103 protein-coding genes, 1 other RNA gene and 1 pseudogene (1 of these 105 running past the window's edge) are annotated in these 113774 nt (G+C 60.7%); 56 read left to right on the top strand and 49 right to left on the bottom strand.

Annotation, left to right across the window (positions count from 1 at the left end):
• Together BOP96_RS00535 and BOP96_RS00530 are read left to right on the top strand one after the other, a co-directional pair.
• On the top strand, window positions 1-634 hold the 3' portion of the coding sequence (locus tag BOP96_RS00535; RefSeq protein WP_014716965.1) for an MBL fold metallo-hydrolase. 11 nt of this gene lie to the left of the window's left edge; the window shows 634 of its 645 coding nt (coding positions 12-645); its start codon lies beyond the left edge, outside the window; its stop codon occupies window positions 632-634.
• Window positions 635-812: 178 nt separating this feature from the next.
• Window positions 813-1583 (top strand): OmpA family lipoprotein, encoded by a 771-nt coding sequence (locus tag BOP96_RS00530; protein WP_019816951.1) that lies wholly within the window; start codon window positions 813-815, stop codon window positions 1581-1583.
• A gap of 222 nt (window positions 1584-1805) precedes the next feature.
• Here BOP96_RS00530 and BOP96_RS00525 read toward each other — a convergent pair whose 3' ends face one another.
• The 4 genes from BOP96_RS00525 to BOP96_RS00510 all read right to left on the bottom strand — a co-directional run bounded on the left by BOP96_RS00525 (window position 1806) and on the right by BOP96_RS00510 (window position 5253).
• Window positions 1806-2387 (bottom strand): BON domain-containing protein, encoded by a 582-nt coding sequence (locus tag BOP96_RS00525; protein WP_003188655.1) that lies wholly within the window; start codon window positions 2385-2387, stop codon window positions 1806-1808.
• Window positions 2384-2977, bottom strand: coding sequence for a phosphoheptose isomerase (locus tag BOP96_RS00520; protein ID WP_007904374.1), 594 nt, complete (start codon window positions 2975-2977; stop codon window positions 2384-2386). The genes BOP96_RS00525 and BOP96_RS00520 overlap by 4 nt, the downstream gene beginning before the upstream one ends.
• 93 nt (window positions 2978-3070) lie before the next feature.
• On the bottom strand, window positions 3071-3442 hold the full coding sequence (locus BOP96_RS00515) for a YraN family protein (RefSeq protein ID WP_014716967.1): 372 nt from the start codon (window positions 3440-3442) through the stop codon (window positions 3071-3073).
• The gene (locus BOP96_RS00510) at window positions 3442-5253 is read right to left on the bottom strand and encodes a penicillin-binding protein activator (RefSeq protein WP_014716968.1); all 1812 of its coding nucleotides are present in this window, start codon (window positions 5251-5253) and stop codon (window positions 3442-3444) included. Before BOP96_RS00510 ends, BOP96_RS00515 begins: the two co-directional genes overlap by 1 nt.
• A 176-nt stretch (window positions 5254-5429) precedes the next feature.
• On the opposite strand from BOP96_RS00510, the gene rsmI reads away from it, so the two are divergent.
• The 18 genes from rsmI (at window position 5430) to lpxC (ending at window position 24955) form a co-directional block, all read left to right on the top strand.
• Window positions 5430-6335 carry a 16S rRNA (cytidine(1402)-2'-O)-methyltransferase gene (gene rsmI, locus BOP96_RS00505; RefSeq protein ID WP_020301255.1) on the top strand — a complete coding sequence of 302 codons (906 nt, stop codon included), beginning with the start codon at window positions 5430-5432 and terminating at the stop codon, window positions 6333-6335.
• A gap of 96 nt (window positions 6336-6431) precedes the next feature.
• An RNA gene (gene rnpB / locus BOP96_RS00500) (RNase P RNA component class A) lies at window positions 6432-6785 on the top strand.
• A 355-nt stretch (window positions 6786-7140) separates the two neighbouring features.
• Window positions 7141-7596 carry a division/cell wall cluster transcriptional repressor MraZ gene (gene mraZ, locus BOP96_RS00495; RefSeq protein ID WP_003171868.1) on the top strand — a complete coding sequence of 152 codons (456 nt, stop codon included), beginning with the start codon at window positions 7141-7143 and terminating at the stop codon, window positions 7594-7596.
• Window positions 7593-8540, top strand: coding sequence for a 16S rRNA (cytosine(1402)-N(4))-methyltransferase RsmH (rsmH, locus tag BOP96_RS00490; protein ID WP_003188661.1), 948 nt, complete (start codon window positions 7593-7595; stop codon window positions 8538-8540). Before mraZ ends, rsmH begins: the two co-directional genes overlap by 4 nt.
• The gene (gene ftsL / locus BOP96_RS00485; RefSeq protein WP_003188663.1) at window positions 8537-8830 is read left to right on the top strand and encodes a cell division protein FtsL; all 294 of its coding nucleotides are present in this window, start codon (window positions 8537-8539) and stop codon (window positions 8828-8830) included. Before rsmH ends, ftsL begins: the two co-directional genes overlap by 4 nt.
• Window positions 8830-10572 (top strand): peptidoglycan D,D-transpeptidase FtsI family protein, encoded by a 1743-nt coding sequence (locus tag BOP96_RS00480; RefSeq protein ID WP_175562971.1) that lies wholly within the window; start codon window positions 8830-8832, stop codon window positions 10570-10572. The genes ftsL and BOP96_RS00480 overlap by 1 nt, the downstream gene beginning before the upstream one ends.
• Entirely contained in the window at window positions 10572-12035 is a 1464-nt protein-coding gene (locus BOP96_RS00475) for a UDP-N-acetylmuramoyl-L-alanyl-D-glutamate--2,6-diaminopimelate ligase (RefSeq protein WP_019816948.1), read from the top strand. Before BOP96_RS00480 ends, BOP96_RS00475 begins: the two co-directional genes overlap by 1 nt.
• Window positions 12028-13398 carry a UDP-N-acetylmuramoyl-tripeptide--D-alanyl-D-alanine ligase gene (locus tag BOP96_RS00470; protein ID WP_038448961.1) on the top strand — a complete coding sequence of 457 codons (1371 nt, stop codon included), beginning with the start codon at window positions 12028-12030 and terminating at the stop codon, window positions 13396-13398. The genes BOP96_RS00475 and BOP96_RS00470 overlap by 8 nt, the downstream gene beginning before the upstream one ends.
• The gene (gene mraY / locus BOP96_RS00465; RefSeq protein WP_003188670.1) at window positions 13398-14480 is read left to right on the top strand and encodes a phospho-N-acetylmuramoyl-pentapeptide-transferase; all 1083 of its coding nucleotides are present in this window, start codon (window positions 13398-13400) and stop codon (window positions 14478-14480) included. Before BOP96_RS00470 ends, mraY begins: the two co-directional genes overlap by 1 nt.
• Before the next feature lie 6 nt (window positions 14481-14486).
• The gene (murD, locus tag BOP96_RS00460; protein ID WP_073451611.1) at window positions 14487-15833 is read left to right on the top strand and encodes a UDP-N-acetylmuramoyl-L-alanine--D-glutamate ligase; all 1347 of its coding nucleotides are present in this window, start codon (window positions 14487-14489) and stop codon (window positions 15831-15833) included.
• A complete protein-coding gene (gene ftsW, locus BOP96_RS00455) occupies window positions 15830-17053 on the top strand; it encodes a putative lipid II flippase FtsW (protein ID WP_003188673.1) in 1224 nt (407 codons plus the stop codon). The genes murD and ftsW overlap by 4 nt, the downstream gene beginning before the upstream one ends.
• Entirely contained in the window at window positions 17043-18113 is a 1071-nt protein-coding gene (murG, locus tag BOP96_RS00450) for an undecaprenyldiphospho-muramoylpentapeptide beta-N-acetylglucosaminyltransferase (RefSeq protein WP_073451609.1), read from the top strand. Before ftsW ends, murG begins: the two co-directional genes overlap by 11 nt.
• Complete coding sequence (murC, locus tag BOP96_RS00445; protein WP_003188677.1) at window positions 18106-19554, top strand: UDP-N-acetylmuramate--L-alanine ligase; 1449 nt, start codon at window positions 18106-18108, stop codon at window positions 19552-19554. The genes murG and murC overlap by 8 nt, the downstream gene beginning before the upstream one ends.
• The gene (locus BOP96_RS00440) at window positions 19551-20507 is read left to right on the top strand and encodes a D-alanine--D-alanine ligase (RefSeq protein WP_014716974.1); all 957 of its coding nucleotides are present in this window, start codon (window positions 19551-19553) and stop codon (window positions 20505-20507) included. The genes murC and BOP96_RS00440 overlap by 4 nt, the downstream gene beginning before the upstream one ends.
• A gap of 4 nt (window positions 20508-20511) precedes the next feature.
• Window positions 20512-21381, top strand: a complete 870-nt coding sequence (locus tag BOP96_RS00435; protein WP_019816943.1) for a cell division protein FtsQ/DivIB — start codon at window positions 20512-20514, stop codon at window positions 21379-21381.
• 15 nt (window positions 21382-21396) lie between these two features.
• Window positions 21397-22659, top strand: coding sequence for a cell division protein FtsA (ftsA, locus tag BOP96_RS00430; protein ID WP_014716976.1), 1263 nt, complete (start codon window positions 21397-21399; stop codon window positions 22657-22659).
• A gap of 75 nt (window positions 22660-22734) precedes the next feature.
• Complete coding sequence (gene ftsZ, locus BOP96_RS00425; protein ID WP_060766552.1) at window positions 22735-23931, top strand: cell division protein FtsZ; 1197 nt, start codon at window positions 22735-22737, stop codon at window positions 23929-23931.
• A 112-nt stretch (window positions 23932-24043) separates the two neighbouring features.
• Window positions 24044-24955, top strand: coding sequence for a UDP-3-O-acyl-N-acetylglucosamine deacetylase (gene lpxC, locus BOP96_RS00420; RefSeq protein WP_003171886.1), 912 nt, complete (start codon window positions 24044-24046; stop codon window positions 24953-24955).
• 173 nt (window positions 24956-25128) lie between these two features.
• Here the strand turns inward: lpxC and BOP96_RS00415 are convergent, their stop codons facing one another.
• The 6 genes from BOP96_RS00415 to BOP96_RS00390 all read right to left on the bottom strand — a co-directional run bounded on the left by BOP96_RS00415 (window position 25129) and on the right by BOP96_RS00390 (window position 34740).
• Window positions 25129-26625, bottom strand: coding sequence for a GGDEF domain-containing protein (locus BOP96_RS00415; RefSeq protein WP_073451607.1), 1497 nt, complete (start codon window positions 26623-26625; stop codon window positions 25129-25131).
• Window positions 26626-26724: 99 nt separating this feature from the next.
• The gene (locus BOP96_RS00410; protein WP_073451605.1) at window positions 26725-28047 is read right to left on the bottom strand and encodes an OprD family porin; all 1323 of its coding nucleotides are present in this window, start codon (window positions 28045-28047) and stop codon (window positions 26725-26727) included.
• A gap of 380 nt (window positions 28048-28427) precedes the next feature.
• Window positions 28428-29792: a heavy metal sensor histidine kinase gene (locus BOP96_RS00405; protein ID WP_073451603.1), complete on the bottom strand. Its 1365-nt coding sequence runs from the start codon at window positions 29790-29792 to the stop codon at window positions 28428-28430.
• The gene (locus BOP96_RS00400; protein ID WP_019816940.1) at window positions 29782-30474 is read right to left on the bottom strand and encodes a heavy metal response regulator transcription factor; all 693 of its coding nucleotides are present in this window, start codon (window positions 30472-30474) and stop codon (window positions 29782-29784) included. The genes BOP96_RS00405 and BOP96_RS00400 overlap by 11 nt, the downstream gene beginning before the upstream one ends.
• 7 nt (window positions 30475-30481) lie before the next feature.
• Window positions 30482-33577 (bottom strand): multidrug efflux RND transporter permease subunit, encoded by a 3096-nt coding sequence (locus BOP96_RS00395; RefSeq protein WP_073451601.1) that lies wholly within the window; start codon window positions 33575-33577, stop codon window positions 30482-30484.
• Window positions 33574-34740 carry an efflux RND transporter periplasmic adaptor subunit gene (locus BOP96_RS00390; protein ID WP_032872214.1) on the bottom strand — a complete coding sequence of 389 codons (1167 nt, stop codon included), beginning with the start codon at window positions 34738-34740 and terminating at the stop codon, window positions 33574-33576. The genes BOP96_RS00395 and BOP96_RS00390 overlap by 4 nt, the downstream gene beginning before the upstream one ends.
• Window positions 34741-34953: 213 nt before the next feature.
• Here BOP96_RS00390 and BOP96_RS00385 point away from each other — a divergent pair, with 213 nt between their 5' ends.
• Window positions 34954-35187: a hypothetical protein gene (locus BOP96_RS00385; RefSeq protein ID WP_032903355.1), complete on the top strand. Its 234-nt coding sequence runs from the start codon at window positions 34954-34956 to the stop codon at window positions 35185-35187.
• A 162-nt stretch (window positions 35188-35349) separates the two neighbouring features.
• On the top strand, window positions 35350-36132 hold the full coding sequence (locus BOP96_RS00380; protein ID WP_014716985.1) for a transporter substrate-binding domain-containing protein: 783 nt from the start codon (window positions 35350-35352) through the stop codon (window positions 36130-36132).
• 71 nt (window positions 36133-36203) lie between these two features.
• Here the strand turns inward: BOP96_RS00380 and BOP96_RS00375 are convergent, their stop codons facing one another.
• From BOP96_RS00375 to BOP96_RS00355, 5 genes are all read right to left on the bottom strand, one after another.
• Entirely contained in the window at window positions 36204-36947 is a 744-nt protein-coding gene (locus tag BOP96_RS00375; RefSeq protein ID WP_019816937.1) for a YkgJ family cysteine cluster protein, read from the bottom strand.
• Between the two features lie 108 nt (window positions 36948-37055).
• Window positions 37056-37538: a GNAT family N-acetyltransferase gene (locus tag BOP96_RS00370; protein WP_019816936.1), complete on the bottom strand. Its 483-nt coding sequence runs from the start codon at window positions 37536-37538 to the stop codon at window positions 37056-37058.
• A 3-nt stretch (window positions 37539-37541) separates the two neighbouring features.
• Complete coding sequence (locus tag BOP96_RS00365) at window positions 37542-38444, bottom strand: chemotaxis protein CheV (protein WP_014716988.1); 903 nt, start codon at window positions 38442-38444, stop codon at window positions 37542-37544.
• Window positions 38445-38579: 135 nt separating this feature from the next.
• Window positions 38580-39554 (bottom strand): 2-hydroxyacid dehydrogenase, encoded by a 975-nt coding sequence (locus tag BOP96_RS00360; RefSeq protein ID WP_014716989.1) that lies wholly within the window; start codon window positions 39552-39554, stop codon window positions 38580-38582.
• Window positions 39555-39638: 84 nt separating this feature from the next.
• Entirely contained in the window at window positions 39639-40607 is a 969-nt protein-coding gene (locus tag BOP96_RS00355) for a LysR family transcriptional regulator (RefSeq protein WP_014716990.1), read from the bottom strand.
• 181 nt (window positions 40608-40788) lie between these two features.
• On the opposite strand from BOP96_RS00355, the gene BOP96_RS00350 reads away from it, so the two are divergent.
• From BOP96_RS00350 to BOP96_RS00335, 4 genes are read left to right on the top strand one after another with little or no spacing between them, the layout of a single operon-like run.
• Window positions 40789-42300: an efflux transporter outer membrane subunit gene (locus BOP96_RS00350; protein WP_073451599.1), complete on the top strand. Its 1512-nt coding sequence runs from the start codon at window positions 40789-40791 to the stop codon at window positions 42298-42300.
• 10 nt (window positions 42301-42310) lie between these two features.
• Entirely contained in the window at window positions 42311-44488 is a 2178-nt protein-coding gene (locus BOP96_RS00345) for an FUSC family protein (protein ID WP_073451597.1), read from the top strand.
• Window positions 44478-44678: a DUF1656 domain-containing protein gene (locus tag BOP96_RS00340; RefSeq protein ID WP_003188711.1), complete on the top strand. Its 201-nt coding sequence runs from the start codon at window positions 44478-44480 to the stop codon at window positions 44676-44678. The genes BOP96_RS00345 and BOP96_RS00340 overlap by 11 nt, the downstream gene beginning before the upstream one ends.
• A gap of 10 nt (window positions 44679-44688) precedes the next feature.
• Window positions 44689-45549 carry an efflux RND transporter periplasmic adaptor subunit gene (locus tag BOP96_RS00335; protein ID WP_060766556.1) on the top strand — a complete coding sequence of 287 codons (861 nt, stop codon included), beginning with the start codon at window positions 44689-44691 and terminating at the stop codon, window positions 45547-45549.
• Between the two features lie 457 nt (window positions 45550-46006).
• Here BOP96_RS00335 and BOP96_RS00325 read toward each other — a convergent pair whose 3' ends face one another.
• The 3 genes from BOP96_RS00325 to BOP96_RS00315 all read right to left on the bottom strand — a co-directional run bounded on the left by BOP96_RS00325 (window position 46007) and on the right by BOP96_RS00315 (window position 48620).
• Window positions 46007-46933, bottom strand: a complete 927-nt coding sequence (locus tag BOP96_RS00325) for a hypothetical protein (protein WP_060766558.1) — start codon at window positions 46931-46933, stop codon at window positions 46007-46009.
• Window positions 46934-47038: 105 nt separating this feature from the next.
• Window positions 47039-47440: a nuclear transport factor 2 family protein gene (locus BOP96_RS00320; RefSeq protein ID WP_060766559.1), complete on the bottom strand. Its 402-nt coding sequence runs from the start codon at window positions 47438-47440 to the stop codon at window positions 47039-47041.
• Window positions 47433-48620 (bottom strand): MFS transporter, encoded by a 1188-nt coding sequence (locus BOP96_RS00315; RefSeq protein WP_073451594.1) that lies wholly within the window; start codon window positions 48618-48620, stop codon window positions 47433-47435. The genes BOP96_RS00320 and BOP96_RS00315 overlap by 8 nt, the downstream gene beginning before the upstream one ends.
• A 111-nt stretch (window positions 48621-48731) precedes the next feature.
• Here BOP96_RS00315 and BOP96_RS00310 point away from each other — a divergent pair, with 111 nt between their 5' ends.
• Window positions 48732-49589, top strand: a complete 858-nt coding sequence (locus BOP96_RS00310; RefSeq protein ID WP_014716996.1) for a LysR family transcriptional regulator — start codon at window positions 48732-48734, stop codon at window positions 49587-49589.
• Here the strand turns inward: BOP96_RS00310 and BOP96_RS00305 are convergent.
• The 15 genes from BOP96_RS00305 to yaaA form a co-directional block, all read right to left on the bottom strand.
• Complete coding sequence (locus BOP96_RS00305; protein WP_073451592.1) at window positions 49586-50398, bottom strand: SDR family oxidoreductase; 813 nt, start codon at window positions 50396-50398, stop codon at window positions 49586-49588. The two genes, BOP96_RS00310 and BOP96_RS00305, sit on opposite strands and share 4 nt — an antisense overlap.
• A 14-nt stretch (window positions 50399-50412) precedes the next feature.
• The gene (locus BOP96_RS00300) at window positions 50413-50877 is read right to left on the bottom strand and encodes a hypothetical protein (protein WP_014716998.1); all 465 of its coding nucleotides are present in this window, start codon (window positions 50875-50877) and stop codon (window positions 50413-50415) included.
• Window positions 50878-51150: 273 nt separating this feature from the next.
• Window positions 51151-52602: a mannose-1-phosphate guanylyltransferase/mannose-6-phosphate isomerase gene (locus BOP96_RS00295; protein ID WP_032903349.1), complete on the bottom strand. Its 1452-nt coding sequence runs from the start codon at window positions 52600-52602 to the stop codon at window positions 51151-51153.
• Between the two features lie 186 nt (window positions 52603-52788).
• Entirely contained in the window at window positions 52789-53445 is a 657-nt protein-coding gene (locus BOP96_RS00290) for an alginate O-acetyltransferase AlgF (protein ID WP_014717000.1), read from the bottom strand.
• 16 nt (window positions 53446-53461) lie between these two features.
• Window positions 53462-54634 (bottom strand): alginate O-acetyltransferase, encoded by a 1173-nt coding sequence (locus BOP96_RS00285; RefSeq protein WP_038448978.1) that lies wholly within the window; start codon window positions 54632-54634, stop codon window positions 53462-53464.
• A gap of 11 nt (window positions 54635-54645) precedes the next feature.
• Window positions 54646-56178, bottom strand: coding sequence for an MBOAT family O-acyltransferase (locus tag BOP96_RS00280; RefSeq protein ID WP_014717002.1), 1533 nt, complete (start codon window positions 56176-56178; stop codon window positions 54646-54648).
• A 188-nt stretch (window positions 56179-56366) separates the two neighbouring features.
• Complete coding sequence (locus BOP96_RS00270) at window positions 56367-57476, bottom strand: mannuronate-specific alginate lyase (RefSeq protein ID WP_014717003.1); 1110 nt, start codon at window positions 57474-57476, stop codon at window positions 56367-56369.
• A gap of 8 nt (window positions 57477-57484) precedes the next feature.
• Window positions 57485-58933, bottom strand: coding sequence for an alginate O-acetyltransferase (locus BOP96_RS00265; protein WP_073451724.1), 1449 nt, complete (start codon window positions 58931-58933; stop codon window positions 57485-57487).
• Between the two features lie 11 nt (window positions 58934-58944).
• Window positions 58945-60513 (bottom strand): mannuronan 5-epimerase AlgG, encoded by a 1569-nt coding sequence (gene algG / locus BOP96_RS00260; RefSeq protein WP_073451588.1) that lies wholly within the window; start codon window positions 60511-60513, stop codon window positions 58945-58947.
• On the bottom strand, window positions 60513-62003 hold the full coding sequence (locus tag BOP96_RS00255; protein ID WP_014717006.1) for an alginate export family protein: 1491 nt from the start codon (window positions 62001-62003) through the stop codon (window positions 60513-60515). The genes algG and BOP96_RS00255 overlap by 1 nt, the downstream gene beginning before the upstream one ends.
• Entirely contained in the window at window positions 62000-63520 is a 1521-nt protein-coding gene (gene algK, locus BOP96_RS00250) for an alginate biosynthesis TPR repeat lipoprotein AlgK (RefSeq protein ID WP_373420024.1), read from the bottom strand. Before algK ends, BOP96_RS00255 begins: the two co-directional genes overlap by 4 nt.
• Window positions 63521-63528: 8 nt before the next feature.
• The gene (locus tag BOP96_RS00245; protein WP_073451586.1) at window positions 63529-64695 is read right to left on the bottom strand and encodes an alginate biosynthesis protein Alg44; all 1167 of its coding nucleotides are present in this window, start codon (window positions 64693-64695) and stop codon (window positions 63529-63531) included.
• Window positions 64696-64732: 37 nt separating this feature from the next.
• A complete protein-coding gene (gene alg8, locus BOP96_RS00235) occupies window positions 64733-66214 on the bottom strand; it encodes a mannuronan synthase (RefSeq protein WP_003188740.1) in 1482 nt (493 codons plus the stop codon).
• Window positions 66215-66297: 83 nt separating this feature from the next.
• Window positions 66298-67614 (bottom strand): nucleotide sugar dehydrogenase, encoded by a 1317-nt coding sequence (locus BOP96_RS00230; RefSeq protein ID WP_014717010.1) that lies wholly within the window; start codon window positions 67612-67614, stop codon window positions 66298-66300.
• 878 nt (window positions 67615-68492) lie between these two features.
• On the bottom strand, window positions 68493-69272 hold the full coding sequence (gene yaaA, locus BOP96_RS00225; RefSeq protein WP_014717011.1) for a peroxide stress protein YaaA: 780 nt from the start codon (window positions 69270-69272) through the stop codon (window positions 68493-68495).
• A gap of 120 nt (window positions 69273-69392) precedes the next feature.
• Between yaaA and BOP96_RS00220 the strand changes: the two genes are divergently transcribed.
• The 6 genes from BOP96_RS00220 to moaE all read left to right on the top strand — a co-directional run bounded on the left by BOP96_RS00220 (window position 69393) and on the right by moaE (window position 77550).
• Complete coding sequence (locus BOP96_RS00220) at window positions 69393-70517, top strand: polysaccharide deacetylase family protein (protein WP_014717012.1); 1125 nt, start codon at window positions 69393-69395, stop codon at window positions 70515-70517.
• A 340-nt stretch (window positions 70518-70857) separates the two neighbouring features.
• Window positions 70858-72252: a PhoH family protein gene (locus BOP96_RS00215; protein WP_003188745.1), complete on the top strand. Its 1395-nt coding sequence runs from the start codon at window positions 70858-70860 to the stop codon at window positions 72250-72252.
• 295 nt (window positions 72253-72547) lie between these two features.
• Window positions 72548-76276, top strand: a complete 3729-nt coding sequence (locus BOP96_RS00210; RefSeq protein WP_073451583.1) for an autotransporter domain-containing protein — start codon at window positions 72548-72550, stop codon at window positions 76274-76276.
• 109 nt (window positions 76277-76385) lie between these two features.
• Window positions 76386-76859, top strand: a complete 474-nt coding sequence (gene moaC / locus BOP96_RS00205) for a cyclic pyranopterin monophosphate synthase MoaC (protein WP_073451581.1) — start codon at window positions 76386-76388, stop codon at window positions 76857-76859.
• Window positions 76856-77098 carry a molybdopterin converting factor subunit 1 gene (gene moaD, locus BOP96_RS00200; RefSeq protein WP_014717016.1) on the top strand — a complete coding sequence of 81 codons (243 nt, stop codon included), beginning with the start codon at window positions 76856-76858 and terminating at the stop codon, window positions 77096-77098. The genes moaC and moaD overlap by 4 nt, the downstream gene beginning before the upstream one ends.
• Before the next feature lie 2 nt (window positions 77099-77100).
• On the top strand, window positions 77101-77550 hold the full coding sequence (gene moaE, locus BOP96_RS00195; protein ID WP_014717017.1) for a molybdopterin synthase catalytic subunit MoaE: 450 nt from the start codon (window positions 77101-77103) through the stop codon (window positions 77548-77550).
• Window positions 77551-77678: 128 nt separating this feature from the next.
• Here moaE and rhlB read toward each other — a convergent pair whose 3' ends face one another.
• Both rhlB and BOP96_RS00185 read right to left on the bottom strand, forming a co-directional pair.
• Entirely contained in the window at window positions 77679-79145 is a 1467-nt protein-coding gene (gene rhlB / locus BOP96_RS00190) for an ATP-dependent RNA helicase RhlB (RefSeq protein ID WP_014717018.1), read from the bottom strand.
• Between the two features lie 95 nt (window positions 79146-79240).
• Window positions 79241-79897, bottom strand: a complete 657-nt coding sequence (locus tag BOP96_RS00185; protein ID WP_014717019.1) for an alpha/beta hydrolase — start codon at window positions 79895-79897, stop codon at window positions 79241-79243.
• A 346-nt stretch (window positions 79898-80243) separates the two neighbouring features.
• Between BOP96_RS00185 and BOP96_RS00180 the strand changes: the two genes are divergently transcribed.
• From BOP96_RS00180 to BOP96_RS00165, 4 genes are all read left to right on the top strand, one after another.
• Complete coding sequence (locus BOP96_RS00180) at window positions 80244-81275, top strand: amino acid ABC transporter substrate-binding protein (protein ID WP_014717020.1); 1032 nt, start codon at window positions 80244-80246, stop codon at window positions 81273-81275.
• 72 nt (window positions 81276-81347) lie between these two features.
• Entirely contained in the window at window positions 81348-82529 is a 1182-nt protein-coding gene (locus BOP96_RS00175; RefSeq protein WP_019817630.1) for an amino acid ABC transporter permease, read from the top strand.
• 10 nt (window positions 82530-82539) lie between these two features.
• Entirely contained in the window at window positions 82540-83637 is a 1098-nt protein-coding gene (locus tag BOP96_RS00170; RefSeq protein WP_014717022.1) for an amino acid ABC transporter permease, read from the top strand.
• 11 nt (window positions 83638-83648) lie between these two features.
• Window positions 83649-84413, top strand: coding sequence for an amino acid ABC transporter ATP-binding protein (locus tag BOP96_RS00165; protein ID WP_003188759.1), 765 nt, complete (start codon window positions 83649-83651; stop codon window positions 84411-84413).
• Between the two features lie 53 nt (window positions 84414-84466).
• Here BOP96_RS00165 and BOP96_RS00160 read toward each other — a convergent pair whose 3' ends face one another.
• On the bottom strand, window positions 84467-84949 hold the full coding sequence (locus BOP96_RS00160) for a type II toxin-antitoxin system MqsA family antitoxin (RefSeq protein ID WP_014717023.1): 483 nt from the start codon (window positions 84947-84949) through the stop codon (window positions 84467-84469).
• Window positions 84946-85257, bottom strand: a complete 312-nt coding sequence (locus BOP96_RS00155; protein WP_014717024.1) for a type II toxin-antitoxin system MqsR family toxin — start codon at window positions 85255-85257, stop codon at window positions 84946-84948. The genes BOP96_RS00160 and BOP96_RS00155 overlap by 4 nt, the downstream gene beginning before the upstream one ends.
• A gap of 159 nt (window positions 85258-85416) precedes the next feature.
• Here BOP96_RS00155 and BOP96_RS00150 point away from each other — a divergent pair, with 159 nt between their 5' ends.
• Window positions 85417-86076, top strand: coding sequence for a FadR/GntR family transcriptional regulator (locus tag BOP96_RS00150; protein WP_014717025.1), 660 nt, complete (start codon window positions 85417-85419; stop codon window positions 86074-86076).
• The gene (locus BOP96_RS00145; RefSeq protein ID WP_014717026.1) at window positions 86066-87331 is read left to right on the top strand and encodes a CynX/NimT family MFS transporter; all 1266 of its coding nucleotides are present in this window, start codon (window positions 86066-86068) and stop codon (window positions 87329-87331) included. The genes BOP96_RS00150 and BOP96_RS00145 overlap by 11 nt, the downstream gene beginning before the upstream one ends.
• Here the strand turns inward: BOP96_RS00145 and BOP96_RS00140 are convergent.
• The 9 genes from BOP96_RS00140 to BOP96_RS00105 all read right to left on the bottom strand — a co-directional run bounded on the left by BOP96_RS00140 (window position 87328) and on the right by BOP96_RS00105 (window position 95156).
• The gene (locus tag BOP96_RS00140) at window positions 87328-87969 is read right to left on the bottom strand and encodes a DUF1120 domain-containing protein (RefSeq protein ID WP_020301231.1); all 642 of its coding nucleotides are present in this window, start codon (window positions 87967-87969) and stop codon (window positions 87328-87330) included. The two genes, BOP96_RS00145 and BOP96_RS00140, sit on opposite strands and share 4 nt — an antisense overlap.
• A gap of 11 nt (window positions 87970-87980) precedes the next feature.
• Window positions 87981-89120 carry a DUF1120 domain-containing protein gene (locus BOP96_RS00135; protein ID WP_371914249.1) on the bottom strand — a complete coding sequence of 380 codons (1140 nt, stop codon included), beginning with the start codon at window positions 89118-89120 and terminating at the stop codon, window positions 87981-87983.
• Between the two features lie 11 nt (window positions 89121-89131).
• Complete coding sequence (locus tag BOP96_RS00130; protein ID WP_238346827.1) at window positions 89132-91567, bottom strand: fimbria/pilus outer membrane usher protein; 2436 nt, start codon at window positions 91565-91567, stop codon at window positions 89132-89134.
• Between the two features lie 119 nt (window positions 91568-91686).
• Entirely contained in the window at window positions 91687-92391 is a 705-nt protein-coding gene (locus BOP96_RS00125) for a fimbria/pilus chaperone family protein (protein ID WP_014717030.1), read from the bottom strand.
• 28 nt (window positions 92392-92419) lie between these two features.
• Window positions 92420-93103, bottom strand: a complete 684-nt coding sequence (locus BOP96_RS00120) for a DUF1120 domain-containing protein (protein WP_019817635.1) — start codon at window positions 93101-93103, stop codon at window positions 92420-92422.
• 3 nt (window positions 93104-93106) lie between these two features.
• Window positions 93107-93727 carry a DUF1120 domain-containing protein gene (locus BOP96_RS00115; protein WP_014717032.1) on the bottom strand — a complete coding sequence of 207 codons (621 nt, stop codon included), beginning with the start codon at window positions 93725-93727 and terminating at the stop codon, window positions 93107-93109.
• Window positions 93728-93739: 12 nt separating this feature from the next.
• Window positions 93740-94354 carry a DUF1120 domain-containing protein gene (locus BOP96_RS00110; RefSeq protein WP_014717033.1) on the bottom strand — a complete coding sequence of 205 codons (615 nt, stop codon included), beginning with the start codon at window positions 94352-94354 and terminating at the stop codon, window positions 93740-93742.
• A gap of 45 nt (window positions 94355-94399) precedes the next feature.
• Entirely contained in the window at window positions 94400-94522 is a 123-nt protein-coding gene (locus BOP96_RS30345; RefSeq protein ID WP_256203223.1) for a hypothetical protein, read from the bottom strand.
• Between the two features lie 13 nt (window positions 94523-94535).
• Window positions 94536-95156, bottom strand: a complete 621-nt coding sequence (locus BOP96_RS00105) for a DUF1120 domain-containing protein (RefSeq protein ID WP_019817638.1) — start codon at window positions 95154-95156, stop codon at window positions 94536-94538.
• A 389-nt stretch (window positions 95157-95545) separates the two neighbouring features.
• Between BOP96_RS00105 and BOP96_RS00100 the strand changes: the two genes are divergently transcribed.
• From BOP96_RS00100 to dacB, 7 genes are all read left to right on the top strand, one after another.
• Entirely contained in the window at window positions 95546-96364 is an 819-nt protein-coding gene (locus BOP96_RS00100; RefSeq protein ID WP_014717035.1) for a response regulator, read from the top strand.
• Window positions 96365-96563: 199 nt separating this feature from the next.
• Window positions 96564-97199 (top strand): response regulator transcription factor, encoded by a 636-nt coding sequence (locus BOP96_RS00095; RefSeq protein WP_014717036.1) that lies wholly within the window; start codon window positions 96564-96566, stop codon window positions 97197-97199.
• A gap of 232 nt (window positions 97200-97431) precedes the next feature.
• Complete coding sequence (locus BOP96_RS00090; RefSeq protein ID WP_014717037.1) at window positions 97432-98076, top strand: DUF1120 domain-containing protein; 645 nt, start codon at window positions 97432-97434, stop codon at window positions 98074-98076.
• 99 nt (window positions 98077-98175) lie between these two features.
• Window positions 98176-98646 carry a nuclear transport factor 2 family protein gene (locus BOP96_RS00085; RefSeq protein WP_020301224.1) on the top strand — a complete coding sequence of 157 codons (471 nt, stop codon included), beginning with the start codon at window positions 98176-98178 and terminating at the stop codon, window positions 98644-98646.
• Window positions 98647-98683: 37 nt separating this feature from the next.
• Window positions 98684-98968, top strand: coding sequence for a GIY-YIG nuclease family protein (locus BOP96_RS00080; RefSeq protein WP_073451577.1), 285 nt, complete (start codon window positions 98684-98686; stop codon window positions 98966-98968).
• A 127-nt stretch (window positions 98969-99095) separates the two neighbouring features.
• Window positions 99096-101510 (top strand): TonB-dependent siderophore receptor, encoded by a 2415-nt coding sequence (locus BOP96_RS00075; protein WP_038449008.1) that lies wholly within the window; start codon window positions 99096-99098, stop codon window positions 101508-101510.
• A gap of 169 nt (window positions 101511-101679) precedes the next feature.
• The gene (dacB, locus tag BOP96_RS00070; protein ID WP_038449010.1) at window positions 101680-103137 is read left to right on the top strand and encodes a D-alanyl-D-alanine carboxypeptidase/D-alanyl-D-alanine endopeptidase; all 1458 of its coding nucleotides are present in this window, start codon (window positions 101680-101682) and stop codon (window positions 103135-103137) included.
• Between the two features lies 1 nt (window position 103138).
• Here dacB and BOP96_RS00065 read toward each other — a convergent pair whose 3' ends face one another.
• On the bottom strand, window positions 103139-103918 hold the full coding sequence (locus BOP96_RS00065) for an IclR family transcriptional regulator (RefSeq protein ID WP_014717042.1): 780 nt from the start codon (window positions 103916-103918) through the stop codon (window positions 103139-103141).
• A 120-nt stretch (window positions 103919-104038) separates the two neighbouring features.
• Here BOP96_RS00065 and hmgA point away from each other — a divergent pair, with 120 nt between their 5' ends.
• From hmgA to BOP96_RS00045, 4 genes are all read left to right on the top strand, one after another.
• Complete coding sequence (gene hmgA, locus BOP96_RS00060) at window positions 104039-105322, top strand: homogentisate 1,2-dioxygenase (RefSeq protein ID WP_073451575.1); 1284 nt, start codon at window positions 104039-104041, stop codon at window positions 105320-105322.
• Between the two features lie 3 nt (window positions 105323-105325).
• A complete protein-coding gene (gene fahA / locus BOP96_RS00055) occupies window positions 105326-106612 on the top strand; it encodes a fumarylacetoacetase (RefSeq protein ID WP_073451573.1) in 1287 nt (428 codons plus the stop codon).
• 12 nt (window positions 106613-106624) lie between these two features.
• A complete protein-coding gene (maiA, locus tag BOP96_RS00050; protein WP_032903326.1) occupies window positions 106625-107260 on the top strand; it encodes a maleylacetoacetate isomerase in 636 nt (211 codons plus the stop codon).
• 255 nt (window positions 107261-107515) lie between these two features.
• The gene (locus BOP96_RS00045; RefSeq protein ID WP_014717046.1) at window positions 107516-108847 is read left to right on the top strand and encodes an MFS transporter; all 1332 of its coding nucleotides are present in this window, start codon (window positions 107516-107518) and stop codon (window positions 108845-108847) included.
• Here the strand turns inward: BOP96_RS00045 and BOP96_RS00040 are convergent.
• On the bottom strand, window positions 108833-109636 hold the full coding sequence (locus BOP96_RS00040) for a SirB1 family protein (protein WP_014717047.1): 804 nt from the start codon (window positions 109634-109636) through the stop codon (window positions 108833-108835). The genes BOP96_RS00045 and BOP96_RS00040 overlap by 15 nt on opposite strands.
• Window positions 109637-109823: 187 nt before the next feature.
• On the opposite strand from BOP96_RS00040, the gene BOP96_RS00035 reads away from it, so the two are divergent.
• Complete coding sequence (locus tag BOP96_RS00035) at window positions 109824-110843, top strand: Glu/Leu/Phe/Val dehydrogenase family protein (protein ID WP_014717048.1); 1020 nt, start codon at window positions 109824-109826, stop codon at window positions 110841-110843.
• A gap of 55 nt (window positions 110844-110898) precedes the next feature.
• Here BOP96_RS00035 and BOP96_RS00030 read toward each other — a convergent pair whose 3' ends face one another.
• Window positions 110899-111159, bottom strand: a complete 261-nt coding sequence (locus BOP96_RS00030; protein WP_003188807.1) for a YebG family protein — start codon at window positions 111157-111159, stop codon at window positions 110899-110901.
• A gap of 420 nt (window positions 111160-111579) precedes the next feature.
• On the opposite strand from BOP96_RS00030, the gene BOP96_RS00025 reads away from it, so the two are divergent.
• From BOP96_RS00025 to BOP96_RS00005, 5 genes and pseudogenes are all read left to right on the top strand, one after another.
• Window positions 111580-111825 carry a DUF6124 family protein gene (locus BOP96_RS00025; protein WP_014717049.1) on the top strand — a complete coding sequence of 82 codons (246 nt, stop codon included), beginning with the start codon at window positions 111580-111582 and terminating at the stop codon, window positions 111823-111825.
• Between the two features lie 151 nt (window positions 111826-111976).
• Window positions 111977-112165, top strand: a complete 189-nt coding sequence (gene relB / locus BOP96_RS00020; protein WP_014717050.1) for a type II toxin-antitoxin system RelB family antitoxin — start codon at window positions 111977-111979, stop codon at window positions 112163-112165.
• Window positions 112155-112424: a type II toxin-antitoxin system RelE/ParE family toxin gene (locus tag BOP96_RS00015; protein ID WP_014717051.1), complete on the top strand. Its 270-nt coding sequence runs from the start codon at window positions 112155-112157 to the stop codon at window positions 112422-112424. The genes relB and BOP96_RS00015 overlap by 11 nt, the downstream gene beginning before the upstream one ends.
• Before the next feature lie 169 nt (window positions 112425-112593).
• Window positions 112594-112839: pseudogene (locus BOP96_RS00010) on the top strand (phosphate-starvation-inducible PsiE family protein); the annotation flags it as partial.
• Window positions 112840-112960: 121 nt separating this feature from the next.
• Window positions 112961-113410: a phosphate-starvation-inducible protein PsiE gene (locus BOP96_RS00005; RefSeq protein ID WP_073451568.1), complete on the top strand. Its 450-nt coding sequence runs from the start codon at window positions 112961-112963 to the stop codon at window positions 113408-113410.
• Window positions 113411-113774: the final 364 nt, after the last annotated feature.

The raw sequence follows: 113774 nt of genomic DNA, 5'->3' as shown, positions 1-113774 counted from the left end.
AAAACAACCGTTGATTCGCGAAACCTTTCCCGTCGGCCCGTTGCAGTGCAACTGCACCATCATTGGTGACCCGGTCACAAAAAAAGCCATCGTCGTCGACCCCGGCGGCAATCACGAGTTGATTCTGGCGCGCCTTGATGCGCTGGGCCTGAAGGTGGTGAGCATTATCCACACCCATGCTCACCTTGATCATTTCCTGGCTTCCGGCCAATTGAAGGAAAAGACCGGTGCTACGTTGCACCTGCATAAGGATGATCAATTTCTGTGGGACAACCTGGAAATGCAATGCCAAATGTTTCGCGTGCCCTACGTCCCGGTGCCGTCTCCGGATCGCTGGCTGGAGCATGACGAAGAACTGGCCTGCGGCTGCGGCGTGGCCTTGCACACCCCAGGGCATACACCGGGCTCGATGAGTTTCTGGTTTGCCGACGCCAAGCTGTTGATCGCCGGCGATACCTTGTTTCGTCGCGGGGTAGGGCGTACGGATTTATGGGGCGGCGACCAGGCGACGATTGTGCGGTCGATCAAGCAGCGCCTGTATACGCTGGACGAAGGCGCGACGGTGGTCACTGGGCATGGGCCGGATACGTTGCTGGGCGATGAGATGCGGGAGAATCCTTTCGTGCGTGCGTGATGGGTTGTCGGCTCTGATACAAGCCGGTACAGACACACAGGCACAGGCCCGAGCCAAAGACAGCTATGCTTTACGCACCCCTGCACGGAATTTTTGCCGTTTGTCGCGTTCCAAACTCGGCACAGGTCCATTGCCAATGTCCTCTGCATCACAGAATGCAAAAGTAGGAGCTTCCTTCATGTTCACTCCGCGTCGTCTGCTTGTTGTCGCTACCGCCGTAGCCCTGTTGTCTGGCTGCGCTTCACCTAACCCTTATGACGGCAGCCAGGGACAGGCCAGCAATGGTTCCGAAAGCGGCATGAGCAAAACCGCCAAGTACGGCGGCCTCGGTGCGCTGGCTGGCGCATTGGCCGGTGCAGCCATCGACCATAACAACCGTGGCAAGGGCGCGCTGATTGGCGCAGTCGTTGCGGGTGCCGGTGCGGCGGGCTACGGCTACTACGCCGACCAGCAGGAGAAAAAACTGCGCGAAAGCATGGCCAATACCGGGGTTGAGGTGCAGCGCCAGGGCGACCAGATCAAGCTGATCATGCCGGGTAACATTACCTTCGCCACCAACTCGGACGCGATCTCCAGCAGCTTCTATCAGCCGCTGAACAACCTGGCCAACTCCCTCAAGCAGTTCAACCAGAACACCATCCAGATCGTTGGCTACACCGACAGCACCGGTAGCCGTCAACTGAACATGGACCTGTCCCAGCGCCGTGCGCAGAGCGTGGCCAACTACCTGACCTCCCAAGGTGTCAACGGTGCCAACCTGAGCGCACGCGGGGCCGGCCCGGATAACCCGATTGCCAGCAACGCCGACGTGAATGGCCGTGCCCAGAACCGTCGTGTCGAGGTCAACCTCGGCCCGATCCCTGGCCAGCAATACGGCCAGCCTGGCCAGCAGCAGGCGCCACAGCAGAACAACCAGTTCCAGGGCAACCCGTACCAGCAATACCAGTAAACCCCTGGGCACTAAAAAGGGCGCCGTGCAGTCAATGCACGGCGCCCTTTTTAGTGGCTGCGTGTTTTGATCGTTCCCACGCTCTGCGTGGGAATGCCCGCTCCTTCGGACGCTCCGCGTCCTACTCTTGGCGCAAAAGCTGAAGCGTGTGCGGTGACGCGGAGCGTCACGGGGTGCGTTCCCACGCAGAGCGTGGGAACGATCAGGCACCTTCGATCTACATCAGTCGATGTATTCGAACACCTTCACGATCTTCTGTACGCCCGACACGCCCTGCACCAGATTGGCGGCGCGGGTGGCTTCTGCCTGGGTCAGCAGGCCCATCATGTAGACGATGCCGTTATCGGTGACGATCTTGATCCGCGAGCCTGGCACTGCACTGTCGGTCAGCATCTGGGCCTTGATCTTGGTGGTCAGCAGCGCATCGTTGCTGATGGCCAGCAGAGTGATCGGGTCCATGACCTGCAGTTCGTTGTGGACCTTCTTGACGCGTTGCACGCCGGCGGCGGCTTGCTCGGCCTGGGCCTTGAGGTCGGCGCGCGGGGTTTGGCCTGCCAGCAGGACCACACCGTTGAAGCTGGTCACCACGATGCGCGAGGCCCCATTGCCCAGGTCGGTAGCCGCCTTGGCGACGTTGACCTTGACCTTGGTTTCGATCAGCGAATCATCGATGGTGCTGCCGAAGGTACGTGTGCCCCGGTCATCCTGGATAGGGGTGTCGCGTGTAGCGGTGATAGCGGAGCTGCAGCCGCTGATGGCGACGCACAGCGTGATGGCCAAAAGACTGAGGCGATTAACGGTCATTCTTCACTCCCGAACAGTTGGCTGTCGATCAGATCGCACAGGCAGTGGATCGCCAGCAGATGAACTTCTTGGATACGTGCAGTGACATTGGCCGGGACGCGAATCTCCACGTCCTCCGGCAGCAGCAGCGAAGCCATGCCGCCGCCGTCGCGACCGGTCAAGGCTACGACAATCATTTCGCGATCATGTGCGGCCTGGATCGCTTGAATAATATTGGCCGAGTTGCCGCTGGTGGAAATCGCCAGCAATACATCGCCCGGCTGGCCGAGGGCGCGGATCTGCTTGGAGAAGATTTCGTTGTAGCTGTAGTCGTTGGCAATCGAAGTGATCGTCGATGAGTCGGTGGTCAAGGCAATAGCCGGCAGGCTCGGGCGCTCACGTTCGAAACGGTTGAGCAGCTCGGAGGAAAAATGCTGGGCATCGCCAGCCGAACCGCCATTGCCGCACGAAAGCATTTTGCCTTCGTTGAGCAAGGCATTGACCATCACCTGGCTGGCTTGCTCGATGTGCGGTGCAAGTACGTCCATCGCCTGTTGCTTGGTGTCGATGCTGGCCTGGAAAAGCTGGCGAATTCGGGATTGCATGTCCATCTGTGTGACCTTAAGTAGCGCGGCTGTTTGGCACAGGTAATGTGCAGCCCGCAAAGCAAAGAGCAAAAATGAGTGGTGAAGGTGCCCGGCGAATCAGCTGTCAAAGGCATTTTTGAGCCAGGTCAGATCAGCTGTGCCTGACGGGGTGCTTTCCATGGCAACCACATCGAAACGGCAGGGGCAGTCAGCCCAGCGATGCTCTTTTTGCAGAAAAAACTGCGCAGCGAGTATCAGCTTTTGACGCTTGCGCCCGTCGATACTGGCGAGCGCGCCACCCCATTGTGCGTGTTTTCTGTAGCGGACTTCGACGAATACTACTGTATCGCCGTCAAGCATGACCAGATCAAGCTCGCCGCGTTTACATAACCAGTTCTGCGCCAGAAGGCGCAGACCCTGTTGTTGCAGGTAGTTGAGTGCATGCAGTTCGGCATCCTTGCCGCTGTGTGCGCTGGACCGCTCGGGCATCAGCGTGGGGTATCGGGCAGGCGCTGAATGTCGCCGCCGACGAACTTCGCCCACGGCATCTGGCGATCAACGCGCTGGTTGGCGCTGATGCCCAGGTTGCCCGAGAGGCCGTCGACACGGGTGTCCGGCAGTGCCTTGAGCTGGCCCAGGCGTGGCGCCAGGCGGTAGGCATCGACGCCCATCGCGTAGAGGCGGCCCAGGCTGCCATTGGCTTGCGGCCATTGCGCGGCGACCTGGTTGCGCAGTGGGTCGGTGGTATTAAGCAGCCAAGGGGTTTCGCAGAACATCACGTTGGTCATGTCCAGGTACTGGTTACGATCACCGCTGGCGCTGTACACGTGGGAGGTTGCGTATACCGGCACATCCCCGGCGTACTGGAAGTTCAGGGTCGGCTTGATCTGCTGGGCCAGTTGCGGCGTGACGGCCAGGAAGATGAACTCGATGTCCTGGCGACGCGAAGGCTGGGCGGCGACGTCGGTACCGACTGTGCTTTGCAGGCTCTTGGCGCGGCCTTCGCTCTTGCGCAGTTGGAACAGATCGGCGATCTGCTGGGCCAGGGCCACAGGTTGGTCGACATATTCAACGCCCATGACGGTGCCGCCATTGGCTTCCCAATCCTGGCGGAACGCCTTGTAGACACGCTCACCCCATTCGCCACGGGGCACCATGGCGGCGGCGCGATGCAGGCCATCGGCACGGGCACGGCGCGACACTTCGCGGGCTTCGTCTTCAGCGGCCAGGCCGAATTGGAACAACTGCGCCGGGCCCTGATCGGTCTCGCTGTAGTTCAGGGCCAGGGTGGTGATCGGTAACTGCGGGCGCGCGCTGAGTTGCTTGACCAGCGGTTTTTCCAGCGGGCCGACCACCAGTTGCACACCGGCGGCCTGGGCCTTGGCATAGAACTCGTCGAGGGAGGCCAGGCGCGAGCTGTCATAGAACTCAATGACCGGCGGCTTCTGCCCGGCTTGCTCAGCCTGGTAGTGCGCCGCCATGAAGCCTTCGCGCAGCGCTTTGCCCACAGCAGCCAGCGGACCTTCCTGCGGCAGCAGCAGGGCAATCTTGTTCAGGGGCTGGCTGGCCAGTTCCTTGAGCTTGGTCAGCGGTGCTGGCAGTTGCACTGCCGCCGGGTGCCCTGGGTTCTGAGCGCGCCAGGTGTCGATGGCGGCTTGTTGTTGCTCCAGCGTACCGGCGCCCTTGACCGCCTGGGCCAGAGTGATCCAGCCATCGAGCGTCGGGTTGCCGGTAGCTTGCAGCTGTTCGGCTGGCAGCGCGGCAATCAATACCCAGATAGCCTCGTGGTTGCTGCTGGCAGCTTCAGCCGTCAGCAGGGGCGCCATGGCCACCCGCTCGCGAGCGGCGGCGAGGGTCTGGCCGTCGGCTTCATAGGCGCGTGCATGTACGGTACCGGTGCGGATCTGCTGGTCGGTCGGCAGTTCCTTCAGGTTTTGCAGGCTAGGGTGGTTCAGCGCTGCCAAGGCCGCCTTGGGCTGGTTGCGCCCCATGGCCAGTTCTGCGGCCAGGGTGCTGGCAAATACTTGCGCGGCTGGCTTCAGGGCATCCAGGGGCACTTGCGCAAGGATCTGCGAGGAGCGGCCGGGATTGTTCTGCTGGTAGGCCAGGTCCGCCGCGCTCAGGCGCAGCAACGCGGCTTTTTCTGGCGTCTTGGCGTTCGTCGCCTGTTCGAGCAGTTGCTCGATACTGGCATCGGGCGTGCGTGGCAGTTCGCCAAGACTGGAGGAGGGCGAACTGGCGCAAGCGGCCAGCAAGGCAGCGAGGCAGAGGGCGGAGAGCAGCCGCAGGCAAGCGATCATGTAAGTGTTCCTGATACCGATCAAATTAGCGTGGAAGTGTACCCAAGCACTGGCCCAGGCGCGATGTTCATGGCGTTAAACCGTGGATTTAGGTCGTGCAAATGTTGCCAATAGCTGACGGTGGCTGAAACGGCATCGGCCGTGATGGCATATTTTCAAGGCGTCTACGCGCTACAATGTGGCTTTTGCCAACCATCGAGGTGTGCGCTTTGACTGCTCCAGGTCCTTTGAATTCCACTGCTGGCTCGCTTTTTGTGGTGGCGACGCCCATTGGCAACCTGGACGACATCAGTGCCCGGGCGCTGAAGGTGTTGCGCGAGGTGAAATTGATCGCGGCAGAAGACACGCGGCACTCCCAACGGTTGATGCAGCATTTTGGTATCAGCACGCCATTAGCGGCCTGCCACGAACACAACGAACGTGAAGAGGGTAGCCGCTTTATCACGCGTCTTTTGGCGGGTGATGACGTGGCGCTGATTTCCGACGCGGGCACGCCCCTGATTTCCGATCCTGGTTACCATCTGGTCCGCCAGGCGCGCGCCGCTGGTATCAATGTAGTGCCTGTTCCAGGAGCCTGCGCGCTGATTGCTGCATTATCGGCCGCCGGGTTGCCCTCGGACCGCTTTATCTTCGAAGGCTTCCTGCCCGCCAAGGCCGTAGGGCGTCGGGCGCGTTTGCAGGCACTTAAAGAAGAGCCGCGCACCTTGATCTTCTATGAGGCCCCGCATCGCATCCTTGAATGCCTGCAAGACATGGAGCTGGTGTTCGGCGGCGAGCGCCTGGCCTTGTTGGCCCGGGAGTTGACCAAGACCTTCGAAACCCTCAAGGGGTTGCCGCTGGAGGAGCTGCGAGCGTTTGTCGAGGGCGACAGCAATCAACAACGTGGCGAATGCGTGGTGCTGGTAGCAGGCTGGACCGCGCCGGAGAATGAAGACGCGGTGGGCAGCGAGGCCATGCGCGTCCTCGATTTGCTGCTCAAGGAAATGCCGCTCAAGCGCGCCGCCGCTCTGGCGGCGGAAATTACTGGCGTTCGCAAGAATGTGTTGTATCAGGTCGCGCTGGATAAACAGAAGGCCGAATAGTTCCGGGACCAAATCTGTATTTCGTCTGAACGTGATGGCAATGCTGCACTTTTAATACTTGTCCTCAAGCCGCCGTGCCGTTAACCTTCGCGGCGGAGAGTCGATTGGACAGTCGCTGCCCTCTATGAAAATTAGGGGGGGGAGGAAAGTCCGGGCTCCATAGGGCGAAGTGCCAGGTAATGCCTGGGAGGCGTGAGCCTACGGAAAGTGCCACAGAAAATAACCGCCTAAGCACTTCGGTGCCGGTAAGGGTGAAAAGGTGCGGTAAGAGCGCACCGCACGACTGGCAACAGTTCGTGGCTAGGTAAACCCCACTTGGAGCAAGACCAAATAGGGTCCCAAGGCGTGGCCCGCGCTGGGACCGGGTAGGTTGCTAAAGATGTCCAGTGATGGCCATCGTAGACGAATGACTGTTCAAGACAGAACCCGGCTTACAGATCGACTCTCCACCTTTTTTCCTTGCGTTCGAATCTCGTGCGCAAACCCGGTAGTAACGCAAGAATCCCTCCCTGCCAAATCATTGGCAGATGCATCTTCGTAATACCAAAAAAATCTTACTCTTAATAAATTACTTTAACTTTGCGCTCTAGCTCTTTGAGCTATTTGCTGTTGTTGAGTCAAAAACATCGCAAAACTCTCGTTTCTCCTCCTTTTACCCTCCTAAATCTCCGTTCTGTAAGGCTTTTCCTTGAATACGCGCCTTGACGGTGTGGTAGGCGCATTCCTATAGTGTGCGCAAGTGGCGGAAAGTGGCACAAAGTGGGTTTTTTGAACGTAAAACGCTAAAATTTGGAGAAACGCATCTGTGTTTCGCGGAGCTAACGCTATCAGTCTCGATGCAAAAGGCCGTCTCGCTATGCCGAGCCGGTATCGTGACGAGCTCATTTCGCGAAGTTCAGGGCAATTAATCATCACGATTGACGCCGTTGATCCTTGTTTATGCGTTTACCCCCTCGATGAGTGGGAGTTGATTGAAACCAAGTTGCGCGCGCTGCCTTCATTGCGTGAAGAAAACCGCCGACTCCAGCGTTTGCTGATCGGTAATGCCGTCGACCTTGAACTCGATGGCAGTGGTCGTTTCCTGGTGCCGCCGCGACTGCGCGAGTACGCCAAGCTCGACAAGCGCGCAATGCTGGTAGGCCAACTGAACAAGTTCCAATTGTGGGACGAAGATGCCTGGGATGCTGTGTCTGCAGCGGACCTGGCTGCTATTCAACAACCGGGCGCCATGCCTGATGAACTGCGTGATTTGATCCTGTGACTATTGATAGCGGCTTTAACCACATCACCGTACTGCTTGACGAAGCCGTCGAGGCTCTCGCCGTACGTGCCGATGGCTGCTATGTCGATGGCACATTCGGCAGGGGCGGGCATAGCCGGTTGATACTCAGCCAGCTCGGGTCCGACGGCAAACTCCTTGGGTTCGACAAAGACCCTCAAGCGATTGCCACCGGGCAAGCGCTAGCGGCCGAAGACGGCCGCTTTGTCGTTGTGCAGCGCAGCTTTGCCGAGCTGGGGGCCGAAGTTGCCGAGCGCGGCATGGCGGGCAAGGTGGCCGGGGTTCTGCTCGACCTGGGCGTGTCTTCGCCACAGCTCGATGACCCGGAGCGCGGCTTCAGTTTCATGAACGACGGCCCCCTCGACATGCGCATGGATCCTACCCGTGGGGTCAGTGCCGCACAATTCATCGCCACCGCGCCGGTGGAAGAAATCGCCCGTGTGTTCAAGGAATACGGTGAGGAGCGCTTCGCTGGTCGAATGGCGCGTGCCGTGGTCGAGCGCCGCGAAATCCAGCCGTTCGAACGCACCGCTGACCTGGCCGAAGTTCTGAAAGTGGCCAACCCTGCCTGGGAAAAGGGCAAGAACCCGGCTACCCGCGCGTTCCAGGGCCTGCGTATCCACGTCAACAACGAATTGGGCGATCTGGAGGCCGGCCTCGAAGCCGCTCTGGATGCTTTGGAAGTGGGCGGTCGCCTGGTGGTGATCAGCTTCCACTCCCTGGAAGACCGCATCGTCAAGCTGTTCATGCGTCGCCTGGTCAAGGGCGAATCCGATAACCTGCCGCGCAACCTGCCGGTGCGTTTCGAAGCCTTTGTGCCGAAAATCAAAATCCATGGCAAAGCGCAGTTCGCTTCCGAAGCCGAACTCAAGGCCAACCCACGTTCCCGTAGCGCCGTCATGCGTGTTGCGGAGAAATTGCGGTGAGCAAGCTTTTCGCCAAGCCCCTCCCGGGCGGCAGCTTCTTTATGTTGCTGCTGTTTGTCGGCGTGCTGGTATCCGCGATTGCGGTGTCCTACAGCGCCCACTGGAACCGCCAGTTGCTCAATACCCTGTACGGGGAATTGAGCGTGCGTGACAAAGCCCAGGCAGAGTGGGGCCGGCTGATCCTTGAGCAAAGCACCTGGACGGCTCACAGCCGTATCGAAGTGCTGGCCACTGAGCAATTGAAGATGCACATCCCTGGCGCGGCTGAAGTTCGCATGGTGGCGCCATGATGAAACTCGAAGGGGCACTCTACCCGTGGCGCTTTCGCCTGATGCTCGGCTTGCTGGCATTGATGGTGGGGGCGATTGTCTGGCGCATCTTCGACCTGCAGGTCGTCGACCGCGACTTCCTGATCGGCCAGGGTGACGCCCGCAGCCTGCGGCATATTCCGATTCCTGCGCACCGTGGCCTGATCACCGACCGTAACGGCGAGCCTCTGGCCGTCAGTACCCCGGTGACCACCCTGTGGGCCAACGCCAAGGAACTGCAAGTTGCCAAGGACAAGTGGCCTGAACTGGCCGCTGCCCTGGGGCAAGACCGCAAGGCCCTGACTGAGCGCCTGGAAACCCAGGCCAACAAAGAATTCATCTACCTGGTGCGCGGGCTTACCCCTGAGCAAGGCCAGCAAGTGCTCGACCTTAAAATCCCCGGTGTCTACGGCATCGAGGAGTTTCGTCGTTTCTACCCGGCCGGTGAAACCACCGCGCATATGGTCGGCTTTACCGATATCGATGACCATGGTCGCGAAGGTGTCGAACTGGCCTACGACGAATGGCTGGCCGGCGTTCCCGGCAAGCGGCAGGTCATCAAGGATCGGCGCGGCAGACTGATCAAGGATGTCCAGGTCACCAAAAACGCCAAGGCCGGCAAGCCTCTGGCGTTGTCGATCGATTTGCGCCTGCAATACCTGGCCAACCGCGAACTGCGTAACGCGATCATCGAGAACGGCGCCAAGGCCGGCAGCCTGGTGATCATGGACGTGAAGACCGGCGAGATCCTCGCCATGGTCAACCAGCCGACCTACAACCCGAACAACCGTCGCAACCTGCAGCCGGCGATGATGCGTAACCGCGCGATGATCGACGTGTTCGAGCCGGGCTCGACCATGAAAGCGATCTCCATGAGCGCTGCCCTGGAAACCGGCCGCTGGAAACCCAGCGACAAGGTCGAGGTTTACCCAGGCACCTTGCAGTTGGGCAAGTACACCATTCGTGACGTGTCCCGCACCGAGGGGCCAGTGCTGGACCTGACCGGCATCCTGATCAACTCCAGTAACGTCGGCATGAGTAAGGTGGCCTTCGATATCGGCGGCGAGACTATTTATCACTTGGCGCAAAAGATCGGCCTGGGCCAACCCACCGGCCTCGACTTCCCGGGCGAGCGGGTCGGTAACCTGCCGAACTACCGCGAGTGGAGAAAAGCCGAGACTGCCACGCTGTCCTACGGCTACGGCCTGTCGGTGACCGCCATCCAGTTGGCCCACGCGTTCTCGGTATTGGCCAATAACGGCCGTATGGTTCCGCTGAGCCTGATCCACGTCGACGAAGCGCCAAAAGCCACCCAAGTGATCCCGGAAAACGTCGCCAAGACCATGCAAGGCATGCTGCAACAAGTGATCGAGGCACCGCGCGGCGTATTCCGCGCCCAGGTGCCGGCGTACCACGTTGCTGGCAAGTCCGGTACGGCGCGTAAGACCTCGGTGGGCACCAAGGGCTATGCCGAAAACTCCTACCGTTCGCTGTTCGCCGGCTTCGGCCCGATGAGCGACCCGCGCTACGCCATCGTCGTGGTCATCGACGAACCTAGTAAAGCCGGTTACTTCGGTGGCCTGGTTTCGGCGCCCGTGTTCAGCAAAGTGATGTCCGGCACCCTGCGCTTGATGAATATCACGCCGGACAACCTGCCGCCGACGCAACAAGCCAACGCTGGTCCACCGGCTGCCGCTGTCAAAGCCAATGGAGGGCGCGGCTGATGTCTCTTAGCCTGAACAAGATTTTTGCCCATGCCGGCCACGATCTGCTGATTCGTGAGCTGACCCTGGACAGTCGTAATGTACGCGCCGGCGACCTGTTCCTGGCGGTACCTGGCGGCAAGCTCGATGGCCGTGCGCATATCGCCGATGCCCTGCAACGCGGTGCGGCTGCGGTCGCCTATGAAGTGGAAGGCGCCACCGTGCTGCCGATCACCGATGTGCCGTTGATTCCGGTCAGGGGCCTGGCTGCGCAGCTTTCTGACATCGCCGGGCGTTTCTATGGTGACCCGAGCCGCCAGCTCAACCTGGTGGGCGTGACGGGCACCAACGGCAAGACCAGCGTGACCCAATTGGTCGCCCAGGCTTTGGACCTGCTGGGTCAGCACTGCGGCATCGTCGGCACCCTGGGTACCGGTTTCTATGGCGCGCTGCAAAGCGGCCTGCACACCACGCCAAACCCGATTGCCGTGCAAGCGACCCTGGCCGACCTGAAAAAGGCCGGCGCCAAGGCGGTTGCCATGGAAGTGTCTTCCCATGGCCTGGACCAAGGGCGTGTCACTGCTCTGGCCTTTGACGTGGCGGTGATGACCAACCTGTCCCGCGATCACCTCGACTACCACGGCACTATGGAGGCGTATGCTGCCGCCAAGGCCAAGCTGTTTGCCTGGAATGACCTGAAGTGCCGGGTGGTCAACCTCGACGACGCGTTTGGCCGCCAACTGGCGGGCGAAGACAGCGATGCGCGCCTGATCAGCTATAGCCTGCAAGATGCCAGTGCCTACCTGTATTGCCGCGAAGCCCAATTCAATGATGAAGGCGTGCGCGCCACATTGGTGACGCCGCAGGGCGAGCACCACTTGCGCAGCACCTTGCTCGGGCGGTTCAACCTGAGCAACGTGCTCGCCGCTATCGGTGCATTACTGGGCCTGGACTACGCCCTGGATGAAATCCTGCGGGTACTGCCGAAGCTGGAAGGCCCGGCCGGTCGCATGCAGCGCCTGGGTGGCGGCACGCAACCGCTGGTGGTGGTCGATTACGCCCACACACCGGATGCCCTGGAAAAAGTCCTCGAAGCCCTGCGCCCACATGCCAAAGGCAAACTGCTGTGCCTGTTTGGTTGCGGCGGTGATCGCGATCGCGGCAAGCGCCCATTGATGGCCGAGATCGTCGAGCGTTTGGCCGACGGCGTACTTGTCACCGACGACAACCCGCGCAGCGAAGACCCGAGCCAGATTTTCGACGACATCCGTGTCGGTTTCAAAGACGCCTCCAAGGTTACGTTTGTGGCTGGACGCGGCGCCGCCATTGCCCAGCTGATCGCCAGTGCCGGCGCGGACGACGTCGTGGTGCTCGCGGGTAAAGGCCACGAGGACTATCAGGAAATCAACGGTGAGCGCCATGCCTTCTCCGATCTGGTCGAGGCGGATCACGCCTTGACCGCCTGGGAGGTCGCCCATGCTTAAAGCGATGACGTTCAGCGAACTGGCCCAGGCCCTGTCGGCCCGTGTGCTGTCGAGCGACTGCACATTCACCGGCGTCAGTATCGACAGTCGTAACATCCAGCCGGGGCAGCTGTTTGTCGCCCTGGCCGGCCCGCGTTTCGATGGTCACGACTACCTCAACGACGTTGCCGCCAAAGGTGCCGTCGGTGCCCTGGTACAGCGTGAAGTGGCCGATTCTGCCCTGCCGCAATTGCTGGTAGCCGACACCCGCCTGGCCCTGGGCCAACTGGGTGCGCTTAACCGTGCTGCTTTTGATAAGCCGGTGGCGGCCATTACCGGTTCCAGCGGCAAGACCACGGTCAAGGAACTGCTTGCTGGCGTCTTGCGTACGCGCGGGCCGGTACTCGCGACCCGTGGCAACCTGAACAATGATTTCGGCGCACCGCTGACCCTGCTCGAACTGGCCCCGGAACACACGGCGGCAGTGATTGAACTGGGGGCTTCGCGCATCGGCGAAATCGCCTATACCGTGGCGCTGACCCAGCCTCACGTGGCGATCATCAACAACGCCGGTACCGCCCATGTCGGTGAGTTCGGCGGCCCGGAAAAAATCGTCGAAGCCAAGGGCGAAATCCTTGAGGGCCTCGACGCCTCGGGCACTGCGGTACTGAACCTGGATGACAAGGCGTTCGAGACCTGGCGTGTACGCGCCGCCGGTCGCAAGGTCCTGACGTTTGCAGTGCTGAATGCCGCAGCCGATTTTCACGCCTCCAACATCAATGTCGATGCCCGTGGCTGCCCGTCCTTCACCTTGCACACTCCGCAAGGTGATGAGCACGTGCAGTTGAACCTGCTGGGCAACCATAACGTCGCCAACGCCTTGGCCGCCGCCGCTGCCGCCCATGCCCTGGGTGTGTCGCTGTTCGGCATTGCCACGGGCCTGGGCGCGGTGCAGCCGGTCAAGGGCCGCACTGTGGCGCAACTGGCTGGCAACGGCATGCGCGTGATTGATGACACTTACAACGCCAACCCGTCCTCCATCAATGCCGCTGTGGACCTGCTTACAGGCTTTGATGGGCGCAAGGTGCTGGTGCTGGGCGATATCGGCGAATTGGGCGATTGGGCTGAACAAGGCCACCGTGAAGTCGGCGCCTATGCCGCCGGCAAAGTGGACGCGCTCTATGCCGTTGGCACGAACATGGCTCATGCGGTCAACGCTTTCGGCCCCGGCGCGCAGCATTTCGCCAGCCAGGCCGAGCTGATCCAGGCGTTGACGGCGGCTGAACATGACAAACACACAACCATTTTGATCAAGGGATCGCGCAGCGCGGTGATGGAAAACGTCGTCGCAGCCTTGTGTGGCTCAAGTACGGAGAAACATTAATGCTGCTGCTGCTGGCTGAGTATCTGCAACAGTTCCACAAAGGCTTCGCGGTCTTCCAGTACCTGACCCTGCGCGGGATTCTGGGTGTGCTGACCGCGCTGTCTTTGTCGCTGTTTTTAGGGCCGTGGATGATCCGCACCCTGCAGAACCTGCAAATTGGTCAATCGGTTCGTAACGACGGCCCGCAGTCGCACCTGTCCAAGTCTGGCACTCCGACCATGGGCGGCGCGCTGATCCTGTCGTCCATTGGCGTCAGCACCTTGCTGTGGGCCGACCTGCATAACCGCTACGTGTGGGTGGTGCTGCTGGTGACCCTGCTGTTCGGCGCCATCGGCTGGGTGGATGACTACCGCAAAGTGATCGAGAAAAACTCCAAGGGGCTGCCAAGCCGCTGGAAGTATTTCTGGCAGTCGGTGTTCGGCCTGGCCGCCGCGATCTTCCTGTACACCACCGCGCCAAGTGCCGTGGAAACCACCTTGATCATCCCGATGCTCAAGGATGTGAGCATCCCACTGGGTGTCGGTTTTGTGGTGCTGACCTACTTCGTGATCGTCGGCTCCAGCAACGCGGTGAACCTGACCGATGGCCTCGACGGCCTGGCGATCATGCCGACGGTGATGGTGGGCGGCGCGCTCGGCATCTTCTGCTACCTCTCCGGTAACGTGAAATTCGCTGAATACCTGCTGATCCCTTATGTACCGGGCGCCGGTGAGCTGATCGTGTTCTGCGGTGCGCTGATCGGTGCCGGCCTGGGGTTCCTGTGGTTCAACACCTACCCAGCACAAGTCTTCATGGGCGACGTCGGCGCACTGGCGCTGGGCGCGGCCTTGGGCACCATCGCGGTGATCGTTCGCCAGGAAATCGTGCTGTTCATCATGGGCGGCGTGTTCGTGATGGAAACCCTGTCGGTGGTCATCCAGGTGGCGTCCTTCAAGTTGACCGGGCGCCGCGTGTTTCGCATGGCGCCGATTCACCACCACTTTGAACTCAAGGGCTGGCCTGAGCCACGCGTGATTGTCCGCTTCTGGATCATCACCGTGATTCTGGTACTGGTCGGCCTTGCCACCCTGAAACTGAGGTAGAAACGAGTGTCCCTGATCGCTTCAGACCACTTCCGCATCGTTGTCGGCCTCGGCAAGAGCGGCATGTCCCTGGTTCGCTTCCTGGCGAACCGGGGCACGTCGTTTGCCGTGGCCGATACGCGGGAAAATCCACCGGAGCTGGTCACGCTGCGCCGTGACTACCCGCACGTGGAAGTGCGCTGTGGCGAGCTGGATGTCGAGTTTCTGTGCCGTGCCGAAGAGCTCTACGTGAGCCCGGGCCTGGCCCTGGCGACACCGGCCCTGCAAGCGGCTGCGGCCCGTGGTGTGAAGCTGTCTGGCGATATCGACCTGTTCGCACGCAACGCGAAGGCGCCGATCGTGGCCATCAGCGGTTCCAACGCCAAAAGCACCGTCACCACTCTGGTCGGCGAGATGGCGGCTGCGGCGGGCAAGCGTGTGGCCGTCGGCGGCAATCTTGGCGTGCCGGCACTGGATTTGCTCAGCGACGACGTCGAGTTGTACGTGATGGAGTTGTCGAGCTTCCAGCTGGAAACCACCCACGACCTGGGCGCTGAAGTGGCGACGGTATTGAACGTCAGCGAAGACCATATGGACCGCTACAGCGGCCTGCCGGCTTATCACTTGGCCAAGCACCGGATCTTCCGTGGCGCCAAGCAATTTGTCGTCAACCGTCAGGATGCCCTGAGCCGTCCGCTGATAGGCGAGGGCATGCCCTGCTGGACCTTCGGCCTGGGCAAACCGGACTTCAAAGGCTTCGGCATTCGTGAAGAGAACGGCGAGAAGTACCTGGCGTTCGAATTCCAGAACCTGATGCCGGTACGCGAACTGAAAATCCGTGGCGCACACAACCAGTCCAATGCCCTGGCGGCCTTGGCGCTCGGTCACGCGGTTGGCCTGCCGTTCGACGCCATGCTCGCGAGCCTGCGCACCTTTGCCGGGCTTGAGCATCGCTGCCAATGGGTGCGCGACCTCAATGACGTCAGCTATTACAACGACTCCAAAGCCACCAATGTCGGTGCAGCCCTGGCGGCCATCGAAGGCCTGGGGGCCGATATCGACGGCAAGCTGGTGCTGATCGCCGGTGGTGATGGCAAGGGTGCCGACTTCAAGGACCTCAAAGCTCCAGTGGCCGCCCATTGCCGCGCCGTGGTGCTGATGGGCCGCGATTCGGACCTGATCGCCGCCGCCCTCGGTGACGCTGTACCGCAAGTACGCGCAGCTTCCCTGGACGACGCCATTGCCCAGTGCAAAGCCCTGGCCCAGCCTGGCGATGCGGTGTTGCTGTCGCCCGCGTGCGCCAGCTTCGACATGTTCAAGAACTATGAAGAGCGCGGCCAACTGTTCGCCCGCGCCGTGGAGGCTTTGGCATGAGCCTCAACCTGAGAAACATCATCAAGCCATACCCGTCGCCGATCATTACCGGGCGCGGCATCGACCTCGATTTCCCGATGCTCGCCGGTTGCCTGGCGCTGCTCGGCCTGGGCCTGGTGATGATCACTTCGGCGTCCTCCGAAGTGGCCGCCGTGCAGTCGGGCAACACGCTGTACATGATGATCCGCCACCTGGTGTACCTGGTGATCGGCCTGGGCGCCTGCATCGTCACCATGATGATTCCGATTGCTACCTGGCAGCGTCTGGGTTGGCTGATGCTGATCGGTGCGTTCGGCTTGCTGGTCATGGTGATCGTGCCCGGCATCGGCCGCGAGGTGAACGGTTCGATGCGCTGGATCGGCTTCGGCGCGTTCAACGTGCAGCCGTCGGAAATTGCCAAAGTGTTCGTGGTGATCTACCTCGCCGGTTACCTGGTGCGCCGTCAGAAAGAAGTACGCGAAAGCTGGATGGGCTTCTTCAAGCCGTTCATCGTGCTGCTGCCCATGGCTGGCCTGCTGCTGATGGAGCCCGACTTCGGGGCCACGGTGGTGATGATGGGCGCCGCCGCCGCGATGCTGTTCCTGGGTGGTGTCGGGCTGTTCCGCTTCACCTTGATGGTGGTGCTGGCCGTCGCGGCGGTGACCATCCTGGTGCAGGCGCAACCCTACCGGATGGCGCGTTTGATCACCTTTACCGACCCCTGGTCCGACCAGTTCGGCTCCGGCTACCAGTTGACCCAGGCGCTGATTGCCTTCGGTCGCGGCGAGTGGCTGGGTGTGGGCCTGGGCAACAGTGTGCAGAAGCAGTTCTACCTGCCGGAAGCCCACACCGACTTCGTGTTCTCGGTATTGGCCGAAGAGTTGGGTGTGGTGGGTTCGCTGTGCACCGTGGCATTGTTTGTATTCGTCTGCGTGCGCGCCATGTACATCGGCTTGTGGGCCGAGAAGGCCAAGCAGTTCTTCGCCGCCTACGTTGCCTATGGGTTGGCTTTCCTGTGGATCGGCCAGTTCCTGATCAACATCGGCGTGAACGTCGGCCTGCTGCCGACCAAGGGCCTGACCTTGCCGTTCCTCAGTTACGGCGGCAGTTCGTTGGTGATTTGCTGCGCCTGTCTCGGTTTGTTGCTGCGTATCGAGTGGGAGAGTCGCACCCACCTGGGCAGCGAAGAGATGGAGTTCAGCGAAAGCGACTTCGCCGAGGAGCCGACCCATGGGCGCTAACGTGCTGATCATGGCGGGCGGTACCGGGGGGCATGTGTTCCCGGCCCTGGCCTGCGCCCGTGAATTCCAGAACCGTGGCTACACCGTGCACTGGCTGGGTACGCCCCGTGGCATTGAAAACGAATTGGTGCCCAATGCCGGCTTGCCGCTGCATTTGATCAACGTCACCGGCCTGCGTGGCAAGAGCAAGTTGTCATTGCTCAAGGCACCGTTCGTGTTGCTCAAGTCGGTCATGCAGGCGCGCAGGATCATTCGCGAGTTGAAGCCGGTGTGTGTACTCGGCTTTGGCGGTTATGTGACCGGCCCTGGTGGTGTTGCGGCGAAACTCGCGGGTGTGCCGGTGATAGTTCACGAACAGAACGCCGTCGCCGGTACTGCCAACCGTCTGCTAGTGCCGTTGGCTGCGCGGGTGTGTGAAGCCTTCCCGAAAACCTTCGCCGCCTCCGACAAGCTTCGCACCACCGGTAACCCGGTGCGTACCGAACTGTTCATGGCCATTGCGCGTGACGCGCTGGCGGGGCGCAAGGCTCACCTGCTGATCCTGGGCGGAAGCCTGGGCGCCGAGCCGCTGAATAAATTGCTGCCTGAAGCCGTTGCGCAACTTCCTGAGGATGTGCGCCCGGAGATCTTCCACCAGGCCGGCAAGAACCACGATGAAGTCACCGCCGCGCGTTATCGCGAGGCCGGTGTAGAGGCCAATGTACAGCCCTTCATCAAAGACATGGCCCAAGCCTATGGCTGGGCCGACCTGGTGGTCTGCCGCGCTGGTGCGCTGACCGTCAGTGAACTGGCGGCCGCCGGTCTGCCGTCCTTGCTGGTGCCTTTGCCCCACGCCATCGACGATCACCAGACCCGCAACGCCGAATATTTGGCCGGGGAGGGCGCTGCCTTCCTGCTGCCGCAAAGAACGACTGGCGCCGCCGATTTGGCCGCACGCCTGACCGAGGTTTTGATGCAACCGGAACGACTCAACAGCATGGCGAGCACCGCAAGCCGCCTGGCCAAACCTGACGCAACCCGCACCGTGGTCGATATCTGCCTGGAGGTGGCCCATGGTTGAGAATCAGAAAGCCATGCCGCAACCCGAGATGCGCCGTATCCGTCGTATTCACTTCGTCGGTATCGGTGGCGTGGGCATGTGCGGGATTGCCGAAGTGTTGCTGAACCTGGGCTACCAGGTGTCCGGCTCGGACTTGAAAGAGTCGCCGGTCACCGAGCGCCTGAAGTCCTTTGGCGCGCAGATCTTTATCGGCCACCGTGCCGAGAACGCTGCCGAGGCCGATGTGCTGGTGGTGTCCAGCGCCGTGAACACCTCCAACCCGGAAGTGGCCACCGCCCTTGAGCGCCGTATCCCTGTGGTGCCGCGTGCCGAGATGCTCGCCGAGCTGATGCGCTATCGCCACGGCATCGCCGTGGCCGGTACCCATGGCAAGACCACCACCACCAGCCTGATCGCCTCGGTGTTCGCCGCCGGTGGCCTGGACCCGACCTTCGTCATCGGTGGCCGCCTGAATGCAGCCGGTACCAATGCCCAGCTCGGCACCAGCCGCTACCTGATCGCCGAAGCCGATGAAAGTGATGCGAGCTTCCTGCACCTGCAACCGCTGGTCGCCGTCGTCACCAACATCGACGAAGACCACATGGCGACCTACGACGGCGACTTCAACAAGTTGAAGAAAACCTTCGTCGACTTCCTGCACAACCTGCCGTTCTATGGGTTGGCGGTGGTGTGCCTGGACGACCCGGTGGTGCGTGAAATCCTGCCCCAGGTCAAACGCCCTACCGTGACCTACGGCTTCAGCGAAGACGCCGACGTGCGCGCAATCAATGTGCGCCAGGAAGGCATGCAAACCTTCTTCACCGTGCTGCGCCCCGATCGCGAGCCGCTGGACGTGTCGGTGAACATGCCGGGCAACCACAACGTGCTGAACTCTTTGGCGACCATCTGCATTGCCACCGATGAAGGCGTCAGCGATGAAGCCATCGTCGAGGGCCTGTCGCGCTTTGCCGGTGTGGGCCGTCGCTTCCAGGTCTACGGCCAACTGCCGGTTGAAGGTGGTGACGTGATGCTGGTGGACGACTACGGGCACCACCCGACCGAAGTTGCGGCCGTTATCAAGGCCGTGCGCGGTGGTTGGCCGGAGCGCCGGCTGGTTATGGTGTACCAGCCGCACCGCTACAGCCGCACCCGCGACCTGTACGACGATTTCGTCAATGTACTGGCCGATGCCAACGTGCTGCTGCTGATGGAAGTCTACCCGGCCGGTGAAGAACCGATCCCGGGCGCTGACAGCCGCAAGCTGTGCAACAGCATCCGCCAGCGCGGCCAGTTGGACCCGATCTACATCGAGCGTGGCGTGGACCTGGCGCCTATCGTCAAGCCGCTGCTGCGCGCCGGCGACATCCTGCTGTGCCAGGGCGCCGGTGATATCGGTGGCCTTGCGCCCAAGTTGCTGGCGAGCCCGCTGTTTGCAGCCGCCGCCAAGGGGAAGTCGAAATGACCACTGATTACGGCTCCCTGTTTTCCACCCTTGCGCCTGCCGACTTCGGTCGCGTGGCCGTGTTGTTCGGCGGCAAGAGCGCCGAGCGCGAAGTGTCGCTCAAGTCCGGCAATGCGGTGCTTGAGGCGCTGCAAAGTGCTGGCGTGAATGCCTTCGGTATCGATGTGGGCGATGACTTCCTTGCCCGTCTGCAGGCTGAAAAAATCGACCGCGCCTTTCTCATTCTTCACGGCCGCGGCGGTGAGGACGGCAGCATGCAGGGCCTGCTCGAATGCGCCGGCATCCCTTACACCGGCAGCGGCATCCTCGCATCGGCCTTGGCGATGGACAAGTTGCGCACCAAGCAGGTGTGGCACAGCCTGGGTATTCCGACCCCACGTCACGCCGTACTGTGCAGTGAAGACGATTGTATTTCTGCGGCCAAGGAACTGGGCCTGCCTTTGATCGTCAAACCAGCCCATGAAGGCTCCAGTATCGGCATGGCCAAAGTGAACTCGGCCGCCGAATTGATCGACGCATGGAAAGCGGCAAGTACCTACGATTCGCAAGTGTTGGTGGAACAGTGGATTTCCGGTCCCGAGTACACCATCGCCACCCTGCGTGGCCAGGTATTGCCGCCCATCGCTTTGGGCACGCCCCACACCTTTTATGACTACGACGCCAAGTACCTGGCTTCCGATACTCAGTACCGGATCCCATGCGGCCTCGAAGCAACCAAGGAACAAGAATTGATGGACCTCACGGCGAAAGCCTGTGAGGCGCTGGGTATCGCCGGTTGGGCGCGGGCAGACGTGATGCAGGATGACCAAGGGAATTTCTGGTTCCTTGAAGTCAACACCGCACCGGGCATGACCGACCACAGCCTGGTTCCCATGGCAGCCCGTGCCGCCGGTCTGGATTTCCAGCAGTTAGTGCTGGCGATCCTGGCCGACAGCATTGAGCCAAGAGGCTAAACACATGAACGGCGCATCGCTTCGTCATCAGCCCCCACAAGCACCGAGCCGCAAGCCGGTGCCACGGGGTGCAAGCCGAATGGTGGCTAAAGAGCCGATGTCGGCGCGCCTGCCAAAAGCCAACTTTGGTTTTATCAAGGCGCTGTTCTGGCCGGTGCTGCTGGTGGTGCTGGGCTTTGGCACGTACGAAGGCGCGCAGCGTCTGTTGCCGTATGCCGACCGGCCGATCACCAAGATCAGCGTGCAGGGCGACTTGAGCTACATCAGCCAGCAAGCGGTACAGCAGCGCATCGGCCCATACCTGGCGGCGAGCTTCTTTACCATCGACCTGGCTGGCATGCGCTCGGAGCTGGAACAGATGCCGTGGATCGCCCACGCCGAAGTTCGCCGTGTATGGCCGGACCAGGTCACGATCCGCCTGGAAGAACAACTGCCCGTGGCCCGTTGGGGCGATGAAGCGCTGTTGAACAACCAGGGCCAGGCGTTCACCCCGCGTGAGCTGGCCAACTATGAACACCTGCCGCAGCTGTTCGGGCCGCAGCGGGCGCAGCAGCAAGTGATGCAGCAGTACCAGGCCTTGAGCCAGATGCTGCGGCCACTGGGCTTCTCCATTGCACGCCTGGAATTGCGTGAGCGGGGCAGCTGGTTTTTGACGACCGGGGCAGGCAGTTCCGGCCCGGGCATCGAGTTGTTGCTGGGACGCGACCGCTTGGTGGAAAAGATGCGCCGCTTTATTGCCATCTATGAAAAAACCTTGAAAGAACAGATTACGAACATTGCGAGCGTCGACCTGCGTTACGCCAACGGCCTGGCCGTCGGCTGGCGTACACCGGCTGCGCCCACGGCAGCACAACCCGCTGTCGCGAAGAATTAAGAAGAGGCAGGACCCATGGCAAACGTGCAAAGCGGCAAAATGATCGTCGGTCTCGATATCGGCACCTCCAAGGTGGTGGCGCTGGTGGGCGAGGTCGGGGAAGACGGCGCGATCGAAATCGTCGGTATTGGCACGCATCCGTCCCGGGGCCTGAAGAAGGGCGTGGTGGTGAACATCGAGTCCACCGTGCAGTCGATCCAGCGCGCTATCGAAGAAGCGCAGCTGATGGCCGGTTGCCGGATTCACTCGGCGTTCGTCGGCGTGGCGGGCAACCACATCCGTAGCCTGAACTCCCACGGCATCGTGGCGATCCGCGACCGTGAAGTCAGCTCGGCCGACCTTGAGCGCGTCCTCGACGCCGCCCAGGCCGTGGCGATCCCGGCGGACCAGCGCGTGCTGCACACCCTGCCGCAGGACTACGTGATCGACAACCAGGAAGGCGTGCGCGAGCCTCTGGGCATGTCGGGCGTTCGCCTGGAAGCCAAGGTTCACGTGGTGACCTGCGCCGTCAACGCCGCACAGAACATTGAAAAATGCGTGCGCCGCTGCGGCCTGGAAATCGACGACATCATTCTCGAGCAGTTGGCCTCGGCCTACTCGGTACTGACCGACGACGAAAAAGAGCTGGGCGTGTGCCTGGTGGACATCGGCGGCGGCACCACCGACATCGCGATCTTCACCGAGGGTGCGATTCGTCACACCGCCGTGATCCCGATTGCCGGCGACCAGGTCACCAACGACATCGCCATGGCGTTGCGCACACCGACCCAGTACGCCGAAGAAATCAAGATCCGCTACGCCTGCGCCCTGGCCAAGCTGGCCGGTGCCGGTGAGACCATCAAGGTGCCAAGCGTGGGTGATCGTCCACCCCGCGAGCTGTCGCGCCAGGCCCTGGCCGAAGTGGTCGAGCCACGCTACGACGAGCTGTTCACCCTGATTCAGGCTGAACTGCGCCGCAGCGGCTACGAAGATTTGATCCCGGCCGGCATCGTGCTGACCGGTGGTACCTCGAAGATGGAAGGCGCGGTCGAGTTGGCCGAAGAGATCTTCCACATGCCGGTGCGCCTGGGCGTGCCCCATGGCGTGAAGGGCCTGGGCGACGTGGTGCGCAACCCGATTTATTCCACCGGTGTGGGCTTGCTGTTGTACGGGCTGCAAAAGCAGACCGACGGCATTTCCCTGTCGGGCCCGAGCATCCGTGACAGCTACCGCAGCGATGACGATGAGAAAGCGCCGCTGCTGGACCGGATCAAAAGCTGGGTACAAGGCAATTTCTAAAGATTTACCGCGACACCGCAACACCCGCAACAAGCAGTAGGCGAAAAAACTAGAGAAAATGAAAGGAGAGGGAACATGTTCGAACTCGTAGACAACATCCCCGCTAGCCCGGTTATCAAAGTAATCGGTGTCGGCGGTGGCGGCGGCAACGCTGTCAACCACATGGTCAAGAGCAACATTGAAGGCGTTGAGTTCATCTGCGCCAACACTGATGCCCAGGCGCTCAAAAGCATCGGCGCGCGGACCATCCTGCAATTGGGCACCGCGGTGACCAAAGGCCTCGGCGCTGGCGCCAATCCGGAAGTCGGCCGTCAAGCCGCCCTGGAAGACCGCGAGCGTATTGCCGAAGTGCTGCAAGGCACCAACATGGTGTTCATCACCACCGGCATGGGCGGCGGTACCGGTACCGGTGCTGCACCGATCATTGCCGAAGTGGCCAAGGAAATGGGGATTCTGACCGTTGCTGTCGTGACGCGTCCGTTCCCGTTCGAAGGCCGCAAGCGCATGCAGATCGCCGACGAAGGTATCCGTCTGCTGTCTGAAAGCGTCGACTCGTTGATCACCATCCCCAACGAGAAACTGCTGACCATCCTGGGCAAGGACGCAAGCCTGCTGTCTGCGTTCGCCAAGGCTGACGATGTACTGGCCGGTGCCGTTCGCGGTATCTCCGACATCATCAAGCGTCCGGGCATGATCAACGTCGACTTTGCCGACGTTCGTACGGTCATGAGCGAAATGGGCATGGCGATGATGGGCACTGGCTGCGCCAGCGGTCCGAACCGTGCACGCGAGGCCACCGAAGCGGCCATCCGCAACCCGTTGCTCGAAGACGTGAACCTGCAAGGCGCACGCGGCATCCTGGTGAACATCACCGCCGGTCCCGACCTGTCCCTGGGTGAGTACTCCGACGTGGGTAGCATCATCGAAGCCTTCGCGTCCGAGCACGCCATGGTCAAGGTGGGTACCGTTATCGATCCGGACATGCGCGACGAACTGCATGTAACCGTGGTTGCGACCGGCCTGGGTGCGAAAATCGAGAAGCCTGTAAAGGTCATCGACAACACCCTGCACACTAGCCAGGCCAGCCAGGCAACTGCTGTCCCAGCCCCTGCTCGCCAGGAACTGCCGTCGGTGAACTACCGTGACCTGGACCGTCCGACCGTGATGCGCAACCAGGCTCAGGCCGGTGCTGCGGCGTCCCGTAGCCCGAATCCGCAAGATGACCTGGACTACCTGGACATCCCGGCATTCCTGCGTCGTCAGGCTGATTAATGGAATGTATCAGGGCTATGAAGGTGATTGGTGTTCAGCAAAGGTCTGGTCTGTTATTATCGCCAGCCTTTGTTGATACCAGTTCGCAATTTGCGCTGAAGCGGTCCAAGCCATGATTAAACAACGCACCCTGAAGAATATTATCCGTGCCACAGGTGTAGGTCTGCACTCCGGGGAGAAGGTATACCTGACCCTCAAGCCCGCACCTGTCGACACCGGCATCGTGTTTGTTCGTGCCGACCTGGACCCTGTGGTGCAGATTCCTGCTCGCGCGGAAAACGTTGGCGAAACCACGATGTCGACCACTCTGGTCAACGGTGACGTCAAAGTGGACACGGTGGAGCACTTGCTCTCGGCCATGGCTGGCCTGGGCATCGATAACGCCTACGTCGAGCTCTCCGCGTCCGAAGTCCCGATCATGGATGGCAGCGCTGGACCCTTCGTATTCTTGATTCAATCTGCCGGCCTGGAAGAACAGGACGCAGCCAAGAAGTTCATTCGCATTCTGCGGGAAGTGACAGTAGAAGACGGCGACAAGCGCGCCACCTTCGTCCCGTTCGAAGGCTTTAAAGTGAGCTTTGAGATCGATTTCGATCACCCGGTATTCCGTGACCGCACCCAAAGTGCAAGCGTGGATTTTTCCAGCACTTCGTTTGTAAAAGAAGTCAGCCGCGCCCGTACCTTTGGTTTCATGAGTGACATCGAGTACCTGCGCAAGCACAACCTCGCACTCGGCGGCAGCGTGGAAAACGCCATTGTGGTCGACGCGGATGGTGTACTGAACGAAGACGGCCTTCGCTACGAAGACGAATTCGTGAAGCACAAGATCCTCGATGCAATCGGTGACCTCTACCTGCTGGGCAATAGCCTGATAGGCGAGTTCAAAGGCTTCAAGTCGGGCCACGCCCTTAACAACCAGCTGCTGCGCAAGTTGATTGAGCAGACAGACGCTTGGGAAGTCGTGACCTTCGAAGATGCCAGCACCGCACCGATCTCTTACATGCGTCCCGTTGCGGCGGTGTAAGTAACAACTCTCTTTCTTTAGTTTTGAAAGGCTGCCTTCGGGTGGCCTTTTTTTATGCCTGACGAATATCCAAATGTGGGAGCTGGCTTGCCTGCGATAGCGGTCGGCCAGTTAGCTTATAGATAGCTGCCCCACCGCCATCGCAGGCAAGCCAGCTCCCACACCTGACCTCATCAGTTTGAGGTCTTTGAAACATCCACTATCCGGTTACGGCCGCTGTGCTTGGCCTGATACAACGCTTGGTCAGCCTTGAGCAGCAGGTCTTCAAGGGAAATACGGCTGTGCTTTTGCCAAGTACTCATGCCGATGCTCACCGTGATTGGTTGCTCATCCCCGGCCTTGCGCGGCAAGTGCTGGACCCCCTTGCGGATATGCTCGGCGATCACCCACGCCCCCTTGGCGTCGGTATTGGGTAACACCACCGCGAACTCCTCTCCGCCATAGCGCGCCGCCAGGTCGGCAGGGCGGCGGATATGGCTGGCGATCACCTGCGCGACTGCGCGCAACGCCTCATCGCCGCCCTGGTGGCCGTGGCGGTCGTTGAAGGCCTTGAAGTGGTCCACATCGATCATCAGCACACTCAACGACTCGATGGAGCGTTGTGCCCGGTCCCATTCCAGCCGCAAGCGTTCGTCCAGCGTGCGGCGGTTGGCCAGGCCGGTAAGGGCGTCGGTGGCTGCCAGTTCTGACAGCACCTGTTCGGCGCGATGGCGACGGCGCAGCTCCATGCACAGTGCCCAGGTCAGCCACAACAGGCCCACGCACAACACTCCGGTCGCGATGCTGACCAGCCACGCCGCGCGTCGCCAGGGGGCGAACATTTCATTGCTGGACAAGGCCACTGCCACGATCAGCGGCAAGTTGCCCACATTCGAAAAACTGTAGAGCCGTGCCTGGCGATCGACACTGGAGATACTTTGGAAGCTGCCGTCCCGTTCGCGCAGCATGCGCGCCACATTCGGGCGCTGGCTCAGGTCCTTGTCGACGATATCTGCTTCCAGCAGAGGCTCTTGCGCCAGCAGGATGCCTTGGTGGTTGAGCAGGTTGATGGTGCTGTTGCTGCCGATGTTCAAGCTGCTGAACAACTGATGAAAGTACGACAGGCGCATGGACGCGACCGCCACTCCCAGGAAGCGCCCATCCGGTGACGAAACGCGACGGCTGAACGCGATGCGCCAGGGGGCGGCACACTGGCAGCGCGCCATGAACGGACGGCTGATATACCGGCCCAGGTCGGGGTTGGTGCGGTGCACCCGAAAGTAGTCCCGGTCGGCAAAGTTACCCAGTTTGGGCGTGAGCAGGGAGGAATCGGCAATCACCTCGCCAGCCGGGTCCAACAGCAGGATATCGCCCTTGTAGGGCGCCGCTGCGGAACGATCGAACAGCACCAAATGACGGATGCTCTCTGAAACGTCTTGCAGGTCGGTGCGCTCGGTGGCGCTGATCAAGCCTTTGAGGGCCATGTCGTAAAGTTCGACATTGCGCAGCACGTCAGCGTCGATCAATTGAGTGATGGTGTTGGCGGTGCGCTTGGCCGTCTGGAGGGTGTTGGCATGTTCACGAATCAGCAGCGCAGTGACGACCCCCACGATCAGCAACACCGTGAGCGTGCTGCCCAGGATCAGCAGGCGCTCCGGGCGGCGGTTGGGGCGGGTGGGGCTTGAACTCATCGGGCACACTTCTGCATTGAGAATGCCCTTAGCGTAGTAGCAACTCTTAAATATGGCGCAAAGCCAACCTGGAGCGAGCAAGCTCGCTCCTACCTGTACTCAGAACACGTTGATCGGGTAGTCCACGATCACACGGTATTCATCCACATCCCGGTCCACCGCCGAGTAGCCATTGCTGCCGCGATTGGTCGCCCATTGCAGGCGTACGGCCAAGTCCTTGGCCTTGCCGCCCTGCACCACATATTTCAGGTCGATATCGCGCTCCCAGTGCTTGGCATCCTTGCCATCGGCGCTGTACCAGTTGCTGTAGCCGCGACTGTTGGGGTCGACCTTGGTCAGGTCGGTCTTGCCGCTGATGTAGGACACGGCGGACGTCAGGCCGGGCACGCCGAGGCCGGCAAAGTCGTAGGCGTACTTGAGCTTCCAGGAGCGCTCATTGGGCCCGTTGAAATCCGAGTACTGCTGGGAGTTGTCCAGGTACACGCTGTCGCCCTGGGTGATGTAATCGAACGGCGTGTTGCCATTGACCCGCTGATAAGTCGCTGTGACGCTGTGGTTACCCACGCCCACGGTGAAATGCAGGCTGTAGGTGTTGTTGTCGATATCCCCCAGCAGCGATTGACCGGTGTCCTGGGTATGGTAGTAGTGCAGGCCGGGCGTCAGGCTGACCAGGTCGTTCAGGGCGTAGGTGTATTCCAGGTCGTAGTAATACTGGTGCCAGACGTCCTTGAGCTCGGACGCGTACAGGTTGCTGGTCAGCCCCTCGATCCCGCTGAACGACACGCCAGCCCAGTCCAGGTGCTGGCTGTCGGTGTTGGCGGGCAGCGTGCCGTAGCTGGTACCAATACGCCGATGGCCGCTCTGGTTATAGAGCCTGGTGAAACTGGCCTGGCCACCTTCGAACATCCAGCCGTCAAAGCTGTGGTTGGTCAGGCTCACGCCACGGAAAGTCTGCGGCAACATGCGTGTCATGCCGCCGGCGATCACCGGGTTGTTGAGGAACAGGTCGCCGGCTTTCAGTTCGGTGTCGAAGGCGCGCAGCTTCAAGGTGCCGCCAGCCGTCGAGAACGAACCCGGCGCTTTGCCGTTGCCGCTGCCATACGGAAGGATGCTGGAACCATCCGTACCGCCACCGCCGTCGAGCTTGAGGCCGAACATGGCATTGACGTCCAGGCCCAAGCCGACGGTGCCCTGGGTGTAGCCGGATTCGAAGGTGCCGATAAAACCCTGACCCCACTCTTTGCTGTCATCGGTATGAATATCGCGCCGGTCGCGGTTCATGTAGTAGTTGCGGGTGTTGATCGTGAGGTGTGAACCCTCGACGAAGCCTTCGACGGGCGGGGCGTCTGCCGCGTGGGCAAGCGGGATGATCGTTGCTGCGATTGCGAGGAATAACGGGGTGAATGTCAGCGAGTTCTTCACCGGTGGAGCTCCTTTGGTCAATCATGAACGGCCAGTGTCGTGGGGTGTGCCCGGCCTTTTTTCACGGCAAAAAAAAGCCGCTGAAGTCAGCGGCTTTAAGACAGATTCCCAGTGTAGAGCCCTGGAAATAAGTCGAGGGAAATTCGGGTGAGTGGTCAGCTGTCTTTGCCGTCGCGCTCATCGATGCGTCAAAGTAACGCAGGGGAGCGGTGCGATACAGAGTGTAACAAGATAATAACTATTGCCCAAATCGCAACAGTGAGGGCCATGGGATCTTCTGTGGGAGCTGGCTTGCCTGCGATGCAGACACCTCGGTATGCCAGGCCTACCGTGGTGATGCTATCGCAGGCAAGCCAGCTCCCACATTTTGACCGAGTTGTTTAGATCGGCAGGGTGATACCAAACGTATTGCCACCGCCTTCGCTGCGCACAAACACATCCCCGCCATGCATCAACGCAATCGCCTTGACGATCGCCAGCCCCAACCCGTGATTGGCCCCGCTGTTGCTGCGCGAGGCATCCACCCGATAGAAGCGTTCGAACAGGCGTGGCAAGTGTTCGCTGGCAATCGCGTCGCCGGGGTTGGTCACGCCGATTGCCACCTGCTTCTCCTGCACCTGGATATGCACGTCGATAATCTGTCCGGGTGCGGTGTGTTGCACGGCATTGCTCAGCAGGTTGATCAGCGCACGCCGCAGGTGGGCTTTTTCGATCTGCACCAGGGCATCGCCGTCCACGCGCACCTGAACCTGGGCGTCTTCGAGGATAAAATCCAGATAGTCGAGGGTGGTGGCCACTTCATCGGCCAGGGAGCATTCGATCAGCTTGGTGGCTTTGCTGCCCTGATCGGCGCTGGCAAGGAACAGCATGTCGTTGATGATCGAGCGCAGCCGTTCCAGCTCCTCCAGGTTCGATTGCAGCACCTCAAAATAGTGTTCGGCCGAACGCCCGCGTGTCAGCGCGACTTGGGTCTGGCCGATCAGGTTGGTGAGCGGCGAGCGCAGTTCATGGGCAACGTCGGCGTTGAACGATTCCAAGCGCGAATACGCCTGCTCAACCCGGTCGAGGGTGGCGTTGAATGAATTGACGAATTGGCTCAGCTCGGGCGGCAAGGGTGACAATTGCAGGCGCCCGGAGAGTTTCGGCGGCGCAAGCTTTTGCGCTTCATCCGAGAGTTTGCCCAAGGGCTTGAGGCCGATACGCGCGACCCAGAACCCCAGCAGTGCCGCCAGTATTACACCCACCAGCGCGAGGCTGATCAACGCCACCAGCAAGCGATGCTGGGTGGCGCGGAAGTTCTCCGTGTCGATGGCAATCATAAAGCGCAACGCCGGGCGCTGGTCCTTGGCTGCAAATTGGCTGACCAGCACCTTGAAGGGATAATCGTGACCCGGCAGGCGCAGATCGCGCTTACCTGTGGCGCCTTCGGCAAAGGCGCGAATCTGCGCGTCCGGCTCACCGTATTCGTAGCTCGGGTCGCTGCTGACCACCCAGAAACGGATGCGCTTGTCTTCTTCCCCCAACAGCTTGAGCTTGGACCTGATCTTGGCCCAATGTTCCGGCGTGCCGAAGCGATTGATCGACGATTCCAGCACGCTGTAGCGCGCATCCAACTCGGCACCTGGCAACAGCCCCAGGCCACGGTCGACCTGCTGGTACAGCGCGCCGCCGATCAACAGAAAGATCAGCAACGCCACCAGGGTGAACATGCCACTCAGGCGCAGGGCGATGGAATTAGCGACCACTGTGGTTTTCCTGTATGCGGTTTTCCAGCACATAGCCCATGCCACGAATGGTGTGCAGCAGCTTGTGTTCGAACGGCCCGTCGAGCTTGGCGCGCAGACGCTTGATCGCCACTTCCACCACGTTGGCATCGCTGTCGAAATTGATGTCCCAGACCATCTCGGCAATCGCGGTCTTGGACAGGATCTCGCCCTGGCGTCGCGCCAATACGCTGAGCAGCGAGAACTCCTTGGCGGTCAGGTCCAGGCGTACACCGTTGCGGCTGGCCTTGCGGCTGATCAGGTCGATCCACAGGTCGGCAACGGTGACCTGCACCGGTTCATGGCCGCCGCTGCGGCGGGTCAGGGCTTGCAGGCGGGCCACCAGTTCCAGGAACGAAAACGGCTTGCCCAGGTAATCGTCGGCGCCTTCGCGCAGGCCGCGGATGCGGTCTTCCACGCGCTCGCGGGCGGTGAGCATGATCACCGGCGTCTGCTTGCGGGCGCGTAAGGCGCGCAGTACACCGAAGCCATCCAGCCCGGGCAGCATCACGTCGAGCACGATCACGGCGTAATCGTTTTCCAGCGCCAGGTGCAGGCCCTCGATGCCTTCACGGGCGACATCGACGGTGTAGCCTTGCTCGGTCAGGCCGCGGTGCAGGTAGTCCGCGGTTTTTTCTTCATCTTCAATAATCAGGACGCGCATGACCGCCTCAGTGTGTGGTCGCCAGCGTCAGCGCTGGTTTGGGCCTGTGGAAAAAACGTTCAAGGTACAAGTATATGACCGGCGTGGTGAACAGCGTCAGCGCCTGGCTCACCAGCAAGCCACCGACCACCGCGATGCCCAGCGGCTGGCGCAGTTCCGCCCCAGGGCCTGCGCCGAGCATCAACGGCACGGCGCCGAGCAACGCGGCAAGGGTGGTCATCATGATCGGCCGGAACCGCGTGACGCAGGCTTCATAAATCGCATCTTCGGGTGGCAGCCCGCGTACCCGCTGCGCCTCCAGGGCGAAGTCGATCATCAAGATACCGTTTTTCTTCACGATGCCGATCAGCAGCACCAGGCCGATCAAGGCCATGATCGAAAAGTCCTGGCCCAGCAGCCACAGCATGACCAGCGCACCGAGGCCCGCCGAGGGCAGGGTGGAAATGATCGTCAGCGGGTGCACAAAACTCTCGTACAGCACACCCAGAATAATGTAGACCGCCACCAGCGCCGCGAGGATCAGCCAGGGTTGGCTGGCCAGCGAGCTCTGGAACGCCTGGGCCGCACCCTGGAAGTTGCCGATGATTGTGCTCGGCATCCCGATTTCGTTTTTGGCCTGGTCGAGCATGATCACTGCATCGCCCAGGGCTACGCCGGGCGCCAGGTTGAACGACAGGTTGGCAGCAGGGAACATGCCGTCATGGCTGATGGACAACGGCCCGACCGTGGGCGGGTCGACTTTGGCCAAGGCCGACAACGGCACCATCTCGTTGGTCAATGGCGAGCGCAGGTAAAAATAGTCGAGGCTTTCGGCCTTGCCGCGCTGTTGGCTGTCCAGTTCAAGTATCACTTGGTACTGGTTGATCTCGGTCTGGAACTCGTTGATCTGGCGCTGGCCGAAGGCGTCGTACAACGCCTGGTCGACATCGGTGGCGGTCAGCCCGAAACGTGCGGCGGCCTGGCGGTCGATGCTGATATGGGTGATGCTGCCGCCCAGTTGCAGGTCGTTGGACAGGTCGCGAAACGCCGGGTTGGCGCGCAGTTTTTCGGTGAGACGCTGGGTCCAGGTGTTCAGCGTCGGGCCGTCGTTGCTCTTGAGCACGTATTGGTACTGGGCGCGGCTGGGGCCGGAGCTCAGGTTGATGTCCTGGCCGGCGCGCAGGTACAGCACGATGCCAGGCACCTTCGCCAGTTGTGGGCGGATGCGGTCGATGAACTGGCTGGCGGACACATCGCGCTCACTGCGGTCTTTCAAGGCGATCCAGAAGCGGCCGTTGGCGATGGTCTGGTTGCTGCCGGTAACGCCCACCGAATGGGAAAACGCCTGCACCGCCGGGTCGGCCTTGACGATCTCGGCCAGAGCCTTGTGCTTGGCGACCATGTCCTTGTACGACACGTCGGCCGCCGCTTCGCTGGTGCCGAGCACGAAACCGGTGTCCTGCACCGGGAAGAAACCCTTGGGAATAAACACATAACCGACCACAGCCAGGGCCAGGGTCACCCCGAAGATCGCTGCCATGCTGCGTTGATGCGCCAGCGCCCGGCGCAGATTGCGCGCGTAGCCGGCCAGCAGGCGTTCGCTGAAGGTGGGTTTGGCGTGGGCAGGATGGCTCGGTGCGCGCATGAACAAGGCGGCCAGGGTCGGGGCCAGGGTCAGCGAAACCACCACCGAAATCAGGATGGTCGCGGTGGCCGTCAGCGCAAACTCCTTGAACAACCGCCCGACCACGCCGCCCATGAACAGCAGCGGAATAAACGCCGCCACCAGCGAGAAGCTGATGGACACTACGGTAAAGCCAATTTCGCCGGAGCCCTTGATCGCCGCTTCACGTTTGCCCAAGCCGGCTTCCAAGTGCCGATGAATGTTCTCCACCACCACAATCGCATCGTCCACCACAAAGCCCACGGCGATCACGATGGCCACCAGGGTCAGGTTGTTCAGGCTGAACCCCATCACATACATCAGGGCGAAACTGGCTACCAGCGACACACCCAATACCGCAGACACAATCAGCGTCGCCGACAGTTGACGCAGGAACAATGCCATCACCGCCACCACCAGCAGGATGGCGATCCGCAGGGTCATTTCCACTTCATGCAGTGAAGCGCGGATAGTCTTGGTGCGATCGGTCAACACGCTGACCTGCACCGAGGCTGGCAACATGCCTTGCAGGCGCGGCAACTCGGCCTGGATGCGGTCGACGGTGTCGACGATGTTGGCGCCAGGCTGGCGTGAAATCACCAGGTTCACCCCTGGCGTATCGCCGGACCAGGCTTGCACGTAGGCGTTTTCCGAGCCGTTGATGACCTTGGCGATATCGCGCAGTTGAACCGGCGCACCGTTCTTGTAGGAAACGATCAGTTGGCCGTATTCCTCCGGATGAAACAGTTGGTCGTTGGTCGACAGGGTGGACACGCTGTTTTCGCCATAGATCGCGCCCTTGGCCAGGTTCAGGCTCGACTGCTGGATGGCCAGGCGTATGTCGGCGAGCGTCAGGCCGATGGCCGCGAGCTTGTCGGGCGACGCCTGCACGCGGATCGCCGGGCGTTGCTGGCCGGTGATGTTGATCTGGCCGACGCCGTCGATCTGGCTGATCTGGCGCGCCAGCAGGGTTTCCACGTAGTCGCTCAGCTCGGTGCTGGGCATGCTGCTGGAACTGACGCTGAGGATCAACACAGGGCTGTCCGCCGGGTTGACCTTCCTCCAGGTGGGCAAGCTCGGCATGTCGCTGGGCAACTTGCCGGACGCGGTGTTGATCGCGGCCTGGACTTCCTGGGCGGCGGTGTCGATGCTTTTTTCCAGGGTGAACTGCAGGGTCAAGAGGCTGGAGCCCAAGGCGCTGCTGGAGGTCATCTGGGTCATGCCGGGGATGGCACTGAACTGCACCTCAAGAGGCGTGGCCACCGATGAGGCCATGGTGTCCGGGCTGGCGCCGGGCAGTTGCGCTGTGACCTGGATGGTCGGGAATTCCGCTTCCGGCAGTGGCGCGACGGCCAGGTTCGGGAAGGCAATAATCCCCAGCAACACCAGGGCGAAGGTCAGCAACAGGGTGGCGACCGGGTGGTCAACGCACCAGGCCGAGGGCGACCGGCTTGCACTCATGGTTGCACCTGGGCGTTGGCGGTGTGGATCACTTGCGGCGGCTCCTTGAGCACCTCCACCTGCGCACCGGCCTTGAGCCGCGATTGCCCATCGCTGACCAGCACATCGCCGGCCTGCACGCCTTTGATGATATTGATGTCGCTGTTCTGGTAGGCGACTTGCACCGGCACCACCTCGACTTTGTCAGCGCTTACGCGGTACACGAAATGTGAGTCCAGCCCGCGCTGCACCACGGTCGGCGGTACCACCAGGGCGTTCTTGTCGAGGGCCGTCTGGACCTTGATGGTCACCAGTTGCCCCGGCCATAGCTTATGCGCCGGGTTGCTGAACTCGGCCTTGGCCCGCAGGGTGCCGGTAGTGGAACTGATCTGGTTGTCGATCAGGCTCAGGTGGCCTTCGCCGAGCAGGTCGCCGGTCTGGTTGTCGGTGTCGGCGCCCAGGTAGGCGTCGACGGTGGCCCGGGTGGGGGCGGCAATCAGGCCCTGCAAGGTCGGCAGCATCTGTTGTGGCAGGGAGAACTCAACGGCAATCGGGTCGAGCTGGGTGACGGTAAACAGCCCCTGGGTGTCGCTCATGCGCAGGAAGTTGCCTTCGTCCACGTTACGGATGCCCACGCGGCCGCTGACCGGGGAGCGAATCTGGGTATAGGAAAGTTGTACCTGAGCTGCATCAATGGCCGCTTGATTACCTTGCGCAGTGGCCTTGAGCTGGTTGACCAGCGCCTGTTGCTGGTCATAGGTCTGTTTGGACACGCCGTCGTCGATGCTCAGCGCTTTGTAGCGCTTGAGATTGACCAACGCCACTTGCAACTGCGCCTGGCTTTCGCCCAATTGCGCCCTGGCCTGGTCGAGGCTGGCGCGGATCGAACGGTCATCGATGGTCGCCAGCAAGTCGCCGGCCTTCACCGATTGGCCCTCCTTGACCAGCAACTGGGTGAGGATGCCGTCGATCTGCGGGCGAATCACCACACTGTGCAACGACAGCACTGAGCCGATGCCGCTGATGAACCTGGGAACGTCCTGTTGCGCGACGCTCACCACCCGTACCGGGATCGCTGTGGGCGCAGCCAGCCGGGGCTTGGCAGGCCGTGTTACGGCCCAGGCGGCCACCGCTAGTATCAAGAGGACGCCCACCATCAGGGCCGTGTTTCGTTTTATCTGCATGGGAGGCGCCGGACGCAGTTGCACGCTTTAAGCCGCAAGCTGCCAGTTGAAGGTTGGGTAGCTGCTTTATAGCCCGGTAATACGGTCAGCACGGTGACGCGAAACTGACAGCCGCGACAGCTAGCGCTTTTTACTTGTGGCTTGAAGCTTACCGCTTGCTGCTTTGCCCCCGTATACTCGCGCTTTTACACCTATAGCTGCGCCGGAGCCCCTATGACTTCCCCAACCCAACCCCCTGTCGACGCGGCTGACCTCGTCGATTCGGCCACCGCCGACGGCGTTGAAAAAACCGAGATCCCGGCGTTTAAGTTCCCCTTCAAACCGGGCGAGCTGGCTGGCGCCAAGCATGCCAGCCAGCCCTGGTACAAAGGCGGCGCCAAGAACGGCCATACCAAGACGCCGGGCATGGCGCCTCCGGGCACTCGCCGGTCCATGGGTAAACGCTGAGATTAAAACCGTAGGTGCGTTATAGGCTGTTACCTACATTGCCCGTAGAAATTTCTGCTTGTAGGTCCGCGACCGATTCTTGAAAGCTTGCACAGCGTTTGCTTCGTCCCGATGACGCTCATCGGGGCGTGGTGAGTCAGCTTTCCGGAAAAGGACATTCCCGTGGCCCTGATACACCTCTGTGCGGTGCTCGTCCTCTTGCTCTCGTCGACTGCGGTTGCCGTCGACGTGCAACCGCGGCGTGAAATCCGTTTCGCCGTTGCCGCGCATTTCCCGCCATTTCAAAGCCGCAATTCCCAAGGGCAATTGGTGGGGCTGAATATCGAACTGGGCAATGCCCTCTGCGAGCAGCTCAACGTGCGCTGTACCTGGGTTGACCAGGTCGTGATGGAAAACTTCCCGGCCCTTGAAGCCAGGCAGTTCGACGCGATCATGGGCATGGCGCCCACCTGTCGTCGGCGCAAACGGGTGAGTTTCACCGATGACCTCTACCCGATCACCACGCGGCTGGTGGCGCGTAAAACCTCAGGCCTGCGCCCTGATCGGCGCTTGCTCAAGGGCAAGCGGGTCGGGGTGTTGGTGCGCAGTAATCGTGAAGCCTACGCCCTGTCGCAGTGGGCTCCGGCGGGAGTGATCATCAGGAGTTTCTGGCTGAACGACCAACTGGTGCAGAGCCTGGTTTCGGGCGATATCGATGCGACCCTGCAAGGCGTCGTGGAGATCCGTGAAGCCCTGCTCGACACGGCCGATGGCCTGGACTTCGACTTCATGGGCCCGCCTGTGTCGTCTGGCCTGCTGGGTAATAGCGTGGCGATCGCGGTGCGAAAAACCGATACCGCGTTGCGTAATGAGCTTAATCATGCGCTTGAGCAACTGATGCAGAATGGCGAATACCAACGCATCCTCCAGCCCTATCGCCTCGGTGTATTGCCCGCCCGTCCATGAGCGCTAATGTGTGTGCAGCTTTGCACCCGAAGTTGAATTAGATACCCATACCGTCATGAAGCCGCAGCGGCTTAAGCCGCCCTCAACGAGATAAACGCATAATTGGCTGGCACCTCAGTGGCAATTTGCGCTCCGGCATCCAGCACCTGTTCGGCGACGTCCATCCCGGACACATGAAACACCCATTCATTGGTCACCGCCGGCTGTTCAACCGCCTGTTCAATGGCTTGGGCAAACGCCTGCATATCCGGCAAGTACGCGGTAAACCCGTCGCCCTTGAGCGCGGTCGTGCGGATGCCGAGCAGCGCGCACACCGCTTCTTTGGTCTGCACGTCATCACGGTCGGCCTGGCGTGAGCGGCGAATCAGTTCGGCCAGTTGTGCGTCCATCAACTCGCCACCGACGATCAGCGCGGGGCCTTGCTCCCAGGATTCGGGCGGGCAGTCCTTGGCGCTCGGGTTCAGCGGGATATGCGGGTTGATCTCCATCGGGTAGATGCGGCACACCAGCGGGCGCCGTTCGTAGATGCGGCAGCGGTTGTCTTCGTCAAGATTCCGGCAGCGTCCGGCGTTGTAGGCGGCAAAGGTAATTGCCACAAACGCCTCGGTATTGCCGCTGGGCACGACCACTGAGCGGCGCTCGGCGTGTTCCCGTTGTTGCAGGGGCAGGCCCAGGCCATTGCCAAGAAAGCCCTCGACCAGAACGATGACGTTGCCACCGTCCGCCGCCCAACTGCGGGCTTCTTCGAGGGTCAGGGGCACGTGATGGTCGCTGCAGCATTTACCGCAACCGACGCAGGAAAAGTGTGTGTTCATGGCGGATCTGTCACCAGGCAAGGTCAGAGGGCACGCTTGAGGGGTGACGGGTTTTTACCTTTATCTACCGCTCAGGGGCTCTGGAAGCAAGTTATGCGCCAGTGAGGATCAGCCCTTGGATACGATGTCGCGCAGCACAAATCGCATGCCGGCACTTTCATACAGTTGCCGGGCGCGCAGGTTGCTCTCCAGCACCTTGAGGTCCACATAGGGTTCACCGCGCTGCTTGAATACCTGGAAGCTGTGCAGCAGCAAGGCGCGGCCCAGTCCTTGGCCTTGGGCGCAGGGGTGTACGGCCAGGTTCTTGATAAAGGCGCTGGTCCAGCATTGTGCCACTGCGAGAATACCGTCGCGGTTACTCGCCACCAGACACAGCGTCGGGTCGTAGTCGGCATCGGTGACGAACTGCTGGCGCCACTCCTCCAGGTGGCCGACACGGCCGCCGCCCTGGTCCTGGGTCATGCGCAGCACGGCATGGATCGCCGGAGCTAGCTCATCGCGATAATGATCCAGCCGGGTATTCGCTGGCCACTGCGGGGCGGGCAGGCTGCCGGTGAGGTCGCGACGCAGCAACTGGTAATACTCGGCCAAGGCTTACAGCCCCTTTTGCGCCACGGTTTGCGCGGCGACCACCAGGCATTTGGTCAGCTCTGGGGATGAGAACTTGGTGAGCACCGAGTCGGCGCCGGCCAGGCGCGCTTTTTCGCTGTTCATCGCACTGTCCAGGGAGGTGTGCAACAGCACATAGAGGTCCTTGAAATCCGGGGTTTCGCGCAGGGTGCGGGTGAGGGCGTAGCCGTCCATCTCAGACATCTCGATGTCCGACACCACCACGTTGATCTGTTCAACCGTGCCTTGCAGTTCCAGCAACACGTCGATGGCTTCCTTGGCGCTGCGGGCGGTGTGGCAGGTCAGGCCGAGGTTGCGCAGGGTGTGTACCGATTGCTGCAAAGCCACCTGGCTGTCGTCCACCACCAGGATGCGGGCGTTGCCCAGCACTTCGGCTTCTTCCATGGTCAGGTCGGTCGGCGCCGCTTCAATCGGTGCCGGGGCGATGCCGTGGATGACTTTCTCGATATCCAGCACCTGCACCAGGCCACCTTCCACCTGGGTCACACCGGTGATAAACGCCCGATTGCCGCCGGAGCCGTAGGGCGGCGGGCGGATATCGGTGGTCAGGCAATGCACGATCTTGCTTACCGCCTGAACATGCAGGCCCTGCTTGGAACGGCTGACATCGGTGACGATCAGGCAGCCGCCGTCCGGGTCTTGCAAAGGCATTTCACCCAGGGCGCGGCTCAAGTCGATCACCGACAACGAAGCGCCGCGCAAGGTGGCGATGCCTTTGACGTGCGGGTGGGACTCCGGCAGCTTGGTCAATGGCGGGCAGGGGATGATCTCACTGACTTTCAACAGGTTGATGGCCATCAGCTTGCCGCTGCGCAAGGTAAAGAGCAGAAGCGAGAGTGAGTCTGCGCGGGCTTTGGTGGTGGACATAAAAACCTTCTGTGGATCAGGGATGACGATCTATAGAGAGTTATCGACTTGGCTGGCCTGGGCTTTAACCGGATTTTTGTGTCGGGCACTGTTTATGTGGGCGCTGGCAAGCCAGCTCCCACATTAAGTCCAGTATCAGCCCTTCCAGGCCTGTGGGTTCACCAGATCCTGCGGGCGTTGGCCCAGCAGGGCGCTGCGCAGGTTGTCCACGGCGCGGTTGGCCATGGCTTCGCGGGTTTCACCGGTGGCCGAACCAATATGCGGCAGGGTCACCGCATTGCTCAGCTGGAACAACGGCGATTCAGCCAGCGGTTCCTTTTCATACACATCCAGCCCGGCGCCACGAATGCGTTGGGTTTGCAGGGCTTCGACCAGCGCTGGCTCATCCACCACCGGCCCACGGGAAATATTGATCAGAATCGCGCTGGGCTTCATCAACCCCAGCTCCCGAGTGCTGATCAGGTGATGGGTCTTGTCGCTCAACGGCACCACCAGGCAGACGAAATCCGCCTCGGCCAGCAACTGCTCCAGGCTGCGAAACTGCGCGCCCAGTTCCTGCTCCAGCGCGGTCTTGCGGCTATTGCCGCTGTAAATGATCGGCATGTTGAAGCCCAGGCGCCCACGCCGGGCCACGGCCGCGCCGATATTGCCCATGCCGACAATGCCCAGGGTCTTGCCGTGCACATCGCAACCAAACAAAGGCGCGCCCACGCTGGCTTTCCATTGGCCGGCCTTGGTCCAGGCGTCCAATTCGGCCACGCGGCGGGCGCTGCTCATCAGCAACGCAAAGGCCAGGTCGGCAGTGCTCTCGGTGAGCACATCGGGGGTGTTGGTGAGCAGGATCCCGCGCTCGGTGAGGTACGGCACGTCGTAGTTGTCGTAGCCCACCGACACGCTGGACACCACCTCCAGCTTGCTTGCGCTTTCAAGCTGCTCGCGGCCCAGCTTGCGGCCCACGCCGATCAAGCCATGGGCATGGGGCAGGGCTTCGTTGAACTGTGCGTTGATGTCACCCAGCTTGGGGTTGGGCACGATCACCTCGAAATCCTGTTGCAGGCGTTCGATCATGGGCGGGGTGATACGGCTGAAGGCCAGGACAGTCTTTTTCATTGCAGAACTCCACTCAACATGTGGGAGCTGGCTTGCCTGCTCCCACAATGAATTTATAGGGGGCGGGGAAGCAGCATGCCAAAATCAGTTCGCCATCCGCACGCTACCCACACCACCGCTCAACTCATACGCCACCAACTCCGCCTGGTGCGCCGCCAGAATTTCCGGCAACGAACCGCGCAGGTATTCCACCCAGGTTTTGATCTTTGCATCCAGGTATTGGCGCGAGGGGTAGATGGCGTACAGGTTCAGCTCCTGGGAACGGTAGGTCGGCATCACTCGCACCAGCGTGCCATTGCGCAGCCCTTCGATGGCGGCATACACCGGCAGCAGGCCGACGCCCATGCCGCTGGTGATCGCGGTTTTCATCGCGTCGGCCGAGTTCACCAGGAACGGCGAGCTGTTGATCGCCACGCTTTCCTGGCCTTCAGGGCCGTTGAAGGTCCATTTGTCCAACTGGACCACTGGGCTGACCAGGCGCAGGCACGCATGGTTGAGCAAGTCCTGGGGCCGCTGTGCGCAGCCCTTGGCCTTGACGTAGTCCGGCGAGGCGCAGGCGATGCTGTAGGTGATGCCCAGGCGCTGGGACACGAAACCTGAGTCCGGCAGCTCGCTGGCCAGCACGATGGACACGTCATAGCCCTCATCGAGCAAATCCGGCACGCGGTTGGCCAGGGTCAGGTCGAAGGTCACGTCGGGATGGGTGCGGCGGTAGCGGGCAATGGCGTCAATGACGAAATGCTGGCCGATGCCGGTCATGGTGTGCACTTTCAACTGCCCGGCCGGGCGCGCGTGAGCGTCGCTGGCCTCGGCCTCGGCCTCTTCGACGTAGGCGAGGATCTGCTCGCAGCGCAGCAAATAACGTTTGCCGGCTTCGGTCAGCGCGATGCGTCGGGTGGTGCGGTTGAGCAAGCGGGTTTGCAGGTGGGCCTCAAGGTTGGAGACCGCGCGCGAGACGTTGGCCGTGGTGGTGTCCAGTTGCACGGCGGCGGCGGTGAAGCTGCCGGCTTCGGCCACACAACTGAAGGCGCGCATGTTTTGCAAAGTGTCCATGGAGTGTTCTCAAGGGAGATAGCAAATTGTGACAGAAAGTTACGCTTTCAGTGATCCCTACCAACGGATTATCGCCTGAACGGTAACAAAGATTCACAGGAATGCCAGCTTATCGTCCTCCCTGGCGCCGCCTAGAATTGCGCCACCTCTCCCGCAACACCCTCTCAGGAATTCGCTTGCCGTGCCGCGTCGCATCAGCAGAGAGCTGAAGACTCTCAGTGTTTGGGCTTTAACGTCAGTCATCAGCGGTTGCATCGGAACCGGAGGAATCGCCCCGCAAGGCAAGGCGATCAACGCCAATACCCTGGCCACCGACGCCGCGATCCAGAGCGCCGACCGCGACGCCCACTGGCCCACCGCCCAATGGTGGCAGGCCTACGGCGACCCGCAGCTCAACCGTTGGGTCGAACTCGCCACCCGCAACAGCCCCAGCCTGGCCGTGGCCGCCGCCCGCGTACGCCAAGCCCGGGCGCTGGCCGGCGTGGCCGAGTCGGCCGAGTCGCTGCAGGTCAACAGCGACACCACCCTCAAGCGTCACAACTGGCCGAAGGATCAGTTCTACGGCCCCGGCCAATTGAGCGGCGCCAACACCTGGGACAACAATTCGTCCCTGGGCCTGAGCTACGCCCTCGACCTGTGGGGCCGGGAAAGCAACACGACTGAACGTGCGGTCGACCTGGCGCACATGAGCGCCGCCGAAGCGCGTCTGGCCCAGCTCGAGCTGCAAAATAACGTGGTGCGCGCCTATATCCAGCTGTCGTTGCAGTACGCCAACCGTGACATCGCGGCCGCCACCCTGGCCCAGCAACAGCAGATCCTAGACCTGGCCAACAAACGCCTGGCCGCTGGGATCGGTACTCACTTTGACGTCAGCCAGGCCGAAACCCCGCTGCCGGAAACCCATCGCCAACTGGATGCCCTGGACGAGGAAATCGCCCTGAGCCGTAACCAACTGGCGGCGTTGGCCGGCAAAGGCCCGGGGGAGGGCGCGCAGTTGCAGCGCCCGACCCTGGCCCTCGCCGCGCCGTTGAAATTGCCCTCCAGCCTGCCCGCGCAATTGCTCGGCCAACGCCCGGACGTGGTCGCCAGTCGCTGGCAGGTAGCGGCCCAGGCACGGGGTATCGATGTGGCTCATGCAGGCTTCTACCCCAACGTCGACCTGGTCGGCAGCCTCGGCTACATGGCCACCGGCGGCGGTATGCTGGCGTTTCTGGCCGGCAAGAAATTCAACTACAACGTCGGCCCGGCGATCACCTTGCCGATCTTCGACGGCGGCCGTCTACGTGCGCAATTGGGTGAAGCCAGTGCCGGCTACGACATCGCGGTGGCCCAGTACAACCAGACCCTGGTCAATGCGCTCAAGGGCATCAGCGACCAGTTGATCCGCCGCGAATCCATGGACAAGCAATCGGTTTTTGCCGCGCAGTCGGTGGCCTCGGCGCAGAAAACCTACGACATCGCCATGATCGCCTATCAGCGTGGCCTCACTGATTACCTCAACGTGCTCAACGCCCAAACCTTGTTGTTTCGCCAGCAGCAGATCGCACAACAGGTGCAGGCAGCACGCCTCAGCGCCCATGCCGAGCTAGTGACCGCCTTGGGCGGCGGCCTCGGCGCTGGCGACGATGTGCCCACGGCTGCCAAGACACTCCCAAGCAAGACTCCGGCGGCACTCGCCGTGTTTGATCACTGAGTAGGCCTTGATGACTCCCTTGCCTGCACCGCTGCGCTGGCTGCGCTCCCTTGAGTGGCGCCGTGGTTTTTTCGACTGGGCACGCAGTGATGGCGTGACCTGGGTGTATATCTTCAAAGTGCTGGTCGCTGCGTTCCTGACGCTGTGGCTGGCGATGCGCCTGGAACTGCCGCAACCGCGCACGGCGATGATCACCGTATTTATCGTGATGCAGCCCCAGAGCGGCCAGGTGTTCGCCAAGAGTTTCTATCGCTTCCTCGGGACCTTGGCAGGCTCGGCGGTGATGGTGCTGTTGATCGCTTTGTTTGCGCAGAACACCGAACTGTTCCTGGGTGCGCTGGCGATCTGGGTGGGCATTTGCACCGCTGGCGCCACGCGCAACCGCAACTTTCGCGCCTATGGGTTCGTGCTCGCCGGCTACACCGCGGCGATGGTCGGCCTGCCGGCCCTGGCCCATCCGGACGGCGCCTTCATGGCGGCGGTGTGGCGGGTGCTGGAAATCTCCCTGGGGATACTGTGCTCGACACTGGTCAGCGCCGCCATCCTGCCGCAGACCTCCAGCGCCGCCATGCGCAACGCGCTGTACCAGCGCTTCGGTGTGTTCGCGGTGTTTGTGACCGATGGCCTGCGCGGGCGCAGCCAACGCGAAGGTTTCGAGGCCAGCAACGTGCGCTTTATTGCCGAAGCCGTGGGGTTGGAAGGCCTGCGCAGCGTCACCGTGTTCGAAGACCCGCACATGCGTCGGCGTAACGGGCGGCTCAGTCGCCTTAACAGCGAATTCATGAGCATCACCACGCGCTTCAACGCCTTGCACCAATTGCTTGAACGCTTGCGCGCCGATGAGGCCGACCATGTAGTGGCAGCGATCAAGCCCGGCCTGCAAGACCTGGCCGAAGTGCTCGACGGCTTCTCTGGCCGCGCCCTCACCAGCTTGGATGCCGCGCGCCTGGTCAACCAACTGAGCGCCTACAAGGACGGCCTGCCCGCCAAGGTGCGTAGCCTGCGGGCGAGCTTCCAGGAAGACAACCCGACGGACGCCGAGCAGTTGGATTTCCACACTGCCTACGAGCTGCTGTACCGCTTCGTCGACGACCTGCACAACTACGCGCAAACCCACGCGTCCCTGGCCGAGCATCGCCATGCGCGGGAGGATTGGCACGAAGCCTACACGCCAAAGACCAACTGGTTGGCCTGTGCCGCTGCCGGTGTGCGCGCCTCGTTTATCCTGGTTGTGCTGGGCAGTTACTGGGTGGCCACGGCCTGGCCCAGCGGCGCCACCATGACCCTGATCGCGGCGGCCACGGTGGGCCTGTCTGCTGCCACGCCCAACCCCAAGCGCATGGCGTTCCAGATGGCCTGCGGCACCTTGATCGGCGCCTTGGTCGGCTTTGTCGAAATGTTCTTCGTGTTCCCCTGGATCGACGGTTTCCCGCTGCTGTGCGTGATGCTGGCGCCGGTGATAATCTTCGGTGCCTTCCTCTCCTCCCGCCCGCAATACGCCGGTGTGGGTGTGGGCCTGTTGATCTTCTTCAGCACCGGCTCGGTGCCCGACAACCTCACGGTCTATAACCCCTACACCTTTATCAACGACTACATCGCCATGGTCATCGGCATGCTGGTATGCGCGGCGGCGGGGGCGATCATTTTGCCGCCCAACAGCCGCTGGTTGTGGCGCCGCCTGGAGCAAGACCTGCGTGAGCAGGTGGTGTATGCCATCAGCGGCAAGCTCAAGGGCCTGGCGTCGAGCTTTGAAAGCCGCACCCGCGACCTGCTGCACCAAGCGTATGGCCTCGCGGCCGGCCAGCCGCAGGTGCAACGCGATTTGCTGCGCTGGATGTTCGTGGTGCTGGAGGTCGGCCACGCGATCATCGAACTGCGCAAGGAGCAGGCGATTTTGCCGGTGCACCCGGCGTATGCCGAGTCGCAGCCGTGGCGCCAGGCGATCCGCGTGATGGGGCGCTCGCTGGTGCGGCTGTTCCTGCAACCCAGCGCCAGCAACTTGGAGCGCGGGTTGATTGCCGTCGACCATGCGATCAGCCGCGTGCAGGCCACCGACGAACCCTTCGCCCCGCACTTCGACACCTCGGCTCTGCGCCGGGTGAAGAGCTACCTGCACTTTATTCGCACCTCGTTGCTCGACCCGCAATCGCCTCTGGCCGCCCTCAAAGGAGCCCCGAATGCCTCGTGAAATTGCATTCCACGGCATCTATATGCCGACCATGACCCTGATGTTCTTGATCGCAGCGGGGCTGGCCTGGGCGGTTGACCGCTTCCTGGCCGGGTTCGACCTGTACCGTTTCTTCTGGCACCCGGCGCTGCTGCGCCTGAGCCTGTTCGCTTGCCTGTTCGGCGCCCTGGCGCTGAGCGTCTACCGTTGAGAATGCCCCGATGAAAAAGTTTTTCAGCCTGCTCGCCACCTTGCTGGTGCTGGCGTTGGCGATCTGGATTGGCCGCACGTTGTGGGTGCACTACATGCAAACGCCGTGGACCCGCGATGGTCGCGTGCGCGCCGACATTATCAATGTGGCGGCTGACGTTACCGGCGAAGTGGTGGACGTGCCGGTACGCGATAACCAGTTGGTGAAAAAAGGCGACCTGCTGATGCAGATCGACCCCGAGCACTACCGCATTGCCGTCAAGCAAGCGCAATCGCTGGTGGCCTCCCGCAAGGCCACTTGGGAAATGCGCAAGGTCAACGCGCACCGCCGCGCCGACCTGGACGCGCTAGTGATCTCCAGGGAAAACCGCGACGACGCCAGCAACATCGCCGACTCGGCCCTGGCCGATTATCAGCACGCCCTGGCGCAACTGGAGGCCGCTGAACTCAACTTGAAACGTACCCGTGTGCTGGCGGCGGTGGACGGCTACGTCACCAACCTCAACGTGCACCGTGGCGACTATGCGCGTATCGGCGAAGCGAAAATGGCCGTGGTGGATATGAACTCGTTCTGGGTCTATGGCTTCTTCGAAGAAACCAAACTGCCCCACGTGAGGGTGGGCGACAAAGCCGATATGCAGCTGATGAGCGGCGAGACCTTGAAGGGCCATGTGGAAAGCATCTCCCGTGGCATCTACGACCGCGACAACCCCGAGAGCCGTGAACTGATCGCCGATGTGAACCCGACCTTCAACTGGGTGCGCCTGGCTCAGCGCGTGCCGGTGCGGATTCACATTGATGAAGTGCCGGAAGGCGTGTTGTTGGCGGCAGGGATTACCTGCACGGTGATTGTGAACTCGGCGCCAAACTGAACAGTGGGACTAAGGGAATGGCGCGTTTGCCCTGATTTTGCGCCGACGCTTTACCCTCAATATGCTGGTGTATCGGCGATGATTCTTCGAATTTAGGATCAGGATGTAGAGCAGGGATGTGATCAGAGGGGATAAGTTGAGCAGTGTCGCTGGGTGACTAGCTAGGTAGCTTATCGCGAGCAGGATATTCACGATGGCGATAGGTATGAGTATTCGAGGCGCATGCCTGAATCCTTCACACAACATCACCTGGCCTACGAAAAAAATCAGACAAAGTGCCATACCGGTTCCGAACGAAAACTCAGTCGGTAGATGATTGGCTTTTGCGTAGTACGACAGGCTGAGTGCCATGTTTATAGCAATATTGTTCAGGCCAAGCAGCAGAGCGCTACCGAATGACGGTAAGAATCGATAGGCGTAACGGCGCCAAATTCGATATTCACGGAAGGGATCGACGCTATAAGTCATATTCTGAGAGTTCTTCATACAGGGCGATGATTATGTGGTTTATGTTTCCGAAAAAGGTGCTGCTGCCAATGGCCAAGGTAGCTCCCACTTGGTCTTTTATTTGAGTGAGAATGCCCAAACGCAATTGCGGGTTGGTGTAGCGTTTGGGTAATTGTCCGGAGAGTTGTTTGAGGTGAATTATTTCGCGAGGATGGCGAGGGTTTTGCAGTCGTAGAACTTCGGCTGTTAACTTTGCACGTTCTTGGCGGCTCATGTGTCTCAATATGTCTGTCAAATTACGCCCGGTCGAATGTTTGATGGCCATTACTGTTCTGACTGTAGCGAACGTGGTTGTACCTGCGCCGACCAATGAAATTGTATCCAAGGCAACGGTCATTGCCTGGTACCAGCTTAGGCTGTCGTAGTAGTCATTCTTTGCGGGGTTGATTAATTCGTTGGTGGTTCTCCATGAACTATTTGCACACTGCAAGGCGCTGGCACCCGTAGCGCTGTAAGCAATGTAGGTCACGGTTAGACTGGTACCACCACTGAATGGCGCTGCCGCGATTCCCGTTTTCGCAATGATGAAGCCAACCACTGCCCCTGCGCAGGAAGTCGCCAGCCCCGATGCTTCCCGCCATAGCTGAGATTCACGAGGCGAGTTCGCCGTCAATTCTGCATAGTCGTCGGCAGTCATCACTGGCTCCGCTATCTCCCGCAGAATCACCCGCTTGGGCTTGATACTGCACAGCGGTACAAACTCACGCAGCACTGTTACCTGATAATCACTGCCGATATGCACTACGCCGGCTCCGACGATGGCCGGGTCGGCGTCGATGGTTCGATAGAGTTTGGGCAGATCCAGCCGACTGATCAGTCGCTGGCGAGTCGTGGTGTGCGCATCCGGCACACCGCTTCTCAGGAAATCGCTGGGCATCCTTTCACCTGTGCTTAAGCAGAGGTGAAAGAGCCTGGGGATAGCTTCCTTGTAATGATGTCAGGCCGTTCGCTGTTTGTTGTAGGAAGCGGCTGGGCGGTTATCTCATGGTGCTACAAAAGTCTCGTGCAAGTGCCGCCACAACAACGCACCACTGGCCTGCTTTTCGAACACCACGGTAGCGCGGCGGTCGGTCTGAGTGCCGCTGTCGTCAATCTGATGCTCACGATACGTGACCGTGGCGCAGCGTGAGTGGCGGTCGATGCCGGTCATTTCACTCAAGGTGATTTTCAACCCCGGACGCATCCCGCCCAGGCGCGTAAACAACGCATTGACCCCGGCCCTGTTGACCCGCGTACCGGTGGCGGGCGCGATCATGCTGAACTCGGGTGAGAAGCGCGCGAGCAGATTTTCCAGCGTGCCCTGAGGCGCAACCCCGGCAAACCATTGCTCGATCTCGACGTGGGTCTGGATCACTTCTTCAAAAAAATCGCTGTAGTCAATCATGCTTGGGCTCGCTGCAAGGGTGAAGCAGCGTGCGTACTCTGGAAGCATCCAGGCGCAACACTGCGAAAAGCGGCAACAGGGTCAGAGCTGCCGCCATCGTGAAGGTTATGGCGAAGGAATCCAAGGCCGACAGTATTGCACTGAGCACGGCGGCGCCGACGCAGAAGCTTACTTGACGGTTCATGTTCCACAACGCACTGGCGTGGCCCATGCGCTCGGCGGGAATATCCAGAAAGGCCAGAGTTTGCGCAGTGCTGCTGCACAGGCTGCCGCCCAGGCCCATCAAGACGTAGGCCGCAATAATCAGCGCGGGCTCGTTGAGCAACAGGATGCCAGCGCATTGCAGCGCCATGCCCGCCAGCAACAAGGGTTTGGGGCCGCAGCGTTTGAAGAGTTTTTTGCTCAGGTAGATTGCCACTGCCGAGGCCAGCGCCCAGGGCAACATCAGCGCGCCGGTTTGGGTGGCGTCATAGCCCAAGCTGCGCACATAAAGGATGGCGATCAGACTGGTGCCGATAAACACCCCGGGTATGCACAGGTAGACGAGCATCGCCACGCGCAGCATCGGACTGGCAACCTGTTTGAAAATGCTGCTCAGGTCCAGAGGTGGGCGCACGCGGGTGGGCGCGTCGGGTTTTATCCACAACAAGGCCAGCAGCAGGGTCACCAAGGCCAGTGGCAAGTTGGCGTAGAAGATCCAGCGCCATGCCACAGTGTCGACAATCACCCCACCCAATGCTGGCGATAGTGCCGGCACCAGCAACGCCACCGACATCACCCGCGCCGTCAGCTGGCTGCGCTCGGCGGCGGGGAAGTGCCGGTAAGCCATGGCCTGGCCCACGGGAATCAGCAAACCGCCACCGAGCCCTTGCACTGCGCGCCAGCCTATCAACGCCTCAATGGAGCCGGCCTGGCCCACCATCACCGAGGCGCCGGCGAACAGCAGCAGGCTGGAAGCGATCAGGGTGCGCTCGCCCATGAGCGCCGCCAACCACACACTCAAGGGGATGATCACTGTCAGCCCGAGCATGTAGGCATTACTGATCCACGCCAACTGTGTGACCGAGGCGTGCAGCTCGCGGGCGATATCCGGGTAGGCGACGGTGGCAACAAACATGTTCACCAGGTCCAGGGCAAAACCCAATAAAAAGATCCAGGCGACTTTCGAGCGGTAGGTCATGAACGCGTTCCTGCAAGTGAAGCCGGCAGGGTAGGCTGCAAGCAGGGTTTGGGATACGTCGGTTTGCCTGCTAGTTTGTCAAAAATATTTTGACAAAGGAGGGCGTCCATCATGGTCAGCCTGGACCGTTTTGACACTTTCAAGGCTGTGGTCGAGGCCGGCTCGCTCACTGCTGCCGCGGACCTGCTGGGCCAGACTCGCGCCGTGGTCAGCTTCAACCTCAAGCGCCTGGAGGCGGAACTCGGCGTCACCCTGCTGACCCGCAACACCCGCCAACTGGCGCTCACCGATGCCGGCGAACGCTTTTACCTGCGCTGCACGCGCATGCTCGAAGAGGCCCGCCTGGCGGTAGAAGAAGCCCGCAGTGAGCATGCTCAGCTCAAGGGCACGCTGCGCATCACCACCACTGTCGAATATGCCCTGGCCGTCGTTGCTCCGGCGGTAGAAGCCTTTCGACGCCTGCACCCGGACCTGAATATCCACTTATCCACATCCTCCACCCACGCCGATCTGATCTCCGAGCGTTTTGATGTGGCGATTCGGCTGGGGCGCTTGCTGGACTCCAATCATCGGGCGGTGCAGTTGTCGACGTTCGATGTGTTTGCTGTTGCGGCACCGCAGTTTGCCGGGCTTCAGACCCTGGAAGAGCTGGAGCAGATCCCCCGGTTGGGCCATGGCCGCTTGACCGAACTGAGCGTCACCGACCCAGCGGGCATTCAACATCAATACCGTGCCGGGCCTGCTGCGTTGGTGGCTGATAGTGCGGCAGTGCTCCAGGCATTTGCTGTGCGCGGTCACGGTGTGGCGATTCTGCCGCAATGGCTGGTGCAGGAAGACTTGGAGGCCGGACGGCTGGTGCGTGTGCTGGCGGATCATCGCTTCGCCCCCCAAGGGGTCTACGCGATGTACCCGGATACCCGGCACCTGCCGCTGAAGGTGCGGGCGTTTATTGATTTTATGAAGGGCTAGAGGCTGCCACTCAAACCAAAGCGCTTCTTCAACACCATCTCCAACAACCCCTTGGGCAATAGCGCCGCCATCAACGGCAACGCGCGGCTGCCGTTGCCCGAACGCAACAGGCGCGGCGGTTGCGCTTGCTGCACCGCCTTGAGCACCTTTGCAGCAAACTCACTGGCTGGGGTTGGCTTGTCCTGGGACGCTTGGCTACGTGCCCGAATGCCCTCGCGCAATGGCCACCATGGCGACTGTTCGTGGATCAGCAATTCGGCTTGGGCGCCGGCATTCTTTGCAAAGCTTGTATTGATCGCACCAGGCTGCACTTCCATCACCTGCACGCCAAACGGTGCCAGCTCCATGCGCAGGGCGTCGCTTAACGCATGCACAGCGGCTTTGGACGCGCAGTAGGCGCCGGCAAACGGCGTCACCAATACGCCGGAAACGCTGCCGATATTCACCACCAGGCCCTTGTTGCGGCGCAGGGCGGGAAACAACGCCTGGGTCACGCCGACGATGGAAAACACATTGGTTTCGAATTGGCGTTGCATCGCCTCGGTACCGCCGTCGAGCAATGGGCCCATGGCGCCGTAGCCAGCGTTGTTGATCAGCACATCCAACTCGCCCCACTGCTCGGACAAGCGTTGCAGGGCGGCGCTGTCGTTGACGTCCAGTTGTAGGGCATTAAAGCCTGCGGCGGTAAGCGCGGCGACATCATCGGGTTGGCGGGCGCAGGCCCATACCTCGAAGCCTGCGGCTTTGAACGCCTCGGCAAGGGCGCGGCCGATGCCGCTGGAACAACCGGTGATCAGTACGTTGGGCATGCATCATTCCTTTGTCAGTCCGAGAAACTGCCTTGCAGGTGCTCGGCGCGAAATTCCAGGGTTTGTGGGCGATAGCCGGGACGCAGCGGCGGGGTGGGCAGGCAGTCATCCCAGGTGGCGCCCGCCTGCAACTCGCCGGGGCCGCGATAGCGTGGGGCGGCGTAGACATTGTCGGCCAGGTTGACCGTATCGCCCGGTGCATAGGCGGCGACGCGCCAGCGCAGTTCGGTCAGTGGCACGTCGTTGCCGTTGTTCAGGGTCAGTTTTAAAGGACGGTCGGCCGGGCATTCCTGTGGGGCGTAAGTAATGCGCAGCTCAAGGCGAGCCAATTGCGCGGCTTCGCGGTTGTCCAGCCATACCACCCAGACGGCGACGAAACCCAAGCCAACGGCAGCGGCCAACGATACCGGCAGCGCCTTGGCCGGGTAGCGCAGCAGCAGGATCAGCCAGGTGATGATCAGGAGAACGCCGAAGAACATGGAGACCACCTCGAATAGGGAACCAGCATCCTAACTTAAGCTTAGGTGGGATTGGTTACCTTGAGCATTGTGTTGGCCGGGCAGACGCCATCGCAGGCAAGCCAGCTCCCACATTCGACCGCATTCCAAAGTGGGTGCGCGGTCAACTGTGGGAGCTGGCTTGCCTGCGATGAGGCCTGTACAGTCACCACAAACCCCAAGAAAAAGCCCCCACCCAACCCACTGCGGATAGGGGACGCAATGGGCTGGGCGAGGGCTTCTTGTACGACTGTTTTACTGCGCGATAGTTTTCACCGATACACCACGTTCAACCGGTGTCGAGCGACCATAGATATCTTCGAAGCGCTCGATATCGTCTTCACCCAGATAGCTGCCCGATTGCACTTCGATGATCTCCAACGGGATCTTGCCCGGGTTGCGCAGGCGGTGCACCGAGGCGATCGGGATGTAGGTGGACTGGTTTTCGCAGAGCAGGAACACGTTGTCGTCACAGGTGACTTCGGCGGTGCCGCTGACCACGATCCAGTGTTCGGCGCGGTGGTGGTGCATCTGCAGCGACAGGCACGCGCCCGGCTTGACCGAGATGTGCTTGACCTGGAAACGCCCGCCCATGTCCACCGAGTCGTAGGAACCCCACGGACGATAGACTTCGCAGTGGTTCTGGGTCTCGCTGCGGCCTTGCTCGTTGAGGGTGTTGACCATCTGCTTGACGCCCTGGACCTTGTCCTTGTGGGCAATCATCATCGCGTCTTTGGTTTCCACCACCACGATGTTGTCCAGGCCGATCACCGACACGAGTTTGCCGTTGCCATGCACCATGCAGTTGCGGCTGTCCTGGATCACCACGTCGCCTTTGCTCACGTTGCCGTTGGCGTCTTTATCGTTGACCGCCCACAGCGAGGCCCAGCAACCCACATCGCTCCAGCCAGCGGCCAAGGGCACGACGCAGGCGCGTTGGGTTTTTTCCATCACGGCGTAGTCGATGGAATTGTCCGGGCAGCAGGCGAAGGTGGCGTCGTCGAAGGTCACGGTATCGGCGGTCTGCTCGCTGCGCTCCAGGGTCAGCACGCAGGTGTCGTAGATGTCCGGGTCATGCTTTTTCAGCTCTTCGAGGAAGCGGCTGGCACGGAACAGGAACATGCCGCTGTTCCAGAAGTAGCCACCGCTTTTGACGAACTCGACCGCACGTTTTTCATCGGGTTTTTCCACGAACTGTTGCACGCGGCTCACGCCTTCAGGCAGCAGCGAATCGTTGGTGGACTTGATGTAGCCGTAGCCGGTCTCCGGGCGGGTGGCCGGCACGCCGAACAGTACCATCTCGCCCCGCTCGGCGGCCACGGTGGCCAGGGCCAGTGCGCGTTGCAGGGCTTTCTGGTCGTCGATCACGTGGTCGGCGGGCAGTACCAGCATCAAATCGTCACGGCCTTCGTTGACCAGCATCATCGCGGTCAGGGCCACGGCCGGCGCAGTGTTGCGGCCGAAGGGTTCCATCAGGATGCGCTGGCAGTCGAGCTTGCGTGCGCTCAGTTGCTCGTTGACGATGAAACGGTGATCTTTGTTGCAGACCACGATGGGGGCGTCCATGCCTTCGAACACCAGGCGCTCCAGGGTTTGCTGGAACAAGGTGTGCTCGCCGGTCAGTGCCAGGAACTGCTTGGGGAATTGTTTACGCGAAAGCGGCCAAAGACGTGAGCCGCTACCACCGGAAAGGATTACTGGGATCATGGTGTTTCTCCTTGAATCGATATGGGTCAGAGCTACGAAGGTTTGTCGTTTCACTCTTGTTTTTGTCTCGGTCCTGAGTTGAGCCCCGGTCAGTGTGGGAGCTGGCTTGCCTGCGATGGCGCCTACAAGACCGCCATCGCAGGCAAGCCAGCTCCCACAAGGGGGCGTGTCAACTCAGGGAAATAATCAGCGGGTCGACACTGGGCGTTTCACCCACACTGGCGACAGGCTCGAACCTGAACCGGTGACGTACAACACCGCCGCTTCACCGCGTTCCAACGCAACCGGCTTCACATCGCCGACTTTCTTGTCACCGTCATACAGCGCCAGGCTTACCTTCACCGGGTTGATCTCACGCTCGCCACGGCCCTTGGCAGCCACCGACTTGACCACATCGGTCTTGCCGTCGGCGGTCTTCAAGGTCAGGGCCTTGTCGCTGAGGTTCTGCACGCGCACCAGGGATTTCTGCTTGTTCTTGAACGGTGGCTCTTCGATCAACTGCGGCTGGCCGCTGCCGCTGTTGACCAGGGTGTAGTAGTGGTCGGCGGCCAGCTTGACCGGCAGGGTCTGGCTGCCGACCTTGGCGCTGTAGTCACCGCCCGGCATGAAGCTGAAGTCGCTGCTGGCCAGTGGCGCAACGTCGCTGAGGTTGGTGCTGCCGACGGTGGCGCTGACTTCCTGGTTGCTGGCGTTGTAGATACGCACAAAGCTGGAGCCTTTTGGTGCAGTCGGGCCGTATAGGGCGGCGTCACCGGCAGCGAAGGCCGACAGGGATACGACGCTCAGGCCTGCTGCGATAGCCAGGGTTTTAGCGAGACGACGAGGAGTAGTAGTGAAAGTCATGTGAGTTACCTCTCTTTCAGTTTTGCGCCCGGTCGGGCGTCTCGGATTTAGGTGTGTTGATTGCCATGTTCTGTTGGCGCGAACCGGCTTGTTTAAGCTGCGCAACCCAGGCTGGGTCGGCATCACCGATTTCGTTGTTGATAGGCAGATAACGTTCAGGAAACTCCCAGATCAGCACCTGAGGCGGGCTGTTCTTGAAGTCGTCACTTTTGAGGTAGCTGAGCATCGGCAGGATCGGGCCGTGGCCATCTTCGGCGTAGCTGACCACGTCGCTGTGCAAGGCTTGTTTGAGCGCACCCACGAAGTTCCAGTTGGGGTTGGCGCTGTAGCTGGTGCCCACCAGGGCCACCGGGGTTTCGCTGTCGCTGAACAGCGCGTCATCACCTTTCTCTTCGGCCAGGTGGGTGACGCGTTTTTCCAGCGGCTCTTTAGGTGGCATCAGGTTTTCGAACAGCGGGTCCAGGGGCAGGAACAAACGCAAGTCACCTTTATGTGGCTCGGTTTTCTCAGCCTCGGTGACAAAACGCTGCGGCTCGCCGCTCAGTGGGGTCTTTTCGGCAATCGCCTTGGCCAATTGCTTGGCGGCGACTTCGGCACCGTCCGGTGTCCAGTGAGTATCGGTGCGCAGGAACACCTGCTTGCCGGCGAGCTTGGCCTGTTGCAGCGGGCCGAGCAGATCTGGAGCTGGAATGTTGTCCGCCGCCACTCGGGCATGGAAGTCCTGGTACAGGTTGGCGTGCACGCTGGCCGGTTTCACTTCACCCAAATGCTCCGGATACAGGCGTACCTTGGCCGGCACAATCGCCATCACCAGTTGTATACCCTGAGCCTTGAGCTTCTGGCGCACGCCTTCGACCAGCGCGTAGTTGCCTTGCAGGTTCTGGTCTTCGTTGACGGCGGGGTTGAATTCCTCGTCGCTGTACAGCCAGTGATCGCGGCCCAGCACCACGCCAGGGCGGCCTTCATTGAACAGCTTGTAGTCCAGCGCCGCCCACAGGTTGGTGCCCAGGCGCTTGATCGGGAACTCGTCGTCGTAGTGGGTCTCGACGGCTTTGGTCCAGCGACCGTTGAGCACGGTGGCATCGGCGTTGGTGCTGAAGCCAAAGAAGCTGCGCAGCGACCAGGCGCCAAGTGCCAGCAACAGCACCAGGAACAGGCTTATGTAGAGGACGCGTAATGAACGGGTCATGGTCGGCTCCCTCAGAATTGGAAGTAAAGGAACGGCGAGAAACTCTGCGCCGACAGTTTCAGGATCGACGCCACGAACAGCAGCAGCACCGCCGCGCGCATGGCGTAGCGTGGCCAGTCAGCGGTCCAGTAGGCCGGTTGCACGGCAGCGTCACGGCCCACGCTGAAACCGGGCTCGTGGATGCTGCCAGGGTTGTCGCCCGGTACGGCCTTGATCAGGCTCGGGTCGGCTGGCTTGGCCTTGTCGGCAGGGCGGTTGGTGTAGAAGTCGCGCAGGCCGAAGAACGCCAGCGTTGCATAGGCCACCACCAGGGTTGCCACTTGCAGGCCGGTAAGGTTGGCGCGGTTGAGTTCCGACAGTGACCACTCGCCAAAGCTGAACATCGCACCGTACATACGCCCGGCAACGTGCAGGTTTTCGGCGCGGAAGATCACCCAGCCCATTACCACCAGCAGGAAGGTAAAGGCCCAGCGCAGCACATTGAAACTGCGCGGTGCGGTGTTCAGCCCGATGGCTTTTTCAATCGCCAGCCACATGCCGTGCCAGGCGCCCCACACGATGTAGGTGATGTTCGCGCCGTGCCACAGGCCACCGAGCAGCATGGTCAGGAACAGGTTGCGGTAAGTGGTCAGGGTGCCTTTGCGGTTGCCGCCCAGGGTGATGTACAAGTAGTCACGCAGCCAGGTGGACAGGCTGATGTGCCAGCGCCGCCAGAACTCGGTGATCGACTGGCTGATGTAGGGCTGCTTGAAGTTTTCCATGAAGCGAAAACCCATCATCAAGCCCAAGCCAATGGCCATGTCGCTGTAGCCGGAGAAGTCGAAGTACAGCTGCGCGGTATAGGCCAGCGCGCCGAGCCAGGCATCGCCTGTAGTGGGGTTTTGCAGGGCGAAGCAATGGTCGGCCACCACCGCCAGGGTGTCAGCAATAAAGACCTTCTTGATGAAACCCTGCATGAACCGCGTGCAGCCCTCGGAGAATTTATCCAGGGTGTGGGTGCGGTTGTTGAACTGATCGGCCAGGTCGCGAAAGCGCAGCACGGGACCGGCGATCAGGTGCGGGAAAATCGCCACGAACGCCGCAAAGTCGATGAGGTTGCGGGTCGCCGGGGTGTCGCCACGGTACACGTCGATGATGTAGCTGATGGACTCGAAGATGTAGAACGAGATCCCGATCGGCAACAGCACGTGAGTGAGGATGAACGGCTCCAGGCCTGCCGACTTCATCATTACATTGATGCTGTCGACGCCGAAGTTGGCGTACTTGAAGTAGCCGAGGATGCACAGGTCGACCGCCACCCCGAGCAACAGCCAGCGCTGCGCTGGCTTGGTGCGTACACCGGCGGCACCGACCTTGAGGCCGATCCAGTAATTCCACAGGGTCACTGCGGCGAACAGCGCCAGGAAGTCCACTCGCCACCAGGCGTAGAACACGTAGCTGGCAATCAGCAGCAGCAGATTGCGATAGCGTTGCCCGCTCAAATAGTACAAGCCGAGGAAGATCGGCAAGAACAGAAACAGGAACACATTGGACGAGAAAACCATCCCGATCTCTCCATGTTTAACCAACAGTCAAGGGCCAGAGCCCCCCCAAACCCCCCACGATGTCGGGGGAGGTTGTGATCGTTCCCACGCTCTGCGTGGGAATGCCTCTTGTGGCGCTCTGCGCCACGCTTTGGGACGCACAGCGTCCCGTGCTGCATTCCCACGCAGAGCGTGGGAACGATCAGCGACTAGCTGCCTTTGTTGCCTTTTTCATGCGCCGGGTCGTAGACCTTGGTCAGGTCACCGCCCAGGCGGAAGGTCTTGAACGGTTGCATGCCATGCTTGCGTTCGATCACATCCGGTGCGCAGGTGTAGAGGGTGCAGAAGGGCTCAAGCCAGGCAAATTTCATGTCTTCCTTGAGGTCCTTCATGTCCTGCTCTTTGCCGTTCTTCTGCTCGAAGATGTCCGGGTCTTTCACCCCGGCCAGCACCTTGTCGCCCAGGCGCTTGAGCGCGCTGTTGTTTTCCTGGCGCAGGTCCACGCCGTTGACCAGCGCAAAACTGGCGATCATCGACAGCGGCGGCAGCGCGTAGTTGTGGTACGACAGGGCGCGTTGCTGGCGCTTCAATTCGTTCGGCAGGAAACCCTGGTCATCGACCTGGTTCACGCCGACCTTGTATTCCTTCACCGCCCAGTCAAACAGGTCGCGGCGGTTGGTAGCGATGGACGTTGCCATCACCGACCAGGCGGCCCAGTACGAGTGGTTGTTAGTTTTTTCCAGGGGCAGGTTGTCCCAGTCGCTCACCACCTGGTCGGCCAGCTTGTTGAACCAGGCTTCGATCTGCTGGGCTTCCTGCGGGTGCTTGGCCAGTGGCTGCGACTCGGAGAACTTCAGGCGCACATAGGCCGAGGCCATGCTGCCCAGCGCCCATTTGCGCATGGACTTGCCGGTGTGATTGAAGTCCTTGGACATCAACGCATCGGCCTTGGCCCATGACACCAGCCAGTTCAGGGTGCATTCGAGCTGCTGTGGACGGCCGTCGCGCATGAACTGCATCACCCGTTTGCTGGTGTCTTTTTCCAGCTTGGTGATGTCGGCGGTGCTGTCGCGAAAGGCTTTTTCCGACTGCACATTCAGGGTCGAACGGGCCTTGTCGGAACCTTCGTACTTGCTGCGAAACTGCAACGGCCCGGTGTAGGGCGTTGGCATGCTGTCGCAATCATTCTTGAAATCGCCGGTCTTGAACGCTTCGATCGGTGCGAAATAGCCCTGGGGTGGACGCAGTGGCGCCGCTGCATTGACGGAACCTGCGAACATGGCCAGGCCCAGCAGGCCAGGGAGCAATAACTTTTGCATAAGTAACCTCACTTCCCGAGTTGGGCGGTCTGCTGACCACCGCTTGGGAATACGTTGCGTGTGCAAATTTTCGCTTCAACCTTCTGCGCCGCAGCGCCCGCTTCGGGGCCCTGCACTTCCACGGCCAGCAAGTTCTGCGAGGCCCAGTCTTCATCGGTGCGCAGTTCAAAGGCGAAACGCCCGTCTGTATCGGATGTTTCGGGTTTCTCGATCTTGATGTCCTCGTGGCGCCCGTTCATGTACCAGAGGGTGGCTTGCAAGGTTTTCACCGACGGATCGGCGAAGCGGATATCGACCTGATGGTTGGCGTTGCGCAGGTCTTTGTTCGCGCTGTTGACCATCAGTTCGTTTTTGCCCGGTTTGAGCGTGGTGCTGGCCGACATCTGCGCGGTCTTGCCTTCGCAACCGTTGTCCAGCAGCGCCATCATCTGGCGGTAGATGGTTTCCTGGTCGAGACGGTACAGCGGCGAGAATTCCCAGATCAGGATCTTCGGTGGGCTCTTCTGGAATTCATCGCTGCCCAGGTACTGCAGCATCGAGCCTTCCAGGCCACCGCCGGGGAAGGCGACGTTGAGGATGTCGGCCCCGATTTCCTCTTCCAGGAAACCGGCGAAGTTGTAGTTCTTGCCACTGTGGCTGGTGCCCACCAGCGTGATCTGCGGGTCGCCCGAATCGCCGAACAGGTCGCCGTCACCGGCTTCGCCCTTGGGCTCGGTGGTGAACTGGTCCATGTACTGGATCGCATAGCTGGTGCCACACAGTTGCCCGGCCATGTTGTGCAGGGTGCCGGTCTTGCCCATGCGGCCCGAGCGCTTGGTCTCGAACTCACGCTTGGGAATCTCGGCATATTCCGGCATCTGCTTGACCTTGGCCGCGACGATTTTCGCGGTGCGCTGGGCGCCGTACGGAGTCCAATGCTGGTCGCCACGGAAGTAGAAATCGTGGGCTGGCAATTCATCCGGCAGTTGTTCGTTGGTCAGCGGCGACAGGTCTGGTACCACGTAGCCCATCTTGGCGAAGCGGCCGAGCATGGTTTTGTAGTTGCCTAGGGCTTTGTCGAAGTCGAACGAGGCTTTCTCCGCCGGGTTGAGCTTGTTGCGGTTCACCAGGCCACGGGTCGGCTGGTAGACCACCACCAGTTCCACGCCCTTGCTCTTGAACGCATCGTGCAACTGCTGCATGCGCTTGTAGCCGGCCGGGGTGGTGTCGAACTCGGTGCGCAGGTCTTCCTGGGTACGGAACAGCCAGTCGCCCTGGGCTTGCACCAGGGTGGTGAAGTTCTGCTGGTAGCGCGTGGTGTAGTTTTTCGCGTCATGGGCGGCCGGGCACAGGCTGCAGCAGGGTTCAGCGGTGAAGGTAGGAGCTTTGACTTCATCGGCGCGTACGCCCTGGCTGGCCGCCAGCAGGCCGAGGGTCAGACCCGAGAGGCTCAGCAGTTTGATCATGTGTGGGTGCATAAGGGTCATCCTCAGTCCTGCAATTCGGTCTGGCGTTCGACGGGGTCGATCAGCACGGCTTTCTGCTGGCGCACCAGCAGGTCGAGAATTTCTTCCTGGCGGTCGCCCAGGATGCCGGAGAAGCTGATGCCGCTGGATTTGGTCGGCGCCAGCATCGACACGCGATACAGCTCGATACTCAACGGCGAGTCGATGGACAGCGGCCCGCTGCCGTTACCCGCCAGTTCACCGCCGACCACGATCAGCGAGACCTTGGCGTCGAACGGGTCGAGGGCGATGTCGCGGTCGGTGTCGGTCAAGTCCTTGATGTGGCCGTACACGCCGGTCAGCCCGTTGGCCATCGAGGTGTTTTCGTAGAGCTTGATGTTCACGCTGTTACGCACGCGGATCCCGTGGCGACGGTTGCTGATCACCTTGTTGCCCCACAGCAGGTTGTCGCCGCTCTCATAGAGGGTGATGCCGTCGGTGTGGTTGCGGTAGATCTCGTTGTCGGCGATCAGGTTGTTCACGCTGTTACGGTCGATCACCAGGCCCGAAAGCTTGTTGTCATAGCTGCGGTTGTTGAAGATGAAGCTGTCGTTCACTTCCCGGGAAATGATGATGCCGTGCTTCTTCTTGGTACCGTACACGGTGTTGTCCGCGATGATCAGGCCGTGAGAACGGTCATGGGGGTCAATGCCGTAGACGATGTTGTCTTTGTAGGTATTGCCCTTGATCACAAAGCCCGTGGTCTCGTAGCAGTAGAAGCCGTACCACATGTCCGAGAACTCGGAGTCGATGATCCAACCGGTCGGCTCGGGGCGCTTGAGCACCTTGGCCATGTTCGGCGTGTACTGGGAAATACTCACCCCGTAGGACTTACTGTTGGCGTAGCCGAAGCTGGCCATCTTGGTCTTGGAGATATAGGTCTCGGTGCCGCCCCAGGCCAGCAGGAACGGGCGGAACTCCTTGGCCGACTTGAACAGCGCCGGGCCGTTGGTTTTTTCATCCCAGCCGGTGACCTTGGTGTCACGCACGAACAGCTGGCCGTCGTTGATCAAAAACGCGCCGGCTTGTTGGGACAGGCGCAGTTCCTGGGTGTTCTTATCGATATCGAGGATGCCTTTACGGCCCACCACGATCGGCAACTTGGCCAGGAACACACCCGGCGACGTTTCGCTGAAGTACTGCTTGGGCACTTTGCCCAGCAGGTCCTTGAGGTTCATGTAGCCGTCATCGACGAAGATCGCCTGGGGAATGCCATGCTGGCGCACCACCCATTCGGCCATCTTGTTATCGCCGCCGATAAAGTCCTTGAGCGCGTCTTCCTGCATCATGCGGTGGATGCTGATTTTGCCCGCCTTGGTCTTGACGATTTTCTTTTCCATCGCCTGCGCGGTGTAGCCCGACAGGTCGGGCAGCGCCGGTTTGGCCATTTCCAGCGGCGCGGTGGGCGGGCTGGAGATGGTGTAAGTTTTGGCCTGTTGCAGTTCCTTGGCGATGATCGGCGCCTTGGCCGCCGTATCGGCAAACGCTGTGGCGCTGGCCATCAGCATTGCCGCGACGAGTAGGCTTTGAGCATTCATGGCGCAGGCTCCCATCAGAATTTCCAGACCACGTCGACAAACGCGCGGTGCATGTAGGAATCGACCTGGCTGCCATAGGCATCGCCGGGCTTGAACACGCCGGCACGCAAACGCACCAGGGCTGAAGGCTCGTCGATCGACTGGCTCAGCGCCGCTGGCAGCAAGCCTTTCTTGAAGTACTTGGTGACCACCAGGTCCATTTCTTGGCCGAGGTCTTTCTTGCCGTCTTCCAACGGCAGGGAGGTGCTGGAGAGGATCGCGCCGGTGACGTCATCGGTGTTGTTCTGCACCGCGTCGATGCCGTTGCTGCCCACCGGCTTGTTGCCGTCCACGCGCCAGAACTTGTGGTACACCAGGCTGGCGTCATAGTCCTCGCGCAGCTGCCAGGAACCGAACAGGCTCATGGACTGCATGTTGTTCATTTCGCCGCGAAACGCTTCACCAAAGCGATGCACACGGGACTGGGTGCCGGTCCAATTCGAACGGTTGCTTTGCAGGCCGTTCTGTTCGTACTCGGCACTGGCGCGCGAGTACGCGGCACCCACTTGCCACTGCGGATCCAGGCGCAGGCGCACGCCGATATCGGTGGCCCAGCCGCTGACGTCATCGCTGCGTTTGGCGGAGGTGGGGCGGCTGCCGTCGGCGTTCAAGGCGTTGACCTTGTCGCGGTCGCCTTTCATGCCGGTGATGCTCGCCCAGTAGTTGACGGTGTTGGTGTTGCGCCAGTTGTAGGCGTCGCTATTGGCTTCGATGCCCAGCCAGGTGAGATCGCCGTTTTCGCGCTTGTCCAGCGGGTCGCTGGCCACACCCGGTTCGGCGTAGTCGAGCTTGCCGTCGTCGTGGGTGTGGTGGCCGCGCAGGCCGATCCACTGGCCCGGTGTCCACTGGTAGGCGGCGTCGGCGTAGAAGTGCTGGCGGTCCTTGTCGACCGGCGACAATTCCTTAAGGTCGGTGCGGTATTCGCTGAAGCGTTCGGCGGCGCCGACATTGGCCTTGAGCAAGGTGGTGTCGAAGGTCCAGTTCAACGCTTCGATGTTGGTGTCGCGCCACTGGCCGTCGTCATTGCGCAGGCGCTGGCGGCCGAACTTGAGGATCTCGCCGGGGTAGGGCGTGAAGCCGCTGTAGCCGACCCAGAACTCACGCAGGGCCAGGTAGTTTTTCTTGGCCTTGCGGTCGTCGTTGCTCGACTGCTGCTCGGTGGTGTCATCGGCCGACTGTTGCAGGGTGTCGGTCTCGATGATGTCGCTGGACACCACTGCCTGGCCCATGGCGTAGGCGCTCCACGCGCCGCTTTCGCCGTAGATCCAGGGGCGCAGGTCGAGGCCGATGCCGTTGACGTCGCCGCCTTTCTGGGTGCCCAGGTCGCGGTCATCTTCAGACTGCGCGGTGGCTTTGACTTCCAGGCCGAAGTTCTTCGCTTCGGTGAGCGCGGCCAGGGTCGGGCACGACCACAGCAGGGCGAAGGACAGGCCGATACCGGCCTTGACGAATGGGTTGAGCTTCATAGGGATTCCTCGCCGTCTTCTTCTTGCAGGGCGTGCAGTTGCAGCGTGCTTTGGGCCAGGGTGCCGCGGGCGGCCAGTTCCTGTTGCACCAGGCGTTGGCCTTCGGCGCGTTGCGCAGGCGTCAGCGGCGCTTCGAGCTGGGTGGCCAGGTCATTGGCTTCTGGCGTGTCCTGGGCCTTGGCCAACTGGCTGAAGACATAGGCGTTCAATGGGTCGGGCTTGGTGCCCTTGCCTTGGGAAAACAGTTGGGCAATGGCGAAGTCGGCGCTGTTCTGGCCGTTGCGCGCTGCGGTCAGCAGGTGGTCCAAGGCTTTTTGCGGGTATACCTTGCCCAGGTAGCCACGGCGGTAGATCTGGCCGAGGTAGTAATCTGCGGCCACTTCACGGCCCACGGCTTTTTCGAAATGCGCCTCGGCGGCCTTGGCATCGGCGGGCACCCACTTACCTTCGTAGTAGAGCTTGCCCAGCAGCAATTCGGCGCGTGGCTGGTCGGCGGCGCGGCCGTTGTCCAAGTACTTCATCATCTGCTCGACATCGCCTAGTTCGGGGAAGTCGTAGAGCAGTTGCGCCAGGCTGACCCAGGACGCCGGGTAGCCAGGGGCGATTTTTTCCAGCAACGCCTGGGCGGTTTTTTCGTCCGGGGTGCCGAGGGTGGCATCGCCGAGTACGCGGGCCACGCTGTCGACGCGCTGCGCAGTCACGGTGCCACGGCTTACGCCTGCTTCCATCTGCTTGAGCAATTCGGCCTGTTGTTCCGGCTGCTGTTTTTTCTGATAGACCGTGGCCAGTTCGACGTAGCAGATATCGGTGGTGTTCAGCGCGGCTTTGCAGATGCGCTCCACATCATCCAGATGCTGGTCGTAGGTACCCTGGGTGCGATACAGCAGCACCTGGGCCAGGCCGGCCTCCGGGTAACCCGCCGCCTGCCATTGGCTGATCTGCTGTTGGGCATTCACATTGGGGAAGCTGTGGGGGTATTGCAGGTACAGCATCGCCAGCGGGATCAAGGTGTTGCCTTCGCCATTGGCAAAGGCTTTTTTCAGCAGGCTTTCGGCTTCATGGTGCTCGGCCTCAGTGGCGCCCGGCTTGGCCGCCAACAGGCGACCCAGGCGTGCCTGGGCGCGGGGCGAGGTGTCTGCCGCCGCACGGTAGGTGGCTTCGGCCTGCTTGATTTGCGCTGGGTCGCGGGTGCCGACCTGGATATCGGCCAGGCCCACCTGGGCCTCGCTGTAGCCCAGTTCCGCCAGTTGCTGGTAATTCTGCTGGGCGGTGACGGTGTCGCCGCGTTTCAGCGCTTCATTGGCCAGGCGTTGGTCGGGCAGGCCGGCGCAACCGGCCAGGCTCACGGCCAGTGCCAGCGCGCAGTACGCAGAGGCCAGGTGAAATTTGCTCTGTGTGGGAGCTGGCTTGCCTGCGATGGCATCGCTGCGGTGCAACTGATGCACCGAGTCGCCTGCATCGCGGGCAAGCCCGGCTCCCACATGGGTCAACGGTGTATTTGGAAGAGTCACAGGCATGTCCTCGCTTACAGACCGTGAGCCATGGCTTTGTCGATCAGCCAGTTCAGCGATGGGCCACGGTCGCTGGTGACTTCCACCGGGCGGCCGGCGTAGGTGCTGTCCAGCGGTGCGTCGGGCTTGATCTGCACACGGATGTCAGAGGACAGGTCGGCGCTGCTCAGGCTGGTGCTGCTGACGATGGTGCCGGTGCGTACTTGTTCTTCGTCGGCGACCTGGAAGTTCACCTGCGTACCTGGGCGCACATCACCGAACTGGCGATAGCTGAAGCGCGCTTCCACATTGGCCTGGCTGCCGCGTGGCACCAGTTGGAAGATCACATCACCCTTGCTGGCGTACTGACCGTCGGCGACCAATTGCTGGGCGACCACGCAATCGCAGGGCGAGGTCAGGGTGCCGGTCATTTGCTTGCCGAACAGCTCTTCAACCTTGGCCGGTTGCAGTTGGTCTTCGTCCAGGTGGCCCTTGAGTACGTCGAGCATACTGGTGCTGAACGTCGCCAGTGGCGCGCCCTTGGCCGCAACCGAATCACCTTTGAGCAGGCTCTGCACGGTGCCGTCACGGGGCATGGTCACGTTCATGCCCGGTACGCTGACGAGGCCTGCCTGGGCGTGGCTGACGAAGTACATGCCGTAGAGCGACTTGACCACAAAGCCGAAGGCCGCCAGGCCGACCAAAAAGATCGCCAGGCTGAATGTCACGGCGCGCAGGCGACCGAACGCAGTCATGCCGCTGCCGCCGTCCTTGACCTTGCGCGCTTTGGTGAAGTTGTCGCGTTGCAGGGTCGCCAACACATCGCCCATGGTCACGATGTCGCCGGACAGGTGCGAAGTGATCAGGTGACGCAGGGTAGAAATATCCTGGGCATCGAGGTTCTGGAACTGGCAGCCGGTGCGGCCGGTCTGGCGGTCGTAGGAGCGAATCTGCAGCTCCACATCCATGGCCAGGCCGAGGTTATCGATCACGAACTGCAGGCGGCCCTTGTGCACTTGGCCGACGGTGAGCGGCTGGGTGGCGGTAAAGGCCAGGCCACCGGCGGACAGGTCGATCACGCGTGCTTCAGTTGGCGTGCGGTCGCTGTTGAAGAAGCGCAGCTTGGCCGGGATTTTCACCCGGGCGTGCTGGCGCTGGGCTTCGGATTCGTGGACAACGTTGGCGTTTACTTGGCTGTTCATAGTATTCGATTTCCTAGTTAATTCAGGCTTGGCAGGGTCAGACCATCATCAGCAACACGGCAACGAAGATGCTGCCGGCGGAGAAGGTCATGGTCCGAGACGACCAGGTGTTGAACCAACGTTGAAAGCTGGCCAAATCGCGGGTCAGTTTGGTGTCCTGGCGGGTCCAGGACTGTTGATCAAGGCGGAAGAACACGTAGATCTTCACCAACGCGCCCATGATCTGGTTGTAATAGAGAATCAGCGGGTAGGCCGGGCCGATCTTGTGGCCGGAGCACGACAGCAGCAGGGTGAGGATCAGGCGGGTGATGCCGATCCACAGCAGGTAGGCGAGGATGAAGGCGCCGCCGTACTTGAAAGTGGCAATCATCGCTACGGTCAGGCCGAGCAGGGAGGTCCACATCGACACGCGCTGGTCGAACAGCACCACGCTGGTGAACAGGCCCAGGCGACGCACGCCCAGGCCGAGGGCACGGGAGTTCTGGCGCAAGTTGTTGCCGTACCAGCGGAACATCAGTTTGCGGCTGGCCTTGATAAAGCTCTTTTCCGGCGGGTGTTCCACGGTGTTGATGGCGGCGTCCGGCACGTAGAAGGTGTCGTAGCCCAGGCGCATCAGGCTGAACCAGCTGGACTTGTCATCGCCGGTGAGGAACTTGAAGCGGCCCAGGCGCCAGTGTTGCAGCGAGTCGCTTTCCACATCGGCGATAAAGCCCGGGTCAGTCACTACGCTGGCGCGGAATACCGACATGCGCCCGGTCATGGTCAGCACGCGCTTGGACAGTGCCATGGAGCACATGTTGATGTGGCGTTGGGCAAAGCGCAGCTTGTGCCACTCGCTCATGATGTAGCCGCCGCGCACTTCGCAGAATTCGTTGGTGGTCAGGCCGCCGACATTGCCAAACAGCTGGAACCAGGGGACAGTCTTGCGCACGACGCCTTCGGCCAGCACGGTGTCGCCATCGATCACGGCCACCACGGCGCGATCGTCCGGCAGGTGGCGGGAGATGGCGCGGAAACCAAACGCCAGGCCGTCGCGTTTGCCGGTACCGGCGATGCGCACGAAGTCGAGCTTGACGTGAGCCGGCGGGTTGAGCTTTTCCCAGAGGCTCTTGACCAGCAGCTCATCGGACATTTCCACCAGCGAGCACACCACGGTGGTGGGAAAGCCGCAGTCGATGGCTTCACGAATCACCGAGCTGTAGACCTGGGCGGTGGTCAGCGCGTCGATACGGAAACTGGTGACCATCAGGAACACATGGGACGGGTCGGCGGCCTTGCCCAGCTTGCGCACTTTGCGGCGCAGGTGCGGGTACACCACGTAGAGAAACAGCATGCCGCGAAAGAAATGCGTCGCACCCATCGAGTAGCGCCAGATACCCACAGCGCCAATCAGGAAAATAAAATTCTTCGATTGCGAATCGAAGGTACTCGCCGGCAACAGCAGGGCGAGACCCATCAGCAGGCTGAGAAAGAACAGCCAGCCGGCCGATTGCAGAAATACATGTTTTAACTTGGACATAAGCGTCATCCGCAAGGTGAGGAGGCTTCAGGCTGCAAGCGCTGGGGATAAAGCCACTGGCAGCCTGAAACTTGCCGTTGCTGTTACCAGCAAATACCTTCGGTACGGCCGCTCACGCTGGTGGCCTTGGACATGAAGCCCACCAGGTCGACCACTTGCTTGCCTTCCGGAGCGTTATGCGCCAGGGCACGGAACTTCTCGTCACGGTTACCGAGGATGATCACGTCGGAGTTGTTGATCACATCATCGAAATCCGAGTTGAGCAGGGACGACACGTGCGGGATTTTGCCTTCGATGTAGTCCTTGTTCGCGCCGTGCACGCGGGCGTATTCGACGTTGCTGTCGTAGATGCTCAGGTCGTAGCCCTTGCCGATCAGCATTTCTGCCAGCTCTACCAGCGGGCTTTCACGCAGGTCATCGGTGCCGGCCTTGAAGCTCAGACCCAGCAGCGCAACTTTGCGTTTGTCGTGGCTGGAGACGATGTCGAAGGCGTTCTGTACCTGGGACTCGTTGCTGCGCATCAGCGAGTTGAGCAGCGGTGCTTCCACGTCCAGGGAGCCGGCGCGGTAGGTGAGGGCACGCACGTCTTTGGGCAGGCACGAACCGCCGAAAGCGAAACCTGGGCGCATGTAGTACTGGGACAGGTTGAGGGTCTTGTCCTGGCAGACCACTTCCATCACTTCACGACCGTCAACGCCGACGGCCTTGGCGATGTTGCCGATCTCGTTGGCGAAGGTGACTTTGGTGGCGTGCCATACGTTGCAGGTGTACTTGATCATTTCGGCAACGGCGATGTCCTTGCGGATGATCGGCGCGTCGAGTTCTTCGTACAGCGATTGCAGCACATCGCCGGAGGCTTTATCGAACTCGCCGATAACGGTCATCGGTGGCAGGTCGTAGTCGGCGATGGCAGTGGATTCACGCAGGAATTCGGGGTTGACCGCAACGCCGAAGTCGACGCCGGCTTTCTTGCCGGAGCAGTCTTCCAGGATCGGGATTACCACGTTGGCGACAGTGCCCGGCAGTACGGTGCTGCGCACCACGATGGTGTGGCGGGTGGTCTTGTCACGCAGCACAAAACCGATCTCGCGGCATACCGACTCGATGTAGTTCAGTTCCAGGTCACCGTTCTTCTTGCTTGGCGTGCCGACGCAAATCATCGACAGGTCGGTATCGCGAATCGCCTCGGCGAAGTTGGTAGTGCCACGCAGTCGGCCCGTCTGGATACCCTGGCTCAACAGCTCGCCCAGACCCGGTTCAACAATCGGCGACTTACCGGCATTGATCAGGTCGATCTTTTCCTTGGAAATGTCTACGCCGACCACTTCGTGGCCACGGGCAGACAGGCAACCGGCACACACTGCGCCAACGTAACCCAAACCAAATATGCTGATGCGCATCGCAATTACCTCTTTGTTTAATTCATGCCATTAAATGGCCGGAGTTCATGTTTGCAAGCGTCACTGATGCCGCGAAAGTTAGGCGAATAGACGCCGACTTACCGCGTGCAGGCATGTTGAATAACGAGTGACTAACTATTGCACTCAAGTTGTGCGCAACGAGGCCTTATTATTGGGGCTTGCCCTGAAATGCAGCCGTGCTTCCTTGGAGGAAGGCTCCGGCGCCGGTGCGGCAAGGTTTTGATGCAGGCAAAATGCCTTTTTTATCAATGCCTTGTGTGTTTGCACGGGCTCATTTAGGTCAGCGCTGCCTTGGCCTGCAGGGGATAGCAATGCGTACTTATCGCCACCCTTAACTCGATCAGTTGATGTTATGACCATAGAACCAAAGTGTTTTATGACAACTTGGCTACTTCCGTTGGTCGCTATGTAAGTCATCTCTTACGTAAGCAGAGAATTTCGTTACCGGTGGTATGAGCGGTGCTTCAGGACGAAGTTCCGGGCCACTCATCCCCTTTCCCGAAATTTTTTGAAATATTAGAAAAGATGGCACTGGTACTATATTGATAGCACTTGCTATTTAGGCCAGTAGTTATGGGGAGTTGGTGCGAGGGGATAGTTTTGTGCCACTACCGTTTAAAAAAAGTGGTGCCACTACGAAAAAAACCGACGGGTGTCGAGTGAAGAAATCGTTAGGGTTGTGTCTGGATGTTTTTATGGCGCCAAATAAATGACGATTGATGGGGTGGAATGCAGGCAAAAAATGTGGGAGCTGGCTTGCCTGCGATAGCGGTGTATCAGCGACATGTGAGTCGGCTGACCCTCCGCTATCGCAGGCAAGCCAGCTCCCACAGTTGATGTTGGTGGCTGTACAGGCCTTATTCCGGTGCGTGATCGCGCAAAAACACCAGGTTATCCGGCTTGGATTGCTCCGCATTGAAGCGATAACCCTGCACATCGAACTGCTTGAGCTTGGCCGGGTCGTTGATGCGTTCTTCAATCACAAAACGGCTCATCATGCCTCGGGCCTTTTTGGCGTAGAAGCTGATGATCTTGTACTGACCGTTCTTCAGGTCCTTGAACTCGGTATTGATGATCCGCGCGTTCAAGGCCGTGCGCTTGACTGCCGAGAAGTACTCATTGGAGGCCAGGTTAAGCAGCACATCGTCGCCTTGTTCGGCCAGGGCCTCATTCAACCATTCGCTGATGCGTGTGCCCCAGAACGCGTAAAGGTCCTTGCCGCGGGCGTTGGCCAGCTTGGTGCCCATCTCCAGGCGATACGGCATCATCAGGTCCAGCGGACGCAGCAGGCCGTACAGGCCCGAGAGCATACGCAGATGGTCCTGGGCATAGCTGAAATCGGCATCGCTGAAAGTCTCGGCATTCAGGCCGGTATACACATCGCCCTTGAACGCCAGCAGCGCCTGCTTGGCGTTGGCCGGAGTGAAGGCCGGCGTCCAGCTGCCGAAGCGCGCGGCGTTGAGGCCACCGATCTTGTCGGAGACGTGCATCAGCTCACTGATTTGCGCCGGGCTCAGTTCGCGCAGTTGCTCGATCAGTTCCTGGGAGTGGTCCAGGTACTGCGGCTGGGTGAAGCGCGCAGTGACCGGCTTGGACTCGAAGTCGAGGGTTTTGGCGGGGGAAATCACCATCAGCATGAAGTTGGCTCCTGGAATCGTGGGCGAGATTCTAGGGGTTGGGGCGTTTTGACTCCACCTATGATGGCGATAGATGCGATCCGCTATGATGGGCGGTAACTCTGTAGAGGGAGACCCCGTGTGCGATTAGCGCTTTTATTGTCCGCTTGCCTGCTGTGCCTGAATGCCCAGGCCGCGCCGGTGGATGTCGCCAGCCTGGACCGTGGTACCTGGCCGGAAAAACTCGCCAGCCCGGCGCTGTTCGATGTGGCTTCGCGGGCGGAGATCCTGATGTTCGCCCACGGCCTGCTTGCCAGCGAAGCCCTGGACGACGCGGCGCTCAAGCAACGGCTGGGGCTGAAGATCATCAACCTGGCCGCCATCGATGACCTGCGTCGCCAGCTCTGGCAACGGCTGTTGGAGAACTACACATTCGCCCAGCAGAGCTGCGAAGCAGATGCCTCGTTCTGCTACCTGGTGGAAAACATGGACGATCTGCGCGAGCAGGCCGGCAAGTTCGAGGTCAGTGACAACTCTTTCTATATAGGCTGGGCTGCCCCCAGTCGGCACTTTCATGAGCGCTATCTGGATGAGCTGCTGCGCAAGGCTGCGCTGTTTCCGCAGATCAGCAGTGAAGTGGCGCGCTTTGGCGATCATGAGCGCAATGGCGACGAGCTCAACGATCGCATGTTCCTGCTGACCTTCGACGGTGGCCCGGCGTTGATGGGCGGTAATACCGATTGGCTGACCGACTACCTGCGCAAGCAAAAGATGAACGCCGCGTTCTTCGCCCTTGGCAGCAGTTTGCAAAGCCGTGTGGAGCGCAGTTCTGTCTCGGATGTGCAGGCGCTGTATCAGGGGCAGTGCGTGGGTATCCAGGGGTGGCAATACCGTTCCCATAGCCATTGGGTTGACTGGCAAAGCTCCATCACCCGCAGCGCAGCGCTGGTGCAGAATCTGCTGCCGGAAAACTATGTGCCGCTGTTCCGTCCGCCCTATGGGCAGCGCCGTGCGGACAGCCAGGGCTTCTTCCAGCAACAGGGTTTGCAGGTGGCGTTATGGGACATCGATTCCCAGGACGAGCCGGGCAAGCTCAAGGCCGATGAGTCGGCGCAACGGGTGCTGACGCTGATGCTGCTATGGCGCAAAGGCGTGATCGTGTTTCATGACACCCAGGACAAGGCGCGGGTGGCATTGCCGATGGTATTGCAGGCAACGACGCAGAGTGGCTTGGGTTGGCAGGAGTGTCGCGAGGCATTTCGATGAAGTGCCCGGCTTTGCTGGCGATGGGGTGTTTTCGGGGTGATTTGCTACGACATTTCGATGCAGGCGGACTTCCGACTTTAACGGGGTACATGGCACTCGGCTAGTGCTATTCGTCATCCTGAAAAATAAACTTCAAAAAAGCGTCAAAGTACTTTTTCCTGTCATGGGTTTTGCGGTATTACGAAGTCAGACCGCCGAAACCTGCAGCACAGGTGGCGTCTTCCAAGACTCCTCCTGTGGGCACTGCACTTGACCTTGTTCAAGGTGCAATCGGTGGTCGAATCGAGGCGCAGCACCGCCCAGGTATTGCGTCGAATGGCTCCCACAAAGGTGACCGAGTATGGATGATCATGGACGTAACCCTTCTTCCGACCAGCCAATCCTTTATGTGCTTGATACCAACGTATTGATCCACGATCCAAACGCACTGCTGAACTTCGAAGAACACCACGTCGCCATCCCGATGATCGTGCTTGAGGAGCTCGACAAACTCAAAAGCGGCCACCACAGCGTTGCCGCCGAGTGCCGCCAGGCCATCCGCCTGATCGACAAGACCCTGGGTGAAGCCTCGCCCGAGGACGTTGAAGTCGGCGTACCGATCCAGCGTGGCAAGGGCGGCCCGAAGGGCTTGCTGTCGATCCTGATGAGCAAGCGCAGCGAGCCCAACAGCCTGCTGCCGGAAAACCTGAACGACAACAAAATCATCAACCAATTGATCGACCTGCACGCCCGCGACAAGGACCTGCGCGTGGTGCTGGTGACCAAAGACATCAATATGCGCCTCAAGGCACGAGCGTGTGGGATCGCTGCCGAGGACTACAGTACCGACCAACTGGTCGACGATGTGTCGATGCTCTCGCGTGGTTATCACATGATGACCGGTTCGTTCTGGGACCGTGTGAGCAAGGTCGAAACCCGTCAGGACCACGGCCGCACCTGGCATCAGGTACAGCTGATCGACAACCTGCCGGCCGTGCATATCAATGAGTTTATCGTCGATGAACAGGGCTTCGTGGGCTGGATCAAAGAGATCCAGGTCGACAAGTTGCTGATCCTCGACCTGCATCAGGAACCCCTGTTGCACCAGGAAGCCTGGGGCCTGAAACCGCGTGATATCTACCAGAGCCTGGCGCTGTATGCGCTGCTCGATCCGGACATTCACCTGGTCAACCTGACCGGCGCCGCAGGTTCGGGCAAAACCATCCTGGCCCTGGCCGCCGCCATCGAACAGACCATGGTCACCAAACGCTATCGCCGCATCATCGCCACCCGCAGCGTGCAGGGCCTGGACCAGGAAATCGGCTTTCTGCCCGGTACCGAGGCGGAAAAAATGGAGCCGTGGCTGGGGGCGATTACCGACAACCTCGAAGCCTTGCACATGGATGACGAAAACACCCATGGCAGCGTCGACTACATCCTCAGCAAAGTGCCGTTGCAGTTCAAATCCCTCAACTACATCCGAGGTCGCAGCTTCCAGCAGAGCCTGATTCTGATCGATGAATGCCAGAACCTCACACCGCACCAGATGAAAACCATCATCACCCGTGCCGGCGCCGGTTCCAAAGTGGTGTGCCTGGGCAACCTGGCGCAGATCGACACCCCTTACCTGTCCGCGACCAGCTCCGGGCTGACTTACCTGACGGAACGCTTCAAGGACTTCCCGAACGGCGTGCACATTGCGCTGCAAGGGGTACCGCGTTCGATCCTGGCTGAATACGCCGAGTCCCATCTGTAACTACGCTGAACCCGCTGCGAAAAGCCCTGGATTTTTCACGAAATCCGGGGTTTTTGTTATGTGCGACATTTGCCTGCGTTAACGCGTCCTGGGTGCTTGTGGTTTCTGTAATTATTTTGTTACATTTTTTCTGCGGTAAAAACAATAAGAACACTGCTTGACCCCGTCGGAACGCCACCTCCTTGATTCGACGAACGCTTGGAAAACCTGTCCAGGGTTTTCACCGTGACCCTGCCTATTACAAAAGCCCGAAACACCGCTCATTGATGACGCACATATCCAAAGGGAAAGGAAAATGGACGTAGCAGGTAATGGCTTCACTGTGTCGCAACGCAATCGTACCCCCCGTTTCAAGACCATCCCCCTCACACCCATAGCACTCGGCCTGGCGTTATGGCTGGGCCACGGTTCCATGGCCAGGGCAGACGATAACCCTTACACCCCGCAGGTATTGGAGTCGGCGTTCAGGACAGCCGTCGCCTCATTCGGCCCTGAGACTGCCGTGTACAAAAACCTCAGGTTTGCCTACGCGGATATCGTCGATCTCGCGGCCAAGGATTTCGCCGCCCAGTCCGGCAAGTTCGATTCGGCCCTCAAGCAAAACTACGAGCTACAACCCGAAAACTTGACCATCGGCGCCATGCTCGGCGACACCCGGCGGCCACTGGACTATGCCTCGCGCCTGGATTACTACCGCAGCCGGCTGTTCAGCAACAGCGGCCGTTACACCACCAATATCCTCGACTTCTCCAAAGCCATTATCGCCAACCTGCCGGCCGCCAAGCCTTACACTTACGTCGAGCCGGGCGTTAGCAGCAACCTCAGCGGGCAGTTGAACGCAGGCCAGTCCTGGGCTGGGGCAACCCGTGACTGGAGCGCCAACGCGCAAACCTGGAAGACCCCGGAAGCCCAGGTCAACTCCGGCCTGGACCGCACCAACGCGTATTACGCCTATGCCCTGGGCATCACTGGCAAGGGGGTCAATGTTGGCGTGCTGGACTCGGGCATCCTCACCGAACACTCCGAGTTCCAGGGCAAGAACGCTCAGGGCCAGGACCGGGTGCAGGCGGTGACCTCCACGGGCGAGTACTACGCCACCCACCCGCGCTACCGCCTTGAAGTGCCCAGCGGCGAGTTCAAGCAGGGCGAACATTTCAGCATCCCAGGGGAATACGACCCCGCGTTCAACGACGGGCATGGCACAGAAATGTCCGGGGTGCTGGCCGCCAACCGCGACGGCACCGGTATGCACGGCATTGCCTTCGACGCCAATCTGTTTGTCGCTAACACCGGCGGCAGCGACAACGACCGCTACCAAGGCTCCAACGACCTCGACTACAACGCATTCATGGCCAGCTACAACGCCCTGGCGGCGAAGAACGTGGCGATCGTCAACCAGAGCTGGGGGCAGAGCTCGCGTAATGACGTGGAGAACCACTTCGGCAACGTCGGCGACAGCGCCGCGCAGAACCTGCGCGACATGACCGCCGCCTATCGCCCGTTCTGGGACAAAGCCCACGCCGGGCAGAAAACCTGGATGGACGCCATGGCCGATGCGGCCCGGCAAAACACGTTCATCCAGATCATCTCTGCGGGCAACGACAGCCACGGTGCCAACCCGGACACCAATGCGAACCTGCCGTTTTTCAAGCCGGATATCGAAGCTAAGTTCCTCTCCATCACCGGCTACGACGAGACCAGCGCCCAGGTCTACAACCGTTGCGGTACCTCCAAGTGGTGGTGCGTGATGGGCGTGTCGGGCATCCCGTCCGCCGGCCCCGAGGGCGAAATTATCCCGAATGCCAACGGCACCTCGGCCGCCGCGCCGAGCGTCTCCGGAGCCCTGGCGTTGGTGATGCAGCGCTTCCCCTATATGACGCCCAGCCAGGCGCGGGACGTGTTGCTGACCACCTCCAGCCTGCAGGCGCCGGATGGCCCGGACACGCCGGTTGGCGAGCTGACCGGAGGCCGCACCTATGACAACCTGCAACCGGTGCATGATGCCGCGCCGGGTGTCCCACAAGTACCAGGTGTGGTCAGTGGCTGGGGCTTGCCCAACCTGCAAAAAGCTATGCAAGGGCCGGGGCAGTTCCTCGGTGCGGTAGCAGTGGCGTTGCCCAGCGGTACCCGCGATATCTGGGCCAACCCGATTTCCGATGAGGCCATTCGCGCCCGTCGCGTAGAAGACGCTGCCGAACAGGCGACCTGGGCCGCCACCAAGCAGCAAAAAGGCTGGCTCGATGGCCTGCCCGCCAATGCCTCGGCCGACGATCAGTTTGAATACGACATTGGTCATGCCCGGGAGCAGGCAACACTCACCCGCGGCCAGGACGTGCTCACCGGCAGCACCTACGTCGGTAGCCTGGTCAAGTCCGGGGATGGCGAGTTGGTGCTGGAAGGCCAGAACAGCTATTCGGGCAGTACCTGGGTGCGCGGAGGCAAATTGTCGGTGGACGGCGCATTGACCTCTGCCGTGACGGTAGATAGCAGCGCCGTAGGCACGCGCAATGCCGATAACGGCGTGATGACCACACTGGGCGGCACCCTAGCCGGCAACGGCACGGTGGGCGCCTTGACCGTCAACAACGGTGGGCGAGTGGCCCCGGGGCATTCGATTGGCACACTGCGCACCGGCGATGTCACGTTCAACCCGGGTTCGGTGTATGCCGTCGAAGTCGGGGCCGATGGCCGCAGCGACCAGTTGCAGAGCAGCGGGGTGGCGACCCTCAATGGCGGTGTGGTGAACGTGTCCCTGGAGAACAGCCCCAACCTGTTGACCGCCACCGAGGCGCGCAGCTTGCTGGGCCAGCAGTTCAATATCCTCAGTGCCAGCCAAGGTATCCAAGGGCAGTTTGCAGCGTTTGCCCCCAACTACCTGTTCATAGGCACTGCGCTCAACTATCAACCGAACCAATTGACCCTGGCGATAGCCCGCAACCAGACCACCTTCGCCAGTGTCGCGCAAACCCGCAATGAGCGAGCGGTGGCGACGGTGGCCGAGACATTGGGCGCTGGCAGCCCGGTCTACGAAAGCCTGTTGGCGTCGGATTCCGCCGCCCAGGCGCGGCAGGGCTTCAAGCAACTTTCAGGGCAATTGCATTCGGACGTGGCCGCAGCGCAAATGGCTGACAGCCGCTACCTGCGTGAAGCGGTCAACGCTCGCCTGCAACAGGCGCAGGCACTGGACTCCAGCGCGCAGATCGACAGCCGTGACAACGGCGGTTGGGTACAGCTACTCGGTGGACGCAACAACGTCAGTGGTGACAACAACGCCAGCGGCTACTCCTCGTCCACCAGCGGCGTACTGCTGGGCCTGGACACCGAGGTGAACGACGGCTGGCGTCTGGGGGCGGCGACCGGTTACACCCAAAGCCACCTTAACGGCCAGTCGGCGTCGGCCGACAGCGACAACTATCACCTGTCGGTCTACGGCGGCAAACGCTTCGAGGCGATTGCCCTGCGCCTGGGCGGTGCCAGCACCTGGCACCGTCTGGACACTTCGCGTCGGGTGGCCTATGCCAATCAGTCGGACCATGCCAAAGCCGACTACAACGCGCGCACCGACCAAGTGTTTGCCGAGATCGGCTACACCCAATGGCGCGTGCTTGAACCCTTCGCCAACCTCACGTATCTGAACTATCAAAGCGACTCGTTCAAGGAAAAAGGCGGTGCTGCAGCCTTGCATGCCAGCCAGCAAAGCCAGGACGCGACGCTCTCCACCCTGGGCGTGCGTGGCCATACTCAGTTGCCACTCACGTCCACCTCGGCGGTGACCCTGCGCGGTGAGCTGGGGTGGGAGCACCAGTTTGGTGACATCGATCGTGAAGCTTCTCTGAAGTTTGCCGGTAGTGACACGGCCTTCGCCGTCAACAGCGTGCCTGTGGCGAGGGATGGCGCGGTGATCAAAGCCAGTGCGGAAATGGCCCTGACCCAGGACACCTTGGTGTCGTTGAACTACAGCGGCTTGCTCTCCAACCGAGGGAACAATAACGGCATCAATGCCGGGTTTACTTTCCGGTTCTAACCTTGAATGTAGGAGCGAGCAAGCTCGCTCCTACAGGATGGGATAAACAGCCCTGCGCAAATTTTGACCCACAGGTTTACAATCGCTGCTCCTGATCAGGAGTATTGCTGTGCTGACTCATCTCGATTCCCAAGGTCGCGCCCACATGGTCGACGTCACCGACAAAACCGTGACGTTCCGTGAGGCCGTGGCGCAAGCGCGGGTGCGCATGCTGCCCGCCACCCTGCAAATGATTGTCGACGGCGCCCACCCCAAAGGCGACGTGTTTGCCGTGGCCCGCATTGCCGGGATCCAGGCAGCGAAAAAAACCAGTGACTTGATCCCTCTGTGCCACCCGTTGATGCTCACCGGCGTCAAGGTGGAGCTGAGTGCCGACGGCACAGACGCGGTTCGTATCGTGGCGCGCTGCAAACTCTCCGGGCAGACCGGCGTTGAGATGGAAGCCCTGACCGCCGCCAGCGTCGCCGCACTGACGATTTACGACATGTGCAAGGCGGTGGATCGCGGCATGACCATTGAGAGTATTGGCCTGCTGGAAAAGCTGGGCGGTAAGAGCGGGCATTTCAAGGCGGATGAGCAATGAGTATCAACGTACTGTTTTTTGCGCGCTACGCCGAAGCGGTGGGCTTCGATTCGCTGGAGATGGAAGGTGAGTTTGCCACTGTTGACGCCGTGCGCCTCGCGCTGGCTGCTGATCCGGAATTCGCCGTGCTCAACGAAGCGAGCCTGATGTGTGCGCGCAACGAGGAGTTGTGCAGCCTGGACGAGCCGGTGCAAGCCGGCGATGAAGTCGCCTTCTTCCCACCCGTGACCGGGGGCTGATCATGGCCATTCGTGTGCAGGTCGAAGCCTTTGATCCAGGTGCCGAAGTCAACGCCATGCACGCGGCCAACGTGGGCGTGGGCGCGGTGGTGAGCTTTGTCGGCTATGTACGCGACTTCAATGACGGGCGCGAGGTGTCGGGGATGTTTCTTGAACACTACCCCGGCATGACCGAAAAAGCCCTGGCCAAGATCGCCGTGGAAGCCGAACAGCGCTGGCCGTTGCTCAAGCTGGAGGTGCTGCACCGTATCGGCACGCTGGAACCGGGCGAGCCGATTGTGTTTGTCGGCGCGGCCAGTGCGCACCGGCAGGCGGCGTTTGATGCCTGTGCCTTTGTAATGGACTACTTGAAGACGCGGGCGCCGTTCTGGAAGAAGGAAAACACCAGCGAGGGGCCGCGTTGGGTAGAAGGGCGCAGCAGTGACCACGCCGCAGCGGATCGCTGGAAGTAGCCAGCCAGACGTAGAAACCAATGTGGGAGCTGGCTTGCCTGCGATAGCATCACTCGGATTGACTGAAAAACCGAGGTGTCTGCATCGCAGGCAAGCCAGCTCCCACATTTTTTTATCGCATTCTTGTATCAGGGGCGTTTGCGTTCTACAGCCCGCAGCAAGTGCGTCGGCGGCGTCTCGCAGCTGATCTTGCGCCCCAGCAACGCCTCGATGGATGGCAACTGGTACGAGTCATCCTCGCCCGCAAAGCTGATCGACACACCCGCAGCCCCAGCACGCCCGGTACGGCCGATGCGGTGCACGTAGTCGTCCGGTACTTCCGGCAGGGTGAAGTTGATCACGTGGCTGATGCCGTCGATATGAATCCCGCGACCGGCTACATCGGTAGCCACCAGCACGCGGATCTTGCCTTCACGGAAGCCTTCCAGGGTCTTGATGCGCTTGTGCTGCGGTACATCACCCGACAGTTGCGCAGCGTTGACGCCGTCGCGCACCAGGCGTTCTTCGATGCGGCGCACCTCGTCCTTGCGGTTGGCGAAGACCATCACGCGTTCCCAACCGTTGTCGTTGACCAGGTTGTAGAGCAGCTTGTACTTGTCGGCACCGGCGACGGCGTAGATATGCTGCTCGACGTTTTCGCTGGCAACGTTGAGTGCTTCGATCTCGACGATAGATGGGTCGGTGGTCCACTGCTTGGCGAGGTTCATCACGTCTTCGGTGAAAGTCGCGGAGAACAGCAGGGTCTGGCGCTCGGCTTTCGGCGGCGTCTGACGAATGATCTGGCGTACTTGCGGGATAAAGCCCATGTCGAGCATGCGGTCGGCTTCGTCCAGCACCATCACTTCGACCATGTCCAGGTGTACGTCGCCACGCTGGTTGAAGTCGAGCAGGCGGCCCGGGGTGGCGACGAGGATGTCGCAGTGACGGGCTTCAAGGTGCTTGAGCTGCTTGTCGAAGTCCATGCCGCCCACGAACGTCATGACGTTGAGGCCGGTGTACTTGGTCAGGTCGGCGGCGTCCTTGGCGATCTGCACCACCAGCTCCCGGGTCGGGGCGATGATCAGCGCACGCGGTTCACCCATGTAGCGCTCTTTGGGCGGCGGCGTTTGCAGCAGCTGGGTGATGATCGAGATCAGGAACGCGGCGGTCTTGCCGGTGCCGGTCTGGGCGCGGCCGATGGCGTCTTTGCCCGCGAGGGTGAAGCCCAGCACTTGCGCCTGGATGGGCGTGCAGTACGGGAAACCCAGGTCCTGGATGGCGTGCATCAGTTCCGGGGCCAGTTTGAAATCGTGGAAGCGGGTCTTGCCTTCCTGGGGTTCGACGACGAAGTCTTCGAGTTTCCAGGGGGTCACGGGCGGCTTGGGCGCACGTTCGCGACGGGGCTTGGCCACAGGCGTCGGGGCGGGCTCGGCAGGCTTTACCTGTTCAGGCGGCGTCACCGTGGTTTTGCTCGGTGAGGCGGCGGGTGCGTTCCGGCCGGGCTGTTGACCGTCATTGCGGTTGCCGGGCTTGGGGGCAGGAGCACTGGGAACAGGCGCGAGCGGCTCAGCCTCGCTTTTGCCGAACATCTTCTTGAGTGCTTTGAGCACGGTCATCTCATTAATTGGTTAAGGAATGTACGCCGGCCAGTGTAATGCAAGAATCGAGCGCGGCGTAGTGCGTCTGTCATACGGCTACATAAACACGGGGTTCAGCGCAGGCGTTCAGTCAGCCAGGTGCCAATATCGTGTATCTCTTGGGGTAACACTTCGTGGCCCATTGGGTATTCCTGCCATGTCACGGTGACACCACGGCCCTTCAAATGCTCGTAGGCGCTGCGGCCCATGGCGTTTTGTACCACTTCGTCGTACTGGCCGTGCAGGCACAGCGTGGGGATGCGTTGCTGGCTGGCGGATAATTCCAGCTCATTATCGAAGGTGGGCGCATAGGTGGAGAGGGCGATCACACCGCCCAAGGGGCCCTCCCATTTCTTAAACGCGGTGTGGAAGACCACCGCGCCACCTTGAGAAAAACCGGCGAGGAAAATTCGCGAGGTGTCTATTCCGGTTCTCTGTTGCGCCTCGATCAGGTCGGTGACCATTTTTGCCGACGCTTCCAGTTCTTCCAGGCTGATCGAACGGGCCGGGCTCATGGCCTTGATGTCGTACCAGCTAGGCATCTCGTAGCCACCATTAATGGTCACCGGACGCGTAGGTGCCTGGGGCAAAACGAAGCGGGTGGTCAGCAGGGTTTCCTGCAGGGCTTCGGCCACCGGCAAGAAGTCGTAGCGATCGGCGCCCAGGCCATGCAACCAGATAACGCAGGCGTCTGCGGGCTTGGCGGGCTGAAGAATCAAGGGTTCGGTCATGTCTGCTCCATAGATGTGCGGGCGCTCCGATGAGGTGCGTCGGAACGGTGCGCAACAGGTTGATCTGTTAAGAGAATGTCGCAAGGCTGAATCTTTTGCCATGTAACCGCAGTTGCAGCCACTCGACCAAGACTCTGGTACGCGCCTTGCTATGTGTAGCTCGATGTCAGAACTCTCCTAGGACGGTAACACTATCAGTGACTGCCGCCTGTGGGAAAGCAACTGGAATTACCGCAAAAACCTCATGCTGCTTGGCCCCAAAAAAAACCAACACGGGTCGATATCGCCTCATAAGGGTGCGCTGAGGTTGGAGCTCCGACACAACAAGAGCAATTGGAGGTTTGTAATGAAGGTATTGAAATCCACCCTGGCCATCGTCTCTGCGGCGGCTGTACTGGGTGTCAGTGGTTTTGCCCACGCGGGCGCCACCCTGGACGCCGTGCAGAAGAAAGGCTTTGTGCAGTGCGGTGTGAGTGACGGCCTGCCGGGTTTCTCGGTGCCGGATGCCAGCGGCAAGATCCTCGGGATCGACGCTGACTATTGCCGCGCGGTGGCGGCTGCCGTATTTGGCGATGCCACCAAGGTCAAGTTCAGCCAGTTGAACGCCAAGGAGCGTTTCACCGCGCTTCAATCCGGCGAAGTCGACATCCTGTCGCGCAACACCACCATGACCAGCTCGCGCGACGCGGGCATGGGCCTGAAATTCCCGGGCTTCATTACCTACTACGACGGCATCGGCTTTCTGGTGAACAACAAGCTGGGCGTGAAAAGTGCCAAGGAACTGGATGGTGCAACCATCTGCATCCAGGCCGGTACCACCACCGAGCTGAACGTTTCCGACTATTTCCGCGCCAACAACCTCAAATACACCCCGATCACCTTCGACACCTCCGATGAAAGCGCCAAGTCGCTGGAATCCGGGCGTTGCGACGTACTGACTTCCGACAAGTCCCAGCTGTTCGCCCAGCGCAGCAAGCTGGCCTCGCCGAAAGACTACGTGGTGCTGCCGGAAACCATTTCCAAGGAGCCCCTGGGCCCGGTCGTGCGTAACGGCGATGACGAGTGGCTGGCCATCGTGCGCTGGGTGGGCTACGCCATGCTCAACGCGGAAGAGGCCGGTGTGACCTCCAAGAACGTCGAGGCTGAAGCCAAGGCCACCAAGAACCCGGACGTTGCGCGTCTGCTCGGTGCCGACGGCGAATACGGCAAAGACCTGAAAGTGAAGAAGGACTGGGTGGTACAGATCGTCAAGCAAGTGGGTAACTACGGCGAGATGTTCGAGCGCAACCTGGGCAAGAGCACGCCGCTGGAAATCGACCGTGGCCTGAACGCCCTGTGGAACAACGGCGGCATTCAATACGCACCCCCTGTGCGCTGATCGCTGATGGTTCTGTCACCCGGTAGGCCAACTGCCGGGTGATGTTCTGTTCCATTATTTTCGGGGCACTTCATGCAAAATAAAATCGGCGCACCCAAGCAGAAGCTCAGCTTCAGCGACCCCAAAGTGCGTGCGTGGCTGTTCCAGATCATCACGATCGTGGCGGTGGTCTCGCTGGGCTGGTACCTGTTCCATAACACCCAGACCAACCTGCAACACCGGGGCATCACCTCGGGTTTCGACTTTCTTGAGCGCAGTGCCGGCTTCGGCATCGCGCAGCACTTGATCGACTACACCGAATCGGACAGCTATGCCCGGGTGTTTGTCATCGGCCTGCTCAACACTTTGCTGGTGACCGTCATCGGTGTGGTGCTGGCAACCCTGCTCGGCTTCATCATCGGCGTGGCGCGCTTGTCGCCCAACTGGATGATCAACAAGCTGGCGACGGTGTACGTGGAGGTGTTCCGCAATATTCCGCCGCTGTTGCAGATCCTGTTCTGGTACTTCGCGGTGTTCCTGACCATGCCAGGGCCGCGCAACAGCCATAACTTCGGTGACACCTTCTTTGTCAGCAGCCGTGGCCTGAACATGCCGGCAGCGCTGGCCTCCGACGGGTTCTGGCCGTTTGTCACCAGCCTGGTGGTCGCCATCGTTGCCATCGTGCTGATGACCCGCTGGGCCAACAAGCGCTTTGAAGCGACGGGGGTTCCCTTCCATAAATTCTGGGCGGGCCTGGCGCTGCTGGTGGTGATCCCGGCGTTGTGCGTGTTGATCTTCGGTACGCCGCTGCATTGGGAAATGCCCAAGCTTGCGGGCTTCAACTTCGTCGGTGGCTGGGTGCTGATCCCAGAGTTGTTGGCGTTGACCCTGGCGTTGACCGTGTACACGGCGGCGTTCATTGCGGAGATCGTGCGCTCGGGCATCAAGTCCGTCAGCCATGGCCAGACCGAAGCGGCACGTTCACTAGGCCTGCGCCCGGGGCCGACGCTGCGCAAGGTCATCATCCCGCAAGCGCTGCGCGTGATCATTCCGCCGCTGACCAGCCAATACCTGAACCTGGCGAAAAACTCGTCGTTGGCCGCCGGTATCGGTTATCCGGAAATGGTTTCGCTGTTTGCCGGCACGGTGCTCAACCAGACCGGCCAGGCCATTGAAGTCATTGCCATCACCATGAGCGTGTACCTGGCGATCAGCATCAGCATTTCCCTGCTGATGAACTGGTACAACAAGCGCATTGCGCTGATCGAGCGGTGAGGACACACCCATGACTACGCATACGTTCAAACCTGACATGCCACCGCCGAGCAAAGTCTTCGGGCCGGTGGCCTGGATGCGCGCCAACTTGTTCTCGAGCTGGCTCAATACACTGCTGACCTTGCTGGCGATCTACCTGGTGTACCTGGTGGTGCCACCGATCCTGCACTGGGCCATCCTCGATGCCAACTGGGTGGGCACCACCCGCGCCGACTGCACCAAGGAGGGCGCCTGCTGGGTGTTTATCCAACAGCGCTTCGGGCAGTTCATGTATGGCTACTACCCCGTCGACCTGCGCTGGCGCGTGGACATGACGGTGTGGCTGGCCATCGTGGGCGTGGCGCCGTTGTTCATCTCGCGTTTCCCTCGCAAGGCGATCTACGGCCTGGGCTTTCTGGTGTTGTACCCGATCATCGCCTACTGCTTGCTGCACGGCGGCGTGTTCGGCCTGAGTAATGTGGCGACCAGCCAATGGGGCGGCCTGATGCTGACCCTGGTGATCGCCACCGTGGGCATTGCCGGCGCCTTGCCGCTGGGCATTGTGCTGGCGCTGGGACGGCGTTCGAACATGCCCGCCATTCGGGTGGTCTGCGTGACCTTCATCGAGTTCTGGCGCGGCGTGCCGTTGATCACCGTGCTGTTCATGTCGTCGGTGATGCTGCCGCTGTTCCTGCCTGAAGGCATGAACTTCGACAAGCTGCTGCGGGCGCTGATCGGTGTGATCCTGTTCCAGTCGGCCTATGTGGCCGAAGTGGTGCGCGGTGGTTTGCAGGCGATTCCCAAGGGCCAATACGAAGCCGCTGCGGCGATGGGACTGGGCTACTGGCGCAGCATGGGCCTGGTGATCTTGCCGCAGGCCTTGAAGATGGTGATCCCAGGGATCGTCAACACCTTCATCGCCCTGTTCAAGGACACCAGCCTCGTGATCATCATCGGCCTGTTCGACCTGCTCAACAGCGTCAAGCAAGCCGCCGCCGACCCCAAATGGCTGGGCATGGCCACTGAAGGCTACGTGTTCGCCGCCCTGGTGTTCTGGATTTTCTGTTTTGGTATGTCGCGCTATTCCATGCATCTGGAACGCAAGCTCGACACAGGCCACAAGCGTTAGGAGTTCTTTTTATGAGCGAAGCAATCAAACAGCCTGTGAGCCCTGAAGGCATTATCCAGATGCAGGGCGTCAACAAATGGTACGGCCAGTTCCATGTGTTGAAAGACATCAACCTCAACGTCAAGCAGGGCGAGCGTATTGTGCTGTGCGGCCCTTCGGGGTCGGGCAAGTCCACCACCATCCGCTGCCTCAACCGCCTGGAAGAGCACCAGCAGGGCCGCATTGTGGTCGATGGCGTGGAGCTGACCAACGACCTCAAGCAGATCGAAGCGATCCGCCGTGAAGTCGGCATGGTGTTCCAGCACTTCAACCTGTTCCCGCATTTGACCATCCTGCAAAACTGCACGCTGGCGCCGATGTGGGTGCGCAAGATGCCCAAGCGCAAGGCCGAGGAAATCGCCATGCACTACCTGGAGCGTGTGCGCATTCCGGAGCAGGCCCACAAGTTTCCCGGGCAGCTTTCGGGTGGCCAGCAACAGCGCGTGGCGATTGCCCGCGCGCTGTGCATGAAGCCCAAAATCATGTTGTTCGATGAGCCGACGTCGGCGCTGGATCCTGAGATGGTGAAAGAGGTGCTGGACACCATGATCGGCCTGGCTGAAGACGGCATGACCATGTTGTGCGTGACCCACGAAATGGGCTTTGCCCGCACCGTGGCCAACCGCGTGATCTTCATGGACAAGGGCGAGATCGTGGAACAGGCGGCACCGAATGACTTCTTTGATAACCCGCAGAATGAGCGGACCCGGTTGTTCTTGAGCCAGATACTGCATTGATGGAGTGTTAAAAATAAACCCGGCCTGGTGCCGGGTTTGTTTTTTGCCCTCAGTCAGGGCGTCGTCGCGATCTCGTGTTCTTTGTGGGTTGTATGCGTGGTGTTACGCATATCAGCACCCTCACTCAAGGTTTTTGCATCAACGAGCAGATGCGGGTGGCGATCAAGCAAGCGCATAAGCACGACGAGGGATTTTGGCGCCAGCAGCTCACCGCGTTCGTAACGTGAAAGTGCGTTATGTCCGCCGCCGGAAAGCAGTTGCACAGTGTCCTTTTGTGAAAGATGCAATTTGCGACGAATGCGCTTTATCTCGTTACCGATCATTCGTCTGAAGCTGTAGACCATCTCATCACAGTGATCTGAATAGCGGTCCGCGTCTTCAGGGTCAAAGATCACCTCACCACAACTTTGGCACTCCCAGCCTGAAAGGTTGTCGATTCGGCGGTGCAAGCCTTTGACTTCCGATGTTTCGCTGCGACCCGAAAAATGTCGCATTCCGTCATGCTGGCCGCAGCTGAAGCACTGTTCTGTTTTCATAGGTTACTCTCCTTGAAGGAGATCACCGGAGGTTTACCGTCCGTGCGGTACGTCACCTTGATGTAGATCTCCAGGCCATGTGAGTGAATGTGATAAACGTCTTGCCAGACGCAATGGTCGCCATAACTTGTCATGGATTTAAACAGCATCTTGCCCGTTAGCTTGTAAACAACCTCCTGCATTTGCGTGTTGCTCAGATCGAGCTTTTCCCCGCAGTTGCGTGCTGTTTTGGTAAAAGCTTGTTTTCCAAGCCGCCTGACATCCGCCTTGATCAGGGCCAAATCGTAATGAGGTGTGTACTTTTCCATAAGACACCTGAGTCCAATAATTACCCTCTAAGGGTAATTTTACCAATCGAAAATACTGCTCCTTTTCCTGCCTAAGAACCCTAGTGCGTTGCCTTTGTAGGCAACTCCGAATAGCCTGTAGGGAAATTCATCCTATGATTGGACGAAAGCGCTAAACCCATGACAGACATCGCCCCGCTGATCAAACGCTCCCTGGTCGACCAGGCCCTGGAGCAACTGCGCCTGCGCATCTCCCAAGGCGTATGGGCCATCGGCGAGCGCCTGCCCACTGAGCCCGAACTGTCCGCCGAGCTCGGTATCAGCCGTAACACCGTGCGCGAGGCCATGCGGGTATTGGCCTTCTCTGGCTTGATCGACATTCGCCAGGGCGATGGTAGTTACCTGCGCTCGATGACCGACCCGCTGGGCACAATGCGGGCGCTGTCTCATTGCACGCTGGAGCAGGCGCAGGAGACGCGCCAGATTCTGGAAGTGGAGGCCATCGGCCTGGCTGCGTTGCGTCGTACCGAAGCGGACCTTACGGCATTGCGCAAGGCGCTCGACCTCAGCGCCGGGCGTTATCACGGTGACCTGGAGGCCTATATCAGTGCCGACCTGATCTTCCACCAGCACTTGGTGGATGCGGCGCACAACCCGGCCTTGAGCGAGCTGTACCACTACTTCTCCGCCATTGTCGGCGCGCAGCTGCGCCAGACCCTGAACCGCTCACCGCGACGCCAGGCGGTGTTCGACCTGCATGGAGCGCTACTCGATGCGGTGGAACAACAAGACCCGGACCGCGCCAAATCCCTCTGCCGGCAGTTGATCAATGAACCCTGAAGCCCCACGCAAGACCGAACTCGAAGAACTGTTGATCGACGCCGAAGCTGACGACGACAGCGTGCAGCAGGCGCAGCCGAGCGTGGTTCGGCCATGGCTGCTGTTGCTGGGCCTGGTGTTGGTGGCCTTGAACCTGCGCCCGGCCTTGTCGAGCCTGTCGCCGTTGCTGGCAGAGGTTTCGAGCAGTTTGGGCTTGTCCGCCGCCAAGGCCGGTTTACTGACCACCTTGCCGGTGCTGTGCCTGGGCCTGTTTGCACCTACCGCGCCGATGCTGGCCCGGCGTTTCGGCGCCGAGCGCGTGGTGCTCGGCATCCTGCTGACCCTGGCCGCGGGGATCATCCTGCGCAGTTCGTTCGGTGAGGTGGGGTTGTTCCTCGGTAGCCTGGTTGCAGGTGCCAGCATTGGCATCATCGGCGTGTTGCTGCCGGGTATCGTCAAGCGCGATTTCGCCAGCCAGGCCGGCGCCATGACCGGTGTCTACACCATGGCGTTGTGCTTGGGCGCCGCCATGGCGGCCGGTGCCTCGGTGCCACTGAGCCACGCCTTTGGCGACAGTTGGAAGATCGGCCTGGGCTTCTGGATCCTGCCGGCCCTGGTGGCGGCCCTGGTCTGGTTGCCCCAGGTTGGGCAGAAGCACGGAGCCCATCGTGTGGCCTATCGTGTGAAGGGTTTATTGCGCGATCCGCTGGCCTGGCAGGTCACCCTGTACATGGGCCTGCAGTCGTCACTGGCCTACATCGTGTTCGGCTGGCTGCCGTCGATCCTGATCGGCCGCGGCCTGAGCGCGACCGAAGCCGGGTTGGCGCTGTCGGGCTCGATTATCGTGCAACTGCTCAGCTCCCTGGCCGCGCCGTGGCTGGCGACGCGGGGCAAGGACCAGCGCCTGGCGATCGTGGTGGTGATGCTGTTGACGCTCGGCGGCTTGTTCGGGTGCCTGTACGCGCCGCTGGATGGCCTGTGGGGTTGGGCGATTGTGCTGGGCCTGGGGCAGGGCGGGACGTTCAGCCTGGCGCTGACCCTGATCGTGTTGCGTTCACGCGATTCCCATGTGGCGGCCAACCTGTCGAGCATGGCCCAAGGCATTGGCTACACCCTGGCCTCCCTCGGCCCTTTCGCGGTCGGCCTGGTACATGACTGGACCGGCGGCTGGACGGCTATCGGCTGGATCTTCGCCGTGATCGGCCTGGGCGCTATCGTCGCGGGCCTCGGCGCCGGCCGTGCGCGCTATGTGCAAGTCACCAGCGAGAAAGTCTAGAGATACACCACTTCCAGCGTGGCCGAGCCATCGAGCGGTGTTTCTACGCTCAAGTCCAGATTCTTGCGCGCATTGATCACGGTCTGCACCGTCACCATGCCTCCCAGGATACCGATCGCCGTGGGCCCGCTGACGCTGCCCTCGACGTCCGTGAAGCCCAGGTAGCTCCTGGAGCCGATGTCGATGGGGTTGAGGTTGGAGGTTCGCCACGCCAGGCCACCGGTGGTGGATTCAGTGCCGTAGATCTGTGCGGTGTTGCTGGCCTGCGTCTGCCGAGGGTCGAAGGTCATGGAGTAGACTCCCAGGCGGTTACCGCTGTTATCGAACCCCAACCCGTAGTAAATCTCGCTGTTGACCATGGCCGAGCCGTCGCGGTTGTCAGCCATGCGCAAGGCATAGCGCACGGGGCCGTTGCAGGCAATGCCGATGTGCAGGTTCTTGACAGGCAGGCGCGTGGCGGTCTCCAGGTTCAGATCTTGTTGGGCAATCTTGCCGTAGTCGATCAGGCCGCCGCTGGAGAGTTGTGGCAAGCAGGCGGCGGGAATGATCAGGCCCTGGACGCTCAGGTCAACCGTGGAGGCCGCCAGTGCCTGGGCGCTGCCGCATAAAAGCAGGCTGCAAAGAAGGTGTCTTTTCATGATGCGAACTCCTACAAGTAGACAATTTCGAGAGTGCCGGACCCATTGATGCGCACGACATCACGCAGATCCAGGCTTTGCATGGGCGCCAGATACGTCTTGATGCGCATCGTGCCGGTCAGTGTCTGGATGGACACCGGCCCGGTGGTGACACCTGTCTTGTCGGTAAAACCCAGCAGGCTGTTGGCCGCCATGGGGATCTGCCGGGCGGTGGAACTGCTCCACGCCACGCCATTGCTGGTGGAGTCGGTGCGGTACAAGGTGGGAAAGCTATCGGCGCTGAATTCCCCCGGGTCGATGGTCAAATAAAAACGCCCGATTTTGTTACGGCTGGCGTCCAAGTCCAGTCCATAGGCCGTTTCATCAGTGCCGCCGGTGGCCGAACCGTCGCGGTTGTCTTTCATGCGCAGGCCAAAGCGGATCGGCGCGTCGCAGCTCACGTTCAGGCGCAGCGTACGAGTGGGCAGGGGTGTTTCGTTGGTGGCGCTGAGGTCCTTGGCGTACAACGTGCCATAGTCGACCACGCCGTGGTCCGACAGTGTCGGCAGGCAAGCAACGGGCGCAAAGTGCGCGCGCAGCGTCAGTTCCCGGTAGCGGCCGTGGCTTGCGCCGTACAGCATTCCAGAGACTTCCCAGGTAGTTGCGTCTCTGGCTTGTATTGCCGCCACACCGGCCCAGGCGCGTAGCGTCAGTTGCAACGAAAGGGTTTTGCCCATGAGTACGGCACCTTGTTCAATCGGTGCGATGCCGTGCCCGGGGCGCCACTCCAGTACCGTTGCACTCATCACGGGGGGCTGGCCGGCAGCGGTCAGCAAGCCCAATTCAACGGCGCGACCGTCGAGCACGGCATTGCCGACCTCGATGGCATAGCTGCCGTGTTCGGTAAATTGCAGGCGCTGCGGGGTGGCAGCCAGCGCACGATAGAAGAGGCTGAGGTCTTCGGCCTGGGGGCAGTTGACGTTCACGCTCAGGCGGCGCTCACCGAGCAAGCGTTCCGGCGCGCCGTCGTGTTGCGCAAGACGGTTCATCAGACCGAAATCAACCTGAGCTTCGCTGACGTTCAGTTGGCATTCTTCCAAGGCTTGGGCCGTGCCGGCGATGCCGAGCAGTAGCCACATACAGAGTGAGCGCATACAGGTTGCAAGGGGCATGACAGAAATCCTCAAGGTACGCGGCAACGTGCGGGAGCCGATTCGAAGTACACCGACGGGTCGGCTTTGGCTGCCAGTTGGTAGTGCAACTGGCAACGGCCTCCCTGGGGTGTGGTTATCCACAGCGTCGTTTGATCCAGTACGTTGGGCAGAAAGACCTGGCTGCCGTCCTGCACCAAGGTCACAAACTCACCACTGGCACTGCTGACAGAGGCGCCCGCAGGCAGCGGCGAGCCGTCGTCGTGACTGACGGTGAGCAACACACGGCGGGTCAAACCGACGCCGAACTCGACCCTGTCCACCGCGCCGCGTCCGGCCGAGATCATTGCCAGGCCGTTGTTGATATCGGCATTGCGCGGCAGCGAGCGGGTCTGGACTTCCACCGGGCTGCGCCCGTACGCGGCCACTTGCGGCACCACGGCCTGGCCTTGCCAATCGGTCCAGACCGGCCCGCTGGGGGTACTGAGCTTGATGCCGCTCATGTCGCCGACGGACACCAGGGCAAAGGTGTCGCGCACCGGGTAGGGGGAAAGGGTCACGCCGCCACCGTGCATCACCACTGCGCCGCGGGCCCCCCCTTGATAACTGGAGCGCTCGGCATCGGAGCGGCTGTAGCTGAAGTCGAGCTGGCTGTAGCGTGGCAACGCCGAGATGCCGACGGTGGTTTCCACCTGATGATCGCTGCTGTCATGTTCGGCGCTGACCCGGTAGCTGAGCTGGTCGTCGATCTGTTCGGTCACGCCCATGCCGGTGCGGTTTTCGCCGCCGGAGTTGCGTACCCAACTGCGCAGTCGGCGACTCTCGCCCAGCGGCACACTGATGTTGAGGTAAACCGCGTTATCTTGTTGCTGGCTGCCGCCCATTTGCCATTCGGCGCTGGCTGACAAAGACACCGCGCCAATACTGGTGCCCCAGGATGCCAATGCGCGGCTGCTGCTGTCGCCGGCGAAGTTGGATGAGCGCGAAACCCCGGCGCTGAATGCACCCAGTATTGGGTGCGACCACCCCAGGTTGAGGCTTTGCTGGTCGCGGTAGCGTGAAGCGCGATTGCGGTCGTCGCGCTCGTAGGTGCTCTCTTCGAGTTCGCGGTAGCCGGGGCTGCGCCAGGAATTGGCGGCGCTGAATGACCACTGTTCGTTGAGGCGCTGGGACCAGGAAAGATCGGTTTGCACACCGGAGACTTTTTCACGCGCCTGGGTGTTGGACACTTGCGTGGACAGTTGGACCTGACTGTCCAGCCAGGGCATCCAGCCCAGGCTGGCGCCCACCGAGCGGTATTCGTTGGCCGCCAGCACGCCGCTGCCCAGGGTCACTTGAGGATGCAGGGTGCCTGTCCAGCCGGCACTGACCACCCAAGGATCATCCCCTTTGGCGTCGCCGACATTACGTACCCGGCCCGCCGCCACGGAGTAACCTGGCGCTGGCAACCCGAGACCCAGCATGGCCGCCGGCACAGTGAAGCGTCGCTCACCGCCGACACTTTCCTTGACCGTGACCTCCACATCCGAGCGCGTGTTCAACCGGCGCACATCGGTCAGGGCAAAGGGGCCGGCAGGCACCACGGTGGAGTGAATCAACGCACCGTTCTGCCGCACTTCGACCTGTGCGGGACTGTTGGCGATACCTTGGATCAGCGCACCCTGGCCCTGCTCCTGAAGGGCGTGTTCGGTGAGCACTTGCACCCCGGTGATCTGTGCGCCGGACAGCACCGGGTTATACAGATTGATCTGCCCGGCCTGAAGCACTGCCTGATGGCTGGCGAAGGTGCGTTGAGCATAGGCTTCCAAGTGGGTGCTGCGTGACAGGCCATCCTGCCAGGTCTGCACCTGGCGACTGCGCACGATCCAGTCGCCGGCATTGAAACCCACCTCGGTATTGGCCGAGCCGAACCGGCTGGCGTCATCGCCGAAGCGGTTGTAGAAGCCGCTGAGGTCGTAATTGAGTAGCCCGGCAAATCCGCCGGTTTCGTAGCCGGAAATATCCTGCCGCACCGGGCGCAGCGCTTCGGTGGGCACCACCAGGGATACCGTCAGTGTCGCCGGATCCGGCTCCACCAGGCTTTGCGGATATTGCCCAAGGAAGTCCTGGCAACCTTCGGTTTCACTGGGCAACTGCAGGTTGGCGGCGTCCAGCAAGGCCCGGTCAAAGCACAGGTTGCCCTGCTGATCAAAACTGACATCATGCCGGCCGCGTCGCTCGCCGTTGACCCGCAGGTGGACGGTATGTCGCCCGGCGGCGAAGCGCGGTGCGGCCAGCAACAGGCTGGCCAGCTGTGGGTCAATGCCACGTTGATGCAAGGTCTGGGTGTCGAAGCCGGCCGGGCTCGAATCATCGGCCCAGGCCTTGGTCGACAGCACTGCGCACAGCAGCAGCGCCAACGGCAACGGCGGTCGGGCAAGGATGGCGGGCACGGCTTCGCCGTCACGGTAACTCAATACTGTTATCACGCAAGGTACTCTTGTAGTGAACACTCAGGCCGTGTGCGCCCGGCGTTCTGGTGACGGTCGATATGCCGTCACTTCGTTATCCAGGCGTCGGTCGATGGTGCGACGCCTGTGGTTTTCCGTCAGAGGGTGATCGGTGCGTCGTAGGCCTTGACCGCAAAGCCATACACCGTGGCCGGCTGCAGCCTGACTGTGCTGGCCTGGCCACCGCTGGCCGGTACGCTGATGGCTTCGCCCGGCAGCACGTAGGTGCGCGGCAGCATGGCTTTGCCGTTACCTGGCAACAGCAGCAGCTCCTGCGCCAGGCGCACCACATAGGGCGTGTCATTGCGCACCTGCAACTGGCCGTCGCGCAGGGTCCAGGTCAGGTCGGTCCACGGTGTGCGGTTCGGCGCCAGGCCCTTGGGGTGCACGATTACCGGCAGGTTCTGGCGCACAGTCACGCCCACGCGGGCATGCCCGGCGGCAGTGGCGGCGCGACCTTGCGGCATGCCTTCGAACACGGCGCGTTTGAGTCGCTGAGTGAGCAGCGGCTGCTGGTTCTGCAGGATGAACCGCACCAGCTGGGATTTGGACGCCTCAACCCGTGACAACGGCGGTGTCACCACCAGCAGCGGCTCGGTGTCTTCTGGAATATCCAGCAAGGTCACATGCAGCAGCGCGAGCTGGCTGTCGGTGTTGGTCACCGACACGGCGGCTTCGCCCTCGGCTTCGTGCACGATCACCACGGAGGTGTCGGGTACCATGCCATCGGCTTTTACTGGATTACCCAGCACCAGTAGCAGGGCCAGGGCGCCGACGGCGGTGTTTGAGCGTGTCATGGTCATGACGGTTTTCCATTAGGCGATAGTTGGGTCAGAGGTAGCGCAAATCCAGGACGATGGAGCCGTCCAGAGGGACTTCCTGGTCCAGTGTCAGGTACTGCGAAAAGTTGATGGCCGTGTCCACCTGCAGCCTGACCAGCAACTGGCTGATGAACTCGGGCTGACGGTCACCGGGCGGCGCGAAGGCCATGTAGGAGCGTGGATAGGCATTGGGGTCTTGTGACCAGGTCTCGCCGCTGTTGATGGAGGCCAGTACCTGCAGCGGCTGTGAGTCGCCCAGGGCGTCGCGATAGGACAACGCTACGGAACCGAGACGCTCCTCAGGGGCGTGTATGTTTCTTCCCAGCCCATAGAAGTAGTCGGGCGCCAGTGACGACTCGGCACGATTGTCGATGCCCACCAGTGCAAACAGCATGGGCCGGGCGCACAGCACGTGCAGATCAAGCATCTGGCTGGGCAGCACGGTGAACTCGTCGACGTTGAGGCTGTGGGACGGGATCTTGCCGTGATCGACAATGCCCTCGTCCGTCAGCTCGATATGACAGGCGTCCGGTGTGACCCGGCCGGTTACCGTGAGGTCGACGAACGAGCCCGCGTGTGCCTGTAACGCGATGAGCAGGCACAGTACGGCGGCACAGAGACGGGCGGGTGCAGCCAACACAGGCATCGGCAGGCGCAGCCCATGCCTGTCAATGTTCAAGGGATGGGCCGCCATGGGTTAAAGGTACTTCACTTCAAGGGTGGCGGAGCCGTCGATGGTGACCTCATTGCTCAGGTCCAGGCCATCGGCGCGATTAATGATGGTTTGCACTTCCAGGTCGAGGCTCAGGTCCTTGACCGCCAGTGGCTGGGTGTCGTCATCCATCGCGGCGACTGACATGTACAGGCCTGGGTCCCAGAACTTTTCCCTGTACCAGGTATTACCTTGGTCGCCCGACGCAATCGGCTGCACCACGACGCCACCTTCGGCAACCGGATTGGCGAACGTCAGGATGTACCCGCCAAGCACCTGGGTCTCATTGATAAATCCAAGACCGTAACGTATCGAGCTGCCGGACGCTGCGCGGTTATCGATCGAGTGCAGAGCAAACTGGATCGGCGCGTCGCAATTGACCACCATGCTCAGTGTGTTGTTGCCGATGACCGTATTTTTGTCCGGGTTCAGGTCCTTGGCGGAAATCTTGCCGTGGTCGATCACGCCACCACCGGACAGGCTCGGTGTACAGGCACTGGGCACGATCAGGCCTTTGACGGTCAGGTCAACGGTGGACGCGGCGAAGGTGGCGGCCGAGTTGAGCAGCAACAGGCTGGCGGCCAGGGTGGTCAAGCGGGTTTTCATGGTGCGGGCTCCTTAGAGGTAATTGACTTGCACAGTGGCGTGACCGTCGATGGGGACTTCGTCGGTAAGCGTCAGGTCGTTGGCGGGTGCAATGTGGGTGATCAGGCGTATCTCGGCGTCCAGTTCCTGGATCGCAATGGGGGTCACGTCGTCGCTGTTGGCGACCGCCGTCAGCAAGGTGTGACTGAGCATCACGGAGGGCATCCAGGTCGTGCCGCCATCCCTTGAAGTGATGGTGCGCACCGATACGTTGTCGGCCACCGGGTTATAGAGGCCAAGCCCGGCGTCGCCGACTTTTTCATCGTTGGCCGTGGTGCCCAGGCCGTGCCAGCTGAAGTGGCTGGCAGCCGTACCCGGGCGGTTATCGATGGTGTTGAGGGTAAAAAAAGTCGGCCCGTCGCAACGCACGCTCAAGAGCATGGTTTCCCTAGGCAAATCGGTATAGGTGTGGGTATTGAGGTCTTTGACCGACACCTTGCCGAAGTCGACAATGCCACCGCCGGAGACCACCGGGGCGCAGGCGCTGGGGGTGATGACGCCTTGGACCAGCAACTCGGTGTTGCTGTTGGCGAATGCTGGCGGGCAGAGCAGCAACACGCCTGTCAGGCTGAACGTGAGTACCTTCATGGTCGAATGGATCTCCTGGGGGTGGTTTGAATCTTCTAGAGGGAGTTACAGATACAAGCGTTCTGCAGTGCCCGGGCCTGGACGCTTATCCACAGCGCTGGCGGCCAATAGGCGGGCGCTCGCCGCCAGCGACAGGACGCTGCCGAGTAGGGCTAGGCAGAGCTTCATCGAAGAAGCCCCCTTACAGATAGTTGACTTCGAAGGTCGCGGAACCGTCCATTGCCACCTCGCTGTCCAGTGTCAGCGTATTGGTAGGCGCAATGGCGCCACGTACGGAGATGTCCATGACCACGTCCTGAAGTGGTTGCGGGGCCCAACCGCTATCACTGCGACCGCCAAAACCTACCAATGTGTTGGGGGTGACCCCGTCATCCGGGTAAAGCACAGTCCATGTCGGGCTCCAGGGGTACTGGATCAATGCTGTGGAGGGCGTTTCAGAGGTATGACTGAGCAGCGACAGCTCAAACCCACCGAGCTTCTCGTTTTCATCGGTCAAGCCCAGGCCAAAGGTGCCGATGGTTGACGAGCCGGCCCGATTGTCGACGGTGCGGATGGCGAACAGCGTCGCCGCATCGCAGTTGACGCTCAGTTTCAGTGTCCGATGCTCAAGCCAGGTATGGCTGTCGGGGCTCAGATCCTTTGCTGCGATTTTTCCGTAATCAATGTCGCCTGGCAGGTTGGGGGTGCAGGCGCTGGGGGTGATCACCCCTTTGACGGTCAGGTCCACGCTGCTGGCAGCGAACGCAGACGAAGTCATTGCCAGCAGCAGGGCGCTGCTCAGCAGAGATATACGGATCTTCATTTCAATTTTTTCCATTGCAGGCTGGCAGATGGAGGCGCGTGCAGGGCAGCGTCCGACCCGACATGGACGGGCGGTTTGCCGAGTGGCGCTCTCGATTTTTTCGCGGCTGCCGAGTGGCAAACCGTCCCTCTTTTGGGGTGGGCCCAATTTAGCCAGGGGGTGGCGCGTTGGAAATACAACTAATACGACATTGGCCTGATGCGCGGCGGCCATGAGCCGGTGGATTTTTTCGTAGTTGTTGTATCGGCTTTTAATTGCTCAAAAGGTTATTTGTTTCAGGTCGATAACATTCAAATGGATGTGGCGATCGTTGCTGCCGAATAGGCCTTTTTGGCTATTGCACCAGTGCGGCGGATTGTCGCCGGATCAATAGTCACGAAGAGGTACTGATGGGTTCGCTTTCAGGTTCAACCGCAGGAGCGAGCCAGACACTCAAGCCGCCTGTTGCCGTACCGCGTCATTGGCAACAGTTGAATATCCTGGTCGTAGAGGATCACTCCGCCTACCGCCTGTTGTTGGGATGGCTGTTACAGAAGCTGGGGCTGGGGCACGAGTTGGTCGCCGACGGGTTCATGGGCCTGGTCGCGTTCACCAGCCGGCCCTTTGACTTGGTGATCAGCGATTGCCAGATGCCGTTCATGGATGGCTACAGTATGGTCCGTGCCATTCGCCAGCATGAGCGCGACCACGGTTTGAAACGGGTACCGATCATTGCCTTGACCGCCAACCTGCAGAACGACAGCCCTCAGCGATGTCTTGACGCCGGAATGGATGCCTGGCTGCTCAAACCGCTGACCCTGGAACAACTGCATGCCCTGTTGGTGCGCTGGTTGCCAGGCGGTGATGCTGGCCAACCCGACCGGCAGGACACATTGCCGTGCGCCGTTTGGCCAACACGTGCCACGCTGGTTGCGACGTTTGGCAGCGACCTGATTGTTGACTCGCTGCTCGAAAGCCTGTTGATCGAAGCATGGGAGGACCACCGTGTCTTGCGTCATGCCTGCGCGACACTGAATGCGTCACTGGCTGCGGAGCGCCTCCATCGCTTGGTTGGCAGCCTGGTGTTTTTGGGGAGTTGCGACCTTGAAATCACCGCTACACAGTTGATCAAGCAAGTGCAGACCGATGGAGTTGCAGCACACAGCAGGGATTTGGACGTGTTCCAGACACGCTTGTGTGTCTGTCTTGAGTACCTGTCCAGCATTTGAGGCAAGAACCCGCCGGGGTTGTAAGTGCTGCTGACTGCCTAGTTTTGGTTGTAGGTACTTTCCTATTGTGTTGTAGTCCAAAAAATACCCACTACTGAATATTGGGCGCGGCTGCAAGCAGCTCTTTGTTAGCAGTTGTTGATGGGCGCTGGCGGAGGTATTTTGCGCGGGTCCAAGTTGCCATCATGCGTGGGTATCTATGCTTCGAGTAATTATTGCTGACGATCATCCTATTGTCCGAGTCGGGCAGAAAGTCGTGATTGAGGCGAATGGCAAGTGCAAAGTGGTGGGTGAGGCCGACGGTCCTGATCAGTTGCTTGGGGTATTGAGCACCACCCCGTGCGATGTGCTCGTCACGGACTTCGCCATGCCGGGCGGCCAGCACGCTGACGGTTATGGTTTGTTGGGGCTGCTGCATCGCCAGTATCCGAAGTTGCCGGTGATTCTGGTGACCATGTTCGCCAACGTCGCCACCTTGCGCGCGTCTTTCGCTCATGGTGCCAAGGCGGTTGTCGCCAAAAGCGCTTCGGCCAGGGAGTTGCCCCTGGCCATAAAGGCGGTGTGCGCCGGGCAGACCTTTGCCAGCGAATGCCTGCGAGTGCAACTGGTTGAGGCGGGAACGGGCGATCAATCCCAAGAGCCGCAGTTGTCGGGCAAGGAACGCGAGGTGGTGCGGATGCTGGCCAGCGGCATGACCGTCAGCCAGATCGCAGCACAGGTCAATCGCAGTATTTCAACTATCAGCAAGCAGAAAAGCACCGCCATGCAACGGTTGAGTATTTCTACCGACGTTGACTTGTTTGCTTACGCCCGAGATGCGGGAATGGTGCCTTAGAAAGTTACAGTTTTATGACGAGGCTGAAACTAACCGGTGTTTTTTTTAATTCGTATTAGTTGTATGGGGTTTGAAAGAGGCGGTCTTTAAAGTAGCCACGGTGCCTTTGCAATATGTGCGATGGCCGTCCCCAAATCCCTAGTCTATTAGATGAGTCGAACATGCAGGTTGATGGCGCACGTGCAGGTGCCTTTTGTCCTGTGTAGTTGAACGACCGCAAGTGAGCGCTTATATGCATCCCTCTCGTGTACTTATTACCGCCGCGTTTGTGCTGGCCGGTGTTTCCAATGCAATGGCCGCCTCCAGTGTGGACCTCAGTGTCGTCGGTGTGATCACGCCCTCCGCCTGTACACCCACATTGTCCGGTGATGGGGTCGTGGACCATGGCAAAATCTCGATTCAGGACTTCCCGGAGTTTGGCTATAAAGTACTTCCAAAGGCCACGCTGCAGCTCGAGGTGGCCTGTGATGCGCCGGTGCTGATGGCCGTCAAGAGCACGGATAATCGCCCGGGCACTGCAATTCCCACGTATCCAACTCAGCCGCAAGACCTTTCACGTTTTGGTCTGGGCCTGACCAGCGCCGGGAAGAAAATCGGTTGGTACGAACTGTCAACGTCTAACGCTACCGCCGACGATAACCCTGTTGGTTTAATCGAGTCCCCGACTGGTAATACCTGGGTGAATGCACCCGACCGTTCGACGTGGCAGCCAGGCTGGATGCGTACCGCCCACGACAGCAGTAGTGCGCCTTTTCCAATGACCAGATTCAGTGCGCAAGTGGGCGTTGCCACGACCCTGACGGGCAAGAGGGATTTGCCGATTGCCGAGGAAGTTTACATAGACGGTAGCGCTACGCTCGACGTCGTCTACCTTTAACGCTGTGGGGCATCACGCATTCCTTACGGGTAAAGCCATAGCTTTATGCTGTAACGCGGACTATTGTTCAGCCCCCTGTTCATTGTGCGGAACCTGCCCATGAGTGATGCCCACAACGCCCTGATCACCCAGTTCTATAGCGCTTTCCAGCGGCTGGATGCCGAAGCCATGGCGGCCTGCTACACCGACGATGTGCTGTTCAGCGACCCGGCATTTGGCGAATTGCGCGGTCGGGATGCCGGCGACATGTGGCGCATGCTCACCACGCGAGCCAAGGACTTTTCCCTGGTGTTCGATCAAGTGCGCAGCGATGACACGGGTGGCAGTGCCCACTGGGTGGCGACGTATCTGTTCAGTGCGACGGGCAATACGGTGGTCAACGATATCCAGGCGCGGTTCGTGTTTCGCGACGGCAAGATCTGCGAGCATCACGACCATTTTGACCTGTGGCGTTGGTCGCGCCAGGCCTTGGGTGCCAAGGGCCTGTTGCTGGGGTGGACGCCGCTGGTGAAAAACGCCGTGCGCGCGCAGGCCAATAAAGGCCTGAAGGTATTTCAGAGCGGGCGTTGATAGACTGGGCGCTCCCTTGCGTTAACCGAATCAACTTGTGAATACTCCTGAACCAAAAAAACCCTGGTTTGTCTATCTGGTGCGCGCCGCCAATGGTTCGTTGTATTGCGGCATCAGCAACGACCCTTTGCGCCGGTTTGCCAAGCACCAGAGCGGTAAGGGGGCGCGTTTTTTCCTCTCCAGCCCTGCGGTGGCGCTGGTGTACACCGAGCAATGCGCGAGCAAAGGCGAAGCGTTGCGTCAGGAACGCTTGATCAAGAAGTTGAAAAAGAGCGCCAAGGAGTGCCTGGCGGCAAGTGGCTCCCCCACCAACGCCTCCTGAGTACGCGAGGGCGGCTAAAAAAGTTATTTGCATAAAAAAGGTGAGGTAAACCCTCGGCCCATCCGTGTAATGCTTGAAACTGCGATCAATTCGCATTAACAGCGTTTTTTACACGGATTCTCACAGCATGAAGTCGACGGCGGGCGGTTGGATCAAACAGTGGCTGGGAGCCTCGGCATTAGCGGTATCGGGGCTGGCGTTGTTGCCGCTTGGCATTGCCCAGGCGCAGGAGCAGCAAAGCACTCAATTCAAGTTTGCCCTGGCGGCCAAGCCATTGCCTCAGGCGCTGAGCGAGTTCAGCCGGATCACCGGTATCAGCGTGATCTACACCGATGAAGCGCCCTACGGCCTCAATGCCCCGGCGGTCAGCGGGCCGATGACTGCAAGCCAGGCGCTGCAACGTCTGTTGAGCCAGTCCGGCTTCACCTTCCGCCAGATCGACGCCCGAACCCTGGCGCTGGAGCCGGTGCCTACCGATGGCGCGGTCAACCTCGGCGCTACTACCATCAGCGGCACCAACCTCGCTCAGGACAGCACCAGCTACCAACCGCCGCCGACCAGTTCGGTGATGCGCTCCCATGGGTTGCTGCTGGAAGCCCCGCAGACCGTCAACGTAGTCCCGGCTCAAGTGCTGCGCGACCAACAACCGCGCAACCTGGATGATGCGCTGGGCAATATCAGCGGCATCACTCAGTCCAATACCCTGGGCAGCACCCAGGATGCGGTGATGTTGCGCGGCTTCGGCGACAACCGTAATGGCTCGATCATGAAGGACGGTATGCCAGTGGTGCAGGGCCGGGCATTGAACGCTACCGCCGAGCGTGTCGAAGTGCTCAAGGGCCCGTCATCGCTGTTGTATGGCATCCAGGACCCGGGCGGTGTGGTCAATATCGTCAGCAAAAAGCCTGAACGGGTGCAGTCCACCTCCCTGACAGCGCGCGGCTCGACCTTCGGCAGCGGCAAGAATGGCAGCGGCGGCAACCTCGATACCACCGGCCCCCTCGGTGACAGTGGCTTGGCCTATCGCCTGATCGTCGACCATGAAGACGAAGACTACTGGCGCAACTACGGCACCCACCGCGAGACCCTGGTGGCGCCGTCCCTGGCCTGGTACGGCGACACCACCCAAGTGGTGCTAGCCTATGAGCATCGCGAATTTCTCGCGCCGTTTGACCGTGGCACCGCCATCGACCCCAAGACCAACCATCCGTTGAACATCCCCGCCACCCGCCGTCTGGATGAGCCTTTCAACAACATGGAAGGCCGCTCCGATCTGTACCGCTTGACTGTCGATCATGATCTCAACGACGACTGGAAAGCCCACTTCGGCTACAGCTGGAACCGCGAAACCTACGACGCCAGCCAGGTGCGCGTGGTCAAGGTCAACCCCAACGGCACCCTGACCCGCAGCATGGACGGCACTCAGGGCGCACTGACCACCGACCGCTTCGCCACCGCCAGCCTCGAAGGCAAGGTCGATGTTGCGGGTATGCAGCACGACCTGGTATTTGGCCTGGACGATGAATACCGCAAGATCTACCGCGCCGACCTGATCCGCCAGGCACCGCGAGGCAGCTTCGATTACAACAACCCGGTGTACGGCAACGAAGTCGCCGGTTCCAAAGTCAGCGCGCCGGACAGCAACCAGACCGATCTGCTGCGCAGCGATTCGTTGTTCTTCCAGGATGCCATCCATCTCAACGAGCAATGGATTCTGGTCGGCGGTGCGCGTTACCAGATGTACGACCAATACGCCGGCAAAGGCGTGCCGTTCACCGCCAACACCGACGGCAATGGCCAGAAGTGGGTGCCGCGGGCTGGGCTGGTGTATCGCTATAGCGATGAACTGTCGTTTTATGGCAGCTATACCGAGTCGTTCAAGCCCAACTCCACCATCGCGCCACTGGCCAATAAAACCGTGTTGAACGGCAGTTTGCAGCCGGAAGAATCCAAGGCCTGGGAATTGGGTACCAAGTTCGACCTGCCGGGGCGCATCACTGCCAGTGCGGCGCTGTTCACCATCGATAAACGCAACGTGTTGGTGCAGGTAGGCGAGGGCCTGACCTCGGAGTACAGCGTGGCCGGCAAGGTGCGCTCTCGCGGCCTGGAGTTGGATGCCAGCGGCCAGCTGACGGATAAGTGGAGCCTGATCGGCAGCTATGCCTACACCGATGCCGAGGTCACCGAAGACCCCAAGCTCAAAGGCAATCGCCTGCAGAATGTGGCAAAAAGCACCGGCTCGTTGTCGGCGGTGTATGACTTCGGCAGCATCCTGGGCGGTGATCAACTGCGCGTCGGCGCCGGGGCGCGTTATGTCGGCGAGCGGGCAGGGGACGCAGCCAACAGTTTCGAACTGCCCAGCTACACCGTGGCTGATGTGTTCGCCAGCTACGACACCAAGCTTGAGGGGCAGAAGGTCAAGTTCCAGCTCAACGTGAAAAACCTGTTCGACCGTACCTACTACACGTCCTCGGTGAATACGCAGTTTGTGTCCATGGGCGATGCGCGGCAGGTGTCGGTGTCCAGCACCTTGACCTTCTGATTCATTTATCTGTGGGAGCTGGCTTGCCTGCGATGGCATCGACCGGGTTTGCCTGATACACCGAGTTGTCTGCATCGCAGGCAAGCCAGCTCCCACAGGAAAGCGGTCGCCACATTGATAGCGAGCTGTTAGCGTTGCCGCCATTGCATGCTTATGGAAAACGCGACTGATGTACTTTGGAAAATGGTTACGCACCGGCACCCTGCTGGTCGGTTTGAGTTTTTTACTGGGCGGCTGCGCCAGCGTCTCCCAAACTTCCACGCCGGCAACCCTGGATAAACTGCTGAGCGATCCGGCGCTGCAAGGTGCTACGGTCTCGCTGATGGTACGTGACGCCCGCACGGGCTCCACGCTGTATCAGCACAACCCACGCACCCGGTTGGTGCCCGCGTCCAACCTCAAGTTGTTGACCACGGCGGCGGCCATGGATGTGCTGGGGCCGCAATACCGCTTCGCCACCCAACTGCTGAGCAACGGCATACGCCAGGGCGACCGCCTGACCGGCAACCTGTACCTGCGTGGCCTGGGCGACCCGAGCATTCAGTTTGCCGACTACCAGGCGCTGGCCGCGCAGTTGGCCAGCCAGGGCGTACGCCAGGTACAGGGCGATCTGGTGTTCGACGACACCTGGTTCGATGCTGAGCGATTGGGGGTGGATTGGTCCCATGACGATGAAACCACCTACTACGGCGCGCAGATTTCGGCGCTGACTGTGGCACCCAATGCGGACTTTGATGCAGGCAGTGTGCTGGTCACGGCCAAGGCGCCGTTACGGGCCGGCACCCCGGTGAGTGTCGATATTTTCCCGCCTACTGATTACCTGCAACTGAGCAACCGTGCCATGAGCGGTCCGGGCAACAGTTATGGGATCAACCGTCGCCATGGCACCAACCTGTTGCAACTCAGTGGCGCAGTGGCGCCGGGAAAGCAGAGCCAGCAATTGGTCAGCGTCTGGGAGCCAACGCAACTGGTCGCGAATCTGTTTGAACAAGCCTTGGCGCAACAGGGCATCACCGTACTGGGGCGTCGGGTGATGGGCGGGGCAAGCCCGACGGCGGTAACGGTGCTGGCCGAGCACCAATCGGCGCCGTTACAGGATTTGATCACGCCGTTGCTCAAGCTTTCGAACAACAACATGTCCGAAGCCTTGCTCAAGGCCATGGGGCGCCAGACCGCCAATAGCGGCACGGCAGCGGCGGGCGCTGTGGCGGTGGCCGGGTTCCTTAAGCGTCAGGGGCTGGACACCGCCACGTTCAACCAGGTCGACGGCTCCGGCCTGTCACGGCGCAACCTGGTGTCGTCGCAAACCCTCACCGACCTGTTGCTGGCCGCCAGCAAACAGCCGTGGTTCGACGCCTGGTACAACGCGCTGCCGATTGCCGGCAACACCGACCGCATGACCGGCGGCAGCCTGCGCTATCGTCTGCGCGACACGCAGGCGCAAAACAACCTGCACGCCAAGACCGGCTCCATGGGCGGCGTGTCGTCATTGAGTGGTTACATCACCGACGCCGGCGGGCGCAAGCTGGTGTTTTCGATGCTGACCAACAACTACGTGGTGGCCGGCGCCCAGGTCAAGGCGCTCGAGGATCACGTGGCAGTGGCGCTGGCGCGCAGCGACGAGTGATTCAGGGCTGATAGCCCATGCGCCAACTCACGGCCCGGGTCGCCGCCAGCAAGTGCTGCGCCGCCGGGCCATCTTCATCGGCATGGAACAGCGAGGTTGGGCCGACCACGGTCATCACCGCCGCCACGTGCCCGACCGCATTGAACACCGGCGCCGACAATGCATCCACGCCGGGCATCAGCAAGCCATGCACAAAGTGCAGGCCACGGCGGCGGATTTGCTCGCACACGCTGGCATAGGCCTGATCGTCCGCCAAGCTGTGGGCGGTGCCGGCCTGAACCTCGCGTTCGCGCAATTCTACAGTTTCCCGTGACGGCAGATAAGCGCTGAACACCAGCCCGGTGGAAGAGCTGAGCAGCGGCAACACTGAGCCCAGTTGCGTCACCACGGTAACGGCGCGCACTGCCGGCTCGATCTGCACCACGGTCGCGCCCTGGTTGCCCCACACCGCCAGAAAGCAGGTTTCATTCAATTCATCGCGCAGCTCTGCCAGGGGCATGGCGCCGACTTTCAACACATCCATGCTGCCCAGCGCCGCCAGCCCCACTCGCAATGCCTCTCGGCCCAGGCCGTAATGGTTGGTGGCTGCGTTCTGTTCGGCAAAACCCGACGCGATCAGGGCCTGCAAATAGCGGTGCACCTTGCTCGCCGGCATCTGCACATGTTCGGCCAGGCGTGACAACGAGGTGGCCGGGGACAGTTCGGCCAGGGCCTTGAGGATATCGGTGCCGACTTCCGCCGAGCGGACTTTCTGTTTACCGGTGTCGCGAGGCTTTTCCATGGAAGGGCGAGAATCCGAGAGATGAATGGGCGTCTTTATAGCTTGACGGTCGATAGTGATCAAATTACGTTATGCGTAACTGGATTACGATAAATACAACTGACCCTCAGAGGACGATCCATGAACCTCGAATACCTGTCGGGCTTCGGCAATGAATTCGCCAGCGAAGCCTTGCCCGGCGCGCTGCCGGTTGGCCAGAACTCGCCGCAGAAAGCCCCTTACGGCCTCTACACCGAACTGTTTTCCGGCACCGCCTTCACCATGGCCCGCAGCGAAGCCCGTCGCACCTGGCTGTACCGCATCCAGCCGTCGGCCAACCACCCGGCATTCGTCAAGCTTGCGCGGCAATTGGCCGGTGGCCCGTTGGGCGCGGTCACGCCGAATCGCTTGCGTTGGAACCCGTTGGATATCCCGAGTGAGCCGACGGACTTTATCGACGGCCTGGTGGGCATGGTCGCCAATTCGGGGGCGGAAAAACCAGCGGGCATCAGCATCTATAATTACCGCGCCAACCGCTCCATGGAGCGCGTGTTCTTCAATGCCGACGGCGAACTGCTGATCGTCCCCGAGCAGGGCCGCCTGCGCATCGCCACCGAACTGGGCGTGCTGGATGTCGAGCCGCTGGAAATTGTCGTGCTGCCCCGTGGTCTCAAGTTCCGTATCGAGCTGCTGGATGCGCAAGCACGCGGTTACGTCGCCGAGAACCACGGCGCCCCGCTGCGTCTGCCTGACCTGGGGCCGATTGGCAGCAACGGCCTGGCCAACCCCCGCGACTTTCTTACGCCGGTGGCCCGCTACGAAGACCTCAAGCAACCGACTACGCTGGTACAGAAGTTCCTCGGCGAACTGTGGGCCTGCGAGCTGGACCATTCACCGCTCAACGTGGTCGCCTGGCACGGCAACAATGTGCCGTACAAATACGACCTGCGTCGCTTCAACACCATTGGCACGGTGAGTTTCGATCATCCGGACCCGTCGATCTTCACCGTGCTGACCTCGCCCACCAGCGTGCATGGCCTGGCCAACCTCGACTTCGTGATCTTCCCGCCGCGCTGGATGGTGGCCGAGAACACCTTCCGGCCGCCGTGGTTCCATCGCAACCTGATGAACGAATACATGGGCCTGATCCAGGGCGCCTACGACGCCAAGGCCGAAGGCTTCCTGCCGGGCGGCGCATCGCTGCACAGTTGCATGAGCGCCCACGGCCCGGATGGCGAGACCTGCACCAAGGCCATCAACGCGGACCTTGCGCCGCACAAGATCGATAACACCATGGCGTTCATGTTCGAGGCCAGCCAAGTGCTGCGCCCGACCCAGTTCGCCCTGGAGTGCCCGCAACTGCAACCTGCTTACGACGCGTGCTGGGCTGCGCTGCCCGCCACCTTCAACCCGAATCGGAGATAACCCATGACGCAACCAACGCAGACTCGCAGCTGGGTGGCCTCGGCCAACGGTCACGCGGAGTTCCCCCTGCAGAACTTGCCCCTGGGCGTGTTCAGTATCAATGGCTCGGCACCGCGCAGTGGCGTGGCGATTGGCGATGCGATTCTCGACCTGCATGCCGCACTGGACGCGTTTGAGGGCGAAGCCCGACGCGCCGTCGAAGCCACTGCGGGCGGGCAGTTGAACGCGTTTTTCGAACTGGGCCGTGGCCCTCGCGTTGCCCTGCGCGAGCGCCTGCTGGAACTACTGGCCGAAGGCAGCGAGCTGCAAAACCGCGAAGCGCACGTGCTGCACCGTGCCGCCGATTGCCAGATGCACCTGCCGGCCAAGATCAATGACTACACCGACTTCTACGTCGGCATCGAGCACGCGCAAAACGTCGGCAAGTTGTTCCGCCCCGATAACCCGCTGTTGCCGAACTACAAATACGTGCCGATTGGTTACCATGGCCGTGCCTCGACCATTCGTCCCTCGGGTACAGAGGTGCGACGCCCTAAAGGCCAGACCCTGCCGGCCGGCCAGTCCGAACCGACCTTTGGCCCCTGCGCGCGCCTGGACTATGAGTTGGAGCTGGGCATCTGGATCGGCCAGGGCAATGCCATGGGCGATGCGATTGCCATTGGCGATGCCGCCGAGCATATCGCCGGTTTCTGCCTGCTCAACGACTGGTCGGCGCGGGATATCCAGGCCTGGGAGTACCAGCCGCTGGGGCCGTTCTTGTCGAAAAGCTTTATCACCAGCATCTCGCCGTGGGTGGTGACTGCCGAAGCCCTGGAGCCCTTCCGCAAAGCCCAGCCGCCGCGCCCTGAAGGTGATCCGCAACCGCTGCCTTACCTGTTGGATAAGCGTGATCAGAACGCGGGCGCCTTTGATATCGAACTGGAAGTGCTGCTCACCACGGCCTCGATGCGTGAGCAAAACCTGCCCGCCCATCGCCTGACCCTGAGCAACACCGAGCATATGTACTGGACCGTGGCGCAAATGGTGGCGCACCACAGCGTCAATGGCTGCCAGTTGCAGGCCGGCGACCTGTTTGGTTCGGGCACGTTGTCTGGCCCGCAGCCGGGGCAGTTTGGCAGCCTGTTGGAGATTACCGAAGGCGGTAAAAAGCCGATTGAACTGGCTTCCGGCGAGGTGCGCAAATTCCTCGAGGATGGCGACGAAATCATTCTGCGTGCCCGTTGCAGCCGCGAGGGTTTTGCCTCCATCGGCTTCGGCGAATGCCGCGGTACCGTGGTCGCGGCGCGCTGAGAGGGCAGGGCCATGGAACTCTATACTTACTACCGTTCTACCGCGTCGTATCGAGTACGTATTGCCCTGGCCCTCAAAGGCCTGGATTTCACGGCGCTGCCGGTCAACCTGCTGGTGCCGGCAGGCGGCGCCAACCGCCAGCCTGAATACCTGGCGATCAACCCCCAAGGGCGGGTGCCGGCACTGCGTACTGATGAAGGGGCGTTGCTGATCCAGTCACAGGCGATCATTGAGTACCTGGAGGAGCGTTATCCCCAGGTGCCGTTGCTCTCCAAAGACCTGGTAGCGCGCGCTCATGAGCGGGCGGTGGCGTCGATCATCGCCTGTGATATCCACCCGTTGCATAACTCCAGCACCCAGAACTTGCTGCGCAAGTGGGGGCACGATGAGGCGCAATTGCTGGAGTGGATCGGACACTGGATCAGCCAGGGCCTGGGCGCGGTGGAGCAGTTGATTGGCGACACCGGGTTTTGCTTTGGCGAGCAGCCGGGCTTGGCCGATGCGTTTCTAATTCCACAGCTGTACGCGGCCGAGCGTTTCAAGGTGCCCTTGGCGGCGTACCCACGCATTGGGCGGGTGGCGGCATTGGCGGCCCAACATCCGGCCTTCGTGCAGGCTCACCCCGCCAGTCAGCCTGACACACCCTAGGCCCCCTGTGGGAGGGGGGGGGAAGCCCCAATGCCGTTCAGTTATGCGAGCGCAATGCTCACAGCCATGAAGATCAAATGTGGGAGCTGGCTTGCCTGCGAAAGCGTTAGTGCAGTGGCAGATGCTGTGACTGTCACACCGCCTTCGCGGGCAAGCCCGCTCCCACAGGGGATTCGCGCTTGACTGACTGGCATTGGGGTAAGCCCCTCCCACATTTGATCGCGCCAACCTAATAAAAAATAAAGGTACCTTGCGATGCACAATCAGATAGCCAGCTTTCGTGCGGCACTCGACGCCCGTCCGGTGTCGCGCTACCAATGGTTGATTCTCCTGCTGCTGGCACTGCTACTGGTCACCGATGGCTACGACGCCCAGGTGTTGGGCTATGTAGTGCCGGCGCTGGCTCAGGACTGGGGCCTGGAAAAATCCGCGTTTGGCCCCGTGTTCAGCGCCAACCTGCTGGGCCTCACCCTCGGCTCGCTGTTGGTGACGCCGCTGGCGGATCGGTTTGGCGTGCGACGTATCCTGCTGGCATGCGTGCTGATCTACGCCAGCCTCACGGTATTGATGGTGTTCGCCAATTCCCTGACCACGTTGATGGCGGCGCGTTTTATCTGCGGCATCGGCATGGGCGGTGCGATGCCCAGTGCCATGGCGTTGATGTCAGAGTATTCGCCGCCACGCCTGCGCACCTTGATGGTGACCCTGGCCGCCTGTGGCTTTTCGTTCGGCGGCGCGGCGGGTGGCTTCGTGGCGGCGGGGTTTATCGACAGCTTTGGCTGGCAGGCGGTGTTCCTGGCCGGCGGTGTGACGCCGTTGCTGCTGTTCCCGTTCCTGGTGTGGCTGTTGCCCGAATCCTTGCCGCGCCTGTTGCGCGATGCGCCGCCCTATCTGCGTTTGCGCAGAGTCACGGCGCGGATGCTGCCCGACTGGCAGCCACCGCCCGCGACCGAAGCGGAAAACTTGAAGGAGCAAGGCAGCAAACTGACGGTAGTGGAGCTGTTTCGCAACGGCTACGCGCGCCCGACGCTGCTGATCTGGGCGACTTTTTTCGTCAGCCTGATCCTGCTGTATTTCATGATCAGTTGGTTGCCGTCGCTATTGCTCGAAAGCGGCCTGGCGTTGAACGAAGCCAACCTGGTCACCTCCATGTTCCTGTTCGCCGGCACCTTGGGCGCCATTCTCATGGCCTGGTTTGCCGACCGCCTGAAAAGCAAAGTACGGTTGCTGTCCGGCGTGCTGGCGGCGGCAGCGTTGTGCACCGTCCTGCTGGGCTTGAACCACGACAACCCACGCTACCTGGTGGCCTGCGTGTTCGCTGCCGGGTTCTGCATCATCGGCGGGCAACTGACCCTCAATGCCTTCGCGAGCAACTTCTACCCGGCGCACGTGCGCGCCACCGGCACAGGCTGGGCGTTGGGTGTGGGGCGATTCGGGTCGATTCTAGGGCCGCTGTTTGGCAGCCTGTTGTTGGCGATGCATATACCGGTCGAGCAGATTTTCTTTTTTTGCGCGATTCCGGCGGTGATTGCAGCGTTGCTGATTATTCAAGTGCGGGCTCCTACAGTGGGGTCAGTGCACCACTGAGTTGGGCGGCAGATGCCCCAGCCGCTCGGTCAGGCGCAAGCGCTGGATCGGGTCGTCGCTGAGCAGCAGCGCGTGTTCCAGGTCGAAGCGTTCGGCGCTGGGGCAGTCCAGGCGTTGATACAGGCTGGCCCGCGCCAGGTAGTCGGAGGCGCTGGCGTTGCCCAGTTCCAGTACGCGCTCGGCGTCCACCAGGGCGGCCAACGGTTCGTCGTTGGCAAGGTAGAGTTGGCGCAGGTTGCGCGACAGCCGTTGCAGGATGGCCCGTGGCTCGGCGGTCAGCAGGTGGTCGGCCTGCAATTTCAGCTTCGACCCATATTGGCGCGCCAGCAACTCGCGACAGTCGTTGGGGTACAGGCGCCGGCCGCCGCAAGGGTCCAACAGGTGATCGGCTCCCGGTACCCGCAGCAGGAAGTGCCCAGGGAAGTTCACGCCGACCATGGGGATATCCAGGCGCCGTGCCATCTCCAGGGCGATCAGGCCCATGGCCAAGGGTTGCCCGCGTTTGCGTTGCAGCACTTTGTCCAGCAGCGCGGCGGCGGGGCGCAACGGCGTATGGTCATCCTGGGCAAACCCCAGGTCATTCATGCGCCGCAGTAGCGGCTGGCCGAGTTCATCCGCCGGTAGCAAGGGCATGCCCAGGCTCACCTGTTGTTGTAGCGCACCAAGGTCGTGCAGGATCAACGCGGGCTGCACGCTGGCGTCATGCTCGGCAGCAATCCACAACGCGGCTTCAAACAGCGCGAGGGGTGAACGGTCCAGGCAGGCGAAAAAGGCTGTGCGGGGATTCATTGAGTTCTCCGGCGTATGCCCCCGTTTTAGCCTTGCTGCGAATTTTCGTCCAGCATCTTGAGAGATATCCCAAACTCTTATGTCGTAGATCCCACGAAAACGCGCGGCTTATTCCAGCGCAATCCAGCAGTTTTCTGCCGCAAGCCTATACTTGGCCCACTACCAGAAGTGATTCGGGAGCTCATTGATGTTTGCGCTCATGCACAGCACCCGCCTTGAATCGCTGCACCTGAGCGTTGATCCGGTGACCGGCTTGAAGGCGATCATCGCCATCCACAACAGTCGCCTGGGCCCAGCGTTGGGTGGCTGTCGTTACCTGGCTTACCCTAATGATGAAACCGCGGTGGCCGATGCCGCGCGCCTGGCGCAAGGCATGAGCTACAAAGCGGCACTGGCCGGGCTGCCGGTGGGCGGCGGCACGGCGGTGATCATCCGCCCCGTGCACGTGGAAAGCCGTGCGGCGCTGTTCGAGGCGTTTGGCCGTTGTGTGGAAAAACTCGACGGCCGCTTCATCACCTCGATCGACAGCGGTACCTCAGTTGCCGACATGGACTGCATCGCCCAGAACACTCGCTTTGTCACCAGCACCACCGCCGCCGGAGACCCTGCCCCTCATGCTGCCATGGGGGTGTTTGCCGGTATCCGCACTACCGCCATGGCGCGCCTGGGCAGCGACAACCTCGAGGGCCTGCGCGTCGCGGTGCAAGGCCTGGGGAATGTCGGTTATGCCCTGGCCGAACAATTGCACGCCGCCGGTGCCGAACTGCTGGTCAGCGATATCGACCACGGCAAGGTGCAACTGGCCATGGAGCAACTGGGCGCCCACCCGATTGCCAACGACGCCTTGCTCAGCACCCCCTGCGATATCCTTGCACCGTGCGGCGTCGGCGCCGTGTTCAACCGTAACAGCGTCGGCCAGTTGCGTTGCGCCGCCGTGGCGGGTGCCGCCAGCGCACAACTGACCAACCTGGACATCGCCGACCAATTGGAAGGCCGCGGCATCCTCTACGCGCCAGACTACGTGATCAACTCTGGCGGGCTGATCTACGTCGCCCTCAAACACGCCGGCACCGACCTGCCTGGCATCACCGCACACCTGTCGAACATCGGCAGCCGCCTGACCGAAATCTTTGCCCACGCCCAAGCCGAAAAACGCTCCCCCGCGCGGGTGGCCGATGAACTGGCCGAACGCTTGCTGTACAAATAGGCCAGGCATTAAAAAGGCCCTGAATCCATGATTCAGGGCCTGTTCAATTCGGGCTTTACTCTGCTGCCGGGTTCAGCAACTCGGACAGCGCGTCCGGTTGGCTCTTGAACGCCTTGGCAAATACATCACGGTTCTTCGCCATGTAAATCCCGGCTTCCTCCACCTGCTGCTCGCTCAACGACGGCACGGCTTTTTGCAACACCTCTGCCAGCAACTCAGCGAGTTCAAGCATCTTGTCATGACGGTCAGCTTCGGCTTTATCCATGAACAAACGCTCCAGATCTCGGCTGCTGCGGTATACCACTTCGACGGCCATTCACCACCTCACATGCCTTCACGATAGTTGTCTTTTGCGACTACTGTATTTATATACAGCGAAAAGGATAAGCCAAACGCTGGGGTTTGGGTAGTAGGTTTTTAATGTAGTTGGGAAATTGGGGTTTGCTACACCGGAAATTTCTGACAACTTGCCGGGGTTGCGCTGGAATTGTCCGGTGGCTTACCTTCTTCGGGCGCTGCATTTGCAGCGAGCGGGCTTGGCGGCCCACCAAGGAAGCGCAACGACCCCCTATGAGATTGCTGGGTTTTTACACGGCACTCTTGTTTTTATGGCGGGTTGCGCATGGACCCTTCGGGGTGCCGGGTTGTTCCTTACCGGTCCGCCAACCTTGTGCAATCCGTCACCCAATCTGCTTGGCGGCAGACGGTGATGGTTTCTTAACTAAGGAACTAGTCGATGAAGAAACACACACCCACCCCCCCGTCTACCGAGTCAGTGCTTTTCAGTGTCACTCCTGAAGCTGATACAGAAACCTTGCTGGCAAACGCCAGCGAAACCTTGAACAGCGCCCGTGAGATGGCCAGTACCCTGGCATTCGACCTTGATGGTCCACAGCGAAGCTTGGTCCTGGCGATTCATCAACTGATTGAAATGGGCGGTCTGCTAGTCGATCGAGCGCTGGAGCAAATTGCACCAGCTTGATGCCATGATCTGATCGTTCCCACGCCTGTGGGGACGGTCTAAAAAGTGATTGGTGAACACGGATTTTTTCTGTTACTCACTTCATCGCCGGGAGCACGACAGCGAAAACGCTAGCGACTAGACTCCTTTTACATCAACAACGGAGGCTTTTATGGACACTTCCTTTTCCTCAGGTATCCAAGCAGATATCGAAGAGCAGGCTGACAGCTACGACCGCTGGTTTCGCGCGAGAGTGCAGGCCGCTCTTGATGACCCAAGCCCTGGCATTCCTCACGACGAGGTGATGGCCGAGATGCAAGCGCTGATCGAATCTAAACTCAAGAAAGGCGATGCTGATTGAATGGCTGCCCGCAGCGCGGGTAGAACTCCGGCAAATTATTGAGTACCTCAGTCATCGTAATCCTGTAGCAGCGCTTGAGCTTAAGCGATCAATCGAAGCTTCAGTGCTTGCCCTCTCGCGCAGACCCCATCTTTACCGCCCCGGCAGAATCGGCGGAACACGAGAGATGGTGGTACATCCGAATTATCTGGTTGTATACAAAGTGACAGACAATATTCGGATTCTCTCGGTTTTACACGCACGCCAGCGATATCCTTGAAGTTTTCGTTTTTCGGATGAGCAAAAGATCTACTCTGCTCATCCTCCTGCGTGCCTCATGCTAGCCAGTCATCATCTCATGCCTGCCCTCTGGCCTTGTTTCTGCATACAGAACAACCGTCACGTCCAACCGGCATTATCCGGTCGAATCGACCTAAGGAAGCATCATCGTGAAAATCAACTGGGCCGAAAGGCTGCGCCAGCAAGTGCACGGGCTAGCCGAGTCCCTGGGCAATCTGTTTGTCGAGTCGTTCCATTACCTGGCGCTGTTCGCCATTGGTGCGGTGACCGCATGGGCGGCGGTGATGGAATTTCTGGGGATGCTGGAGAACGGGCACATCAAGATCGATGACATCTTGCTGTTGTTCATCTACCTGGAATTGGGCGCCATGGTCGGGATTTACTTCAAGACCAACCCATCTGAATCTAACATTTTTTCTTATGGGCAAAAAAAGGGCGAAACCCCTATGATTGCTGGTCTTTGGCGCGCTTAAGGCCAGCTACGCGGTATTTTCTTTGATGGTAGGGGTGTGAGTGATGAGCGAAATACGTGGAGTTGAGAAGCTGCGCAAAAGCCTTCATGGTGGTGCAGATTCGCTTGGGAATTTAGTGGTCGAGGCTTTCCACTACCTCGCTCTGTTTGGCATAGCTCTGATTACGATTTGGGCAGCGATTAGCGCATTCATCGGAATGCTTGGCCAAGAGAAAATAAGCGTTGATGACATTCTGTTGCTATTCATTTATTTAGAATTATTAGCAATGAGCGGGATTTATTTTAAAACAAATCATATGCCTCTGCGTTTTTTGCTTTACATCGGCGTGACGGCACTGATTAGGCTTTTGATTAGCGATGTTTCGCACCACAACGCACCAGACCTTGGCATTATCTATGTGTGTGGCGGTGTGCTTCTATTGGCATTTGCAATTCTGGTGGTTAGATTTTCGTCTTCTAGATTTCCATCTGTAAAAGACAAGTCTGAGAATTGAGTCGATGAATCTATGGCTATGAGAAAGACTTTGCAGGAATAGCTTTAATTTAAAAAGTGTCTTGGCGGATACTCAAGCGACAAAGGCATGATCCAAAGGTTTGGGGCTTGCAGTGCTGAACAATTTCGCGCAGCGAGTGCCCGAACCTCTTAAAATGAATGATCATCAAGGATCAATAAAAGTTATTGACCTGTCGAATGCATTTTCAATTCTAATGCATGAGCCAATACCCAACAATTGATGGCTAGTTTTGCTGACGCCTTTAGGTTTTTAAAGAGGGCGGTTGCAGGAGCTGAGTGCAACACGGTTATTGAATTGAAGCCGGAGCATCATGCCGCATTGCCATGGAATTTTGCATGACCTC

This window comes from Pseudomonas sp. FSL W5-0203 (genome assembly GCF_001896155.1).
Lineage (GTDB): Bacteria > Pseudomonadota > Gammaproteobacteria > Pseudomonadales > Pseudomonadaceae > Aquipseudomonas > Aquipseudomonas paracarnis.
The sequence above is the reverse complement of the archived record's forward strand: the minus strand, read 5'-3'. Positions and strand labels throughout refer to the sequence as shown.

What these genes read in the sequence shown, in the direction of transcription:
- BOP96_RS00530 (WP_019816951.1), top strand. Translation starts at nt 813, where the DNA reads ATGTTCACTCCGCGTCGTCTGCTTGTTGTCGCTACCGCCGTAGCCCTG.
- BOP96_RS00525 (WP_003188655.1), bottom strand. Translation starts at nt 2,387, where the DNA reads ATGACCGTTAATCGCCTCAGTCTTTTGGCCATCACGCTGTGCGTCGCC.
- BOP96_RS00520 (WP_007904374.1), bottom strand. Translation starts at nt 2,977, where the DNA reads ATGGACATGCAATCCCGAATTCGCCAGCTTTTCCAGGCCAGCATCGAC.
- BOP96_RS00515 (WP_014716967.1), bottom strand. Translation starts at nt 3,442, where the DNA reads ATGCCCGAGCGGTCCAGCGCACACAGCGGCAAGGATGCCGAACTGCAT.
- BOP96_RS00510 (WP_014716968.1), bottom strand. Translation starts at nt 5,253, where the DNA reads ATGATCGCTTGCCTGCGGCTGCTCTCCGCCCTCTGCCTCGCTGCCTTG.
- rsmI (WP_020301255.1), top strand. Translation starts at nt 5,430, where the DNA reads ATGTGGCTTTTGCCAACCATCGAGGTGTGCGCTTTGACTGCTCCAGGT.
- BOP96_RS00480 (WP_175562971.1), top strand. Translation starts at nt 8,830, where the DNA reads ATGAAACTCGAAGGGGCACTCTACCCGTGGCGCTTTCGCCTGATGCTC.
- BOP96_RS00475 (WP_019816948.1), top strand. Translation starts at nt 10,572, where the DNA reads ATGTCTCTTAGCCTGAACAAGATTTTTGCCCATGCCGGCCACGATCTG.
- BOP96_RS00470 (WP_038448961.1), top strand. Translation starts at nt 12,028, where the DNA reads ATGCTTAAAGCGATGACGTTCAGCGAACTGGCCCAGGCCCTGTCGGCC.
- mraY (WP_003188670.1), top strand. Translation starts at nt 13,398, where the DNA reads ATGCTGCTGCTGCTGGCTGAGTATCTGCAACAGTTCCACAAAGGCTTC.
- ftsW (WP_003188673.1), top strand. Translation starts at nt 15,830, where the DNA reads ATGAGCCTCAACCTGAGAAACATCATCAAGCCATACCCGTCGCCGATC.
- murG (WP_073451609.1), top strand. Translation starts at nt 17,043, where the DNA reads ATGGGCGCTAACGTGCTGATCATGGCGGGCGGTACCGGGGGGCATGTG.
- murC (WP_003188677.1), top strand. Translation starts at nt 18,106, where the DNA reads ATGGTTGAGAATCAGAAAGCCATGCCGCAACCCGAGATGCGCCGTATC.
- BOP96_RS00440 (WP_014716974.1), top strand. Translation starts at nt 19,551, where the DNA reads ATGACCACTGATTACGGCTCCCTGTTTTCCACCCTTGCGCCTGCCGAC.
- BOP96_RS00435 (WP_019816943.1), top strand. Translation starts at nt 20,512, where the DNA reads ATGAACGGCGCATCGCTTCGTCATCAGCCCCCACAAGCACCGAGCCGC.
- ftsA (WP_014716976.1), top strand. Translation starts at nt 21,397, where the DNA reads ATGGCAAACGTGCAAAGCGGCAAAATGATCGTCGGTCTCGATATCGGC.
- ftsZ (WP_060766552.1), top strand. Translation starts at nt 22,735, where the DNA reads ATGTTCGAACTCGTAGACAACATCCCCGCTAGCCCGGTTATCAAAGTA.
- lpxC (WP_003171886.1), top strand. Translation starts at nt 24,044, where the DNA reads ATGATTAAACAACGCACCCTGAAGAATATTATCCGTGCCACAGGTGTA.
- BOP96_RS00415 (WP_073451607.1), bottom strand. Translation starts at nt 26,625, where the DNA reads ATGAGTTCAAGCCCCACCCGCCCCAACCGCCGCCCGGAGCGCCTGCTG.
- BOP96_RS00400 (WP_019816940.1), bottom strand. Translation starts at nt 30,474, where the DNA reads ATGCGCGTCCTGATTATTGAAGATGAAGAAAAAACCGCGGACTACCTG.
- BOP96_RS00395 (WP_073451601.1), bottom strand. Translation starts at nt 33,577, where the DNA reads ATGAGTGCAAGCCGGTCGCCCTCGGCCTGGTGCGTTGACCACCCGGTC.
- BOP96_RS00390 (WP_032872214.1), bottom strand. Translation starts at nt 34,740, where the DNA reads ATGCAGATAAAACGAAACACGGCCCTGATGGTGGGCGTCCTCTTGATA.
- BOP96_RS00385 (WP_032903355.1), top strand. Translation starts at nt 34,954, where the DNA reads ATGACTTCCCCAACCCAACCCCCTGTCGACGCGGCTGACCTCGTCGAT.
- BOP96_RS00375 (WP_019816937.1), bottom strand. Translation starts at nt 36,947, where the DNA reads ATGAACACACACTTTTCCTGCGTCGGTTGCGGTAAATGCTGCAGCGAC.
- BOP96_RS00365 (WP_014716988.1), bottom strand. Translation starts at nt 38,444, where the DNA reads ATGTCCACCACCAAAGCCCGCGCAGACTCACTCTCGCTTCTGCTCTTT.
- BOP96_RS00360 (WP_014716989.1), bottom strand. Translation starts at nt 39,554, where the DNA reads ATGAAAAAGACTGTCCTGGCCTTCAGCCGTATCACCCCGCCCATGATC.
- BOP96_RS00355 (WP_014716990.1), bottom strand. Translation starts at nt 40,607, where the DNA reads ATGGACACTTTGCAAAACATGCGCGCCTTCAGTTGTGTGGCCGAAGCC.
- BOP96_RS00345 (WP_073451597.1), top strand. Translation starts at nt 42,311, where the DNA reads ATGACTCCCTTGCCTGCACCGCTGCGCTGGCTGCGCTCCCTTGAGTGG.
- BOP96_RS00340 (WP_003188711.1), top strand. Translation starts at nt 44,478, where the DNA reads ATGCCTCGTGAAATTGCATTCCACGGCATCTATATGCCGACCATGACC.
- BOP96_RS00335 (WP_060766556.1), top strand. Translation starts at nt 44,689, where the DNA reads ATGAAAAAGTTTTTCAGCCTGCTCGCCACCTTGCTGGTGCTGGCGTTG.
- BOP96_RS00325 (WP_060766558.1), bottom strand. Translation starts at nt 46,933, where the DNA reads ATGCCCAGCGATTTCCTGAGAAGCGGTGTGCCGGATGCGCACACCACG.
- BOP96_RS00320 (WP_060766559.1), bottom strand. Translation starts at nt 47,440, where the DNA reads ATGATTGACTACAGCGATTTTTTTGAAGAAGTGATCCAGACCCACGTC.
- BOP96_RS00315 (WP_073451594.1), bottom strand. Translation starts at nt 48,620, where the DNA reads ATGACCTACCGCTCGAAAGTCGCCTGGATCTTTTTATTGGGTTTTGCC.
- BOP96_RS00310 (WP_014716996.1), top strand. Translation starts at nt 48,732, where the DNA reads ATGGTCAGCCTGGACCGTTTTGACACTTTCAAGGCTGTGGTCGAGGCC.
- BOP96_RS00305 (WP_073451592.1), bottom strand. Translation starts at nt 50,398, where the DNA reads ATGCCCAACGTACTGATCACCGGTTGTTCCAGCGGCATCGGCCGCGCC.
- BOP96_RS00300 (WP_014716998.1), bottom strand. Translation starts at nt 50,877, where the DNA reads ATGTTCTTCGGCGTTCTCCTGATCATCACCTGGCTGATCCTGCTGCTG.
- BOP96_RS00295 (WP_032903349.1), bottom strand. Translation starts at nt 52,602, where the DNA reads ATGATCCCAGTAATCCTTTCCGGTGGTAGCGGCTCACGTCTTTGGCCG.
- BOP96_RS00290 (WP_014717000.1), bottom strand. Translation starts at nt 53,445, where the DNA reads ATGACTTTCACTACTACTCCTCGTCGTCTCGCTAAAACCCTGGCTATC.
- BOP96_RS00285 (WP_038448978.1), bottom strand. Translation starts at nt 54,634, where the DNA reads ATGACCCGTTCATTACGCGTCCTCTACATAAGCCTGTTCCTGGTGCTG.
- BOP96_RS00280 (WP_014717002.1), bottom strand. Translation starts at nt 56,178, where the DNA reads ATGGTTTTCTCGTCCAATGTGTTCCTGTTTCTGTTCTTGCCGATCTTC.
- BOP96_RS00270 (WP_014717003.1), bottom strand. Translation starts at nt 57,476, where the DNA reads ATGCAAAAGTTATTGCTCCCTGGCCTGCTGGGCCTGGCCATGTTCGCA.
- BOP96_RS00265 (WP_073451724.1), bottom strand. Translation starts at nt 58,933, where the DNA reads ATGCACCCACACATGATCAAACTGCTGAGCCTCTCGGGTCTGACCCTC.
- algG (WP_073451588.1), bottom strand. Translation starts at nt 60,513, where the DNA reads ATGGGAGCCTGCGCCATGAATGCTCAAAGCCTACTCGTCGCGGCAATG.
- BOP96_RS00255 (WP_014717006.1), bottom strand. Translation starts at nt 62,003, where the DNA reads ATGAAGCTCAACCCATTCGTCAAGGCCGGTATCGGCCTGTCCTTCGCC.
- algK (WP_373420024.1), bottom strand. Translation starts at nt 63,520, where the DNA reads ATGCCTGTGACTCTTCCAAATACACCGTTGACCCATGTGGGAGCCGGG.
- BOP96_RS00245 (WP_073451586.1), bottom strand. Translation starts at nt 64,695, where the DNA reads ATGAACAGCCAAGTAAACGCCAACGTTGTCCACGAATCCGAAGCCCAG.
- alg8 (WP_003188740.1), bottom strand. Translation starts at nt 66,214, where the DNA reads ATGTCCAAGTTAAAACATGTATTTCTGCAATCGGCCGGCTGGCTGTTC.
- BOP96_RS00230 (WP_014717010.1), bottom strand. Translation starts at nt 67,614, where the DNA reads ATGCGCATCAGCATATTTGGTTTGGGTTACGTTGGCGCAGTGTGTGCC.
- yaaA (WP_014717011.1), bottom strand. Translation starts at nt 69,272, where the DNA reads ATGCTGATGGTGATTTCCCCCGCCAAAACCCTCGACTTCGAGTCCAAG.
- BOP96_RS00215 (WP_003188745.1), top strand. Translation starts at nt 70,858, where the DNA reads ATGGATGATCATGGACGTAACCCTTCTTCCGACCAGCCAATCCTTTAT.
- BOP96_RS00210 (WP_073451583.1), top strand. Translation starts at nt 72,548, where the DNA reads ATGGACGTAGCAGGTAATGGCTTCACTGTGTCGCAACGCAATCGTACC.
- moaD (WP_014717016.1), top strand. Translation starts at nt 76,856, where the DNA reads ATGAGTATCAACGTACTGTTTTTTGCGCGCTACGCCGAAGCGGTGGGC.
- moaE (WP_014717017.1), top strand. Translation starts at nt 77,101, where the DNA reads ATGGCCATTCGTGTGCAGGTCGAAGCCTTTGATCCAGGTGCCGAAGTC.
- rhlB (WP_014717018.1), bottom strand. Translation starts at nt 79,145, where the DNA reads ATGACCGTGCTCAAAGCACTCAAGAAGATGTTCGGCAAAAGCGAGGCT.
- BOP96_RS00185 (WP_014717019.1), bottom strand. Translation starts at nt 79,897, where the DNA reads ATGACCGAACCCTTGATTCTTCAGCCCGCCAAGCCCGCAGACGCCTGC.
- BOP96_RS00180 (WP_014717020.1), top strand. Translation starts at nt 80,244, where the DNA reads ATGAAGGTATTGAAATCCACCCTGGCCATCGTCTCTGCGGCGGCTGTA.
- BOP96_RS00175 (WP_019817630.1), top strand. Translation starts at nt 81,348, where the DNA reads ATGCAAAATAAAATCGGCGCACCCAAGCAGAAGCTCAGCTTCAGCGAC.
- BOP96_RS00170 (WP_014717022.1), top strand. Translation starts at nt 82,540, where the DNA reads ATGACTACGCATACGTTCAAACCTGACATGCCACCGCCGAGCAAAGTC.
- BOP96_RS00165 (WP_003188759.1), top strand. Translation starts at nt 83,649, where the DNA reads ATGAGCGAAGCAATCAAACAGCCTGTGAGCCCTGAAGGCATTATCCAG.
- BOP96_RS00160 (WP_014717023.1), bottom strand. Translation starts at nt 84,949, where the DNA reads ATGAAAACAGAACAGTGCTTCAGCTGCGGCCAGCATGACGGAATGCGA.
- BOP96_RS00155 (WP_014717024.1), bottom strand. Translation starts at nt 85,257, where the DNA reads ATGGAAAAGTACACACCTCATTACGATTTGGCCCTGATCAAGGCGGAT.
- BOP96_RS00150 (WP_014717025.1), top strand. Translation starts at nt 85,417, where the DNA reads ATGACAGACATCGCCCCGCTGATCAAACGCTCCCTGGTCGACCAGGCC.
- BOP96_RS00145 (WP_014717026.1), top strand. Translation starts at nt 86,066, where the DNA reads ATGAACCCTGAAGCCCCACGCAAGACCGAACTCGAAGAACTGTTGATC.
- BOP96_RS00140 (WP_020301231.1), bottom strand. Translation starts at nt 87,969, where the DNA reads ATGAAAAGACACCTTCTTTGCAGCCTGCTTTTATGCGGCAGCGCCCAG.
- BOP96_RS00135 (WP_371914249.1), bottom strand. Translation starts at nt 89,120, where the DNA reads ATGCCCCTTGCAACCTGTATGCGCTCACTCTGTATGTGGCTACTGCTC.
- BOP96_RS00125 (WP_014717030.1), bottom strand. Translation starts at nt 92,391, where the DNA reads ATGACCATGACACGCTCAAACACCGCCGTCGGCGCCCTGGCCCTGCTA.
- BOP96_RS00120 (WP_019817635.1), bottom strand. Translation starts at nt 93,103, where the DNA reads ATGGCGGCCCATCCCTTGAACATTGACAGGCATGGGCTGCGCCTGCCG.
- BOP96_RS00115 (WP_014717032.1), bottom strand. Translation starts at nt 93,727, where the DNA reads ATGAAAACCCGCTTGACCACCCTGGCCGCCAGCCTGTTGCTGCTCAAC.
- BOP96_RS00110 (WP_014717033.1), bottom strand. Translation starts at nt 94,354, where the DNA reads ATGAAGGTACTCACGTTCAGCCTGACAGGCGTGTTGCTGCTCTGCCCG.
- BOP96_RS30345 (WP_256203223.1), bottom strand. Translation starts at nt 94,522, where the DNA reads ATGAAGCTCTGCCTAGCCCTACTCGGCAGCGTCCTGTCGCTGGCGGCG.
- BOP96_RS00105 (WP_019817638.1), bottom strand. Translation starts at nt 95,156, where the DNA reads ATGAAGATCCGTATATCTCTGCTGAGCAGCGCCCTGCTGCTGGCAATG.
- BOP96_RS00100 (WP_014717035.1), top strand. Translation starts at nt 95,546, where the DNA reads ATGGGTTCGCTTTCAGGTTCAACCGCAGGAGCGAGCCAGACACTCAAG.
- BOP96_RS00095 (WP_014717036.1), top strand. Translation starts at nt 96,564, where the DNA reads ATGCTTCGAGTAATTATTGCTGACGATCATCCTATTGTCCGAGTCGGG.
- BOP96_RS00090 (WP_014717037.1), top strand. Translation starts at nt 97,432, where the DNA reads ATGCATCCCTCTCGTGTACTTATTACCGCCGCGTTTGTGCTGGCCGGT.
- BOP96_RS00085 (WP_020301224.1), top strand. Translation starts at nt 98,176, where the DNA reads ATGAGTGATGCCCACAACGCCCTGATCACCCAGTTCTATAGCGCTTTC.
- BOP96_RS00075 (WP_038449008.1), top strand. Translation starts at nt 99,096, where the DNA reads ATGAAGTCGACGGCGGGCGGTTGGATCAAACAGTGGCTGGGAGCCTCG.
- dacB (WP_038449010.1), top strand. Translation starts at nt 101,680, where the DNA reads ATGTACTTTGGAAAATGGTTACGCACCGGCACCCTGCTGGTCGGTTTG.
- BOP96_RS00065 (WP_014717042.1), bottom strand. Translation starts at nt 103,918, where the DNA reads ATGGAAAAGCCTCGCGACACCGGTAAACAGAAAGTCCGCTCGGCGGAA.
- hmgA (WP_073451575.1), top strand. Translation starts at nt 104,039, where the DNA reads ATGAACCTCGAATACCTGTCGGGCTTCGGCAATGAATTCGCCAGCGAA.
- fahA (WP_073451573.1), top strand. Translation starts at nt 105,326, where the DNA reads ATGACGCAACCAACGCAGACTCGCAGCTGGGTGGCCTCGGCCAACGGT.
- maiA (WP_032903326.1), top strand. Translation starts at nt 106,625, where the DNA reads ATGGAACTCTATACTTACTACCGTTCTACCGCGTCGTATCGAGTACGT.
- BOP96_RS00045 (WP_014717046.1), top strand. Translation starts at nt 107,516, where the DNA reads ATGCACAATCAGATAGCCAGCTTTCGTGCGGCACTCGACGCCCGTCCG.
- BOP96_RS00040 (WP_014717047.1), bottom strand. Translation starts at nt 109,636, where the DNA reads ATGAATCCCCGCACAGCCTTTTTCGCCTGCCTGGACCGTTCACCCCTC.
- BOP96_RS00035 (WP_014717048.1), top strand. Translation starts at nt 109,824, where the DNA reads ATGTTTGCGCTCATGCACAGCACCCGCCTTGAATCGCTGCACCTGAGC.
- BOP96_RS00030 (WP_003188807.1), bottom strand. Translation starts at nt 111,159, where the DNA reads ATGGCCGTCGAAGTGGTATACCGCAGCAGCCGAGATCTGGAGCGTTTG.
- BOP96_RS00025 (WP_014717049.1), top strand. Translation starts at nt 111,580, where the DNA reads ATGAAGAAACACACACCCACCCCCCCGTCTACCGAGTCAGTGCTTTTC.
- relB (WP_014717050.1), top strand. Translation starts at nt 111,977, where the DNA reads ATGGACACTTCCTTTTCCTCAGGTATCCAAGCAGATATCGAAGAGCAG.
- BOP96_RS00015 (WP_014717051.1), top strand. Translation starts at nt 112,155, where the DNA reads ATGCTGATTGAATGGCTGCCCGCAGCGCGGGTAGAACTCCGGCAAATT.
- BOP96_RS00005 (WP_073451568.1), top strand. Translation starts at nt 112,961, where the DNA reads ATGAGCGAAATACGTGGAGTTGAGAAGCTGCGCAAAAGCCTTCATGGT.